105 protein-coding genes, 2 tRNA genes and 1 pseudogene (2 of these 108 running past the window's edge) are annotated in these 114968 nt (G+C 70.1%); 61 read left to right on the top strand and 47 right to left on the bottom strand.

What is annotated here, in order from left to right; translation table 11 throughout:
• A protein-coding gene (locus OG766_RS19235; protein WP_266384285.1) for a GbsR/MarR family transcriptional regulator crosses the window boundary here: on the top strand, positions 1 to 360 show its 3' portion. Its footprint begins 126 nt before the window's first position; only the last 360 of its 486 coding nucleotides appear in the window; the start codon falls outside the window, past its left edge; it ends in the stop codon at positions 358 to 360.
• A 25-nt stretch (positions 361 to 385) separates the two neighbouring features.
• On the opposite strand, the gene OG766_RS19240 is transcribed toward OG766_RS19235, so the two are convergent.
• Positions 386 to 1234 (bottom strand): diacylglycerol kinase, encoded by an 849-nt coding sequence (locus OG766_RS19240; protein ID WP_328725858.1) that lies wholly within the window; start codon positions 1232 to 1234, stop codon positions 386 to 388.
• Between the two features lie 141 nt (positions 1235 to 1375).
• Here OG766_RS19240 and OG766_RS19245 point away from each other — a divergent pair, with 141 nt between their 5' ends.
• On the top strand, positions 1376 to 2659 hold the full coding sequence (locus OG766_RS19245) for an adenylosuccinate synthase (RefSeq protein WP_266381060.1): 1284 nt from the start codon (positions 1376 to 1378) through the stop codon (positions 2657 to 2659).
• A gap of 46 nt (positions 2660 to 2705) precedes the next feature.
• Here the strand turns inward: OG766_RS19245 and OG766_RS19250 are convergent, their stop codons facing one another.
• Positions 2706 to 4232 carry a substrate-binding domain-containing protein gene (locus OG766_RS19250; RefSeq protein ID WP_328725859.1) on the bottom strand — a complete coding sequence of 509 codons (1527 nt, stop codon included), beginning with the start codon at positions 4230 to 4232 and terminating at the stop codon, positions 2706 to 2708.
• A 145-nt stretch (positions 4233 to 4377) separates the two neighbouring features.
• Positions 4378 to 6267, bottom strand: coding sequence for a serine/threonine-protein kinase (locus OG766_RS19255; RefSeq protein WP_266381063.1), 1890 nt, complete (start codon positions 6265 to 6267; stop codon positions 4378 to 4380).
• Positions 6268 to 6490: 223 nt separating this feature from the next.
• On the opposite strand from OG766_RS19255, the gene OG766_RS19260 reads away from it, so the two are divergent.
• Together OG766_RS19260 and OG766_RS19265 are read left to right on the top strand one after the other, a co-directional pair.
• Positions 6491 to 7366, top strand: a complete 876-nt coding sequence (locus OG766_RS19260; RefSeq protein WP_266381064.1) for a glycoside hydrolase family 19 protein — start codon at positions 6491 to 6493, stop codon at positions 7364 to 7366.
• A 108-nt stretch (positions 7367 to 7474) separates the two neighbouring features.
• Positions 7475 to 8083 (top strand): hypothetical protein, encoded by a 609-nt coding sequence (locus OG766_RS19265; protein ID WP_328725860.1) that lies wholly within the window; start codon positions 7475 to 7477, stop codon positions 8081 to 8083.
• Between the two features lie 14 nt (positions 8084 to 8097).
• On the opposite strand, the gene OG766_RS19270 is transcribed toward OG766_RS19265, so the two are convergent.
• The 4 genes from OG766_RS19270 to OG766_RS19285 all read right to left on the bottom strand — a co-directional run bounded on the left by OG766_RS19270 (position 8098) and on the right by OG766_RS19285 (position 10954).
• A complete protein-coding gene (locus tag OG766_RS19270; RefSeq protein WP_328725861.1) occupies positions 8098 to 8928 on the bottom strand; it encodes an alpha/beta fold hydrolase in 831 nt (276 codons plus the stop codon).
• Between the two features lie 126 nt (positions 8929 to 9054).
• The gene (gene sigJ, locus OG766_RS19275; protein WP_266381066.1) at positions 9055 to 9936 is read right to left on the bottom strand and encodes an RNA polymerase sigma factor SigJ; all 882 of its coding nucleotides are present in this window, start codon (positions 9934 to 9936) and stop codon (positions 9055 to 9057) included.
• Positions 9933 to 10121, bottom strand: coding sequence for a DUF397 domain-containing protein (locus OG766_RS19280; protein WP_266381067.1), 189 nt, complete (start codon positions 10119 to 10121; stop codon positions 9933 to 9935). Before OG766_RS19280 ends, sigJ begins: the two co-directional genes overlap by 4 nt.
• Positions 10118 to 10954: a helix-turn-helix domain-containing protein gene (locus tag OG766_RS19285; protein ID WP_266381068.1), complete on the bottom strand. Its 837-nt coding sequence runs from the start codon at positions 10952 to 10954 to the stop codon at positions 10118 to 10120. Before OG766_RS19285 ends, OG766_RS19280 begins: the two co-directional genes overlap by 4 nt.
• Before the next feature lie 155 nt (positions 10955 to 11109).
• Between OG766_RS19285 and OG766_RS19290 the strand changes: the two genes are divergently transcribed.
• Positions 11110 to 11517 carry a hypothetical protein gene (locus OG766_RS19290; protein ID WP_266381069.1) on the top strand — a complete coding sequence of 136 codons (408 nt, stop codon included), beginning with the start codon at positions 11110 to 11112 and terminating at the stop codon, positions 11515 to 11517.
• A gap of 57 nt (positions 11518 to 11574) precedes the next feature.
• Positions 11575 to 12702 (top strand): CapA family protein, encoded by a 1128-nt coding sequence (locus tag OG766_RS19295; RefSeq protein WP_266381070.1) that lies wholly within the window; start codon positions 11575 to 11577, stop codon positions 12700 to 12702.
• Here the strand turns inward: OG766_RS19295 and OG766_RS19300 are convergent, their stop codons facing one another.
• Positions 12703 to 14454, bottom strand: a complete 1752-nt coding sequence (locus OG766_RS19300; RefSeq protein ID WP_266381071.1) for a serine/threonine-protein kinase — start codon at positions 14452 to 14454, stop codon at positions 12703 to 12705.
• Positions 14455 to 14631: 177 nt separating this feature from the next.
• Here OG766_RS19300 and OG766_RS19305 point away from each other — a divergent pair, with 177 nt between their 5' ends.
• Positions 14632 to 15144, top strand: a complete 513-nt coding sequence (locus OG766_RS19305; RefSeq protein WP_266381072.1) for a VOC family protein — start codon at positions 14632 to 14634, stop codon at positions 15142 to 15144.
• On the opposite strand, the gene OG766_RS19310 is transcribed toward OG766_RS19305, so the two are convergent.
• Both OG766_RS19310 and OG766_RS19315 read right to left on the bottom strand, forming a co-directional pair.
• Positions 15083 to 15586, bottom strand: a complete 504-nt coding sequence (locus OG766_RS19310) for a MarR family winged helix-turn-helix transcriptional regulator (RefSeq protein WP_266381073.1) — start codon at positions 15584 to 15586, stop codon at positions 15083 to 15085. The two genes, OG766_RS19305 and OG766_RS19310, sit on opposite strands and share 62 nt — an antisense overlap.
• Positions 15583 to 16170, bottom strand: a complete 588-nt coding sequence (locus OG766_RS19315) for a DJ-1/PfpI family protein (protein ID WP_266381074.1) — start codon at positions 16168 to 16170, stop codon at positions 15583 to 15585. The genes OG766_RS19310 and OG766_RS19315 overlap by 4 nt, the downstream gene beginning before the upstream one ends.
• Positions 16171 to 16368: 198 nt before the next feature.
• On the opposite strand from OG766_RS19315, the gene OG766_RS19320 reads away from it, so the two are divergent.
• From OG766_RS19320 to OG766_RS19335, 4 genes are all read left to right on the top strand, one after another.
• Complete coding sequence (locus OG766_RS19320; protein ID WP_266381075.1) at positions 16369 to 17739, top strand: aspartate aminotransferase family protein; 1371 nt, start codon at positions 16369 to 16371, stop codon at positions 17737 to 17739.
• A gap of 144 nt (positions 17740 to 17883) precedes the next feature.
• Entirely contained in the window at positions 17884 to 18564 is a 681-nt protein-coding gene (locus tag OG766_RS19325) for a GntR family transcriptional regulator (protein WP_266384288.1), read from the top strand.
• Entirely contained in the window at positions 18561 to 21122 is a 2562-nt protein-coding gene (locus tag OG766_RS19330) for a dolichyl-phosphate beta-glucosyltransferase (protein ID WP_266381076.1), read from the top strand. The genes OG766_RS19325 and OG766_RS19330 overlap by 4 nt, the downstream gene beginning before the upstream one ends.
• Positions 21123 to 21203: 81 nt before the next feature.
• Positions 21204 to 21854, top strand: coding sequence for a hypothetical protein (locus OG766_RS19335; protein WP_266384290.1), 651 nt, complete (start codon positions 21204 to 21206; stop codon positions 21852 to 21854).
• A gap of 197 nt (positions 21855 to 22051) precedes the next feature.
• Here the strand turns inward: OG766_RS19335 and OG766_RS19340 are convergent, their stop codons facing one another.
• Entirely contained in the window at positions 22052 to 22879 is an 828-nt protein-coding gene (locus OG766_RS19340) for an SLATT domain-containing protein (protein WP_266381077.1), read from the bottom strand.
• A 296-nt stretch (positions 22880 to 23175) separates the two neighbouring features.
• Here OG766_RS19340 and OG766_RS19345 point away from each other — a divergent pair, with 296 nt between their 5' ends.
• The 8 genes from OG766_RS19345 (at position 23176) to OG766_RS19380 (ending at position 30729) form a co-directional block, all read left to right on the top strand.
• Positions 23176 to 23520, top strand: a complete 345-nt coding sequence (locus tag OG766_RS19345; RefSeq protein ID WP_266384292.1) for a YbaB/EbfC family nucleoid-associated protein — start codon at positions 23176 to 23178, stop codon at positions 23518 to 23520.
• Positions 23521 to 23575: 55 nt separating this feature from the next.
• On the top strand, positions 23576 to 24175 hold the full coding sequence (gene recR / locus OG766_RS19350) for a recombination mediator RecR (protein ID WP_266381078.1): 600 nt from the start codon (positions 23576 to 23578) through the stop codon (positions 24173 to 24175).
• Positions 24168 to 24836, top strand: a complete 669-nt coding sequence (locus tag OG766_RS19355) for a DUF5063 domain-containing protein (RefSeq protein ID WP_266381079.1) — start codon at positions 24168 to 24170, stop codon at positions 24834 to 24836. Before recR ends, OG766_RS19355 begins: the two co-directional genes overlap by 8 nt.
• A gap of 175 nt (positions 24837 to 25011) precedes the next feature.
• Positions 25012 to 25764, top strand: coding sequence for a hypothetical protein (locus OG766_RS19360; RefSeq protein WP_328725862.1), 753 nt, complete (start codon positions 25012 to 25014; stop codon positions 25762 to 25764).
• A 192-nt stretch (positions 25765 to 25956) separates the two neighbouring features.
• Complete coding sequence (locus OG766_RS19365) at positions 25957 to 27228, top strand: aspartate kinase (protein WP_266381081.1); 1272 nt, start codon at positions 25957 to 25959, stop codon at positions 27226 to 27228.
• 43 nt (positions 27229 to 27271) lie between these two features.
• Positions 27272 to 28321 carry an aspartate-semialdehyde dehydrogenase gene (locus OG766_RS19370; protein WP_266381082.1) on the top strand — a complete coding sequence of 350 codons (1050 nt, stop codon included), beginning with the start codon at positions 27272 to 27274 and terminating at the stop codon, positions 28319 to 28321.
• A 288-nt stretch (positions 28322 to 28609) separates the two neighbouring features.
• Entirely contained in the window at positions 28610 to 29365 is a 756-nt protein-coding gene (locus tag OG766_RS19375) for a SigE family RNA polymerase sigma factor (protein ID WP_266381083.1), read from the top strand.
• Positions 29366 to 29682: 317 nt separating this feature from the next.
• Entirely contained in the window at positions 29683 to 30729 is a 1047-nt protein-coding gene (locus tag OG766_RS19380) for a hypothetical protein (protein ID WP_328725863.1), read from the top strand.
• Positions 30730 to 30846: 117 nt separating this feature from the next.
• Here the strand turns inward: OG766_RS19380 and OG766_RS19385 are convergent, their stop codons facing one another.
• Positions 30847 to 31596, bottom strand: a complete 750-nt coding sequence (locus tag OG766_RS19385; protein WP_266381085.1) for an SURF1 family protein — start codon at positions 31594 to 31596, stop codon at positions 30847 to 30849.
• A 66-nt stretch (positions 31597 to 31662) separates the two neighbouring features.
• On the bottom strand, positions 31663 to 33495 hold the full coding sequence (locus OG766_RS19390) for a S9 family peptidase (protein WP_266381086.1): 1833 nt from the start codon (positions 33493 to 33495) through the stop codon (positions 31663 to 31665).
• A 71-nt stretch (positions 33496 to 33566) separates the two neighbouring features.
• On the opposite strand from OG766_RS19390, the gene OG766_RS19395 reads away from it, so the two are divergent.
• Positions 33567 to 34472, top strand: a complete 906-nt coding sequence (locus OG766_RS19395) for a class I SAM-dependent methyltransferase (protein WP_328725864.1) — start codon at positions 33567 to 33569, stop codon at positions 34470 to 34472.
• Here the strand turns inward: OG766_RS19395 and OG766_RS19400 are convergent.
• From OG766_RS19400 to OG766_RS19415, 4 genes are all read right to left on the bottom strand, one after another.
• Entirely contained in the window at positions 34454 to 36286 is a 1833-nt protein-coding gene (locus tag OG766_RS19400) for a pectate lyase (protein WP_328725865.1), read from the bottom strand. The genes OG766_RS19395 and OG766_RS19400 overlap by 19 nt on opposite strands.
• Before the next feature lie 154 nt (positions 36287 to 36440).
• Positions 36441 to 36980 (bottom strand): GNAT family N-acetyltransferase, encoded by a 540-nt coding sequence (locus OG766_RS19405; protein ID WP_266381089.1) that lies wholly within the window; start codon positions 36978 to 36980, stop codon positions 36441 to 36443.
• Between the two features lie 68 nt (positions 36981 to 37048).
• Positions 37049 to 37717: a class F sortase gene (locus tag OG766_RS19410; protein ID WP_266381090.1), complete on the bottom strand. Its 669-nt coding sequence runs from the start codon at positions 37715 to 37717 to the stop codon at positions 37049 to 37051.
• A 64-nt stretch (positions 37718 to 37781) separates the two neighbouring features.
• A complete protein-coding gene (locus OG766_RS19415; protein ID WP_266381091.1) occupies positions 37782 to 38165 on the bottom strand; it encodes a hypothetical protein in 384 nt (127 codons plus the stop codon).
• Between the two features lie 398 nt (positions 38166 to 38563).
• On the opposite strand from OG766_RS19415, the gene OG766_RS19420 reads away from it, so the two are divergent.
• Positions 38564 to 38974, top strand: coding sequence for a VOC family protein (locus OG766_RS19420; protein WP_266381092.1), 411 nt, complete (start codon positions 38564 to 38566; stop codon positions 38972 to 38974).
• Positions 38975 to 39035: 61 nt separating this feature from the next.
• Here OG766_RS19420 and OG766_RS19425 read toward each other — a convergent pair whose 3' ends face one another.
• The 4 genes from OG766_RS19425 to OG766_RS19440 form a co-directional block, all read right to left on the bottom strand.
• Positions 39036 to 39548 carry a hypothetical protein gene (locus OG766_RS19425; RefSeq protein WP_266381093.1) on the bottom strand — a complete coding sequence of 171 codons (513 nt, stop codon included), beginning with the start codon at positions 39546 to 39548 and terminating at the stop codon, positions 39036 to 39038.
• Positions 39549 to 39791: 243 nt separating this feature from the next.
• Positions 39792 to 40253, bottom strand: a complete 462-nt coding sequence (locus tag OG766_RS19430; protein ID WP_328725866.1) for a hypothetical protein — start codon at positions 40251 to 40253, stop codon at positions 39792 to 39794.
• Positions 40254 to 40334: 81 nt separating this feature from the next.
• The gene (locus OG766_RS19435) at positions 40335 to 40787 is read right to left on the bottom strand and encodes an alpha/beta hydrolase (protein WP_443045512.1); all 453 of its coding nucleotides are present in this window, start codon (positions 40785 to 40787) and stop codon (positions 40335 to 40337) included.
• A gap of 302 nt (positions 40788 to 41089) precedes the next feature.
• The gene (locus OG766_RS19440) at positions 41090 to 41458 is read right to left on the bottom strand and encodes a hypothetical protein (RefSeq protein WP_328725867.1); all 369 of its coding nucleotides are present in this window, start codon (positions 41456 to 41458) and stop codon (positions 41090 to 41092) included.
• 116 nt (positions 41459 to 41574) lie between these two features.
• Between OG766_RS19440 and OG766_RS19445 the strand changes: the two are divergent.
• Positions 41575 to 42707, top strand: a pseudogene (locus tag OG766_RS19445) (LacI family DNA-binding transcriptional regulator); the annotation flags it as partial.
• Between the two features lie 448 nt (positions 42708 to 43155).
• Here OG766_RS19445 and OG766_RS19450 read toward each other — a convergent pair.
• Positions 43156 to 44319: an ATP-binding protein gene (locus OG766_RS19450; RefSeq protein ID WP_328725868.1), complete on the bottom strand. Its 1164-nt coding sequence runs from the start codon at positions 44317 to 44319 to the stop codon at positions 43156 to 43158.
• Between the two features lie 311 nt (positions 44320 to 44630).
• Here OG766_RS19450 and OG766_RS19455 point away from each other — a divergent pair, with 311 nt between their 5' ends.
• Entirely contained in the window at positions 44631 to 45359 is a 729-nt protein-coding gene (locus OG766_RS19455; protein WP_328725869.1) for a DUF6193 family natural product biosynthesis protein, read from the top strand.
• Between the two features lie 76 nt (positions 45360 to 45435).
• On the opposite strand, the gene OG766_RS19460 is transcribed toward OG766_RS19455, so the two are convergent.
• The 4 genes from OG766_RS19460 to OG766_RS19475 form a co-directional block, all read right to left on the bottom strand.
• Complete coding sequence (locus OG766_RS19460; RefSeq protein WP_328725870.1) at positions 45436 to 45711, bottom strand: hypothetical protein; 276 nt, start codon at positions 45709 to 45711, stop codon at positions 45436 to 45438.
• A gap of 44 nt (positions 45712 to 45755) precedes the next feature.
• Positions 45756 to 46208 (bottom strand): hypothetical protein, encoded by a 453-nt coding sequence (locus OG766_RS19465; RefSeq protein WP_328725871.1) that lies wholly within the window; start codon positions 46206 to 46208, stop codon positions 45756 to 45758.
• A gap of 114 nt (positions 46209 to 46322) precedes the next feature.
• Positions 46323 to 46640, bottom strand: a complete 318-nt coding sequence (locus tag OG766_RS19470) for a hypothetical protein (RefSeq protein WP_328725872.1) — start codon at positions 46638 to 46640, stop codon at positions 46323 to 46325.
• 99 nt (positions 46641 to 46739) lie between these two features.
• A complete protein-coding gene (locus OG766_RS19475; RefSeq protein WP_328725873.1) occupies positions 46740 to 47216 on the bottom strand; it encodes a DUF4265 domain-containing protein in 477 nt (158 codons plus the stop codon).
• A 210-nt stretch (positions 47217 to 47426) separates the two neighbouring features.
• Between OG766_RS19475 and OG766_RS19480 the strand changes: the two genes are divergently transcribed.
• Positions 47427 to 48560, top strand: a complete 1134-nt coding sequence (locus tag OG766_RS19480) for a barstar family protein (protein WP_328725874.1) — start codon at positions 47427 to 47429, stop codon at positions 48558 to 48560.
• A 197-nt stretch (positions 48561 to 48757) separates the two neighbouring features.
• A complete protein-coding gene (locus OG766_RS19485; protein ID WP_328725875.1) occupies positions 48758 to 49264 on the top strand; it encodes a hypothetical protein in 507 nt (168 codons plus the stop codon).
• Positions 49265 to 49306: 42 nt separating this feature from the next.
• On the opposite strand, the gene OG766_RS19490 is transcribed toward OG766_RS19485, so the two are convergent.
• The gene (locus OG766_RS19490) at positions 49307 to 49612 is read right to left on the bottom strand and encodes an NUDIX domain-containing protein (protein ID WP_328725876.1); all 306 of its coding nucleotides are present in this window, start codon (positions 49610 to 49612) and stop codon (positions 49307 to 49309) included.
• Between the two features lie 300 nt (positions 49613 to 49912).
• Here OG766_RS19490 and OG766_RS19495 point away from each other — a divergent pair, with 300 nt between their 5' ends.
• From OG766_RS19495 to OG766_RS19505, 3 genes are all read left to right on the top strand, one after another.
• Positions 49913 to 50215 carry a transposase gene (locus OG766_RS19495; RefSeq protein ID WP_328725877.1) on the top strand — a complete coding sequence of 101 codons (303 nt, stop codon included), beginning with the start codon at positions 49913 to 49915 and terminating at the stop codon, positions 50213 to 50215.
• Positions 50216 to 50787: 572 nt separating this feature from the next.
• Entirely contained in the window at positions 50788 to 52041 is a 1254-nt protein-coding gene (gene ltrA / locus OG766_RS19500; protein WP_328725878.1) for a group II intron reverse transcriptase/maturase, read from the top strand.
• A gap of 117 nt (positions 52042 to 52158) precedes the next feature.
• Positions 52159 to 53046: an IS3 family transposase gene (locus tag OG766_RS19505; protein ID WP_328725879.1), complete on the top strand. Its 888-nt coding sequence runs from the start codon at positions 52159 to 52161 to the stop codon at positions 53044 to 53046.
• A gap of 133 nt (positions 53047 to 53179) precedes the next feature.
• Here OG766_RS19505 and OG766_RS19510 read toward each other — a convergent pair whose 3' ends face one another.
• The 6 genes from OG766_RS19510 to mptB all read right to left on the bottom strand — a co-directional run bounded on the left by OG766_RS19510 (position 53180) and on the right by mptB (position 59000).
• Positions 53180 to 54316, bottom strand: a complete 1137-nt coding sequence (locus OG766_RS19510; protein WP_328725880.1) for a hypothetical protein — start codon at positions 54314 to 54316, stop codon at positions 53180 to 53182.
• 1 nt (position 54317) lies between these two features.
• The gene (locus OG766_RS19515) at positions 54318 to 54887 is read right to left on the bottom strand and encodes a DUF4365 domain-containing protein (RefSeq protein ID WP_328725881.1); all 570 of its coding nucleotides are present in this window, start codon (positions 54885 to 54887) and stop codon (positions 54318 to 54320) included.
• 220 nt (positions 54888 to 55107) lie between these two features.
• A tRNA-Pro gene (locus tag OG766_RS19520) sits at positions 55108 to 55181 on the bottom strand.
• A gap of 134 nt (positions 55182 to 55315) precedes the next feature.
• Positions 55316 to 56257: a metallophosphoesterase gene (locus OG766_RS19525; RefSeq protein WP_266381098.1), complete on the bottom strand. Its 942-nt coding sequence runs from the start codon at positions 56255 to 56257 to the stop codon at positions 55316 to 55318.
• Positions 56140 to 57489 (bottom strand): glycosyltransferase 87 family protein, encoded by a 1350-nt coding sequence (locus tag OG766_RS19530; RefSeq protein WP_328725882.1) that lies wholly within the window; start codon positions 57487 to 57489, stop codon positions 56140 to 56142. Before OG766_RS19530 ends, OG766_RS19525 begins: the two co-directional genes overlap by 118 nt.
• Positions 57486 to 59000: a polyprenol phosphomannose-dependent alpha 1,6 mannosyltransferase MptB gene (gene mptB, locus OG766_RS19535; protein WP_328725883.1), complete on the bottom strand. Its 1515-nt coding sequence runs from the start codon at positions 58998 to 59000 to the stop codon at positions 57486 to 57488. The genes OG766_RS19530 and mptB overlap by 4 nt, the downstream gene beginning before the upstream one ends.
• Positions 59001 to 59171: 171 nt before the next feature.
• On the opposite strand from mptB, the gene OG766_RS19540 reads away from it, so the two are divergent.
• Positions 59172 to 59636 carry a GatB/YqeY domain-containing protein gene (locus tag OG766_RS19540; protein WP_266381101.1) on the top strand — a complete coding sequence of 155 codons (465 nt, stop codon included), beginning with the start codon at positions 59172 to 59174 and terminating at the stop codon, positions 59634 to 59636.
• 340 nt (positions 59637 to 59976) lie between these two features.
• Here the strand turns inward: OG766_RS19540 and OG766_RS19545 are convergent, their stop codons facing one another.
• Positions 59977 to 62220, bottom strand: coding sequence for a transglycosylase domain-containing protein (locus OG766_RS19545; RefSeq protein ID WP_266381102.1), 2244 nt, complete (start codon positions 62218 to 62220; stop codon positions 59977 to 59979).
• A 513-nt stretch (positions 62221 to 62733) separates the two neighbouring features.
• Here OG766_RS19545 and OG766_RS19550 point away from each other — a divergent pair.
• Positions 62734 to 63078, top strand: a complete 345-nt coding sequence (locus OG766_RS19550) for a WhiB family transcriptional regulator (RefSeq protein WP_266381103.1) — start codon at positions 62734 to 62736, stop codon at positions 63076 to 63078.
• 267 nt (positions 63079 to 63345) lie between these two features.
• On the opposite strand, the gene OG766_RS19555 is transcribed toward OG766_RS19550, so the two are convergent.
• Together OG766_RS19555 and OG766_RS19560 are read right to left on the bottom strand one after the other, a co-directional pair.
• The gene (locus OG766_RS19555) at positions 63346 to 64629 is read right to left on the bottom strand and encodes an ArsA family ATPase (RefSeq protein WP_266381104.1); all 1284 of its coding nucleotides are present in this window, start codon (positions 64627 to 64629) and stop codon (positions 63346 to 63348) included.
• Entirely contained in the window at positions 64626 to 65591 is a 966-nt protein-coding gene (locus OG766_RS19560; RefSeq protein ID WP_266381105.1) for an ArsA family ATPase, read from the bottom strand. The genes OG766_RS19555 and OG766_RS19560 overlap by 4 nt, the downstream gene beginning before the upstream one ends.
• 222 nt (positions 65592 to 65813) lie before the next feature.
• Here OG766_RS19560 and OG766_RS19565 point away from each other — a divergent pair, with 222 nt between their 5' ends.
• From OG766_RS19565 to OG766_RS19585, 5 genes are all read left to right on the top strand, one after another.
• Positions 65814 to 65972: a DUF4177 domain-containing protein gene (locus tag OG766_RS19565; protein ID WP_017947820.1), complete on the top strand. Its 159-nt coding sequence runs from the start codon at positions 65814 to 65816 to the stop codon at positions 65970 to 65972.
• Entirely contained in the window at positions 65969 to 66439 is a 471-nt protein-coding gene (locus OG766_RS19570; protein ID WP_328725884.1) for a RidA family protein, read from the top strand. Before OG766_RS19565 ends, OG766_RS19570 begins: the two co-directional genes overlap by 4 nt.
• Before the next feature lie 263 nt (positions 66440 to 66702).
• The gene (locus OG766_RS19575) at positions 66703 to 67614 is read left to right on the top strand and encodes an NUDIX hydrolase (RefSeq protein ID WP_266381107.1); all 912 of its coding nucleotides are present in this window, start codon (positions 66703 to 66705) and stop codon (positions 67612 to 67614) included.
• The gene (locus OG766_RS19580; protein WP_266381108.1) at positions 67611 to 68441 is read left to right on the top strand and encodes an MBL fold metallo-hydrolase; all 831 of its coding nucleotides are present in this window, start codon (positions 67611 to 67613) and stop codon (positions 68439 to 68441) included. The genes OG766_RS19575 and OG766_RS19580 overlap by 4 nt, the downstream gene beginning before the upstream one ends.
• Before the next feature lie 142 nt (positions 68442 to 68583).
• Positions 68584 to 69468 (top strand): prohibitin family protein, encoded by an 885-nt coding sequence (locus OG766_RS19585; RefSeq protein ID WP_323137297.1) that lies wholly within the window; start codon positions 68584 to 68586, stop codon positions 69466 to 69468.
• 131 nt (positions 69469 to 69599) lie between these two features.
• Here the strand turns inward: OG766_RS19585 and OG766_RS19590 are convergent, their stop codons facing one another.
• A complete protein-coding gene (locus tag OG766_RS19590) occupies positions 69600 to 70274 on the bottom strand; it encodes a Crp/Fnr family transcriptional regulator (RefSeq protein WP_018845857.1) in 675 nt (224 codons plus the stop codon).
• Positions 70275 to 70512: 238 nt separating this feature from the next.
• On the opposite strand from OG766_RS19590, the gene nth reads away from it, so the two are divergent.
• From nth to OG766_RS19605, 3 genes are all read left to right on the top strand, one after another.
• Complete coding sequence (gene nth / locus OG766_RS19595; protein WP_443045513.1) at positions 70513 to 71529, top strand: endonuclease III; 1017 nt, start codon at positions 70513 to 70515, stop codon at positions 71527 to 71529.
• A gap of 108 nt (positions 71530 to 71637) precedes the next feature.
• Positions 71638 to 72345 carry an NUDIX hydrolase gene (locus OG766_RS19600; protein ID WP_266381111.1) on the top strand — a complete coding sequence of 236 codons (708 nt, stop codon included), beginning with the start codon at positions 71638 to 71640 and terminating at the stop codon, positions 72343 to 72345.
• A 115-nt stretch (positions 72346 to 72460) separates the two neighbouring features.
• A complete protein-coding gene (locus tag OG766_RS19605; RefSeq protein ID WP_328725885.1) occupies positions 72461 to 73660 on the top strand; it encodes a MarP family serine protease in 1200 nt (399 codons plus the stop codon).
• Positions 73661 to 73714: 54 nt separating this feature from the next.
• Here the strand turns inward: OG766_RS19605 and OG766_RS19610 are convergent, their stop codons facing one another.
• From OG766_RS19610 to OG766_RS19635, 6 genes are all read right to left on the bottom strand, one after another.
• A complete protein-coding gene (locus tag OG766_RS19610) occupies positions 73715 to 73894 on the bottom strand; it encodes a hypothetical protein (RefSeq protein WP_093653883.1) in 180 nt (59 codons plus the stop codon).
• A 142-nt stretch (positions 73895 to 74036) separates the two neighbouring features.
• Positions 74037 to 74996 (bottom strand): alpha/beta fold hydrolase, encoded by a 960-nt coding sequence (locus OG766_RS19615; protein WP_266381113.1) that lies wholly within the window; start codon positions 74994 to 74996, stop codon positions 74037 to 74039.
• Positions 74993 to 75496 (bottom strand): phage holin family protein, encoded by a 504-nt coding sequence (locus OG766_RS19620; RefSeq protein WP_266381114.1) that lies wholly within the window; start codon positions 75494 to 75496, stop codon positions 74993 to 74995. Before OG766_RS19620 ends, OG766_RS19615 begins: the two co-directional genes overlap by 4 nt.
• 38 nt (positions 75497 to 75534) lie before the next feature.
• Positions 75535 to 76932 (bottom strand): Na+/H+ antiporter NhaA, encoded by a 1398-nt coding sequence (gene nhaA, locus OG766_RS19625; protein ID WP_266381115.1) that lies wholly within the window; start codon positions 76930 to 76932, stop codon positions 75535 to 75537.
• A 305-nt stretch (positions 76933 to 77237) separates the two neighbouring features.
• On the bottom strand, positions 77238 to 79193 hold the full coding sequence (acs, locus tag OG766_RS19630; protein ID WP_328725886.1) for an acetate--CoA ligase: 1956 nt from the start codon (positions 79191 to 79193) through the stop codon (positions 77238 to 77240).
• 291 nt (positions 79194 to 79484) lie between these two features.
• Positions 79485 to 81836, bottom strand: a complete 2352-nt coding sequence (locus OG766_RS19635) for a bifunctional SulP family inorganic anion transporter/carbonic anhydrase (RefSeq protein ID WP_328727504.1) — start codon at positions 81834 to 81836, stop codon at positions 79485 to 79487.
• Positions 81837 to 82160: 324 nt separating this feature from the next.
• Between OG766_RS19635 and OG766_RS19640 the strand changes: the two genes are divergently transcribed.
• Positions 82161 to 83609: a hypothetical protein gene (locus OG766_RS19640; protein WP_266381117.1), complete on the top strand. Its 1449-nt coding sequence runs from the start codon at positions 82161 to 82163 to the stop codon at positions 83607 to 83609.
• On the opposite strand, the gene OG766_RS19645 is transcribed toward OG766_RS19640, so the two are convergent.
• Positions 83587 to 84582 carry an ATP-binding protein gene (locus OG766_RS19645; RefSeq protein ID WP_328725887.1) on the bottom strand — a complete coding sequence of 332 codons (996 nt, stop codon included), beginning with the start codon at positions 84580 to 84582 and terminating at the stop codon, positions 83587 to 83589. The two genes, OG766_RS19640 and OG766_RS19645, sit on opposite strands and share 23 nt — an antisense overlap.
• 108 nt (positions 84583 to 84690) lie before the next feature.
• On the opposite strand from OG766_RS19645, the gene OG766_RS19650 reads away from it, so the two are divergent.
• A complete protein-coding gene (locus tag OG766_RS19650) occupies positions 84691 to 85515 on the top strand; it encodes an oxidoreductase (RefSeq protein ID WP_266381119.1) in 825 nt (274 codons plus the stop codon).
• 333 nt (positions 85516 to 85848) lie between these two features.
• Here OG766_RS19650 and OG766_RS19655 read toward each other — a convergent pair whose 3' ends face one another.
• Positions 85849 to 86691, bottom strand: a complete 843-nt coding sequence (locus OG766_RS19655; RefSeq protein ID WP_266381120.1) for an HAD family hydrolase — start codon at positions 86689 to 86691, stop codon at positions 85849 to 85851.
• Positions 86692 to 87300: 609 nt separating this feature from the next.
• On the opposite strand from OG766_RS19655, the gene ssd reads away from it, so the two are divergent.
• From ssd to OG766_RS19690, 7 genes are all read left to right on the top strand, one after another.
• Positions 87301 to 88398 (top strand): septum site-determining protein Ssd, encoded by a 1098-nt coding sequence (ssd, locus tag OG766_RS19660; protein ID WP_328725888.1) that lies wholly within the window; start codon positions 87301 to 87303, stop codon positions 88396 to 88398.
• Positions 88395 to 89543 (top strand): TadA family conjugal transfer-associated ATPase, encoded by a 1149-nt coding sequence (locus OG766_RS19665; protein ID WP_266381122.1) that lies wholly within the window; start codon positions 88395 to 88397, stop codon positions 89541 to 89543. Before ssd ends, OG766_RS19665 begins: the two co-directional genes overlap by 4 nt.
• Before the next feature lie 5 nt (positions 89544 to 89548).
• Positions 89549 to 90388, top strand: a complete 840-nt coding sequence (locus OG766_RS19670; protein ID WP_328725889.1) for a type II secretion system F family protein — start codon at positions 89549 to 89551, stop codon at positions 90386 to 90388.
• On the top strand, positions 90385 to 91176 hold the full coding sequence (locus OG766_RS19675; RefSeq protein WP_266381124.1) for a type II secretion system F family protein: 792 nt from the start codon (positions 90385 to 90387) through the stop codon (positions 91174 to 91176). Before OG766_RS19670 ends, OG766_RS19675 begins: the two co-directional genes overlap by 4 nt.
• A 137-nt stretch (positions 91177 to 91313) precedes the next feature.
• Positions 91314 to 91505, top strand: coding sequence for a DUF4244 domain-containing protein (locus tag OG766_RS19680; RefSeq protein ID WP_443045514.1), 192 nt, complete (start codon positions 91314 to 91316; stop codon positions 91503 to 91505).
• Positions 91506 to 91533: 28 nt separating this feature from the next.
• Entirely contained in the window at positions 91534 to 91866 is a 333-nt protein-coding gene (locus OG766_RS19685) for a TadE family type IV pilus minor pilin (RefSeq protein ID WP_323137298.1), read from the top strand.
• Positions 91863 to 92333, top strand: coding sequence for an Rv3654c family TadE-like protein (locus OG766_RS19690; protein WP_266381126.1), 471 nt, complete (start codon positions 91863 to 91865; stop codon positions 92331 to 92333). Before OG766_RS19685 ends, OG766_RS19690 begins: the two co-directional genes overlap by 4 nt.
• On the opposite strand, the gene OG766_RS19695 is transcribed toward OG766_RS19690, so the two are convergent.
• Positions 92233 to 94752 (bottom strand): DEAD/DEAH box helicase, encoded by a 2520-nt coding sequence (locus tag OG766_RS19695; protein ID WP_328725890.1) that lies wholly within the window; start codon positions 94750 to 94752, stop codon positions 92233 to 92235. The genes OG766_RS19690 and OG766_RS19695 overlap by 101 nt on opposite strands.
• A gap of 78 nt (positions 94753 to 94830) precedes the next feature.
• Here OG766_RS19695 and OG766_RS19700 point away from each other — a divergent pair, with 78 nt between their 5' ends.
• The 11 genes from OG766_RS19700 to OG766_RS19750 all read left to right on the top strand — a co-directional run bounded on the left by OG766_RS19700 (position 94831) and on the right by OG766_RS19750 (position 111388).
• The gene (locus tag OG766_RS19700; RefSeq protein WP_003967428.1) at positions 94831 to 95184 is read left to right on the top strand and encodes an STAS domain-containing protein; all 354 of its coding nucleotides are present in this window, start codon (positions 94831 to 94833) and stop codon (positions 95182 to 95184) included.
• Positions 95185 to 95320: 136 nt separating this feature from the next.
• A complete protein-coding gene (locus tag OG766_RS19705) occupies positions 95321 to 95779 on the top strand; it encodes an ATP-binding protein (RefSeq protein WP_266381128.1) in 459 nt (152 codons plus the stop codon).
• Positions 95780 to 96051: 272 nt separating this feature from the next.
• On the top strand, positions 96052 to 98451 hold the full coding sequence (locus OG766_RS19710; protein ID WP_328725891.1) for a sodium-translocating pyrophosphatase: 2400 nt from the start codon (positions 96052 to 96054) through the stop codon (positions 98449 to 98451).
• A gap of 220 nt (positions 98452 to 98671) precedes the next feature.
• Positions 98672 to 99346, top strand: coding sequence for a small secreted protein (locus tag OG766_RS19715; protein WP_328725892.1), 675 nt, complete (start codon positions 98672 to 98674; stop codon positions 99344 to 99346).
• A 99-nt stretch (positions 99347 to 99445) separates the two neighbouring features.
• Complete coding sequence (locus tag OG766_RS19720) at positions 99446 to 100966, top strand: class I SAM-dependent methyltransferase (protein ID WP_328725893.1); 1521 nt, start codon at positions 99446 to 99448, stop codon at positions 100964 to 100966.
• 476 nt (positions 100967 to 101442) lie between these two features.
• Entirely contained in the window at positions 101443 to 101640 is a 198-nt protein-coding gene (locus tag OG766_RS19725; RefSeq protein WP_266381132.1) for a hypothetical protein, read from the top strand.
• A gap of 236 nt (positions 101641 to 101876) precedes the next feature.
• Positions 101877 to 104741, top strand: a complete 2865-nt coding sequence (gene topA / locus OG766_RS19730) for a type I DNA topoisomerase (RefSeq protein WP_266381133.1) — start codon at positions 101877 to 101879, stop codon at positions 104739 to 104741.
• A 206-nt stretch (positions 104742 to 104947) separates the two neighbouring features.
• Positions 104948 to 108151: a dTMP kinase gene (gene tmk, locus OG766_RS19735; RefSeq protein ID WP_266381134.1), complete on the top strand. Its 3204-nt coding sequence runs from the start codon at positions 104948 to 104950 to the stop codon at positions 108149 to 108151.
• Between the two features lie 160 nt (positions 108152 to 108311).
• Entirely contained in the window at positions 108312 to 109517 is a 1206-nt protein-coding gene (locus OG766_RS19740; protein WP_266381135.1) for a DNA polymerase III subunit delta', read from the top strand.
• A 74-nt stretch (positions 109518 to 109591) separates the two neighbouring features.
• Positions 109592 to 111160 carry an alpha/beta hydrolase gene (locus tag OG766_RS19745; protein ID WP_266381136.1) on the top strand — a complete coding sequence of 523 codons (1569 nt, stop codon included), beginning with the start codon at positions 109592 to 109594 and terminating at the stop codon, positions 111158 to 111160.
• Positions 111161 to 111314: 154 nt separating this feature from the next.
• Positions 111315 to 111388: transfer RNA gene (locus tag OG766_RS19750), tRNA-Thr, on the top strand.
• A gap of 142 nt (positions 111389 to 111530) precedes the next feature.
• Here OG766_RS19750 and OG766_RS19755 read toward each other — a convergent pair.
• Entirely contained in the window at positions 111531 to 111833 is a 303-nt protein-coding gene (locus tag OG766_RS19755) for a hypothetical protein (protein ID WP_328725894.1), read from the bottom strand.
• Positions 111834 to 112298: 465 nt separating this feature from the next.
• On the opposite strand from OG766_RS19755, the gene OG766_RS19760 reads away from it, so the two are divergent.
• The 3 genes from OG766_RS19760 to OG766_RS19770 all read left to right on the top strand — a co-directional run.
• Entirely contained in the window at positions 112299 to 112508 is a 210-nt protein-coding gene (locus OG766_RS19760; RefSeq protein ID WP_266381138.1) for a hypothetical protein, read from the top strand.
• 123 nt (positions 112509 to 112631) lie between these two features.
• Positions 112632 to 113009, top strand: a complete 378-nt coding sequence (locus tag OG766_RS19765) for a nuclear transport factor 2 family protein (protein ID WP_266381139.1) — start codon at positions 112632 to 112634, stop codon at positions 113007 to 113009.
• Positions 113010 to 113378: 369 nt separating this feature from the next.
• On the top strand, positions 113379 to 114968 hold the 5' portion of the coding sequence (locus OG766_RS19770) for an AfsR/SARP family transcriptional regulator (RefSeq protein WP_266381140.1). It continues 1485 nt past the right edge of the window; 1590 of the gene's 3075 nt are visible here — the first part of the coding sequence; its start codon is at positions 113379 to 113381; its stop codon lies beyond the right edge, outside the window.

The following is a 114968-nucleotide window of genomic DNA, read 5'->3' on the forward strand; positions in this document are numbered from 1 at the left end:
TCCGGCGCGCTGACCTCCGCCGAGCTGGGGGAACAGCTCCAGGTCAGCCCCGCGGCGGTCTCCGGCGCGGTGCGCTACCTCTCCCAGGTGCACATGGTGTCGCGCGAGCGCGAGCCCGGTTCACGACGGGAGCGCTACCGCGTGCACAGCGACCAGTGGTACGAGGCGCTGACCAACCGTGACGCGATCCTGAAGCGGTGGTCGGACTCCCTGCGCGAGGGCGTGGCCGGCCTCGGCGCCGACACCCCGGCCGGGCGTCGGCTGGCGGAGACCATCGCCTTCTTCGACTTCATCCAGGGCGAGCTCGTCGAGATGATGGAGCGCTGGCGGGCGCACCGGAGCGAGCACTTCCCCTCGTGACCGTACGAGCACTTCCCCCACGTGACTAACCGGGCGGCGCCACCACCGGAAGCGTCAACGACCACGCCTTCGGCCGCAGCGTCCACGTGCGCTGTCTGACCGGGCCCGTGATCACGGCGTCCGCGCGGTAGCGGAAGCTCGGGCCCGAGACGGTGACGACCTTGGCGAGGGTGCGCAGGGGCTCCTCGGCGGACGGGCGGCGCACGGTCACCTCGGCGGCGCCCTCGGCCGTCCGTACCCGTACGTCCTCGACCGGCTCGTCCAGATCGCTCAGCAGCACCCCGTCCGCCTCCACCCGCAGCCGGTGCGTGCGCGCGAGCGGCGGCACGGGCGGGGCGGGCCGGACGAGGGTGCGGACCAGGGACCGGCAGGTGTCCCACACCGAGCCCGCCACGCCCGCGGGGCCACCGGCCGCGGCCGCACCGGGGCCCGCGGCCGACGGCGTGGCCGGAATGCGCAGTTCGCCCAGCACCACCCCGTCGCTGTCGTCGACGAGCAGGTCGAGCGGGTGCGCGGCACCGTCGAGCACCGCCCGCGCGGCCGCCACCGCACCGGTCGGCACGCCCAGCGCCCGCGCGAGTTCCGTGGACGGCGCGGCTCCCACCGGTACGAGCGAGAGGGCGTCGTCGGCCAGCTCCCGCGCCCGGTGCAGAAAGCCCACGGCACGCAGCAGCGCACGGTCGTCGCCGACCACGACGAGCCGCCGCGAACCCCTTCTGGCCAGTGCCCGGGAAAATTCCTCGGGCCCGTCGGGCAGGCAGATCTTCGCCGCCGACCCGGCACACAACACATCCTTCACGATCCGAACGGACTCGCCGTCGAAACGGCGGGCGACCGGGTCGATGACCACCAGGAGCTGGTCGTGAGCCGACACCTCGGTCCTTCCTCGGGTAGCATCTTTGTGCAAGAGCCCCTTGCGCTATTGCGCCAGGGGCTTGGTCTATTCCGGGGCACCGGGTTGGCGGCTCAGGCCCCCTGACCATGGACATGCCCCGCCCGGAAGGGGTGTACGCCTGTGCCCGCACTTGTGCTGCTCGGTGCTCAGTGGGGTGACGAAGGCAAGGGAAAGGCCACCGACCTCCTCGGTGGATCCGTGGATTACGTGGTGCGTTACCAGGGCGGTAACAATGCCGGCCACACGGTTGTCGTCGGCGACCAGAAGTATGCGCTCCACCTCCTCCCTTCCGGAATCCTCTCGCCGGGGTGCACCCCGGTCATCGGCAACGGAGTCGTCGTCGACCCGGCGGTCCTGCTCTCCGAGCTGAGCGGGCTGAACGAGCGCGGCGTGGATACGTCCAAGCTCCTGATCAGCGGAAACGCTCATCTGATCACCCCGTACAACGTCACGCTCGACAAGGTGACGGAACGGTTCCTCGGTAAGCGCAAGATCGGCACGACCGGCCGCGGTATCGGCCCGACGTACGCCGACAAGATCAACCGCGTCGGCATCCGGGTCCAGGACCTCTACGACGAGTCGATCCTGGCCCAGAAGGTCGAGGCGGCGCTGGAGAACAAGAACCAGCTCCTGGCCAAGGTCTTCAACCGCCGCGCGATCGAGGCGGACCGGATCGTGGAGGAGATGCTCCAGTACGCGGAGCAGATCAAGCCGTACGTCGCCGACACCACGCTGATCCTGAACAATGCCATCGACGAGGGCAAGGTCGTCCTCTTCGAGGGCGGCCAGGGCACCCTCCTCGACGTCGACCACGGCACGTACCCGTTCGTGACGTCGAGCAACCCGACGGCGGGCGGTGCCTGCACCGGCGCCGGCGTCGGCCCGACCAAGATCAGCCGCGTCATCGGCATCCTCAAGGCGTACACGACCCGCGTCGGCGCCGGCCCGTTCCCGACGGAGCTGTTCGACGACGACGGCGAGGCGCTGCGCCGCATCGGCGGCGAGCGGGGCGTGACCACGGGCCGCGACCGCCGCTGCGGCTGGTTCGACGCGGTCATCGCCCGCTACGCGACCCGGGTCAACGGCCTGACCGACTTCTTCCTCACCAAGCTGGACGTGCTGACCGGCTGGGAGCAGATCCCGGTCTGCGTCGCGTACGAGATCGACGGCAAGCGCGTCGAGGAGCTGCCGTACTCGCAGACCGACTTCCACCACGCGAAGCCGGTGTACGAGTACCTGCCGGGCTGGTCCGAGGACATCACCAAGGCCAAGACCTTCGCCGACCTGCCGAAGAACGCGCAGGACTACGTGAAGGCGCTGGAGGAGATGTCGGGCGCGCCGATCTCGGCGATCGGTGTCGGCCCCGGCCGCACCGAGACGATCGAGATCAACTCGTTCCTGTAGGAGCGCGGGCAGTCACGACGAAGGGGCTGCGGGTCCCGCGGTGAGGTCACTCCTCGCCGCAGACCCGCAGCCCCTTCGGCGTCACGCACGGCAGATGCCCGTGCGTCGTGATGACGTCCTGCCCGCCGCCCAGCCTCATGTAGTTGAGGAAGCTGGACGCGAGCGAGTCGGCCGGCGGCCGGCCGTAGGTGTACGCGTACTCGATCTCCCGGTACGGGTACGCGCTCGCGCCGATCGTCTCGACCGACGGCGCCTCGCCGTCGATGTCGAGCCGGTGGGCGCCCTTCAGGCCCGCGCCGCCGCGCAGTTCGCTGTAGCCGATGGCGCCGGGAAGTCTGGCCACGGTGGCCAGGACCTGTTCGGTGCTGTCGAGTTCGCAGCGGACGACCTTCGCCCCGGGGTCGTCCTTGTGGAGGCAGTCGCGGGAGGAGTTCGCCGGCTCGTTGCGGCCGAGGACGCGGCGCTGGAAGACCTCGCGGGTGCCGGAGTTGGCGTCACGGCTGACGAGGAGGATGCCGAGGGGCGGACCGCCCAGCTCGCTCCAGTCGGTGATCTCTCCGTCGTAGATCCTGCGGACGTCGTCGAGGGCGAGGTTCTTCACCGGCACCTTGTCGTTGACGAGGAGGGCGAAGGCGGAGACGGCGACACGGTTCTCGCGCAGCTGCGCGAAGCCGCCCGGTTTCGGTCCGTCGGAGAGGGCGATCAGGGGCGGTGAGCCCTTGTCCGACTGCTCGCCCCGTTCGGCGAGTTCCCGTATCCCGGCGGCACTGCCGTGCGCGTCCACGGTGATCTTCGAGCCCGCGCAGTCCTTCTCGTACTTCTTCGCCAGCTCCCGTGCGACCGGCGCGAAGGCGGTCGACCCGGTGATGGTCAGCTCGCCCTTGGCGCAGCCGATCGGCGGCCGGGTGTCGTCCCGTACGACGATGATCGCGGCGAGCGCGACGACACAGGCGGTCAGCAGCACCGTGATGTTGCGGGCGGCCGTGCTGAACAGCGGGGTCTTGTCGTCGGGGAGGATGGCGCGGTTCGGCATCACCTCGCCGTCGCGGATGCCCCCGGTGATCCGGACCTCGCAGCCGACCGGCCCGCCCGAGAGCAGCACCAGCAGCTTGAAGTGCTCGCCGTGGTTGAGCGGAACGCGCGGGATGTAGAGGGTGTTGCCCACGAACCGCAGCCCCGCGGCCGGGGTGAAGTGCTCCGCCAGATGGTCCGCGCCGGACGGCTGGGTGACGGCGAGGCCGCGGACGAAGCGGTCGGTGAAGTCGACGGTGAGACCGTGCAGTTCACGGCCCGTGTAGTCGTTGTCCGCGATGCTCTGCGAGCCGTCGTTCTCGATGCGCAGCAGGACGAGGGTGCCGTCGGACATGTCGGGGGTGTCGTTGAACAGCCCGAGCCGGATGGTGGACCGGCCGTTGCGTACGTTGCTGCCGATCGGGGTGTCGAGCTGGATGCGGTAGCCGATGCGTTTCCTGCTCGGGATGCGACGCTCGTACCAGAGCACGCCGGCCGAGGCCAGGATGCCGAGCACGGCGGTACCCAAGGCGACAATGTTCTCGGCGCTCACCCACTCCACGGAGAGTCACCGTACGTGCGTGCGAGGTGAGTCGGGGCGCCCGGGACGTTCCGTCGGCTGATGTTCGCCGCGCGTTCAGGAGGCGCCCGTCCAAGGTGCTGGTTCGGGACGCGCCGGACACGGGACGCGCCGGACACGGGACGGCTCAGCGGCGGAAGTACTCCCCGGGCTCCCCGTCCAGCCCCATCCCGTACATGAGCAGTCGCTCCTTGCCCTTGAAGCGGTCGATGCGCAGGCTCTGCGCGGCGCCGTCCGGTGCGCAGTCGGCGTCGGAGGCGCGGGGGTCGGGCACGCGCGGGCCGATGACGAGCAGATTGCCGACGCCGCCCAGGATCGCCGTGCTCGCGCAGTTGACGGTGCCTTCGAGCGGTTCCCCGGTCGTCTCGTCCATCTTCGGGTACGAGTCCTGGAAGCGGACCAGCGGGGCGCCGACGGGGCCCTGGGTGATGGTGACGGTGTTGTCGAACAGCTCGTTCTGGTCGCCGCCGGCGAGCTCGTCGAAGTGCTGCTTCCAGGTGCCCACGAAGGCCGCGGGGACGATCTGCGGGCCGGTCCTCGCCCTGCGGAAGGTGGCGGTGACGGCGCCGGACGTCCATTCCATGACGTCCTGGGAGCGCATGGTGAGCGTCTGGTGCGCGGCGGGGAGGCACTCCCCGGCCGGGACGCTCGTGGTCACGTCGCTCTCGCCGAAGACGATGGCGTCGTCGTCCGCCGAGACGAGGACCGACCGCCCCATGCACAGCCGTTCGCCGGTGACCTGGACGTACACGCCGGTCTTGCTGCCCTTGCGGCCCTGGCTGATCTCGATACGGCTGGTCGACTTGGGGCTGTCGTCGCTGCCCTTCAGCACGCCTTCCCAGGCGCCGACGAAGACGTCCGGGACGTCCCCGGCCGTCGTCGGGCCAGGGGTCTTGCCGGTCTTGCCGCTGCCGGTGGCGCCGCCGGGCGGCTCCTCGTACGACTCGGGGGACCGGTCCGGCCAGTAGGTGGCGGCCAGCGCGCCACCGCCCGCGAGCACCGCCACCGCGCAGCCGGCCGCGAGGACGGTACGCCAACGGCGCCACCGGGGCGGCCCGTCGACCTGGGTGCCGGGCGCGGGCGCGCCCGGGGCGCCCGCCGTGTCCTGCGCGCGCAGGCCCTGCGTCGGGGTTTCCGCGTCCAGCAGCCTGGCCGCCTGCTCGCCCAGCCGGGCCAGCAACTCCGGCGGCAGCCAGGCGCCGCCGGACACGGGGGCGGCCTGCGCCAGCCGCGCGGCCGAGGGGCGGAGTGCGGGGTCCTTGTCGAGGCACGCCCGTACGAGCGGGCCCAGTTCGTCGGGCAGGCCCTCCAGGTCCGGTTCGTCGTGCGCGATCCGGAACATGATCGCGTGCACACCGCTGTCGGACGCACCGAACGGCTGCCGCCCGGTGGCCGCGTAGGCGAGCACCGCCCCGATGCAGAAGATGTCGGAGGCGGCGGTGACCTTCTCACCGCGCACCTGCTCGGGAGACATGAAGCCGGGCGAGCCGACGACCGCGCCCGTGCTGGTGAGGCCCCCGTCGGTGACGGTGTCCACGGCGCGCGCGATCCCGAAGTCGATGATCCGCGGGCCTTCCACGGCCAGCAGGATGTTGGACGGCTTCAGGTCGCGGTGCACGAGCCCGGCGGCGTGGATGTGCTCCAGGGCCTGTCCGAGCCCGGCGGCGAGGGTGCGCACCGAGTCCGGCGGCAGCGGCCCCTCCTCGTCCACGACGGTCTTCAGCGCCGGCCCGGGTACGTAGGCGACCGCCACCCACGGCGGGTCCCCTGCCGTGTCGGAGCCGATCACGGGCGCGGTGCCGGTGCCGCCGACGCGTTCCAGCGCGGCGACCTCACGGGCGAAGCGCAGCCTGAACTCCTGCTCCGCGGCGAGTTGCGGATGCACGACCTTGACGGCGACCGTGCGTCCGCCCTCGGAACGGGCCAGGTACACCCGGCCCATGCCACCGGTGCCGAGCCGGCCGAGGAGGCGGAACGGGCCGATGCGGTCCGGGTCTTCGGGCGTCAGCGGGTCCACGCCCGGATCTTCGCACACCGCACCTTCGGGACGCCGGGTCTCCGCTTACCGGGACCGCCTGCGGACTGGGTCACTTCGACAATCATGGTCTAGACCCTTGACAGGTCCAGACCATTCCCGGTTCAGTGCTCAACACGCCCCATGGCAACGCACGTTGGACACCGCCTGCACCTGAGGCACCCCTGCTTCCCCCACATCCCCCCACAGGGAAAGGTCGATAACGTTGTCACGACGCATTCTCACCCTGCTCGCCGCCTTCGCGGCGGTACTCGGGCTCGCGGTCTTCGTTCCCTCGACCGCGTCCGCGGCCGAGTGTTCCGCGCCCTGGAACTCCTCCTCCGTCTACACCGGGGGCATGACCGCCTCCCACAACGGCCACAACTGGCTGGCCAAGTGGTGGACCCAGAACGAGACCCCCGGCTCCGCCGACGTCTGGGCCGACCAGGGCAGCTGCGGCGGTGGCGGCAACCCGAACCCCTCGGGGTTCGTCGTCAGCGAGGCGCAGTTCAACCAGATGTTCCCGAACCGGAATTCGTTCTACACGTACAGCGGGCTGACCACGGCGATGAGCGCCTACCCGGCCTTCGCCAACACCGGCAGCGACACGGTCAAGAAGCAGGAGGCCGCGGCCTTCCTCGCGAACGTCTCGCACGAGACGGGCGGCCTGGTCCACATCGTCGAGCAGAACACCGCGAACTACCCGCACTACTGCGACTGGAGCCAGCCCTACGGCTGCCCGGCCGGCCAGGCCGCGTACTACGGCCGCGGCCCCATCCAGCTCAGCTGGAACTTCAACTACAAGGCCGCGGGTGACGCACTCGGCATCGACCTGCTGGGCAACCCCTGGCGCGTCGAGCAGGACGCGGCCGTCGCCTGGAAGACCGGACTCTGGTACTGGAACACGCAGAGCGGCCCCGGCACGATGACCGGCCACAACGCGATGGTCAACCAGGCCGGCTTCGGCCACACGATCCGCTCGATCAACGGCTCCCTGGAATGCGACGGCGGCAACCCGGGGCAGGTCCAGAGCCGAGTCGACAACTACACCCGCTTCACCCAGATCCTGGGCGTCCCGACGGGCGGCAACCTGTACTGCTGAGCCCTGAGCGCGATGCGCAAGACGGGGGCGCCACGGTCACGAACCGTGGCGCCCCCGCTTCCTTGGTTACGCTCGGGCCGCCGCCGGTACCGATCAGCAAGGAGCGCAATGCATTCCGCCACGACCCCGTTCACGTTGCACCCCTGGAAACAGGGCAACAGGCACGAGCGGAGGTCCGGCTGGCAAGGAACGTCGGTGGAGTTCGGCGACATCACGGTGACCTGCCCACTGCCCAGGAACCAGCCGGGGATCGTCATATCCGAGGTGAGCGGCGGATCGATCCCCACAGCATCCTTCGAATCGCGCGGCATTCACACGGACGCGGCGGTACTGCCGACGCTCAACCGCGCGACGCTCCGGCTCGGGGACGCCCTGGTCCACATGACGAGGAACCGCTGGGCGCTGACGCATCGAGGGCGGGCGCTCCATCTGAGGTACGGCGGCGACAAGTACCGGCTGTGGGCGGTCAACCGTCGCGCGTACGTCCTCTCCAGGGCCGCGGACGACGAGGACTCGGGGGTCACCGTCACGGTGAAGGGATCGGGCCGAGGGAAGAAGAGGCAGATGGCGGTGAACGTGGCGGGCCGCGCTGTCGCCGCGGACATCGTGCTCGCCACGCTCTTCGCCGGTATCGACAGGTCCACTCTCACCCGGCGGGGAACCGTGCGGGCGGCCGTGTCGAGGACGGTCGGGATCTACGCCGAATCCCAGTACTGAGCCCAGTGACGAACTCACTCCTGCAAGAACGCCAACAGGTCTGGGTTCAGGACTTCCGGGTGGGTCGACAGCATGCCGTGGGGGAGCCCTTCGTAGCTCTTCAGGGTGCTGTCCTTCAGTCGCTCGGCCGACAACGGGCCCGCGTCCGCGTACGGCACGATCTGGTCGTCGGTGCCGTGGGCGACGAGGACCGGGACGTCGATCGCTGCGAGGTCCTCGTTGAAGTCGGTTTCGGAGAACGCCTTGATGCACTCGTAGTGGGCGTTGGCCGCACCCATCATTCCCTGCCGCCACCAGTTGTCGATCAATCCCTGCGACACCTTCGCGCCGGGCCGGTTGAAGCCGTAGAACGGACCGGTCGGCACTTCGATGAAGAACTGCGAGCGATTGGCGGCGAGGGCCGCGCGCATTTCGTCGAAGGCCTCGATCGGCAGTCCGCCGGGGTTGGCGTCCGACTTGACCATGATCGGCGGCACCGCGCTGACGAGCACGGCCTTCCCCACCCGGCCCGGCTTGGCGCGCGCGACATACCGTGCGACCTCGCCGCCGCCTGTCGAGTGCCCGATGTGGAAGGCCCCTTGCAGATCGAGCGCGTCCGTCAGCGCCGCCACATCGGCGGCATAGGTGTCCATCTCATGACCGGTCGCGGTCTGGCTGGAGCGCCCGTGGCCACGTCGGTCGTGGGCGATCACCCGATAGCCGTGCCCGAGGAAGAACAGCATCTGGTTGTCCCAGTCATCGGCGCTGAGCGGCCAGCCATGGTGGAAGACGATCGCCTGGCCGTCGCGCGGACCCCAGTCCTTGTAGAAGATCTTGGTGCCGTCCTGAGTGGTGACGCTACCCATCGTGTTCGCCCTTCCTACGACCTGGTTCCGCACCGGAAGGCGTCGGTGAGCTGCAGAACGGACTGCCGCCGCGACGCGGAATGCCCCCTTTCGACCGTATGGCCGAAAGGGGCACGCCGCCACATGTCAGTCGCCCAGGGCCGCCAGGTCCAGCCGTGCCAGTCGTTCCGGGTCGGTGAGGATGTCGATCCGGACGACCTTGCCGCCCACGATGGCCAAGGACATGACCGAGAGCGCCTTGCCCTCGGGCGCCGCGACCATGCCCACCGTGCCGTTGACGAGGGCGAGGCGGGCGAGCGGGGCGAAGCGCTGGTACGTGATCGCCTGGCCGGCGACGTTCTCCGCGCCGTGGACCAGCTTCGTCGTGGCCGCCGCCAGGACGCCGCCGTCCACCCGCAGGACCACGTCCGGGTCGAGCAGCGACAGCAGGGCGTCGAAGTCGCCACCGCGCGACGCGGCGATCCACGCGTCCACGACCTCACGCTGCCGCGCCAGATCGGGGTCCGGCACGGGTGCCTCGCCCACCCGCCGCCGCCCGCGGCTCGCGAGCTGCCGCGTCGCCGCGACCGACTTGCCGACGATCGGCGCGATCTCGTCGAACGGCACGGCGAACATGTCGTGCAGCACGAAGGCCAGCCGCTCCGCGGGCGCGAGCGTGTCGAGGACGACGAGCATCGCGAGGCCGACGGAGTCGGTGACGAGCGCCTCCGCCTCCGGGTCGGTGCCGCTGAGGCTGCTGATGACCGGGTCGGGCACGTAGACGTCGAGCGGGTCCTCACGGCGCGACGTACGCGACCGCAGCATGTCCAGGCATACGCGGCCCACGACCGTCGTCAGCCAGCCGCCCAGGTTCTCCACGGCATCCGCGTCCGAGCGGCTGAGCCGCAGCCACGCCTCCTGGACGGCGTCATCGGCCTCGCTCAACGAGCCGAGCATGCGGTATCCCACGGCCCGGAGATGAGACCGATGCTCCTCGAAGCGCTGCGCCAGCAGCTCGTCGTCGGTCACTTCGCCCAGTCGAGGAACGCCGACCAGGCGGTGGGTGCCACGGCGAAGGTGGGGCCGTCGGTGGCCTTGGAGTCGCGGAGGTGGATGGTGTGCGACGACTCAGGCTGGTCGAAGGCGACCTCGACGCAGCTGCCGCCGCTGTCATCGCTGTAGCTGGACTTGAACCACCGCAGGCTGTCGCTCATCTCTGCTCTCCCGCCAACTGCTGGATGAGGCCCAGCGATTCCCGGGGATCCAGGGCCTGTGCTCGGATCCTCGCATACCGCTGGAACAACGTACTCACCTTTGCGGGGTCCCTGATCAGCAGGCTCTCGCCCTGCATCTCCAGATAGGCCAGGCGGTCGTGCTCGGGCGTCTCGACCAGTTCCAGCCCGCCGCGTGCACCCGCGTACTCGCCGCTGAGCCCGGCGTCCAAGGGCAGCACCTGAAGGGTGACGTTGCGCCGCCTCGCGCACTCGGCGAGGTACAGCAGTTGCTCCCGCATGATCTCCTCGGTGCCGATCTTCCGCTTCAGCGCGGACTCCTCGAGAACCAGCTCGATCGTCGCCATGGGCTGCCGGTCGAAGAGCGCCTTGCGCGCCGTTCGCGCCTCGACCAGTTCCTCCACGCGCTGGTCGGACAGTGGTGGATACCCGCCGCCGATCAAGGCTCGTGCGTACGCGTCCGTCTGGAAGAGGCCGTGGACGACGGTGATCGCGTACAGATGCAGCGCAACCGCCTTCTGCTCCAGGCCCGCGTAGTCCTTGAACTGCGGCGGGTACTTCTCCATCCGCATGTACACCCGCGCCTGCTCGAAGATCTCCAGCCCGTCCCCGAGCACCTGCTCCAGCTTGACGAGCATCTCGTCGCTCGCCGGCTGCGCACACGTCTCCATCGCGCTCACCGCCGCCGCCGAGAAGCCCATTTCCCTGCCGAGCTGTTCCTGCGTCCATCCCTTTCGTACGCGGAGCTTTCGCGCCACGTCCGCCACCAGTCGCGCTGTCGGACTCGCCGATTCCTTGTTTTCCGCTCGCGCCATTGCGATCCCGTTCTGACTCAACCGGTCTCAACCGGTCACTACCCGGCCCCGCCGAACTCGACCCGCCTCGACGGGCCTTGGCGCAGGTCAAAAGGGGTGCGACGGGCTCGCCCGGGTCATGGAAAACGCTAACCGCACGTGGTCAGACTGGAGTTGTGAATGCGCAAACTCGCGGGGCGAGCATCGACTGGATTCCCGATTCCGGATTCCAGCTCCGAAAGGCCGGCGTGCATTTCGACGCGGTACGTGTCGACGGCGACGACGGGCGCCGGCTGGCCGATCTGATGGTCCGGATGACGGGCGGTGATCCCGGGCCCGTCGTCACCGAGGCGAACGGCTGCCGGGGCGTGTACTTCCTCCTCCCGGCGGCCAGTACGGTCAACCGCTCCTGGCCGCGCGGGGTGATCCGGTACAACTCGGCCATGGGGTGCGCCGGTTACGTGCCCGTACCCGCGCTCGAAGGTCCGACCTGGCCGCTGGCCTGGCGTTTCCCGCCCGCCGGGGACGGACGCTTCGTGCATCCGCTGCTCCTGCGTACGGCGGCCACCGAGCTGCTGGGCTGACGGCCGTGGACTGTTCGTACATCTGTATAAAGCATCTGTAAGTGCAAAAATTGGGCCATGGCCGGGCAAGCCCTCGTGACGCTGTTCCTGTGCGGCGATGTCATGTCGGGCCGGGGCGTCGACCAGATCCTGCCGCACCCCGGTGATCCCGTCCTGCGCGAGGGCTACATCCGGGACGCCCGCGACTACGTGGCGCTCGCCGAGGCCGTGAACGGAGTGATTCCGCAGCCCGTGGACTACGCCTGGCCCTGGGGCGCCGCACTGGACGTGCTCGACCGGTTCGCGCCGGATGTGCGGGTGATCGACCTGGAGAGCAGTGTCACGACGAGTGACGAGTTCGCGCAGGGCAAGGCGGTGACGTACCGGATGCATCCGGACAACGTTCCGTGTCTGGCGGCCGCGCGGCCCGATGTGTGTGCGCTGGCCAACAACCATGTCCTCGACTTCGGGCGGCGCGGACTGGAGGAGACCCTGGCGGCGCTGAACCGTGCCGGTCTGCGGCCGGCCGGGGCCGGGCGGAACAGGGACGAGGCACAGCGACCGGTCCCGGTGCCGACGAACGCGGGCGGGCGGGTACTCGTCCTGTCCTGCGGGATGGCGTCCGCGGGGATCCCGTCCCGCTGGGCGGCGGGGGAGGGCCGGCCGGGCGTCGACTTCGTGCCCGATCTCTCCGCCCGCAGCGCCGACGCGCTCGTACGGCGGCTGCGGGCGGTCCGCGAGCCCGGCGATCTGACCGTCGTCTCCATCCACTGGGGCTCGAACTGGGGATACGGGGTTTCACAGAGCCAGAGCGCGTTCGCCCACCGGCTCGTCGACGGCGGAGTGGACCTCGTCCACGGTCACTCCTCGCACCATCCGCGGCCGATCCAGGTCTACCGGGGCAAGCTCATCCTGTACGGCTGCGGCGACCTCATCGACGACTACGAAGGCATCTCCGGCTACGAGCGCTACCGCGACGACCTGCGGCTGCTGTACTTCCCGGCCCTGGAGGCGGAGACGGGCGAACTGGCCGCGCTGCGGATCGTCCCGATGCAGGCCCGCCAGATGCGGCTCCACCACGCCTCGGCGGCGGACTCCGGCTGGCTCTGCGAGGTCCTGAGCAGGGCAGGGCGCGCGTTCGGCACGCAGGTGGAGCCCGAGCTCGGCGGGGGCGGGACGCTCACGCTCCGCTGGTCCCGCCACTGATCACTCCACCTTCGTGTACGTCAGCGGGGCTCCGCCGGAGCCGACGAGCTCGCGGACGATCGTGCGGTCGTCGGGCATGTCGAGACGGCTCCACTCGCCGGGGGCGCAGCTTTGACGATCACCGAAGGTGACCTGGGTGGGGCCGAGTTCGAGGGGCGGGCCCGGGTCGCGGAGGGTGGCGGACCAGGCACAGTCGTAGGTGGCGCTCGTGCCGGTGAGGGTCATGACCGTGTCGCCGGTCGAGCCGCGGGTGATGGTCATGACGCGGGTGTTGGTGTTGCCGTCGGCGGTGGTGAAGGCCGCCTGCCAGGTGCCCACGTACTCCTGGGGAACGGTCCCGGGGCCGGTGGTGGGCGATGCTTCGGGCGACTTCGGGGACGACTCCGCGGTCGCGGGGCTCCCCGAGGCCGACGGGCCGGGCACCGGCGGGTTCTTCTTGTGCCCTGAGCCGTTCATGAGCGCGTACACCGAAGTGCCGGCGGCGACCGCGACGACCACGGCGACGGCGACGAGGGCCACCGTGCCGCGGGCGTTGGGGCGCGGCGGCTCGGGGGCGGGCGGCAGCGGGACGTAGACGGGATGGGAGACGTACGGGGGCGGCGTCGGAGGGCCGGGCATCGTGGGAAGGGCGTGCACCGCGGGCACACCCGGAGGAGCGGTACCCGGCGGGGTCAGTGGCGGAGGAGCAGCCCCCGGAGGAGCGGTCCCCTGAGGACCAGGGACGGGAGGAGTCGGTGCCGACGGGTCCGGGAAGCTCTCCGGGTGCTCGACCTCCAGCAGTTTCACGGCATGGCTGCCCAGTTGGGCGATGAGCGATCCGGGAAGCCACGGCACCGTGGAGTCCTGCGACACGCCACCGGCCCGCTCCAGGATCTGCTCCAGCGTGGGCCGGGAGCCGGGCTCCTTGTGCAGGCAGTCGCGTATCAGGTCCCGCAGCCCGTCCGGGACGCCGGAGAGATCCGGCTCCTCTTCGGCGATCCGGAACATCTGGGCGTGCACTCCGCTGTCCGCCGAGCCGAACGGCAGCCGCCCGCTCGCCGCGTACGCGAGGACCGAGCCCAGGCAGAACACGTCGCAGGCCGGGGTGATCCGGTCCCCGCGCACCTGCTCGGGGGCCATGAACCCGGGTGAACCGACCAGCGCTCCCGTGCGGGTGAGCCCGCCGTCCGTGACGGTCTCCAGGGCGCGGGCGATTCCGAAGTCGATGACGCGGGGGCCGTCGATGGTGACCAGCACGTTGGAGGGCTTGAGGTCGCGGTGGACGATGCCGGCGCGGTGGATGTCCGTCAGGGCGCGGGCGAGGCCGACGCCGAGGGTGCGTACGGAATGCTCGGGCAGCGGGCCGTGGGCGGCGGGGCCGCTGTCCCGGCCGCCGTCCCAGCCGTCGTCGTCGCCCTGACGGCTGTGGCTCCCGTCGCCCCGGCCGCCGCCCTGGCCGCCGGACACGACGGCGTGGAGCGAGGGCCCGGCGACGTAACCGGTCGCGACCCACGGCACCGCCGCCTCGGTGTCCGCGTCCAGCACCGGCGCGGTCCAGGACCCGCCCACCCGGCGGGCCGCCGCCACCTCCTGGCGGAAGCGGCTGCGGAACTCCTCCTGCTCCGCCAGCTCACGCCGTACGAGCTTGACCGCGACCGTACGGCCCCGGTCCGAGCGGGCGAGATACACCCGGCCCATGCCGCCGGCTCCCAGGCGGGCGAGCAGCCGGTACGCGCCGATGCGCCGCGGATCCCCCGATGCGAGCTGCTCCATGGCCGAGCGGCCCTCCCCCCGAAGTTCGTCACGCGCGTACGCGCGTGCTCGATCGCCTGAGGATAGTGCGCGGGGAAGCGGTCCCCACAGATGGTCGGCACTAGGCCAGAAATCGGCCTAATTCCGGCCTACCTTCTGTCGAGTTGCGATCCCGTAGGCATACGCGAGGAGACAGGCATGACCGTTCAGCCGGTTCCCGAGGGCTACACCACGGTCACGCCGTGGATCATCGGCCATGACACGGCGGGCCTCATCGACTACCTCCAACGGGCCTTCGACGCGGAGGATTTGGGCCGCTTCGAGATGGAGGACGGCACGATCGGGCACGCGGAGCTGCGCATCGGGAACGCGCGGCTGATGGCCTTCGACGGTCCGAAGGGCTGGCCGGCCACCCCCGCCTTCGTGCGGCTGTACGTGCCGGACGCGGAGGAGACGCACCGGCGGGCGGTCGCGGCGGGGGGTACGTCGGTGACGGAGGTGACCCACCTGTACTTCGGCGACAAGGTGGGCCGGGTCCGTGATCCCTACGGCAACGTCTGGTGGATCCAGACACACATCGAGGACGTGGACGAGGCGGAGCTGGAACGGCGGCTGTCCGACCCGGAGTTCGGCGAGTCGATGGCGTACGTCACCGGCTCGCTGGCGCGGGCCGGTGCGAAGCCGGACCATCCTGCCGGTCCGCCGAACTGATCGCGTCCATCGCCTCGGACAGCCGTGTCAGGACCCGCACCGTCTGCTCGAACCGCTCCGGCCCGAGCTCTGCGGCGAGCCGGGCCGCGAGGTCCGCGTGGGCGGGGTCGATCCTCTGGATCGCGGCCCGGCCCTCGGCGGTGGGCCGCAGCAGTTTGGCGCGGCGGTGCGCCGGGTTCGGGACGTACTCGGCGAGGCCCTTGTCCACCAGCAGGTCGGCGATCCGCTGCACGCTCTGCCGGGTGATGCCCATGGCGCGGGCGACCCCGGCGACGGGCAGGGGCTCGCCGAGCACGGCGCCGAGCACCTGCCACCAGGCGGCGGTCAGCCCGGCGGGGCGGGCCAGTTCCTCGGCGACACCGAGGAACTGGCCGTTGAGCCGGAAGACGCCGAGGGCCGTGGCGCTCAGCAGATCCTGCTGCGCCCGGGGTGCGTCCGTCATGAGTTGAGCTCTTCGTACGCGGCCGGGTCCGAGTCGTGGAACAGCCGGTACCAGGCGTCGAGCCGGGCTCCCTCGAACGCGCCCAGTCTGCCGAGCACTTCACGGGCGAACGCGACGGGCTCGGTCGGGCCGGCCGTGATCAGATCGCCGTCGGTGACGGCGTCGGTGTCGACGTAGTTCCCACCGCCCGCGTAGCCGGTGGCCGCGAGATAGAACGACACGGCGCTGGTGTGCTTCCTGTCGTCCAGCAGTCCCTCCCGCGCCAGCCCGGCCGTGGCCCCGCAGATCGCGGCGACGGGCACGCCCGCGGCCAGGAACTCGCGCGCCTTGCGGGCGAAGGGCGTGAGGTCGTCGCCCGTGTCCCACAGGTCGGCGCCGGGGAGGACGAGCAGCTCGCTGTCCTCGGGCCGCAGCTCGTCGAGGGCGAGCTCGGGCAGGACGCGCAGGCCGCCGATGCTGGTGACCGGCTTGTCGGCGGCGGGGCCGACGGTGCGGACGGGGTGGCCGGTGCGGGCGAGCCAGGCGGTGGCGTGGCCGGTTTCCCAGTCGGCGAAGGTGTCGTAGACGGCGAGATGGACGGTCATGGCGGCCTCCCTGCGGTCGATTGACAGTAAATTGTCATAACGTCAGCATGCTGTCAATGGGTCTGGGTGACTCGCAGGGATCGCTCGCAGGGATCGCTCGCAGTGGTGTCTCCGTCGCGACACCTTGCCCATGAAAGTGGCCGAGGCCATACAAGGTGGCCATGTCGACCGTGACCTGGGCGTCCCTAACCTGGCCGCATGACCCCTCTGACCCCTCATGTCGCTCCCGACCCCCAGGCCGGCGCGGCCGTAAAGGCCGCCGACCGCGCGCACGTCTTCCACTCGTGGTCCGCCCAGGGCCTGATCGACCCGCTCGCCGTGGCCGGCGCGGAGGGTTCGTACTTCTGGGACTACGACGGCAAGCGCTACCTCGACTTCACCAGTGGCCTCGTCTACACCAACATCGGCTACCAGCACCCGAAGGTCGTCGCCGCGATCCAGGAGCAGGCGGGGCGGCTGGCCACGTTCGCGCCCGCGTTCGCCGTCGACGTACGGTCCGAGGCCGCACGCCTCATAGCCGAGCGCACGCCCGGCGACCTGGACAAGATCTTCTTCACCAACGGCGGAGCCGAGGCCGTCGAGAACGCCGTGCGCATGGCCCGGCTGCACACGGGCCGTACGAAGGTGCTCTCCGCCTACCGCTCGTACCACGGCGCCACGTCCACGGCGATCAACCTCACCGGTGACCCGCGGCGCTGGGCCTCCGACACGGCCTCCGCCGGTGTCGTCCACTTCTGGGCGCCGTTCCTCTACCGCTCGCCGTTCTACGCCACGACCGAGGCGGAGGAGTGCGCGCGGGCGCTGACCCACCTCGAGGACACGATCGCGTTCGAGGGTCCCGGGACCATCGCGGCGATCATCCTGGAGACCATCCCCGGCACCGCGGGCATCATGACCCCGCCGCCCGGGTACCTCGCGGGCGTCCGCGAGATCTGCGACCGGCACGGCATCGTCTTCGTCCTCGACGAGGTCATGGCGGGCTTCGGACGGACCGGCACATGGTTCGCCGCCGACCACTACGACGTCGTGCCCGACCTGTTGACCTTCGCGAAGGGCGTGAACTCCGGGTACGTGCCGCTCGGCGGCGTCGCGATCTCGGCGGAGATCGCGGCGACCTTCGACAAGCGGCCCTACCCCGGCGGGCTCACCTACTCCGGTCACCCGCTGGCCTGCGCGGCCGCCGTCGCCACGATCCGGGCGATGGAGGACGAGAAGGTCGTCGAGCACGCGGCGCACATCGGCGAGACCGTCCTCGGCCCGGGCCTGCGCGAACTGGCCGACCGCCACCCGTCGGTCGGCGAGGTCCGCGGCCTCGGCGCCTTCTGGGCGCTCGACCTCGTGCGCGACCGCGAGACCCGCGAGCCGCTCGTCCCGTACAACGCCTCGGGCGAGGCCGCCGCGCCCATGGCCGCCTTCGGCGCCGCCTGCAAGGCCAACGGCCTGTGGCCCTTCATCAACATGAACCGCACCCACGCCGTCCCGGCCTGCAACATCACCGAGGCGGAGGCGAAGGAGGGCCTCGCCGCGCTGGACGCCGCGCTGGCGGTGGCGGACGAGCACACGGCGTAGCCGGCCGCCGCGCGGAGCGCCTGCCCCGGCGCAGGTGCTCCGCCCGGCGTAGGCGCTCCGCCCGGGGCCGGCGTGCCGTGCACAGACAGCCGCACGCCTCCCCTGGCTTAAGGTGTCCGCAACCGGATGGAGGGGACGGACACGATGCCCGCGAGCGGAGCTGTGACCCGCAACACCCTGCGGCAGCAGATCGCCGACGCGCTGCGTGACGAAGTCCTCGCCGGGCGTCTCCAGCCCGGCCAGGAGTTCACGGTCAAGCAGATCGCCGAGCAGTACGGCGTGTCCGCCACCCCCGTACGCGAGGCGCTCGTCGATCTCGCCGGCCAGGGACTGCTCGACTCCAACCAGCACCGCGGCTACCAGGTGCACCGATTCTCCGTCGAGGACTTCCGCGGCATGATCGAGGCCCGCTCGCTCATCGTCGACGGCATCTTCCGCGAGGGCGGTGGCCCGCGCGCCCACCTGGCGAGCGGCGTCGCGCTCGTCTCCGTACGCCGCCGCGCGGAGGAGGCGGCACGGGCCGCCCGCTGCGGGGAGCTGAACGTACTCATCGGCTACGACCTGCGGTTCTGGCGCGAGCTCGGCACCCTGGTCACCAACAGCTACATCGCCGACTTCCTGCACCGCCTCCGCGTCCAGTCCTGGGTCTTCGCCGTCCCCCACCTCCGCGCCGAGCCCGAGCTCGGCGAGTGGCTGTGGAGCGGGCACGAGGAGCTGGTCGACGCGATGACCCTCGGCGACGCCGACGCCATCCACGCCGTGATCGCGTCGCACGACGACCTCGCTCTGAAGTGGGCGGACCGCCTGGAGCGGCAGTCGGCGTGACCTCCGCGAACGTCTCGAGCGCCGCCCTCGCGGCCACCTCCGACCCGGCCGTCGACCTCACCGTCGTCGTCCCGGCGTACAACGAGGAAGCCCGCCTGCCGCTCACCCTGGACGCGATCAGGGAGCATCTGAACGCCGACCCCGGCCGCTGGGGCACGTGGGAGCTGATCGTCGTCGACGACGGCTCGACGGACGGCACCGCGCGCGTCGCCCGGGAGGCGGCCGCCGAGGATTCCCGAATCCAGGTCGTCACCTGCGACCGCAACCGCGGCAAGGGCCATGCGCTGCGGCTCGGCGTCCTCTCCTCCTACGGCCGTCGCGTCCTGCTCACCGACGCCGACCTCGCCACCCCCATCGACGAACTGGACCGGGTCGACAAGCAGCTCACCGCGGAGGGCGGCGGCGCCGCCATCGGATCGCGCGCCCACCCCGACTCCCGTATCGAGGTGCACCAGCGCCCGCTGCGCGAATGGCTCGGACGCATGGGGAACCGGCTGATACGCGCGGTCGCCGTACCCGGTGTCCACGACACCCAGTGCGGCTTCAAGCTCTTCGACGGCGACAAGGCGCGGGCCGCCTTCGCCGACTCACGCATCGACGGCTGGGGGATCGACGTCGAGATCCTCAGCTTCTTCCGGCGGGCGGGCTGGCGGATCACGGAAGTCCCGGTGCGCTGGGCGCACCGCGCCGGTTCCAAGGTGCGGCCGGTGGACTACGCGAAGGTGCTGCTGGAGCTCGGACGCCTCAAGGCGCGCACGGGCCGAGCGCTCACCCGATCCGCGGGACCGGGGCGTGGCCTGCGACGCGCGGACCTCGCCGTCCTCGGCCTCTTCCTCCTCGCCTCCCTCCTCCTCTACAAGAACCTCTGGTCCGACCTGGACCGCGGCTATCTCGCCGACTCGATGCAGGACCAGAACCAGTGGGAGTGGTTCTTCGCGGTCACCGCGGACAACGTGGCCCATCTGCGCAACCCGCTCTTCACGACCCTCCAGGGGCATCCCGACGGCGTGAACCTGATGGCGAACACGGTGATGCTGGGACTGTCCGTCCCGCTCGCCCCCGTCACCCTCGCCCTCGGCCCGACCGTCACCTGGGCCCTCGTCCTCACGCTCGGCCTGACGGCGACGGCGTACGCCTGGTACCGGCTGATCGCCCGGCACCTCGTCGCCGGCCGGGCCGTGCGCAACCGCTGTGCGGCCGCACTCGGGGCCGCGCTCTGCGCCTTCGCGCCGCCGATGATCTCGCACGGCAACGCCCACCCCAACTTCCTCGTCCTGTTCATGATTCCGGTGATCATCGACCGGGCGCTGCGGCTGTGCGAGGGGCGCCGGGTGGTGCGCGACGGGGTGCTGCTCGGCCTGTTCGCTGCGTACCAGATCTTCCTCGGCGAGGAACCGCTGCTGCTCGCGGCCGTCGGCATGCTGCTCTTCGCGCTGTCGTACGCGCCGGCCCGCCGCGACGTCGCCCGAGTGGCGTGGCGGCCGCTGCTGAGCGGGCTCGGTATCGGCGTGGCCGTCGCCGTCCCGCTGGTGGCGTTCCCGCTGTGGTGGCAGTTCTTCGGCCCGCAGAGCTACACCGACGTGCTGCACGGCGACAACACCTTCAACAGCCCGCTGTCCTTCCTGGAGTTCTCGGGGCGGTCGCTGCTGGGGGACGAAGCGCGGGCGGATCTCCTCGCCATGAACCGCACCGAGCAGAACGCCTTCTACGGCTGGCCGTTGGTGGCGTTCACCGTGGCGGTGGTGGTGCGCCTGTGGCGTCTGGCGGTGGTCAGGGCGCTGGCGTTCACCGCCGTCGCGGCCGCCTTCCTGTCCCTGGGCGTGCACTTCCGCGTCCCGTACACGGACATCGTGCTGACCGGACCGTGGCGATGGCTGGCCGACCGGCCGCTGTTCGAGTCCGTCATCGAGTCACGGATGGCGATGATCTGCGCCCCGGCGCTCGGCATGCTGGTGGCGCTCGCGGCGGACCGTCTCCTCGCGACGCCCGTACGTGTGAACAGGCTGACCGGACTCGCCGCCCTGGCCGCCGCGCTCGTCCCCATCGCGCCGACCCCGTATCCCGTGCGGGAGCGCCCGGAGATCCCGGCGTTCGTCGCGGACGGCATGTACCGCGAGCACCTCGGGCCGGGCGAGACCCTGGTCCCGGTCCCGCTGCCGGACCCGGGCAACGCGGAGGCGCTGCACTGGCAGTCGGCGACCGGGCTCGGCTTCCGGGTGCCCGGTGGATACTTCAACGGGCCCTGGGGCCCGGACCGTATCGGCATCTACGGTGCTTCCCCCCGCCACACCTCCAACCTCCTGCGTGACATCCGCTACGGCGCCCCCGTACCCGAGATCGGCGCCAACTGGCGGGCCCAGGCCCGTGCGGACCTGGAGTACTGGCGGGCGGGGGTGGTGGTGCTGCCGCCGCAGGACAACGACGGGCCGCTGCACGAGGCGGTCGCGAAACTGCTGGGCAGCCCGGGGGAGCGCATCGGCGGAGTGTGGGTATGGGATCTGCACACCCTCGATGACGATTCCGACGCCGATTCCGATTCCAGCGCCCGCGACGGCTGACTGTGCGCGATGTGCTAGTAGCACTACGCTGTCCCGACCATCGCACAACCTGGTACGACTCCGATGGAGAGCGAGCCCGTTTTGGCCTGTGACCTCTGGCTGGTCCCCCTCGTCGATGTGCTGTGCCACAGCCCCGACAACCCCTTCGCCGAGGAGATCGCCTCGTACGACAAGGCCCTCACCGAGGCCGGTCTGCCCACCGTCCCCGTCTTCGCCTACATGCCCGGCCTCTCGGGGGATGTCGCCCCCGTCGCCGGCTTCGACTACGACGCCCTGCACTTCCTGCGCCGTGCGTATCTGCTCCAGATCTGCGGGCTGGCGGTGACGCCGGTCGACGAACTGGGCGGTGACTACGAGCAGCTCCTGGAGATGTTCGAGTCCACGGCCCAGGAGTCCCACCTGGTCTGGCACTACGACCACGCGGGCGCCTACGTCCCCGTCGACTTCCCCGAGCCCCTGTCCAACGAGGACCTCCTCGCCGGCGGCGGCCCCCTCGGCTCGTCCCAGGGACTGCTCCGCGAACTCGAGTACGTGGCCCCTGCGATCGGGATCGACCCCGCCAATCCCCCGTCCGCCCCGGCGCCTCCGTCCCGCCCCACCTCCCTGGAGGAGCCGGCGGGCCCCATCCCCTACGACGACAGCCCCTTCGCCCGGGAACGCCACGTCTGGCTGGGCCTGCACGCGGCGGCGACCCGCAGCCTGGGACAGGGCTCGATGATCATCTTCAGCTGAGCCGTCGTCGAGCCGGACGTGCGGCCGACCTGTCTCTGCACCTGGTCCCGCGTGCGCGCCTGCATGCCTTCGTATCTCCGTACCTGCGTGCCTGCCCGCCTGCCCTGACCGCCTGCCCTGACCGCCTGCCCTGCCCCTGCCCGGCGCGCGCTGCGCCCGGCCGCCGGGCTGCCAGGCCGCCGGGTCGACGGACCGCGTTACCGCGCCTCCGGCGGGCGCTGCCTCGGCATGTTCGGACGGGTCGGCGGGGACAGCGGGAAGCGGCCCGAGGGATGGGCGGGGTCGGGGCGGGGCTGGGTGGTCGCCGACTGCATCAGCAGAGGCGCGGGGCCCGCGCGGAATTCGATCATCCAGTCGGCGGTCTCGGTGCGGACCAGGTCCGTGAGGTCCTCCGAGAAACGGCGCAGCACGTTCAGGCAGCGTTCCGCCGCCTCGCCGGCCGTGCCCTCCGTGGGGCCGAGGACCTCCCGCACGCTCTCGGAGGCCCAGTCGAACTGGAGCGCCTGGAGGCGGCGGTGCACGGCCTGGGCCGTGGCCACGCTCCTTATCCAGCCCGTGGTCAGGCCGAAGTACCGGTCGCAGGCCAGACAGGCCGCGCCGAGCAGCAGCGAAAGGTAGCCCCAGCTCGCCGCGCCGGCCAGCACGTCCGTGAGGTCCAGCAGGGGCAGCGCCGCGCCCGCGACCGCGCCCAGCGCCGTCCCGGCGCGCAGCGCGCGGGCGCCACGGCGCTTGCGGACGCGGTCGGCGAGATACCAGTCCGCGGTGCGCAGCGCGTTGGCCTCCACCCAGCGGTACAGCTCGTCGAGGCGCTCCGCCGGCTCGCCCCAGTCACCGAGCGGGAACGGCCGTCCGGCCAGGTCACGGACCCGGTCGTGGTCGCGGTCACGGACCCGATCACCGTCGCGGTCGCGGTCGCGATCGTTGCGCGCGGTGCCTCCGGAGCCCGGGGCACCGCCGTTCGCCGGGACCCCGACCCCGTCCTCCTCCCGGGCCGACCCCCCAGGCTGCATCTCCGGCTGACTCACCGGGGCACTCCTCTGCGCTCAGCGTGACTGCGTACGTAACCTGCTAACCCTGCGTGACGTGCGATGCGCGCGTGGGTACTGGTGCGTACGGTCTTCCTACCGCCGAATGGTGGGCCGCGGGAGCGAAATCCCGGTATTTCCGCCCGCACGGGGGTCTTGATCCGGTAGAGGAAGGACGGCCCTTCCCGCCTGGAAGTCACTCGAAAGAGTTGGTGCCCACTGGGCGGGGCATGCCGCCCTGCGACCACGTAGGCTCGGTTTACCGAACAATCGTCGTCGAAATGCCAGGAGTGACCGTGATTCCCGGTGGTGGGCAGCCCAATATGCAGCAGTTGCTTCAGCAGGCCCAGAAGATGCAGCAGGACCTCGCCCGTGCGCAGGAGGAGCTTGCGGCGACCGAGGTCGAGGGGCAGGCCGGCGGAGGTCTCGTGAGGGCGACCGTCACCGGCTCCGGTGACCTGCGGGGCCTCGTCATCGACCCCAAGGCCGTCGACCCCGAGGACACCGAGACCCTCGCCGATCTCGTCCTCGCCGCCGTCCAGGCCGCCACCGAGAACGCGCAGCAGCTGCAGCAGCAGAAGCTCGGCCCGCTCACCCAGGGACTGGGTGGCGGCAGCGGGATCCCGGGACTGCCCTTCTAAGGGGCGGACGGACCAACTACCGTAACCATCAAAGCGTTCTCAGAGAGGCGTTCCGTTGTACGAAGGCGTGGTTCAGGACCTCATCGACGAACTGGGCAGGCTGCCCGGCGTCGGTCCCAAGAGCGCGCAGCGGATCGCCTTCCACATCCTCCAGGCCGAGCCGACCGACGTCCGCCGCCTCGCCCATGCCCTGCTCGAGGTGAAGGACAAGGTCCGCTTCTGCGCGGTATGCGGAAACGTCGCGCAGCAGGAACAGTGCGCCATCTGCCGGGACGCGCGCCGCGACCCGGCGGTCATCTGCGTGGTCGAGGAGCCCAAGGACGTCGTGGCGATCGAGCGGACTCGTGAGTTCCGCGGGCGTTACCACGTGCTGGGCGGTGCGATCAGCCCGATCGAAGGTGTCGGCCCGGACGATCTGCGCATCCGCGAACTGCTCGCGCGGCTCGCGGACGGCACGGTCACCGAGCTGATCCTGGCGACCGACCCCAATCTCGAGGGCGAGGCCACCGCGACGTACCTGGCGCGCATGATCAAGCCCATGGGGCTGAAGGTGACGCGCCTCGCCAGCGGACTTCCCGTTGGCGGCGACCTGGAATACGCCGACGAGGTCACGCTCGGGCGTGCCTTCGAGGGGAGACGACTTCTCGATGTCTGACGCAACGCTGCACTCCGCCACGCAGGACCCCGACGACTTCGCGGTACAGATCGCCGACTCGATCGAGAGCTTCATCGTGGCCACCACGGAAGTGGCGCGCGGCGACGAGCCGGACAGCGCGGTGCCCTTCCTGCTGCTGGAGGTCTCGCAGCTGTTGCTCGCCGGCGGTCGGCTGGGCGCCCACGAGGACATCGTTCCCGAGGAGCGGTACGAGGTGGACACGGGTCCCGACCTGGACGTCGACGAACTGCGTGAGCGGTTCGCCCGGCTCCTCGACCCGGTCGACGTCTTCTCCGAGGTCTTCGACCCGTACGAGCCGCGCAAGGCACCGGTGCCGTGCCGGATCTCCGACAACCTCGCGGACATCGTCGCCGACCTGGGCCACGGCCTGGCCCACTACCGCGCGGGCCGCACCACCGAGGCGCTGTGGTGGTGGCAGTTCTCGTACTTCTCCAACTGGGGCCCGACCGCCTCGGCGACGCTGCGCGCACTCCAGTCCCTGGTCTCGCACGTCCGCCTCGACCAGCCGCTGGAGGAGCTGGACGGGCTGGACACGGACGAGGACCTGCCCGAGGACGCGCTCGCGGAGGAGGCGGGCCGGGTGATGGCCCAGGAGATCGCGGGCCCGCTGGGGCTGCGGGCGGTCCGCGCACCGCGCTGATCCGGCCCCGTAGCGGGAGGGCTGTAGCAGGAGCGCTGCAGCAGGAGTGCTGTAGCAGAAGCGAGACCTTCGGGACGGAGCCACCGCCTCCGCCGGGCTGTACGTTGACGGTCCATCAAGCCGTTCGATCTTCAACGTCCTTCCCTCCTCCCCTCCTCTTCCTTCGGTGGTCCTTGTGAGACGTATGCAGAGGGCGCGAGTGACCGCTGCCGGTACGGCGGTCGTGGTGGCGGCGCTCCTGGCGGGCTGTGGCCCGGCCGCCGGCGAGGCGAAGGCCCCGGCCGCGGTGCCGGGGTCGCCGTCCTCGGAGCCGCCCCAGCCGCTGCCGCTGACCCCGGCGCACACGCCCCCGGAGTCGATGTCCCCGCCGGCCGGGGCCGGGCCGTCGGCGACCGTCACGCCCGCTCCCGTCACCAAGCCGTCCGCTCCTGCCTCCGCCCTCACCGCCGCTCCCGCGCGGCGGACCGTGCTCAGCATGTTCGCCTCCACCGCCGGTGGCCGGATCGAGCTCGTACGGGGCGGTACCGCCAAGGAGTTCACCGTCTCCGTCCACAACGGCAACGCGCGTGCCTACGCCGAACTGGCCGTCGCGTTCCAGATGGAGATCATGGAAAGCACGGGCGACGGTCCGGCCCCGGCCCGGAACGGGCTCGTCCTGGAGCGCCGCGATCCCGCCACGGGACGCTGGAACTCCGTGGAACTCCGCGTGGCCAACGACGTCCAGCCCCACTGGCTCGTCCCGTCCGGCTCCCCGCTCGCCCGCGACGCCTCCCGCGTCGAACGCTTCCGGCTGCGTGCCGCGGTGAAGGGCCCCATCGGCCGTACGCCACTGATGATCAAGATCGTGGACACGGCGGCACCGGCGGAGGCGGCGTACGACACCGCCGTCCCGGCCCGTACGTCCCTGACGGTCTCCGTCGGTATGTGAGGCCGCCCACACATCCGCGTACCACGCCGTCCCCCGGGCAGACACATCCCGGGCAGCCCGGCGCTTGTCCGCGGGTCACTTCGTGAGCGGGACATCTCACGGAGTGATACGGGGAGGGTGAATCCGGGCTGCTCGTTAAACTGACGCCGACCGCAGTAATGACTGCGGCAGAAGACCGAGCGAGGAGCGCACGTGGGCCTTGTCGTGCAGAAGTACGGAGGCTCCTCCGTTGCGGATGCCGAGGGCATCAAGCGCGTCGCCAAGCGAATCGTCGATGCCAAGAAGAGCGGCCACCAGGTGGTCGTCGTGGTCTCGGCGATGGGCGACACGACGGACGAGTTGATCGATCTCGCCGAGCAGGTTTCCCCCATTCCTGCCGGGCGTGAGTTCGACATGCTGCTGACCGCCGGAGAGCGGATCTCCATGGCTCTGCTGGCGATGGCGATCAAGAACCTGGGCCACGAGGCCCAGTCGTTCACCGGGAGCCAGGCAGGCGTCATCACCGACTCGGTCCACAACAAAGCGCGCATCATCGATGTCACGCCGGGCCGTATCCGCACCGCGCTGGACGAGGGCAACATCGCCATCGTCGCCGGCTTCCAGGGTGTGTCCCAGGACAAGAAGGACATCACCACCCTCGGCCGGGGCGGGTCGGACACGACCGCCGTCGCGCTGGCCGCGGCGCTGGACGCCGAGGTCTGCGAGATCTACACGGACGTCGACGGTGTGTTCACCGCCGACCCGCGGGTGGTGAAGAAGGCCCGCAAGATCGACTGGATCTCGTTCGAGGACATGCTGGAGCTCGCCAGCTCCGGCTCCAAGGTGCTGCTGCACCGCTGCGTGGAGTACGCACGCCGATACAACATCCCGATCCACGTCCGCTCGTCCTTCTCGGGGCTGCGGGGCACCTGGGTCAGCAACGAACCGCAAGGGGACCGCAAGGTGGAGCAGGCCATCATCTCCGGTGTCGCCCACGACACCTCCGAGGCGAAGATCACCGTCGTCGGCGTGCCGGACAAGCCGGGCGAGGCCGCCGCGATCTTCCGCACCATCGCCAACAACGAGATCAACATCGACATGGTGGTGCAGAACGTCTCCGCCGCGTCGACCGGTCTCACCGACATCTCCTTCACCCTCCCGAAGACCGAGGGCCGCAAGGCGATCGACGCGCTGGAGAAGACCAAGAGCGCCATCGGGTTCGAGTCGCTGCGCTACGACGACCAGATCGCCAAGATCTCGCTGGTCGGCGCGGGCATGAAGACCAACCCGGGCGTGACGGCGTCGTTCTTCGAGGCGCTCTCCGACGCCGGTGTGAACATCGAGCTGATCTCCACCTCGGAGATCCGCATCTCGGTCGTCACCCGCGCGGACGACGTCAAGGAGGCCGTCCGCGCCGTCCACACCGCCTTCGGCCTGGACAGCGACTCCGATGAGGCCGTCGTCTACGGAGGCACCGGCCGGTGACCGCTCTGCGCGCGGCCGCCCTGCGAGCGCCGGTGGTCGCGCGATGAACCGCAAGCCGGCTCTGGCGGTCGTCGGAGCGACCGGAGCCGTCGGTGCGGTGATGCTCCAGATCCTGTCCCAGCACGCGGACGTCTGGGGTGAGATACGCCTGATCGCCTCGCCGCGTTCGGCCGGCCGCAAGCTGGCCGTGCGCGGCGAGGAGACCGAGGTCGTCGCGCTCTCCGAGGAGACGCTGACGGGAATCGACGTCGCGCTGTTCCTGGTGCCGGCCGAGGTGTCCGCCCAGTGGGCGCCGATCGCCGCCGCCAAGGGCGCGGTGGTCGTGGACAATTCAGCCGCTTTCCGGCTGGATCCGGATGTTCCTCTCGTCGTGCCCGAGATCAACCCGCACTCCTTGCGGGTCCGGCCGCGCGGCATCGTCGCGAGCCCCGGGTGCACCACCCTGGCCATGATCGTGACCGTGGGGGCGCTGCACGCCGAGTTCTGCGTGGACGAGCTCGTCGTCTCCGCGTACCAGGCCGTCAGTGGGGCCGGGCAGGGCGGCGTCGAGGCGCTGCGCACCCAGCTCGCGCTGGTCGCGGGCACGGAGTTGGGCACCTCTCCCGGCGATGTGCGCCGTGCCGTCGGCGACGGCGTCGGCCCCTTCCCCGCCCCCATGGCGCTCAACGTCGTGCCGTGGTCCGGGGCGCTCGCGGCGGACGGCTGGTCCTCCGAAGAGCTGGCGATCCGGGACGAGACCCGCAAGATTCTTTCCCTGCCCGAGCTGCGGGTGTCCGCGACCTGCGTCCGTGTGCCGGTCGTCACGTCCCACTCGGTCTCCGTGCACGCGCGCTTCGAGCGCGAGGTCTCGGTGGAGCGGGCCCACGAGATCCTCGCCACGTCGCCGGGCGTGGTGCTCTTCGACGACCCGGCGGCGGGTGAATTCCCCACGCCGGCCGATGTAGTGGGCACCGACCCGACCTGGGTCGGGCGGGTCCGGCGGGCCATGGACGACAGCCGGGTGCTCGAACTCTTCGTGTGCGGTGACAACCTGCGCAAGGGTGCCGCGCTGAACACCGCCCAGCTCGCCGAGGCCATCGCCCGGGAATTTTGATCCCCCGATGTAGTAGAACTTTGTAGGATCTGTGCGCACCCTGTGATCAAGTCGCTGGTACGTACCACTTGAAGTGGGGTGATGGCATGTTCGACGATGCATTCCCGTCCTTGTGCAACCGGTTGCTGTGCGGGAAGCGTCTATGCGGTCGTCCCTTCGCGGTGCCGCGATAAGCCACAATAAATGGGGCATTGGTGAAAAGCGGGTGCGCATGAGGGCATACGGTGCATCGTCAGTATCGGTGGTGTGCGCGTACAACCCTGACGGGGGGCAGCGTGTCCAACAGGCGTGGCAGAGGTTCTCGACATCACCGCGGTGGTCCCCGTTCGCGGCAGGGCAGTGGTCCCGGCCCGCGTCGGCGTGCTCCCGTCCCGGGGCACCGGCGCGGCTGCGGCCCGCGGCGCTTCCGTCCACCCCGTCCGGCCGTTCCGCGCTCCCCTTGCCGTCGGCAGGGGTCCGCGCGGCGGGATGCCGGTGATCGCTCCCATGCCCGCTGCTCGCCCCTCCCGCATACCGTCGCAGCGCGAAGGCGCTGACGACGCGATGGCGGCGGGCACCACAGTCGATCTCCTCACCGAGACCTACCGTGCCCACTACCGGTCGCTGCTCGGTCTCGCGGCCCTGCTGCTCGACGACACCGCTTCCTGCGAGGACGTCGTCCAGGAGGCCTTCATCCGCGTCCACTCGGCGCGCAGCCGCGTCCGTGACCCCGAGAAGACCCTCGCCTATCTGCGGCAGACGGTCGTCAATCTGTCGCGGTCCGCGCTGCGCCGGCGGATCATCGGGCTGAAGCTGCTCTCCAAGCCGATGCCCGACATGGCGAGCGCCGAGGAGGGCGCGTACGACCAGCTGGAGCGGGACGCGCTGATCAAGGCCATGAAGGGGCTCCAGCGGCGTCAGCGAGAGGTGCTCGTGCTCCGCTACTTCGCGGACATGACGGAGGCCCAGGTCGCCGAGACGCTCGGCATATCCCTGGGCTCGGTGAAGGCGTACGGCTCACGGGGCATCGCGGCGCTCCGCGTCGCCATGGAGGCCACGGCATGACCAGGCACGAACGCGGGCACGAGCAGGGACGGGACGACCATCCGTCCCGTGATACACACGACGGGTCCCGCGATGCGCGGGACGAGAAGCACACGACTGAGCGGTACGGGCCGGACGGGCCGTTGAACGACCGGACTGGAAACGAGATTGTGAACGACGGGCCGCGGAACGGAATGGACGATCACGGGTTCGGGGGTGAGACACCCCGGGGTGGCGGGCCGTCCGGCCAGGACACCCCGTTCGGCCACCTGCCGGGCCGGGACCGGTTGCTGCGGGACGTGCTGGGCCCGGGCGCTGCCGGAGCGTCAGGAGTCTCGGTGCCGGACGCGTCCGCCTCGGACGGCCTCGGTCAGGACGCACTCGGTGAGGACGATCTCGGTCAGGACGAACTGGCCCTGCGGCGGATGCTCCGCGGCGCGGTCGTGGACCTCGAACCCTCCGAGGGCGCCCTGGACCATCTGCGCCGGGCGGTGCCCGCGCGGCGTGCCCGCAAGCGCCAGGCCCTGGTCGGCCTCGCGGCCTCGGTGATCCTGCTGGGCACCGCCGTCCCCGCGTTCGTCCATGTGGCCAGTTCGGGCGGCCTCGACGACCTCCCCGTGAACGCCGGCCACGGCGAACAGGCCCAGGGCGGCACCGGTGAGGACGAGAGCGACGACGGCGGCGAGGTCTGGAACGGCGACTCGGCCGGGGTGCAGCCCAGCGCTCCGGGCGCTCCGAGCGCGGCGGTGGAGTCACCTTCCCCCGGCACCGACTCGACGGGCGACTCGACGGGCGGCACGACCGCGCCGACGGACAGCGCCGTCGTCTCCACTCCCGCCTGCGAAGCCGGTCAGCTCGGTGTGAACTCGGCCCAGGCCGGGGCGCCCGAAGCCGACGGCAAGGTGTACGGCACGTTCCGCATCGCCAATGTCTCCGGAAGCGAATGCTCGGTCGCCGCGGCCGGCGCCGTGAACTTCCAGCCGAGGGGCGCCGCCGACCCCACGAAGATCAATGTCGTGACGCACATCACCGGAGACGCGGCGGGCGGACTCCCCGACCCGTCCGAGGAGATCAGCGCGGTGGTCCTCAAGCCGGAGGCGGCGTACGAGGTGAAGTTCGCCTTCGTCCCCTCGGAGACCTGTCCCACGACCGGTCCCTCACCCGACCCCTCGCCCTCGGACGGCGGCTCCTCGGGCACGACCGACGGCGCGGCGGGCACGACCAGCACCGAGGCCCAGCTCCTCGGCGAGGAGGGCGAGGGAACCGCGGACGGCAGCATCGCGGTGACCCACACCCCGGAACCGGGCGGCCCGAACGCCGAGGCCACGATCCCGAACGCGTGCGCCGGCACGATCTACCGCACGGGCATCCTCAGCGCCCCCTAGCCGCCGGGTGCCGGTGCCGGTGCCGGGTGCCCGGTGCCGGACGCCGGGTGCGGGCGGGTCCTGGGTAGGGGCTGCCGGGCCGGGTGCTCGGACGCCGGGTGCGGGGCTGAGAGGGGATCAGGCCGGGTCGAGACCCAGCGCCTCGTCCTTGGCGGCTTCCGCCTCGCGCCGCACGAAGCGGAACCACATGAACAGCACGAAGCCGGCGAAGGCGAACCACTCCAGCGTGTAGCCCAGGTTCTGGAACGCCTTGAGGTCGAGCGCGCTGCCCTGCGGCGCCGCCGCCGGCACCGGCCGCATCCCCTCCGGCGCCGTGGACAGGGTGATCCACCCGTCGTACACGTCGTCCGGCACGAGATTCACCAGTGAGGCCGCGCTGATCATGCCGAGCTGACCGCTCGGCAGCCCGCCCGCGGTGTGCACCCCGTCGCTGTTCTGTGTCTCCGAGGCCTGCAGCGCGCCGGTGACCGTCACCTCGCCGACCGGAGCCGCCGGTGCCTTCGCCCCGGTGGGCAGCCAGCCCCGTACGACGGGCAGGGCCTTGCCGCCGTCGGTGCGCAGCAGCGTCAGCACATACGACCCGCGCTCACCGTTCAGCTCGCGGCCCGGCACCAGGAACTGCTTCCCGTACCGCCCGCTGGCCGTGGCGTGCCTGCCTGATGTGTCCTTGTCGACGGGCAGCAGGTCATCGAGCGGCGCCGCGCCCTGCTTCGCCGCGTCCGGGCGCCGCTCGGCTTCCTGGTGCGTGTCGACGCGGGCCTCGAACCGGCCGAGCTGCCAGGTCCCCATGAAGATGCAGAAGGGGATCGCCAGCGCGACGAACGCATTGATGCCCCACCAGCGGGGCGTCAGCAGGAACCGGTACACCCCTCCACGGTACGGAACGCTCCTCCCCTCCTCGCTGCCGGGTCCCGGCCCTCGCCGGGACACGGCCTAGCGCAGATGCCTCTCGGCGAAGTCCAGCTCGAGGCGCACCTGCTTGATCCGTTCCTCCACCACCAGCGAGCCGTGGCCCGCGTCGTACCGGTACACCTCGTGGTCGGCGCCGCGGGCCGCGAGGCGGTCCACGTAGTTCTCGACCTGGCGGATCGGGCAGCGCGGGTCGTTGACGCCGGCCGAGATGTAGACCGGGGCGGTGACCGCGTCCACATACGTCAGCGGGGACGAGGCCTCGTACCGCTCCGGCACCTCCTCCGGTGTGCCTCCGAGGAGGGTCCGGTCCATCGCCTTCAACGCCTCCATCTCGTCGTGGTACGCCGTGACGTAGTCCGCGACGGGCACCGCGGCCAGTCCCAGTGCCCATGCCTCCGGCTGCGTACCGAGCCCGAGGAGGGTGAGATAGCCGCCCCATGAGCCGCCCGCCAGGATCAGCTTCGCCGGGTCGGCCACCCCGGAGGACACGGCCCACTCCCGGACCGCCGCGATGTCCTCCAGCTCGATCAGCCCGACCCGGTGCTTGAGGGCGTCCGTCCACTCCCGCCCGTACCCGGTCGACCCCCGGTAGTTGACCCGCACCACCGCATAGCCGTGGTCCACCCAGGCCGCGGGCCCGGCCGCGAAGGAGTCGCTGTCGTGCCATGTCGGACCGCCGTGGATCTCGAAGACCGTCGGGAACGGGCCCTCTCCGGCCGGCCGCTGCACCAGCGCGTGGATACGGCCGCCGGGCCCGTCCACCCACACGTCCTCCACGTCGACCGACCCGGGCGCCTTCATCCCCGGCGGGTCCAGCACCTCGCGGCCCGCCGTGGAGCGGACCTTCGGCGGCTGCGCCGCGGACGACCACAGGTACTCCACCGTGCCGTCCGGCCGCGCCGTCGCGCCCGAGACCGACCCCGCCGGGGTCTCCACCCGGGTCAGCTCGCGCGTCGCCGGGGTGAAGCGCCACAGCTCACTGCGCGCCTCGAAGGTGTGCGCGATCAGCAGCGCGGAGCCGTCCGGATACCACTCGGCACTCACATCGCCCGGCAGGTCGATCGCCAGATCGCTCTGCTCGCCGGACGCCACGTCCCACAGCATGGGCTCCCAGCGTCCGCGTCGCTGGTGGCCCACCAGCAGCCGGGTGTCGCCCTCGACCGGGGCGAAGCCGAGGACCTCCAGCCCCAGCTCCACCGAACCGCCCTCGGTGTCGTCCATCTCGGACACCGTCGAGCCGTCCAGCCGGACGACGCGCAGTGCCGAGTGCATCGCGTCGCCGTGCTCGGTGTGCTCTATCGCGATCAGCGACCCGTCGTGCGAGAGGTCGCCCACGCCCGCCGACTCCCGGTGCCGGTAGATCTCGACCGGGTCGGAGCCGGGGGGCACGACATGGATCGTCGTGCCGTCCTCGTCGGTCGAGCGGCCCACCACGGCCGTGCCGTCCCGGCCGAGCGCCAGCCCCGCGCTGTAGGAGGCGTCGAGCCCGGGCGCGGCGGGCTCGTCCTGCCCGCCGCCGAACGGCTGCCGCATCCAGACCCCGAACTCGTCCCCGTCCTTGTCCGAGAACCACCAGATCCACTCGCCGTCGGGTGTGAGTATCCCGTCCGTCGTCCCGTTCGGCCGGTCGGTCACCTGGCGCTGTTCGCCCGTCGCGCGGTCCCACGCATACAGCTCGTACGTCCCCGTCGCGTTCGAAACGAAGAGGGAGCGGTGCGGGGCGTCCTCCGCCCAGTCGGGCAGCGAGACGCGGGGCGCCCGGAACCGCTGCTCCCAGGCCGGCATGTCCGCGGGCACGGCCACGGGCACGGTGGTGGGCGCCTCGGACGCCGTGGATTCGGTGATCTCAGTCATGCCCACCATTCTGCGCCGCCCCGCCCACAAATCGTTCGCGTCGTCCGCAGCCTGTGGATAACCTCCGCGACATGTACCCTCCACCCCCTCCGGACTGGCGGGAGGCGAACCGTTCCCGCTGGGACGAACGGGTCCCGATCCACCTCGCGGGCGACTTCTACGACCTCGACTCGTTCCGTGCCGGCAAGGACTCGCTGCGCGACTTCGAGACGGCCGAGGTCGGCGACGTCACCGGCCGCTCCCTCCTCCACCTCCAGTGCCACATAGGCCTGGACACCCTCTCGTGGGCCCGCCGCGGCGCCGCGCACGTCGTCGGCCTCGACTTCTCCGAGCCGGCCGTCGACGCCGCGCGCTCGCTCGCCGCCGACGCCGGCCTCGGCCCCGACCGGGCCGCCTTCGTCGCAGCCGACGTGTACGACGCCACGGAGTCCGTGCCCGACTCCTCGTACGACATCGTCTACACCGGCATCGGCGCGCTGAACTGGCTCCCCGACATCGTCCGCTGGGCCGAGACCGCCGCCGCGCTCGTCGCCCCGGGCGGATTCCTCTATCTCGCCGAGTTCCACCCGCTGACCGACAGCCTCGACGACGCCACGGGCTCACACGTCACGCACGACTACTTCGCCCGTGACGCCTGGGTGGACGAGTCGCCGGGCACGTACGCGGACTTCGACGCGCGGACCGTCCACAACCGCAGTGTCGAGTGGCAGCACCCGATCGGCGAAGTCGTCTCGGCCGTCGCCGCGGCCGGTCTGCGCATCGACTTCCTCCACGAGCACGACGTCACGCTGTTCGAACGCTTCGGCGCGCTGAAGCGGCACGAGGACGGCTGCTTCCGCTTCCCGGCGGACCGTCCCCGTATCCCGCTGATGTACTCACTCAAGGCGACGAAACCCGTTCACGGCACGCCGGTTCACGCTGCGCCGGGTCACGCCGCGGCGCTTCACGACGTGGCGCTTCACGACGCGGCGACGTAGGCGATGAGCTTCGCCATGTTGCCGGTGTAGGTGGAGGTCGTGATCCCCTCGGCGCTCTCGCGCGGCTCGTACGGCGGCTCCGCCGGAGGATCGCTGGGGTTGTAGGGGGAGGTGTCGTAGGTGTCGCCCACGTGCTTGCTCATGAAGGCCGTGCCGTCGTACGGGGTCGCGGGAGCGGGACCCCGGTACGGGTTGGTCGTGGTGCCGATGGGGCCGAGCCAGTGGTCCTTGGCGCCGAGACCGACCACGAGCGCGTCCGCCTGCGCGTCCGTCACGTCGGGCAGGGGCAGCGGCGCCTCCCGGAAGAGGTCGGTCAGTTCGAGATCGCGGATGCCGAAGTACCGGGGGAGTGCGTACGGCCGCCCGGGCGCGAGCGGGGACCTGGCGCGCAGCTCCGCGACCTCGGCGCGGCTCATGGCCATCAGCTCGTCGTACGTCGACCTCAGACCGGCGATGTCGACCGAGCGGCCGCCGGAGTAGTGGCTGAGCGTGTTCCGGTGGTCGTGGTCGTAGTAGTAGGCGCCGTTGCGGATGTTCGACCCGAAGCGGTGGACGAAGCGTGCGCGGTTGCTGCCCAGTTCCACGAAGGTGGGATGGGTGCTGTTCCTCAGCAGCGGGTTCTCCTGCTTCTGTTCGCTGCTGAGCGGGCAGCTCTCCAGCCAGGCGATGGCCTCCGGCACCCGGCGCAGATAGGCGTGGTCGCCGGTCAGCCGGAAGTAGTGGAAGAGCTGGCGGATGTTGGTCTGGGTGGTGTGGGTGGTCAGCGCCCGTGGTTCGTAGGAGCGTGCCCCGGCCGGGGCGCCGGCGGGGCGGCCGTTCACGGCGTGGGCGAGATGCTGGAGCCCCCAGCCCGCCTGCGGTCCGGGCTGCTGCAGCCGGTGCAGACAGGCCATGGCACGCAGCACGGGACGGGTCAGGTCCCGCCGCCCCAGCGCCGAGGCGCACATGAGCAGGAACTTGATGTTCTCGCCCAGTACGTCGTCGTTGAAGGTGACGTGCCGGGTGTAGTCGCCGTCCTCCATGCCGTGCCCGACATCGGCGGGCAGCCAGGACGGCCGGTCGTCGGGCCAGGGCGTCTCACCGACCGAGCCCGAGAAGGCGGGGAAGCGCTGCGGCCAGCCGCCGTCCGCCGGGCCGCCCCGCAGCTGTGCCCTGAGCAGGAAGTCGATCACGCGGTTCAGGGAGGCCTTGAACGCGGGGTGCCCGCGCTCCACGTACAGCCGCAGGATCAGCTGCGCCGCCGTGGAGGTGCCGGCGTCGTCGAAGGTGGCGTTGCCGTAGTAGTGCTGGAACTCCTCCAGCCGCCAGCCGTTGGCGCCGATCGTGGCGTACCACTCGCGCAGCGACGACTCGCCGGCGAAGTCGTGGATGTAGTTCCAGCCGCCGATGGGCAGTTGCGCCCGGACCAGCGCGAGCCCGGTGCGCTCCGCCGCGCGGTAGAACGCCTCGTCGCCGGTCGCGTGGTACGCGTCGAGCAGGCTGTGCCCGACGGTGGGTGTCCCGGGCGGCTGGACCCAGCACATGGTGCGCCTGGCCTCCATCTCGCCCCAGATGGTCGACAGATCGGGCAGATAGCTCCACACGTATCCGCCGCGATACGAGACATGTTCATCCATGAAAACGGCGGCACGTCTCATCGCGCGCCGGACGCCCTGGGTGCCGGCGGCGGGACGCGTACGTGTGGCGGGCGCTTCGGCTGCCTGCGCCGGACCGGACGGCAGCCCCGACAGTGCGCCGAGGAGTACGGGTGCGGCGGCGAGACGGCCGAAATTCCTGCGTGTCATGGGCGTCTTGGGCGTCTTGGGCTGCGTCATCGGGTGCGCCTCCAGGCATGACTGACCGCGGGTGCGGTGGCGGGGGAGTGGCGTCTTCCCTTACGCCTATCATTGGCGCTTCGGCATGCTCAATAGTTCGTACCCATGAAGCTTGTTCAAGTTCATGAACGACCTGGTGGCCGGCCCGAAGGGGTTACACGATGTTCGGGCTGCGCCGCTCGACGAGGACGACGTCGCGCCAGACGCCGTGATGGCGGCCGATGCGTTCACGCGTACCGATGACGCGGAACCCGGCGCGTTGATGGAGGGTCAGGCTGGCGGTGTTCTCGGGGAAGATGCCCGACTGGATGGTCCAGATGCCCGCGGCCTCGGTGGAGACGACGAGCCTGTCGAGCAGGGCGCGGGCGACGCCCTGTCCGCGGGCGGCCGGGTGGACGTACACCGAATGCTCGACGACGCCGACGTAGGCGCACCGGTCGGAGACCTTCGAGACGGCGACCCAGCCGAGCACCTTCCCGGCACGGGCTCCGGCTTCGGTCCCCGCCTCGGCTCCCACCCCCGCTCCCGTTCTGGCGCCGGAGCCCTCGGCTCGCAGCGCGACGAACCGATGGTCCGTCAGTCTGGCGGCGTCGAAGTCGGACCAGGCCGGCGCCCGGGTCTCGAAGGTGGCGTCGCCTTCGTCGATGCCGAGCCGGTAGATGTCGAGGACCTGCTCCGCGTGAGCGGTGGTCATCGGGATGACGATCACGGCTGCCCCTCCACTGTTCCCCGAGGACTCTATGCGGAGGGAGGTGAGGGGTGTCACGACGTACGCTTCAGCGTCGCGTAGACGACGACGTTGCCGAGGTAGCCGGCCTTCTTGCGGTAGCCGCCACCGCACGTGATGATCCGCAACTGAGGGGCGGCGGCGTTTCCGTACACCTTCTGGTTCGGGAACGTGCGCTTCGCGTAGACCTCGACGGCGTCGACGGTGAAGAAGGCCGTCCGCCCGTCCAGGCGTGTGATCTCGATGGCGCTTCCCTTGGTCAGGGCGCCGAGCCGGAAGAAGACGGCACGTCCGGTGGGGGTGTCGACGTGCCCGGCCACGATGGCCGCGCCGCTCTCGCCCGGCGCGGGACCCTTGGAGTACCAGCCGGCGAACCCGGCCTTGTCGGCAGGCGGGACCTCCAGCGCGCCGCTCTTGTTCAGCGCGAGATTCATCATGGGCGCGTCGACCCGGATGGCGGGGATGCGCAGCCTGACCGGAACGGAACGCGGGCGGGACCCGGGCGGGCCCTTGGGCGCCTTGGCGACGGGGGCGGGCCGTTTCGGCCCCGGTTCACCGGCCGCGGGTGAGGCATAGGCCTGGGCGGCGGACGGCTGGGGAGCCGTCTCGCCGCTCAGCCCATGGATCACCAGACCGATGCCGACGAACAGCGTGATGCCGAGAGCCCAGGTCGACCTGGAGGGCGGAGTCTGCGTGCGTCCCATAGCGGTCCGGGCTTCGGTCTCGATGTACGGAGGGGCGGTTGGCGACGGCCGGAGCCGCCGGCGCTCAGGCGGCCGGTTCGCTGCCGTGACGGCGCCGCATCGTCAGCAGACCGCCTGCCGTCGCGGTGAGGATCAGCGCGGCACCGATGGCCACCTCCGTGCTGTTCAGCCCGTCGGCTCCACCGAACCCGCCGCTCACCGCTCCACTGGGGCGACGGGCGACCTCGAACTCGGTGTCGACACGGACCCCGGGAGGGCACTTGACCGTAATGGCGTAGGTCCCTTCCTTGGCGTTGGCCGGAACGGTGAAGTTGCCCTCCAACTCGCCCTCGCGGCCGCTCTCGACCAGATTGATCTGGCCGCCGGCCTCCGACTGGCCCTTGGCGTACGTCGCGTCCGACGCACAGATCGACGTACTGACGGTGATGGTCGAACCCGGGTAACCCACCTCGGGACTGACGCTGACTTCGGACCCTTCGGCCACTGCTGCGGGAGCCGAGATACCAAGGGCAACCATGGCCAAGGCACTACCGGCGAGAAGACGTGCAGTACGCATTTCACCACCCTCCGACGGGCGCGGGTCAGGACTCGTTGCCCCGACGAGGACGCCGCGCTCAGGAGGAAAGGCAATCAGTTCTTGTGATCAAATTACTGCTGCGAAATGACCGGGCGAATGCGCGTCGTACTACCGTCGTGCCATTCCCACAGGTCGCAGGGGTCGCAATAGGCTCATGGACGGAATATCGAAACGGCGTAGCGAACGGGTGGCGACACGCGTGTCCGCCGCGACCGTCGTACGACGGACCCCCGACCTCACGTGCCTGCGCCGGCAACCAGGGAGACACCATGGGCATCCTCGACAGCGCCGGCGTGGCCACCAGACTCCCCGCCCAGGACCTGGACAGAGCCCGACGCTTCTACGCGGAAAAGCTCGACCTCGAACCCATCGACGAACGCCCCGGCGGCCTGCTGTACCGCTGCGGGGACGCGGACTTCGCTCTCTTCGCATCCGCGGGGGCGTCCCCGGGCACCTTCACCCAGATGGCCTTCGAGGTCGACGACCTCCGTGCCGTCGTCGACGAGCTCGAACGGCGGGGCGTGGTCTTCGAGGACGTCGACCTCCCTGCCATGAGAACCGTCGACGGCATCGCCGAGATCCAGGGGAACTACCCGACCAAGCTCGCCACGGGCGAGTACGGCGCCTGGTTCCACGACAGCGAGGGCAACCTCCTGGGCATCGGACAACCGATCCGCTGACCGACGCCGCACCGCGTGCGGTCGGCGGTGTCCGCTCTCGTGAACCGTCACCCGTCGGGCCTCACAGCTTGCCGGTGATGACTCCGCGCCAGGTCCACCCCGCGCCCAGGACGGTGTCCTGCAGAGGGCTCTTCAGGTCGGAGCTGTCGAAGCTGAACGTCTCGGTCGCTTCGAGGCCACCGTCTTCGCCCCCGCCGAGCGTCCAGCGCTTCGAGACCGTCTGCACCTGGCCACGTTGGGCCTCGGCCGCGATGGCCGGCCTCGGGGTGTCGCCGTCCCACGTGACCTCGTACTGCTGGTCGAGACAGCGGACTTCGTTCTTCTCCTGGACCAGGCGCATACGGACCTGGAACACCCGACTCACCTGTGTGCGGACGAAGAACGTCTGCCAGGCCGGGTCCAGGATGCGCCACTCGGCCACCAGGTCAGCGCCTTCCTCACGGCCGTCCCTGACGATGTACGGGACGTCATCGCGATTGAGGCTGAGCAGAGCACCATGAACCTCTGCGGCGGATCGCGGGCTTACACCGTCCGCGGGGCGCTTGGTTCCGGTCAGCTTGTCGAAGAGTCCCATGAGATCAACATATGGAGACTCGGATTGCCGGTGCAAGATCCGCCGCTCCCGTGGGGCGCGCTACGGCGCCCATGATCGCGTTTCGCACCAGATCGACGACATTCGTGACAGCGATGGTGGCGACGCCATGCCTGACTCGACAATTGTTCGAGTCGCTGCCCTAACTGCCTGGGCTGATGATCGGGCACGCCCCTCACTCAAATGAGTGCCAGGGCCACGCACCCATGACCAGCCGTCCGATCCTCAGAAACGTTCGACCTCTTCGCCGTCCGGGACCTTGTAGCAACCGGACACTAGGTCGAGGCTCAGCTTCGGCGGGTCATTCTTGGCCATTTTGATGACCTTGACGCTGACCTTCTTCTTGTCGTTGTCGGCGGTCAGGCTGATGCTTCTGTTCTTGCTGTTATTCGGTCCGTATTCGACGATCTCCCACCCCTGCTTGGGCAGTTCTCTCTTGAGCCGCTCCATCGCCTCGTCGAGGTCGCTCGCCGAGGCGGGGGTGAAGCTCCACGGATGGAAGATGCGGAAGTATGTCTTTGTGTCCTTGCCTGAGCAGTCCATCACTCCTGGGAGGCTTTCTGACGCTTTTCCCTTCACGCCAATCAGGTCGTAGATACCGCTGGAGACCTTTTCCATCGTGTCGGCGGCGTCAAGCGAGGTGCTCGTGCCTGCGGACGGGACGCCATCGCTCTTGTCGTCAGTCATGCCGCATCCGGTCAAGATAGTGAGTACAAGTGGTACGGCGAGCACGGAGGCACGCGTTCTGGTCTTCACGTCTGAGCTCTCCTACTTCGAACGCAATACTTCTTCACTCGTCAATGGGTTGGTCGGCGGCTTCAAGTCCACTTCATCGCCCTTCCCCACTACCAGCAGGGCCTGATTCTTCAGACTTGTCGACCCCTCATCCCAGTAACCGCTGTGGCCTTCGGTGTCCGTGGTCATCTGGTTGGCGCCGAATTTCTCATCGCTGGGAATTCTGAAGTTCAAGCCGTCCCCGCCGTGTCCATAGCGGCCGAGATCCGGGACCACGTCCCCCTTGGCTTCCTCGTTCCACACATGGCCCTTGGGGACATCCATGCCATCGGCACCCGACACCTTGACGCCGGGGCTGCCCGCGAAGACGAGGTCATCGGCGTTGAGGTCCCCTGTCTCGGCCGCCGCGCCGACCAGGAGCCGCATCGCTACGGACTGCCGATCGGTCACATCGGCTTTGATCTGTTCCCACTCGTCCCATGCCATGCGTAGCCCCCGTTTCCCCCTGTGGATCACTCCAGCAAAGAACACTACATCGCACCAGCAACACACAGCCCATGAGTACCTGTACCTATGCGAATGGGCACCTGCCCCGGGACTGTAGAAAGAACGGCCCTGTCTCACATTCGGTGGTAGCGGAGGGTGGCGCAATCCGAGGAGGATGCGGTGGCGGAGGAGGGCGAAGCCTGCTCTGCCTACAGGCTGGCGTAAGCCAACCTGCCTCAGTACCGGTCAACATGCCGACAGAGATCACGCTGTTGGTACCCGCCGAGGGTGTGCCAAGCCATCTACGGAAAGTCGGTCCGAAGCGCGGCCAAGCCCGCTTTGGCGAGTCGGCAGCCCTGGTATTCAGGGTCGGTGTGCGGTTCCTCGAGCCAAGCAAGCTTGCAGCGGCGGAACACCCTGTAGTCGACGCCGAACACGACTTCGCCATGCAGGTTGGCTGCGCGCTGTCGCCAGCCGGTACGGGTAGGCGCAATGGTGTCCTGCCATGAGGTGTTCAGCTGGGGTGGGTTGGGCCAGCCCATGCGCTGGCCAGGCGCCCTCGGCTCATGGCGCAGTTGCATGCGTAACGGCTCAAGGCTGTACGCGCGCCCTAACTTGCGGGATTGCTGAGCGAGTCGCAGTGCCGCTTGCCGGTGCTCATCAGTGGCCATGGCGTGCATGGTGCCGACGTAAGCCTCGCCGCACGCTTGGCCTCGCCCGGCACGGCCAGGTACCGCCAGCCGACCACCTACGCATTACGAGTTGTCCGCTCTTTGGTCCGGCCGGAGCCGCGTCCAGCGTGAAGGCCTGGCACGGCACGCTGCACCTCATCCTCGCCGACGCCGTGGATGAAGAACTTCGCGACTCCAACCCGACCACCAAGCGGCGCGGCCGGGGCAAGCGCGCCGGCCGCTCCCGGATCCGGGGTCCCGAGAATGTGGTGACCGATGCTCTCGGCGTCCTCCTGACAGCCGAGCGGGCCTCGCTGCTGTCCGGTCGCGACGACGAGTTCGTGGCCGTGGTCCTGAAGGGCTACACGGGCATACGGTGGGGCGAAATCGTCGGCCTGGAGCGCAAGTTCGTCCGCCCCGCCTCGGTGCGGGTGGAATGGCAGCTCTACGAAATCGACACGGGGGAGTCCGAGCGTTGCCCGGCCAAGGACGACTCCTATCGGACCATCGACACGCCCAAGTGGCGCAGGTCGCAAGCCACATTGCCCCGACAGAGTCGGCACCCTGTCCGTGCCCCGAGCACGCCTATGTGTTCCGTGGCCACAGTCCCGCCAACGGAGCTGCGCGGCACGTCGGCGCGAAGCTGGTCGACGTCGCCCGCCAGGCCGACGTCTCCGCGGCAACAGTCTCGAACGTGCTGAACCGGCCGAAGGTCGCGGAGCGGACGCGGACCAGGGTGGAGACAGCCATCGCGGAATTCGGCTACGTCCGTGCGGGCCAGTCAGCAGAGACGGCGGCGCACTGACGGCGGACCGGATTTGCGACCCGGTTGTTCCAGCCGGCCACGACGGGCTGGTACCCGAAGAAGGCCCCGCAGGAGTCGCGTCCCCGTGCCGGTGATGGCGGGCCCTGGCCGGGAGTGCCGGCGCGGGGCCGGTAGGCATCTGGCCGTGCGGACGCGTGCTGGCTGCCGATCGCGCGAAGCCTCACTCCGCCTGGGCTCAGGCACTGCCATAAGACGGTCATGGAGGAGCTCGGAATCCCGCCCAAGCTCATGGACGAACGCATGGGACACGAGGACGGTTCGGTGCAGGCGCGCCACTCGCAGATCACCGCGCGGATGATCAGTCGGCTCATGGGTGAACTGACCGAGCAGTGGGAGGAGGAGTCGTTGCAGGCGCGGTTGGCCATGCATCCTCGGTCCTCGGTGCGTGCGCTCGATGCCTTGCTGAGAGCGCGCCAGGGGTGACACTCGGGGAGTGGATTTCCTTGATCCACTCCCCGTTCACTCCCTAGAGGCCCCGAGGAACGAGTCAGGGCCGGTCCCCCGTGAAGGAGAACCGGCCCTGACCTGGTGTTTTAGCTGTCGGGGTGGCGGGATTTGAACCCACGACCTCTTCGTCCCGAATGAGGTTCGGTCAAGATCGCTACCTGGGGATCTTGGTAAACGTGCAGGTCAATGACTTGGTGTGGGTTGGTGGGGCGAGGTTTCGCGGGGGCCCACGAGGAAGATCATCTCCCAGGGTTCTCCCAGCGCCTGGTGCTTGGCACGGCGCTCGGTTCGCGGGTGCGGTGGGAGTTGCGTTGCGCGAGCAAGTTCGCCCGTGCTTGGCGCTGATGTCCCATGTCGCCGAGCCTCGAGCACGTACGGCACTTGCTTGGCCGCCGGCTGCGCTCCGCGTGGACCGCGCTGTCGCTCAGTTCCTACCGGCGTCCGGGATGATCCGGCCGACGACGGCCGCGGCTTGCTCCGGGTGTTCCTCCATCCATCTGCCGAGGTGCTCCCGGAGGGCCTCGTCGCAGCAGGTGCGTACTGCGGTGTTGCCGAGTACATCGCGGGTGGCGCCCTCGAACGAGGGATGGTCCAGCTTCACCGACACGACAGCCGTCAGTCCCTCGCAGACCCGGTCGGCGCTGAGATCGAGGTCCGTCGCCGTTAGTAGTTGCCGCTCCCGTGCGTAGGCGTTTACCGCGCCCGCCACTCCGTCGCGGAAGCCCACTATGTGTGTGCCGCCGCCGGGGGTGGGCTGGCTGTTGGCAAAGCTGCGGATCCGCTCCTCGTGAGAGGTGCACCACCGCAGGGCCACCTCCGCGGTCCCTGCCATCCGTAGGTCCTCCCACTGGAAGGCAATGAGGTCCGGGTGCGCGGGCGTCCTTGCTGAGGCGTCAAGGAAGGCAATGAAGTCTTGTGTCTCGCCCAGGAACCGTACCGACTGGGGCTCGCCCGGAGGACGTGTGTCGGTCAGAGAGATGCCCAGGCCCCGGTTCAGGAAGGCCAGTTCCCTGAAGCGTTCCGCCAGCACCGCGAACGAGCACTCCACGGTCTCGAAGATGTCAGAGTCGGGCCAGAAGGTGATGGTCGTCCCACTACCGGACGCCGGCCCTACGGCGGTGGGCGGGGCGACGGCGACGCCGCGCACGTACTCCTGAACCCAGCAGGCGCCATCGCGCCGCACCTCGGCAGTCAGGCGGCTCGACAGAGCGTTGGTGATACTGGGCCCGATGCCGACCAGGCCCACGGTCGCGGTGTTGCGGTCGGCGGGCTCCATTCCGGCGTACATGCGGGTCAGCAGAGCTTCGAGGTCACTGGCGCCATCCGCGTCCTCGGTGACCTCGACGGGAACACCCGGCCCGTCGTCGGCGACCCTCACGCCGCCATCGGGCGTGAGGGTGACGTCGACGGAACTGGCGCTGCCGGCCAGGACCTCGTTCACGGCCCGGCCTACGACCTCGAACACCGCCTGGTGCAGGCCGCGTTCGCCGGTCGATCCTACGTACATCCCGGGCCGCTTCCGAACGGCTTCCCTTCCCTCCAGCACCGTGATGTGTGTGGCGTCGTACGGGTTGGCGTTCTCACTCACGAAGTCCCCCTTCGACCGTATCCAGCAGTGCTGCCCAGCCTAGGGAGATATCCGGAAAACGCCAGGTCAGAGATGGTGCAGCGAGGGCATAGGCGGGCGGGTGGTCGTCTGCCCGGATGCAGCTGCCCCAGGGGGCGAGGTGGACCCGGAGATTGCAGTCAGACCCCGACCGTGGCCGCGTACGGCCCCTTTCCCGGCAGCCCCAAGGCCCTTGATTCCAGGACGACATACGGAGAGGTGTCACGCCGCCGTCTCTTGCCCTGTGCCTGATCGCCGTTCTCTTGGTGGCGTTGCGACGGCAGACTGTGGGGGTGGACTCTGACCTCTACCCTGACCTGGCTGCTGCGGGCAGCCTGGCCGCAGCGCTGCAACAGCTGGCGGCCGAACTCCGTGTCGATCTCACGGTGGTTCCCATCGATGGAGGCTCCCCTGTCACGGCAGGCATCGCTACGCCGGTCGCAGGGCGCAAACCGCTGTCCGTCTACATCGGGGCAACCAGCCGCTGGTTCAGCGTCTCGGGTTGGGGTCAGGGGATTGAGCTCATCACCGGAGCCACGCCGGACCTGGCGGATGTCGTCAGAGCTGGTGCGGCGTGGGCACAGGACACGGGTCTGGTGGAGCTGCGAGCCAGGCTGCCGTTTCTGCACTCCAGTGCACGCGCCGAGGCTCACGAACGCGGGCCGGCGGCAGTGGTGGAGCTGCAGTGGCGAACGATGCGGGAGCAGGCGGCCGAGGCCCCGGATTTCCCCGGGTTCGGCGCACTCGTGGATGTGGCCCATGCCGAACCGATGCTGCGGCAGCTCTACGTGTTCTCCAGCCACTGGACGCTCGGCTTCAGCTCATGCACCGGATTTCCGTTCCGTGTCGAGGTGGGCATCGCCCCGTCGCACAACGGCAGTCCGTACCGCGTGATGAAGCACCTCCGGGCCGAGGTCCTCGGCGAGACGGCCACGGCCAGAGAGGCCGTCGCCTTGGCGGTGTCCCACCTTCCCAGCGGCCTCGGCCCGGCCGTAGAGGGAACCGCCGACCGAAATGCGTGACGCACGCGATCGCCGCCGCACCCTGCTGGAACGAAGAGCTGTGACTCAGCCGACCTGAACGTCGTGAGCTGACAGGTCAGGCTTCGGGGGCCGTGAGGTGTCGCCGGGCTGCAGCCCATACGTCTTCGAAGTCCTCGAAGGTCAGCGGCTCCTCGATGTGCCCCTCCCAGTCGGTGACGGGTGACTCGGCAGTGAACCCGTACCGGGCATCGTCATCCTCGGCGGACGCGGCCGCGATGGGTCGCTGCGCAGGTCCTTCGAGTTCGACCTGCCGGCTCACCCATCCATCGTCGCCGACCTCGAAGTAGAACCAGTCTTCTTCGTCCCAGTAGCTGCGGAACCATCGCGTCACCGGCTCATCCTGGCCCACCGCTGTCGTCCCCGGTAGCTCGATGGTCAGTCGAACCAGACGACGAGCCGTAGGTTCTCCGGGCCGTGCAGCCCACTCAGTGTTCGCATCACCTCCCAGACCGGTCCCCAGTGGGTGGCGTCCCCCGCGACTGAGCATCGGCTGTGTGCTCCGGAGCTGTCGGTCTCGTCCCAGTTGGCAGCGGTCAGTTCGGCCCCGGTGATCCAGGTGGTGCTGTGGGCGTACTCGGGTCCGCCGTATGCGGTGAAGGCTGCGCGCACCCCGTCAGAGATGTCCTCGGGCAGGCCGCGATCTTCGACCAGCGGCTGAAACCCGAAGGAGTTGCGCACCCCGAAGAGGCAGGCGAGTGCGTCGTAGGCATTGCCGGTGTTGAGGAGGAACAGGTCGATGGCGGCCATCCAGACGGCGTCCTCGTCGCCCTCGCCCCAGATCCGGGCTCCTGGCCTGCACTCGATCATTCCGCTCATGTCGGTGGACATGCTCGGATTCTGACGGGCAGAGACGGCCCTGTCGTCCGGGTTTCACAATGGCCTCTCCCCGCGGGTGATCGGTGGGTGGAGGCGGCAGGACCCTCGAACCACGCTGCGGTCCGCTCAATGCGCTGGAGATCGCATCCACTGCACGAGTCCTGACAGCGCGTTGAAGAGATCCTCCTCTGTCTGGAGGAGACGGTGCTCAGGGCGGATCTGACCGCTCTCGACGTCTGCGTGGTCGAGTTCCGCTTCGCCGGTGTCCCAGACGGTGATCGTGGCGAGTCGGGCATTGGTGCTCAGGGTTACCCATGCGCTCGCCTTGGGGCGGCCGTCGGCCGGAGAGGTGCCGAGCTCACAGCCGATCGCCGCTGCTCGGAGGCCGGCTGCCTGGCCGGTGCACCAGGCGGCAAGTACACGAGGGAAGTCGGTCTTGGTCACTCCGTAGGAAGGGTCAGCACCGGAGCGGTGGCCAGCGCGAAGGACCCGGGGCGGCTCGGGGGATGAATGTCTTCGCCGGCGGAGGACGTCCCGCAAAGATCAGGCATTCCGCCACTCCTCGGTGCCACAGCCAACTTCGTAGTGCCACCACCCTTCCTCTTGCCCTTGATGCAGGAGCGCCTTGATCCCGGCGAAGTCCGCGTTGGCCGGTGCGGTGAAGGCCACCATGGGGAAGTCCTCGCTGAAGACCTCGCCTCCGAGCCCGAACGCCGACAGGCGCTGATGCACCGCCTGGGGGCTGCGGCCCAAGGGGCCGGCAGGGATAGGCACGACGCGAATCGTGCAGTTGCCGGCGGTGCTGACCCGCCCAACGGCCCAGTGGAGGCCGTCGGTATCGGTCTGATACCGAACCACGTCACCCTCAGCGACCCCGTCCTGAAGGAAGGGAATGTTCTGCACGATGGCCGTGTCATCGCCGACCTTCGTTGCCCACAGGCCCTCTGTGTCCTGCGGGAACCACCCCTCGCGAGGAACGAACCGGAACCAGACCTTGATCTTCTCGACCGTGCTCTCCATGACGGGCATCATGCGTCGCCCGGGAACAGCACTTCCCACCGGGGCAGAGCTGGTCGATCAACGTTCGTCTGTCATCGGCCAAGCTCCACGGGACAAAATCAGTTGAAGCCGCCCTCAACCGGCGCCGTATCGTGGGCGAGAAGGGTCGTATGGGCGTTCGGGGGTTGGGTGCGGATCGAAGATCATGTCGCTTGGGAACGGGGCTTCCCGGTGAAGTACCTGCTGGTCCACCAGGACGACGAGGACCAGGAAGAGTTCTGGGGGCGGTGCGCGGGTGTCGAGGGCATGTTCGTGGACAAGGCGCCGCCACCGCGCGAGGTCCTGACACTGCGAGGATGCGCCCCCGAGGGACTGCTGCGCGATGCACTGATGTCGAACGGGGAGTCGACCGCCCTGCTGGGCGACGTATGCATCGAGGTCTGGGACGACGAGCAGCCGTTGCAGTGGTGGTCATTGCTCGACTGCGTCGTCATCACTCATCAGCCGAACCGTGACGATCCTGCCCTGGTGGACATCGTGGTCGGAGCAGGCGTCGAAGAAGAGCACGCCTGGACGCACACCCTGCCGCCGACACCGCAGTTCAAGCTGTTCGCGGGGACCACAAGGTCGCTCGGCTCGGTCGGCCACTGCCTGGCCGTGGACGGACTGTTCGTGACGCGAGGTGCCCCGGCACCCACGCCACTGAGACTCGTCGGCTGCGAGCCCGCCGAACCCCTGCTCGCCGTCCTGCGCCGGCCGCGCAAGTGGGACCGGGACTGGGTGGGGCTGTGGGCCCTGGACCGCACCGGCCGGGTGATCTACCGCCACAACGTGCACGTGCGCATCGAGACCGCCCGGCCGTCGGTACTGGGCGGCAGCCTCCTCGACATCAAGCTCACCGACGGCGGCGACGACCGGCCTCCCCTACTGGCCCGCCCTATTTGGGAGACCTGGTACAGAGGTGTCCCGGACACTCGTAATCAGTGGGCGTCACTTTCCGCCGAGGGCAGGTCCGAGTGGCTCGACCTGACCGCCACCGGCATGAGCGAGCAGGGCCCGGACCGTACGGGTGGCATCCACCACCTCGACGGCACGCACGTCACGGACACGCCTGGCCTGTACTGCGCCATGGCCGAGGCGCTCGCGGGACCGGGCGGCTATTACGGCCGGGAATGGAACGCCTTCAAGGACTGCCTGCACGGCGGCTTCGGCGTGGCCGCGCCCTTCACTCTGGTCTGGCACGACGCCGAGGTCGCCCGCCAGGCTCTGGCGGACGACATCTGGGACACCGAGAAGGGACTCAGCTACTTCGAGGAGATCGTGCAACTCCTCAAATCCTTCGGCGTCACGATCGTTCTCCAGTGACATGGGCAGAAACGCCGCAATGACCCGACGGGCGCTCGGTGGTGAGCCCCTGCGTGCAGACAGCTTTCCGGGCGCGGCTTGAGTTGACGGCAAGTTCGTGGAAGGCGTTGCGGAGGTCGCACGTCAGGTGCTCGTGTCGCCCGGTCCAGCCCTGTACTGCATCCCCGGCTGTCAGTACTACATGGCACTGTGCCGCCATGACGACAACGACAGAGCTAACCCTCTTCGCCGACTACTTCCAGATTCACATTTCCGATGCGGACTCAGACGGTGATCTGAGCGATGCATGGACGGACCAGTCCGTTGCCGATCATCTTGCGGTTGCGCGAGACGCAATGGGCATTGGTACGACTGTCAACGTCAACGTGTCCGTCACTGTCGCCGTCTTGGCGCAGGAACCGAGTGACGACAGTTCGGAATTCGATCACGTCGTTGAGGGCAGCCTCTGCGCGTCGCTCGGTCGCCTGACGGTTCTCGGCTGCACGGATTACGCCCCAGACGCGGCCATCTTCGAGGTCCCACCGGGCTGGAATCGCGTCCGAGTGTCCCGGAGCAACCTGGCGCGGGCAACGGAGGCCGACGTCGACTCTGACGAAAGTCCCGAAACCACCGAGAAGATCCGTATTCAGGTGTGGCCAGCCTCAGAGCTTCCGGCCAAGGTGGTGAAACGGTGGGTGCAACCCGGCGAAGGGCACGACGCATAGGGCGTCAAGCGCTCGGACAGCACTCCTCGACTGGCCACTGCGTCAGCGCAAGGCGCGCAGCACCCGAGTGCGCAGCGTGGCATCGGCGATGGTGTCTGCATCGCGCCATGCCGCCGCCGTGACCTCCTCGGACTGTAGCTCGACGACGTCCGCGGACGTATGGAAGAGGAAGCGGAAGTCGGGTTGCTGGTGCTCGGGTTCCTCCTTGGCTGGGTTGGCGGGGATGGGATGAGCGTCGATGTGGATCGGCCGGTGACCGGCCGGGGTGACTACGGATGCGGGAATGCCGGTCTCTTCGGTCAACTTCCTTTGCGCTGCGGCGAGGAGGTTTGTGTCTTCGGCCTCCAAGTGGCCGCCGGGCAGCAGCCACTGCTGCAGTGCTAGGTGGCGGATATAGAGGATGCGGCCGGCGGGGGTCGGCTAGGACCGCGCCAGCTGTGACGTGGCCCTGGAACTCCTTGCGTGAGGTGAGGTCGCCCTCGCCGTCCAGGAGTTCCGCGAGCGGCGCGAGGAGGGGCTTGTCGTCGGGGTGGACGTCGAGGTAGTCGTCGAGTGTGGCCCGGATGTGGGCTGCGGTGATGTGAAGCTTCCCCTTGATCGTGGACACCTGGAGACTGGGGCCTGAGGTTCCAGAGGAAGTAGCACCAGGTGGGAAACAAGTACACGAAGCGGTACACCGAGGAGTTCAAGCGGGACGCGATCGCGCTCGTCGACTCCTCGGGCCAGACGGTCACGGCTATCGCCCGGGAACTCGGCATCAGCTCGGAGTCCCTGCGCGGCTGGTACCGCCGGGCCAAGGCCGACCGGGGCGAGGGCGCCCCGGGCGAGCTGACCAGCGCCGAGCGCGAGGAACTGCGCCGGCTTCGCAGGGAGAACCGCGAGCAGCAGCAGACGATCGAGATCCTGAAAAAAGGTGTGCCACGAACGCGGGAGGCTGCTTGCGGTAGTTGAGTAGCTGAACGCGGTGCTGCACGAGAGATGAAGGACTTTCGGCCCTTCGGAGTCGCCCTGCGGGGGGAGGCTTCAAACCGCCACATGCTGCGGAAGCGGTGACGCGACCGTGGTGAGCGACTGTGGAAAAGGCGTCCGTGAGGCGTCAGGTGGGGATCAGGGAGACGGAGCGCAGTCCCCTTACAGGGGATCGCTGTTGACGCGTCGTTATTGATGAAATGGCATCAGAACCGGGTGTTACTTTTTGGCCCGGGATGAGTCTGGCGGAAACCCGTTTACTGGCCAGGTGGTGCCCGGCGTGGAGGCGACGTGAATCTGGTCTGCTGCTTTCGTGCGGAACGTGGGAAGACACACCTCGATGCCTCAACTCGGCGTGTTTTACGCGGTGTTGTGAAAGGGAGCCTTCCAAGCGGACAACCCGCGAGGAACTGAGTACCGATGCGAGGTGTGTTGGCGGACCGGTTCGTAGTAGCGGTGAACCTCCTGCTGGGCGCGGTGGGAGCGGAGCGAAGGGGCCGGATTGTCCGTGGTTCGTTTGTTCGGTCAACCAGGAGTTCCCTGGGAGGAGCTGCGTGGGCGAGCTGAAGTCACAGATCAAGTCGTTCGAGATATCAAAGACGGAGGTCTGGGAGGCGTACCTGAAGGTCAAGGCCAATCAGGGTGCTCCGGGGGTGGATGGCTGCACGATCGAGGAGTTCGAGAAAGATCTGAAGGGCAACCTCTATAGGATCTGGAATCGGATGTCTTCGGGAAGCTACTTTCCTCCTCCGGTGAAAGGCGTGGAAATCCCGAAGTCGCACGGCGACGGGGTTCGTTTGCTAGGTGTGCCCACGGTTGCGGACAGAATCGCCCAGACGGTGGTGGCCGCTCATCTGGAGAAGCGGGTGGAGCCGGTGTTCCACCCGGACTCCTACGGCTACCGGCCGGGCAGGTCGGCTCTGAACGCGGTTGAGGCATGCCGGAGGCGGTGCTGGAAGAAGAAGTGGGCCGTCGATCTCGATGTCTCCAAATTCTTCGACAGCGTCCGCTGGGACCTCGTCATCAAGGCGGTGGAAACCCACACCGATGCCGCGTGGGTCGTGTTGTATGTGAAGCGGTGGCTTGCCGCTCCACTGCAACTTCCCGACGGCACCTTGCGGCAGAGGGATCGCGGGACCCCACAGGGATCTGCGGTTTCTCCCGTGCTGGCAAACCTGTTTCTGCACTATGCGTTCGATCTGTGGCTCTCCCGGAAATTCCCGGACGTTCAGTTCGAACGCTATGCGGATGACGCAGTCGTGCACTGCGACTCCGAACGCCGGGCCCGTGCGGTCCTGAAGGCGATCGGGGACAGGATGGAAGAGGTCGGCCTGCAACTGCACCCGGCCAAGACCCGGATCGTGTACTGCGGAAGAGACGGGCGCCACGACGGGGTCGCGGCAACTTCGTTCACCTTTCTCGGTTTCACGTTCCAGCGTCGTCCAGCGCGAGGCCGGAATGGAAAGATCTTCACTTCATTCCTTCCGGCGCCCAGCAAGGAAGCCCTCAAGAAGATGAGCATGGAGGTCCGCTCCTGGCGGCTCCACATGCACATCGGCTACACCCTTGGCGAGTTCGCGCGATGGCTCAACCCCATCATCCGCGGCTGGATGCAGTACTACGGTGCGTTCTATCGCACCGAGTTGTATCCCCTCCTCAAGCGCATCAACTACTACCTGATGCGCTGGGTCCGCAAGAAATACCGGCGGCTGAGGACCTTCAAGAATTTCCTTCGGCGATGGAAGCAGGTCACCACCGCGTACCCGCTCTTCTTCGCCCACTGGAAATGGGTCCACTCGATCTGGTGATCAGGACAATAGGAGCCCGGTGACGGGAGACTGTCACGCCGGGATCTGTGGGAGCCCGGGGGTGAAATTCCCCCGGGCCACCCGACCGACGGCCTTCTTCGTGAAGGAGAGCGACCGGTGACCGCGTTGTACCGGTTGATCCACGCGGAGAAGGCGAACTATCCGGTCATGCTGCTGTGCCGGGTGCTGCACGTGACCCGCTCCTCCTACTACGCCTGGCGCGAGGGCGAGGCCGCCCGCCAGGCCCGCCAGGCGGCCGACGACGCGCTCGCGCACGAGATCACCGTGCTGCACATCGCCTCCCGCAAGACCTACGGCGTCCCGCGGATCCACGCCGAACTACGACGTCTGGGGCACCGGGTGAACCGCAAGCGCATCGCCCGCGTCATGCGCGAGCGCGATATCCGCGGCGTCACCCGCCGCAAGCACCGCTCGCTGACCCGGCCGGACGCGAAGGCGAAGCCGGCCCCGGACCTGATCGGCCGCGACTTCCACGCCGAGCACCCCGGCACCAAGCTGGTCGGCGACATCACCTACCTCCCGACGGCCGAGGGCTGGCTCTACCTCGCCTGCTGGCTGGACCTGGCCACCCGCGAGGTCGTCGGCTACGCGATGGCCGACCACCACCGCGCCGAGCTCGTCGTGGACGCCCTCGACATGGCCCACGGCCGAGGCGGTCTGGAGCCCGGATGCGTGGTCCACAGTGATCGCGGAAGCGAGTACACCTCGGCTCAATTCCGCGATCGAATACGGGAGTTGGGGCTAAGGCAGAGCTGTGGACGCACCGGCTCGTGTTTCGACAACGCCGCAGCGGAGAGTTTCTGGGCCCTGCTCAAGGAAGAGATCGGAACCCGGACCTGGCCCGACCGGGCTATCGCCCGCGCGGAGGTCTTCACCTTCATCGAGACCTTCTACAACCGCCGCCGCCTGCGCAAGCACAAGATCTTCGGCTACCTCACACCGGCCGAGACCAGGCAGCGGCATCAGCACGCCCTCGCGGCATAACGAACGAGTGTCCGAGATCACGGGGAAACTTCATTCTCGATCGCCTGCTGCGGTCGAAGGGATAGAGCGGCTGGCGAATTGCGTGAGGCGGGGCTGTCGTTCAAGCAGTCCCGCCTCGCCCATTTTTGGGCTGCTAGTCGTCTCCTCCCAGCGACGGGTCAGGGCCGAACGCTGTGACAATCATGCGGGCGGGCCCACCGGGTGGACTGGTCAGAGTGCCGCTCACACGGACGGGGATTCCGGCATCGTGACAGTGCACGGCTGTGTGGTACTCCCTGTCGGGGAGGTCCATCCAAACCGTGCGGCTGCGGCGCTGAATGAGTGTTTGTACCCCGACGCGACCGGTGTCGTCATCAGGTTGGCGACTGAGGTCTGTGACCACGCCGTAGATCAGGTGCTCCCGTGTGTAGATCTTCGTTTTGAGCTGTTCGGACACCAGGTCGACGATCTCGATCGCCTCGCGGTTGAACTCAACATGCCCTGGTGTGCCTGGTGGTGGCGCAGCGACGCGAGACCAGTTGAAGGCGACGTCGAGCGCGCTGACGGACTCTGTATTTACGACTTTGGCGAGAGCCTGGCACAGCTCGTAGGAGACCCCCTCGCCGATGGAATCGTTGATCTCACTTGGAGTTGGCTCGTGGCCGGCGCCTGCCATGTCCTCCAATACGCCTAGTGCGCGAGACATCGTGGCGGTCACCCGGCGGTCGAAGAGAGTCTCCTCGACCTGGACGTCGATGTGATCCTGATGCGGCGAGTAGACGTCCTCGGGGGAGCGCGCCTGGCTGATGATGGGAACGATGTAAGAGCCGCGACGAGTCTGGCCTAGGCGAACCTCTCGTGCCTGATCACGCGCCCGAGTCGGGAAGTTCCGGAAGTGCCCTTGGCGCCGGATGGTCGCCGCAGCAGAGGCCACGCGGAGGCGCTTGGCGGAGACGAAGAGCTCGTAGCCGGACTCAAGCGGGATCGATCCGTCGCTCAGCGATGGGTGGGAGGCGCGGAGGTCAGTGACGTCGTTGTAGACCGTGGCGATGGCGTCGTGGACTGTCTGAACGTTTTCGAACTCGACCCTTGCCAGGTCCTGGATGAGGATTCGCGCCCTCTTAGCAAAGTCTGGTGCTCCGGGCTTCATTGGAACCAGGACGACTTCGTCCGCCGGCCCGGGAAGCCGCCACAGCTCGGCTACGTCGCTGCCCGATACAGGGGCCCATCCGGTGACCTTGAGGTAGCTGCGAATCTCTTCGGGGCCGAAGTCAGGGGTGATGTCCGCCATGTCAGCTCAACCCCAGACCAGTGCTGTTGGTCATGCGACGCGCAGCCTCGAACATGGTCCCCATAGCCTTCACGGTGAGCTCCTGGTGCTCCGGAAGGTGGATCGCAGTAGTTGAGCCACCAGGGGCGTGTCCCATCCCGTAGAGGGAGGACCAGTAGCCGTGGCAGGCAAGGACTATCGAATCCTGCTGGTGGATGACCCAGCGGCCGATGTCGGGGGGAACTATGAGCAGCGCGAGGTGACCAGGTGCTGAACGCTCAGGGTCACGCAACTTGTCGTAGGTCTCGACGTCCAGGTCGAAGCTGTAGCCGCTCCTGATAGTGCGTGGGTTCTGTGTGCACTTGAGCTGGATATCGACCATGAGGCCACGCGAGCGGAGTGTGACGTCGACCCCGTCCTTGTCCACGTTCCAGTCGGAGACCGTGTACCCGCCTTGCGTTGCTAAGGCATGTACGTAAGCGCGACTGACTTGCTCCTTCTGCCAGCTCGTTGCCTCAGCAGCCATACCCACCCCCGGTTGCGTGATCGCGAGGATAAGTGGGATCTGCAGGTGAGGGAATACCGCGTCCACGACCCAACTGCGGGCGTTCTTGTTGAGGGCACGCTGGGTACCGATTGGCGAACGCACAGGTTCGGCAGCGGGACGGCTGCTGGGCGCTGGCTGCGAGCTGCAGGACCGTCTGGGAGACCCGACCAAGATCTTCTCCCAGATTTCTCCCAAACGATCTCCGGGAACGAGTCAGGGGCCTGATCCACTAAGTGGATCAGGCCCCTGACCTGGTACTTCACTGTCGGGGTGGCGGGATTTGAACCCACGACCTCTTCGTCCCGAACGAAGCGCGCTGCCAAGCTGCGCTACACCCCGATGTCACTCGCTCTCGCGGCGACGTCGTTTACTTTAGCCCACCGGCGCCCGGAGACGAAATCCGGTTTTTCGGCGTCCTCACCAGGGCCGGAGCATGAGCCGGCCTGGTGAGGGCCGGGGGATCCGGTGGTGGGTCAGTCGCGGGGGGTCAGGGTCAGCAGGGTTGCCTCCGGGGGGCAGGCGAAGCGGACCGGGGTGTAGCGGTTGGTGCCGCAGCCTGCGGAGACGTGGAGGTAGGAGACGAGGCCGTCGGCCTCGTGGGTGGACAGGCCCCTCGCGCGGTCGGTGTCGATGTCGCAGTTGGTGACCAGAGCGCCGTAGAAGGGGATGCGCAGCTGGCCGCCGTGGGTGTGGCCCGCCAGGATCAGGGGGTAGCCCTCGGTGGTGAAGGCGTCCAGGGAGCGCAGGTAGGGGGCGTGGACGACGGCGATGGAGAAGTCGGCGTCCTGGTCCGGGCCGCCGGCGACCATCTCGTAGCGGTCGCGCTTGATGTGGGGGTCGTCCAGGCCGGTGAAGGCGAGCTCCGGGCCGCCGTCGAGCTTGAGGTGGCCGCGCGCGTTGTTGAGGCCGACCCAGCCGGCGGCGTCGAAGGCGTCCTGGATGTCCTCCCAGGGGTTGTGCACGACGCCGACCGCCGGGGCGTTGCCGTTGAGGCCGTGCCGGCCCTGGGTCTTCTCGATCAGGTAGCGGGCCGGGTTGCGCAGCTTCGGACCGTAGTAGTCGTTCGAGCCGAAGACGTAGACGCCGGGGAACTCCATCAGCGGCCCGAGGGCGTCGAGGACCTCGGGCACGCCCTTCGGGTCCGACAGGTTGTCGCCGGTGTTGACGACGAAGTCGGGGCGCAGGCCCGCCAGGGACTGCAGCCAGGCGCGCTTCTTGCGCTGCCCGCACACCATGTGGATGTCGGAGACCTGCAGTACGCGCAGGGGGCGCATCCCTCTCGGCAGGACGGGTACGGTCACCCGCCGGAGCCGGAACGAGCGGGCTTCGAACCCGGCTGCGTAGGCGATGCCGACTGCTCCGACTGCCGTGATACCGGCACTGATTTTGAGGGGGAGGCCGTAGCGTGCGCGCATGCGCCCATCGTCGCAGACGGGCCGGAATCCTCGTACGGCCCGTCCTCGCTCGATGCGCGCCCGAGTGGCAGCAGGAGCAGCAGGAGGAGCGCTATCCACACATACGCGTTGCCGCCCAGGAAGCCGGGCGCGCCGCCGTCGTTCCAGCGCCACAGCCAGACCATGCTGCTGCACAGGATGGCGTAGCTCGCCAGGGCCCAGGTCAGGAGCCGCCTGCGCCTGTGGTCGCCGGGGGCAGCGCGCAGTCCGCTGTCGGCGAGGACGGCGAGGGCCGGGATCAGCCAGACCAGGTGGTGCACCCAGGTGACGGGGCTCACCAGGCAGGCGGCGGCGCCGGTCAGGGCGAAGCCGGCGAGTTCGTTCCCGGCGGCGACGGCCTGTCGCGCCCGCCGGGCCCACAGCCACATCAGGAGCAGTACGCCGATGGCCCAGACCGCGCGGCTGGGCTCGGCGACGGGTTCGGTGAGCCGGGCCAGCATGCCCTGCCAGGACTGGTTGGAGATGTAGGCGAGTGAGCCGACGCGGTCGGTGTTCCACATCGCGTCGGTCCAGTACGTGCGCGACGCGGTCGGGGCCGCCCACGCGGCGAGCAGGGTGGCGCCGCTCGCGACCGCGGTCGCGACCCCCGCGGCGCGCCAGCGCCGGGTGACCAGCAGATAGCAGATGAAGATCGCCGGAGTGAGCTTGATCGCGGCGGCGAGACCGATGCCGAGGCCGGCCAGCCGGCCGAGGGCGGGAAAGCGCTCACGTCCGGCCGTCAGCAGCCAGCAGTCGGCGAGGACCAGCGCCAGCAGGAGCAGATTGACCTGGCCGAAGCTGACGGTGTCGCGGACCGGCTCCAGCAGGGCGAGCATGCAGGCCGCCACGGCGTACGCGAACCATCTGTGCCGGCTTTCGCGGCGGATGGTCGCGTCGAGACAGACGTAGAGGATGACGGCGGCGGCCGCCACGTTCATCAGCTGGCTTATCGCCAGGGCGCTGTGCCAGCCCACCAGGGTCATCGGCAGCATGCACAGCGCCGCGAACGGCGGGTAGGTGAAGCCGTAGTGGGTGCCGGGCTTGAGGTAGTCGTAGATCGGGCGGCCGTCGATCCAGTGGTCGACCGCTCCGTAGTAGACATGGAGATCGAACCAGTTCCGGTGGAACGGCACGGTCGTCAGGAAGAAGACGACCACCGCCGACATCGCGAGCGCGACGATGACCCGCCCGCGCGTGGTCGACGGGATCCTCATGCTGTGCTCCCCAGCGGGCGCGTGTCCCGTGGGTCCCGTCTGGCCCCTGTCGAGCTGTCCCCCGTCGAGCTGTCGCGCGGCGGACGAGGAGCCTTGTCCGCCGCCCGAGACGCCCGAACTGTCAGCTTGTATGCGCACCACAGCGCCACTACCCCCAGTGTGCTTCCGCCAACTGCGATCAACAGCTGATTATCGTCGGGCGCGAACCCGCTCGGCATCACCGCCAGAGCCAGAGCTCCGCTCAGTACCGCCGAGGCCCGTCTCAGACGCACCGAGCCGCTGGGTGCCGCTGCGGCGATCAGGAACAGACCCCACAAGACGTACCACGGACGGATCGCCGGACCCAGTATGGCGACGGCGGCCAGGCTGAGCCCGAGCGCGTACACCGGTCGGCGCAGATGGTGGCGCTTCCAGAACGCGAGGACGGCGAGCGCGGTGGCCGCGAGTCCGAGCAAGTGCCAGGCCGGTACCGCGAATTCGTCGAGCCCGCTGCCCAGGCCCCGCAGCACGGCGCCGGTCATCCGGCCGAGCGACGAGGTCAGCGACCAGTTCCGCGGTGACACGGGCGTGTCGAGGGCGGCGATCCAGCCGTAGCCGGTGCCTGCCAGGGCGGTCGCCGCGGCGGTGGTGGCGGCGGCCGTACCGAGGGTGGCGAGGGCGGCCCGCAGCCGGGGGAACCCGCCGTCCAGCCGCCGGGCCCAGAGCAGCGCCACGGCGAGGAGGCCCAGTGCGGCCGGCGCCTTCACCAGCGCGGCAAGGGTGACGAGTACGGCGCCGAGGACCGGCCACCTCCCGAGGGCCGCGACCAGACCCGCGCCGAGCAGGCCCAGCATGACCGCGTCGTTGTGCGCGCCGCCCACCAGGTGCAGCAGCACGAGCGGGTTGACCGCGCCGAGCCAGAGCGCGGTACGCGGGTCGGCGCCGCAGTGCCGGGCGAGCACCGGCAGGCACAGCACCATCAGTGCCACACCGAGGAGGGCGACCGCCCGCATGGCGAGGATTCCGGCGGACAGCTCGCTACGGGCGAACTCGGCTATCGCGGCGGCGCAACCGAGGAAGACCGGACCGTACGGCGTCGGCGTGTGCTGCCAGATCGGTGCGACCTCGGCGGTCAGCGGGCCGCCGAGCCGGGACGGGCCGTGCGTGTACACGTCGATCTGGGCCTCGACCATCGCTCCCTGCGCGAGGTAGCTGTACACGTCCCGGCTGAACAACGGCGGCGTTATGAGCAGCGGTGCCGCCCACAGCGCGAGCGTGAGCAGCAGGGTGCGAGGGGACGGTGCTTCGGGCCCGCGTATCGTCCGGCCGAGCAGCGCCCACGCGGCGATCAGCAGGACCAGCCCGAAGTAGACGGCGGCCAGGCCGATCGCGGCCGCCCCCGACTGCGGCGCCAGCGCCTCCCGTACGGGTACGGCCCCGACGGCGACACCGCCCGCCGCGAGCGCCGCCGAGCCGGTCAGCCCGAGCAACTGGCAGCGGCGCGTGTTGACGGGGACGCGGATGACCGGCATGCGGGCAGGCTGTCAACGACCGGTGGCCAGAAACCGACACCAGCACCACTCGGGAACGGCCACGACGTGTCCGGCGCCTTACGAGGGGAGGGCGGGGCAGGTGGGGCGGGGGCAGGAGAGGCCGGGGAAATGCACGGGCGGATCCGGCCGTACGCCTGCGACAATCGACGCATGACCACGCTCAAGTCCAAGCTGCAGGAAGACCTCACCGAGGCGATCAGGGCGCGCGACGAGCTGCGCTCCTCGACGCTCCGGCTGACCCTCTCCGCGATCACCAAGGAGGAGGTCGCGGGCAAGGAGGCGCGTGAGCTCTCCGACGACGAGGTCCAGAAGGTGATCGCCAAGGAGGCGAAGAAGCGCCGTGAGGCGGCCGAGGCGTTCGCCCAGGGCGGTCGCGCCGAGCAGGCGGACCGGGAGAAGGCGGAGGGCGAGCTGCTCGACGCCTACCTGCCGAAGCAGCTGACGGACGACGAGCTCAACGGCATCGTGGCCCAGGCCGTCGAGGAGGCGAAGGCCACCGGCGCCGAGGGCCCCCGGGCGATGGGCGCGGTCATGAAGATCGTGAACCCGAAGGTGGCGGGCCGGGCCGAGGGCGGCCGAGTCGCCGCGGCGGTCAAGAAGCTCCTGGCCGGCTGACGCCGCAGCCGCAGCCGCAGCCGCAGCCGTCGCACGAGCGCGACCGCCGCTCGTTCGACCGCGACAGTCGGACGGCGACAGTCGCTCGCTCGACGCCATCAGTCGCTCGCACCACCGAGTCAGTCGCTCGCGCGCTCGGTGTGACGACACCACGAAGGGTCCTGGTGCCTACCGCACCAGGACCCTTCGTCATGCTTTGCCCGCGGGCGCTCGGCGCACAGGCGCTCAGCCCGCGGCCGCTGCTCCCGCGGCCGCCGCGTCCGTGATCGCTCCTTCCGCGATCACCACGCCTGCGGTCACCGCAGCCGCAAGCGCCCCGCCCGCAAGCGCTCCGCCCGCGTCACCCGCGCCCGCCGTTCCCATTGCCGCCGTCCTGGCCGCGGGTGGCGTTGCCGCCGATCAGTTCCGGGGGGAGGGAGATGCCGGGCCACGGCTCGGTGCCGCCGGGCCTGCCGGGCTTGTTGTCGTTGCCACGGCCGTCGTCCGGGCGGTCCTCGTCCTCGCCCTCGTCCTTTTCCTTCGACGTCTCGGGGATGTGGACGCCGTTGAAGTCCGGGGCCTCCTCGCCCTCCAGCGCTCCCGCCATCGCGTCCTTCCAGATCGGACCGGGAACCTGGCCACCGAAGACCTTGTCGTGGTACCGCCCGCCGATGGTGATGTTCACCATCTTCACCTTCTGGCTGGCGCTGCCGACCCAGACGGCGCCGGACATGTTCGGGGTGTAGCCGACGAACCAGGCGTTGCGCCGCTCGTCCGTCGTACCCGTCTTGCCCGCGTTGTCACGGTCGGTCAGACCGGCCTCCTGGCCCGTACCGGAGTCGACCACGCCGCGCAGCAGCGTGTTGATGGTGTCCGCGGTCCGCTCGGACATCACCTTGCCGCACTCGGACTGCGGCACCTTCAGGCTCTCGCCGCCGGCCGTCTTGATGGACTCGATCGCGGTCGGAGTGCAGTGCGTGCCGCGGTTCGCGAACGTCGCGTACGCGTTGGCCATCGTCAGCGGCGCGATACCCGTCGAACCGAGGGTCAGCGGCGAAGGCGACACCGGCAGCTTCTCCCCGTTGCCCTGCACCACGCCCAGACGGTCGGTCATCTCCACGACCGGGCAGAGACCGATGTCTCCTATCATCTGGACGAAGTAGGTGTTGACGGACATCTCCATCGCCTCTCGGAGGGCGTAGGGTCCGACTTCCTTCTCGTTCTCGTTCTCGAGGGTGAAGCCCTGGTTCCGCCACGGCTTGTCGCCGCACGTCGGGATCGAGTCCGGGTACGGCATCTTGTACGGCGCCGGGTACATCTGCGTCGGCGGCCTGCCCTGCTCCAGCGCGGCCGCGGCCACGAACGGCTTGAAGGTCGAGCCGACCGGGAAGCCGTAGTTCGAGCCGCCCATCTTCGCGTTGACCGAGTAGTTGATCTGCGTCTCGTTCTCGCCGAAGCCGTACGGCTTGGACTGGCCCATCGCGAGGACCTTGCCGGTGCCGGGCTCGACCATCGTGATGGCGGCGGCGACCTTGTCGTCCTGGTTGACGTGGTCCTTCAGGGAGTCCTGTGCCGACCGCTGCGCCTGCGGGTTCAGGGTCGTGCGGATCGTCAGACCGCCCTGGTTCCAGATCTTCGCCCGCTCCTCCCTGGTCTTGCCGAAGACCGGGTCGGAGAGGAAGACCTCACGGACGTAGTCGCAGAAGAAGCCCGCGCCGTTGACGGCCGTGATGCAGCCGTTCTGCGGCTTGCTGACCTTCAGCTTGATCGGGATTTCCTTGGCCTCGTCCGCCTCGGCCTGGGAGACGTCACCGATGTCGGCCATCCGCTGCAGCACGGTGTTGCGCCGCTTGATGGCCTCCTCCCCGTCGTTGACGGGGTCGTAGCGGCTCGGCGACTGGACGATGCCGGCCAGCAGGGCCGCCTCCTCCAGCTTCAGGTTCTTCGCCGACTTGGAGAAGTAGCGCTTGGACGCCGCCTCGATGCCGTAGGCCTGCTGGCCGAAGAAGGTGATGTTGAGGTAGTTCTCGAGGATCTTCTTCTTCCCCAGCTCCTCCTCGACCTGGATCGCGTACTTGAGCTCGCGGACCTTGCGGCCGAGGGTCTGCTGGGTGGCCTGGGCGACCTTGTCCGGGTCGTCACCGGCCTCCTCGACGAAGACGTTCTTGACGTACTGCTGGGTGAGGGTCGACGCGCCCTGGGCGACGCCGCCCTCCTGCGCGTTGCGGTTCACCGCGCGCAGCACACCCTTGAGGTCGATCGCCCCGTGCTCGTAGAAGCGCGCGTCCTCGATCGCGACGATCGCCTTCTGCATGTACGGCGAGACGTCCTTGAGGGCGACGACCGTACGGTCACGGGAGTAGACCGTGGCGATCTGTCCGCCCGTGGAGTCCAGGATCGTGGTGCGCTGGCTCAGCGGCGGAGTCTTGAGATTGGCGGGGATCTCGTCGAACCCCTCGACCGTGCCCTTGGCCGCAAGTCCCAGCGCGCCGGCGGCGGGCAGGGCGATGCCCGCCAGCACCGCTCCGGCGAGCACACTGACACCGAGGAACTTGGCGGCCTGCTGGGTCCCGGTCAGACCACCGCCCGAGCGCTTCTTCGACATAGGGGGCAGCCTAATCCGTAGCCGGCGACGTTCAGCCGGAGCGGGGCTCCTCAGGGCGTTCGAGTACCAGACCGTGACATCCGAGCCCCGTGCCGTCATCTGAGCCCCGTGCCGACCGCCGAGCCCCGGCCGGACCGCACCGGCGTGACGACGTGAGGTGTCGACGTTCTCATTCGCCGGACACGCGTATATGCCTTGGCCTAAGCTGCTCCCAACTGTCACAGCAGTGCGGTTGCGTACCAACACCCCACAACATCTCCGGGACATCCCGAGGCGACGTCCTCTCCCGTTGCCCGAACCCAACTGCTTGGGAATGCCGGATTTGTCACGTATGCCCTCAGCTCACTCCTCCGGGTGATCTGCCGCTTACGCATAGTCCGTTCGGGCCATTCAAGATTGGGCCCGAAGGGGGTGTTGCGCTGTGCCCACCTTCCGTAACGTCCTCAACTGGCAGCGGTGAATATGCCGCTGCCGCCGTGGGGGAGCCTCGATTCGGGAGAGGACGGCGCCGGCATGGGCTGGGTAACCGACTGGAGTGCGCAGGCAGCCTGCCGCACTACCGATCCGGATGAACTGTTCGTACAAGGAGCGGCGCAGAACAGGGCCAAGGCGGTGTGCACCGGATGCCCGGTGCGGACCGAGTGCCTGGCCGACGCGCTCGACAACCGTGTCGAGTTCGGCGTGTGGGGTGGCATGACCGAACGGGAGCGGCGCGCATTGCTGCGCAGGCGTCCCACCGTCACCTCCTGGCGCCGACTGCTCGAAACCGCGCGTACCGAGTACGAGCGGAGCGCGGGCATCCTGCCCGTGGGCCTCGAGGACGACGAGACGTACGAGACGTACGCGGCCGTGGGGTAGCTCCCGCGGTACGTCCCTCCTCGTCTCGTCACGTCAGGTATCACGTTCCGTCGCGCGGCTGGGGTCTGCTCACCAGTGGCTCCGGCCGCTCTGTGACCGCGGGCTCCGCGTCCGCGACGCGTGCCGTGCCATGCGCCGAGGCGTCCGCGACGCATGCAGAGACGTGCGCGGTGACGTGCCCGGTGACACACGGGGACGAATGCGGGTCGGGTCAGGCCGGGTCAGCTACGCGGAGGCGTGGGTGTAGGCGCCTGCCGTCGCGACTCGTTACGCAGCTCCGGCCGAACCGCCACCGGTCGCGAGCCGGTCGCCGATGGTCCGAAGACCCACCAGATCGTGCACATCGCCCGGCAGGGCGGCCACTTCGGCCACCGCCACCTCCGGGTGAAGCGCGGTGAATCGGTCGCGCGTGCGCTGCTCTCGAGCGAGGACCTGCATCCGTTCGGCATGCAGACGCAGCAGACCCGCGGTCAGTTGTGAGGTAGGGGGAGCCGAGGGTTGCCCGGGGGCCGACTCCACGGCGGGAGAGGTGGAAGAGGAGCCCGTGGAGTCACGAACAGCAGCCTTCCCGGCCTCCTGATCCACAATGCCGCTCTCGTCAAGATTTTCCGCGGCCGCGAGCGCCCGCTCGGCCGACAGCCGGGCGGCGCCACTGCCATGGACCCGGTTGAGCACCAGCCCGGCCAGCGGCATCTCCTCCGCCGCAAGCCGCTCCACGAAGTACGCCGCCTCGCGCAGCGCGTCCCGCTCGGGGGCGGCGACCACGAGAAAGGCCGTGCCGGGTGCCTGAAGCAGCCGGTACGTGGCATCCGCGCGGGTGCGGAACCCGCCGAACATCGTGTCCATCGCCGCCACGAAGGTCTGGACGTCACGCAGCAACTGACCGCCCAGCAGCTTCCCGAGCGTGCCGGTCATCATCGACATACCGACATTCAGGAACTTCATCCCGGCCCGGCCGCCCATCTTCGCCGGGGCCATCAGCAGCCGGATGAACTTGCCGTCGAGGAACGACCCGAGCCGCTTCGGAGCGTCCAGGAAGTCCAGCGCCGACCGCGACGGGGGAGTGTCGACCACGATCAGGTCCCACTCGTCACGCGCCCGGAGCTGGCCCAGCTTCTCCATCGCCATGTACTCCTGCGTGCCCGCGAAACCGGCCGACAGGGACTGGTAGAAGGGGTTCTCCAGGATCGCGCGGGCCCGTGAGGGGTCCGCGTGCGCCTCGACGATCTCGTCGAAGGTGCGCTTCATGTCGAGCATCATGGCGTGCAGTTCCCCGTCGCCCTCGATGCCGGGCACCCGGCGCGGGGTGTTGTCGAGCAGGTCGATCCCCATCGACTGGGCCAGTCTGCGCGCCGGGTCGATGGTGAGGACGACCGCCTTGCGGCCGCGCTCGGCCGCCCGTACGCCCAGGGCCGCCGCCGTCGTCGTCTTGCCGACGCCGCCGGATCCGCAGCACACGACGATGCGGATGCCCGGGTCGTCGAGCAGCGGATCGATCTCCAGCAGCGGCGTGTCCTGCAGTGCGATGCCGTGCGTCATGGTCGACGTCATCCGTTCACCCCGAGCTTTCGCAGTTCGGTCGCCAGCTGGTACAGCCCGGCCAGATCGATCCCCTCGCTCAGCAGGGGGAGTTCGTACGTCGGCAACCGCAGCTCCTCCAGCGCGGCGCGCTGTTCGCGCTCCAGCTCGACCCGCTGCGCATGCTCGGCGGCCTGCTCCAGCAGGGGCCCGACCAGCTTGGCCGAGCCGCTGACGCCCGCCGCGGTCAGCGACTTGGCGATGTCCCGGCGGCGGCTCGTGGTCGCCGCGGTCCGTACCGCCTCCTCGTCGAGGATGTGCGGCCGCACCATGTTGACGATCACCTGGCCGGTCGGGAGGTCCGCGGCGCGGAGCTCGGCGACGCCGTCCGCGGTCTCCTGGACCGGCATCTCCTCCAGCAGCGTCACCAGGTGCACCGCGGTCTCGGCGGATTTGAGCACGCGCATCACGGCCTGGGCCTGATTGTGTATCGGGCCGATCTTGGCCAGACCCGCCACCTCGTCGTTCACGTTCAGGAAGCGGGTGATGCGGCCGGTCGGCGGGGCGTCCATGACGACGTAGTCGTAGGCGTACTGCCCGCTCTTGTCCCGACGGCGCACGGCCTCACAGGCCTTGCCGGTCAACAGGACGTCCCGGACGCCCGGGGCGATGGTCGTCGCGAAGTCGATCGCGCCGAGCTTCTTGAGCGCCCGGCCCGCCGAGCCCAGCTTGTAGAACATCTGGAGGTAGTCGAGGAGGGCCCGCTCGGCGTCGATGGCCAGCGCGAAGACCTCGCCGCCGCCCGGAGCGACGGCGATCTTGCGTTCCTCGTAGGGCAGCGCCTCCGTCTCGAAGAGCTGCGCGATGCCCTGCCTGCCCTCGACCTCGACGAGAAGAGTGCGCTTTCCCTCGGTCGCGAGGGCGAGCGCGAGGGCCGCGGCGACCGTCGTCTTACCGGTACCGCCCTTGCCGCTGACGACCTGAAGCCTGCTCACGTCTTCGAGCCTAACCAGTCGGCCCGTGGGCTAAGCGACCCCGGGTCGGCTTGGGCGGGTCCGTGCGTCCCGCGGGTGTTCCGGGTGAGCACGTCCCATGGCGTCCGTTGGCCTCCGTGGGCGCCTCGCGGGCTTGGCACGGTCGGTCGCACGGGCCCTGCCACGGGCAGTGGCACGAGCTGTGTCACGGGGCTGTCCGCCGGTGCGGCTACAGTCGGCTCCATGACCAAGTGGGAATACGCGACCGTGCCCCTTCTCGTGCACGCGACCAAGCAGATCCTGGACACCTGGGGCGAGGACGGCTGGGAGCTCGTCCAGGTCGTCCCCGGGCCGAACAACCCCGAGCAGCTCGTGGCCTACCTGAAGCGGGAGAAGTCATGAGCGGTGTCGTGGAGGCCAAGCTCGCGGAGCTCGGGCTGACGCTCCCCGGCGTCGTACCGCCGCTGGCGGCCTATCAGCCGGCCGTGCAGTCCGGCCCGTACGTCTACACCTCGGGCCAGCTCCCGATGGTCGAGGGCAAGCTTCCGGTGACCGGCAAGGTGGGCGCCGAGGTCACCCCGGAGGAGGCCAAGGAACTGGCCGCCACCTGTGCGCTGAACGCGCTGGCCGCCGTGAAGTCGGTCGCCGGTGACCTGGACCGTGTCGCCCGCGTCGTGAAGGTGGTCGGCTTCGTCGCCTCCGCCGCCGACTTCACCGGACAGCCGGGCGTCGTCAACGGCGCGAGCGAGCTGCTCGGCGCGGCGCTCGGCGACAAGGGTGTGCACGCGCGCAGCGCGGTGGGTGTCGCGGTGCTGCCGCTGGACGCCCCCGTCGAGGTCGAGATCCAGGTGGAGCTCGTCCAGGGCTGAGTCGCCGAGCCGTCCGGTCTGCAGTCCAATCCAGCCGTCCGGTCCTGCCGACCGGTTCGCGTCCAGGACCGCGTCGTCCTGTCGGGCTGCGAGCGCTGCCACGGCCCCGTCCTTGCCGGAATCCCGGCGGGGCGGGGCCGTTGCCGTGCACTGGGGGAAGGCCGCCGGGACGCTGCTGCGGGAGCCGGGTGAGGCGATCGAGGGGAAACGGGCGGTGGCGGCCGCCTCTCGAACATCCTCGCGTGAACGCATAGCATCCGCCCATGTCCAATGGTCAGTGGTACCCACCGGAATGGCCCGACCGGATCCGGGCGCTCGCCGAGGGCGAGATCACCGCCGTCACCCCCCGGCGGGCGGCGACCGTGATGCTGCTCAAGGACACTTCCGAGGGCGTACACGTCCATATGCTGCGCCGCCGCGCCTCCATGGCCTTTGCCGGAGGCGCGTACGTCTATCCCGGCGGTGGAGTGGACGAGCGGGACTCGAGGCCGATCCGGTGGGCCGGCCCTCCCCTCGCGGAGTGGGCGGAGCGGCTCGGGGTGGCGGACGAGCCGTCCGCGCAGGCCATCGTGTGCGCGGCCGTCCGCGAGACGTACGAGGAGGCGGGCGTCCTGCTCGCCGGCGAGACCGCGGACTCGGTCGTCGACGACACCACGGGCGACGACTGGGAGGCGGACCGGGCGGCGCTCGTCGACCGGAAGCTGTCGTTCGCCGAGTTCCTGGACCGCAGAGGGCTGGTGTTGCGTTCGGACCTGCTGGGCGCGTGGGCCCGCTGGATCACTCCGGAGTTCGAACCCCGCCGCTTCGACACCTGGTTCTTCGTCGCCGCGCTGCCCCAGGGCCAGCGGACGAGGAACGCCTCCACCGAAGCCGACCGTACGGTGTGGATCAGGCCCGCGGACGCCGCCGCCGGGTACGACAAGGGTGAGCTGCTGATGATGCCGCCGACCATCGCCACGCTGCGGGTGCTGGGGCGGTACGCGGCCGCCACGGACGCCCTCGCGGCGGCCGCCGGCCAGGACCTGGCACCGATCCTGGCTCAGGCACGCTTGGAGGAAGGGGAACTCGTCCTCAGCTGGCCGGGCCACGACGAGTTCACCAAGCACATCCCGACGGGACCGGCAGGACCGACCGGACCGACGGGATCGACCGGCTCGACGGGAGGCACGCGATGACGAACGCATCGGTGCTCCCGGGCCAGCCGCGCGACGCGGTGGTGTCCGGGCCCGCGACCGCGCGCGCGATCAACGTCCTCGCGCCCAATCCGTCCGCGATGACCCTGGACGGCACCAACACCTGGATCGTCTCCGAGCCGGACTCCGATCTCGCCGTCGTCATCGATCCGGGCCCGCTCGACGACATACACCTCCAGAACGTCGTCGCGACCGCCGAGAAGGCAGGGAAGCGGATCGCCCTGACCCTGCTCACCCATGGGCACCCGGACCACGCCGAGGGGGCGGGCCGCTTCGCCGAGCTGACCGGCACGAAGGTGCGCGCCCTCGACCCGGCCCTGCGTCTCGGCGACGAGGGGCTCGCGGCGGGCCAGGTGATCCGTACCGGCGGCCTCGAGCTGCGGGTCGTCCCCACGCCCGGCCACACCGGCGACTCGCTCTGTTTCCATCTGCCCGCCGACCGGGCCGTGCTCACGGGCGACACGATCCTCGGGCGTGGCACGACCGTCGTCGCGCATCCGGACGGCCGCCTCGGCGACTATCTCGACTCACTGCGCCGGCTGCGCTCGCTGACCGTCGACGACGGGGTGCACATGGTGCTTCCCGGGCACGGCCCGGTGCTGGAGGACGCGCAGGGCGCGGTCGAGTTCTATCTGGCCCACCGCGCGAACCGCCTCGCCCAGGTCGAGACGGCCGTCGAGAACGGCCACCGCACGGCGGCCGATGTGGTGGCGCACGTGTACGCGGACGTGGACCGGTCGCTGTGGCCCGCGGCCGAGCTCTCGGTGCGGGCGCAACTGGAGTATCTGCGCGAGCACGGCCTGATCTAGGACGCTCCGCCGGCTGCCGACCCCCGGCGGGAACCCGGCGGTGAGGTCCCGCCCGTGGGGACCCGGACCCGCCCTGTGCGCTTCACCCGTAGTGCTTTACGCTCCGCTTACTTCAGCGTTTTTTCGCACTCGGGGGGAAGCCGTGTTCGTCGTGTCCATCCTGCTTGTCATCGCCGCGGTGGTGATGTTCTTCGTCGCCCGTGGCGGTGAGAACCGGGGCCTCAAGATCGGCGCCGGCGCGGCGCTGACAGCCGGCCTGTTCGCAGGCATCGCCAGCATGGTCTACGTCGTCAGCGCGTACGAGGTCGGCGTACCGGTCGCCTTCGGCAAGGTCGGCACGCCCATGACCTCGGGCATGCACGTCAAGTCGCCCTTCACCAACGTGACGACGTTCTCGACCCGTCCGGTCGACCTCAACCTCTCCGACAAGGACGTCGTCGAGGTGCGCTCCGTCCAGGGCGGCGTCATGTACGCCGAGCTCACGGTCAAGTGGGCGGTGACCCCGTCGAAGGCGGTGGAGCTCTACAAGCTCGCAGGCAGTGAGGACGCCATTCAGCAGCGGCTGGTCTACCCGGACAGCCGGGAGATCGTCCGTAACGTCTTCGCCCGCTACACCAGCGAGCAGGGCTACGCCTCGGACCGCGAGAAGATCAACACCGAGATCGGCCGGCTCATCAAGGAGCGGCTGGCTCCGCGCGGGATCGATGTGACCACGGTCAACCTGCGCAATGTGAAGCCGTCCGACCGGCTGCAGGACCAGATCGACCGCAAGATCCAGCAGCAGCAGGCGACGGAGCGGGCGACGGAGGCCGCCCGTACGGCGACGGCCGAGGCCGAGCGGCGCCGTATCGAGGCGGAGGGCATCGCCCGCGCGAACAAGATCCTCAGCAACTCGCTGACGGACAAGGTCCTGCTGAACCAGTGCATCGACGCCTACAAGGAAGCGGCGGCGAAGAACCCGGTGTACGCCGTGCCGTGCGGCGGCGGCAGCGGAAACCCGCTGATCGTGGACGGCAGCAAGCGCTGATCGTCCGTCCGTGCGTACGCGAAGGGGCCGTCCGGCGAACTGCCGGGCGGCCCCTTCGTGTGCGGCGTGTGCGTGTGTTGCGCTCCTGGACGGCCGTACGGCCGTCCGTGTCACGCGGGACGCGGACGGGGCTAGCGCGAACGCTTCGCGAGGCGCTCCACGTCCAGCAGGATGACGGCACGGGCCTCCAGCCGGAGCCAGCCACGCTGCGCGAAGTCGGCGAGCGCCTTGTTGACGGTCTCGCGGGAGGCGCCGACGAGCTGGGCCAGCTCCTCCTGGGTGAGGTCGTGGACCACGTGGATGCCCTCCTCCGACTGCACACCGAAGCGGCGCGACAGGTCGAGGAGCGCGCGGGCGACACGGCCCGGGACATCCGAGAAGACCAGGTCGGACATCTGGTCGTTGGTCTTGCGCAGCCGGCGGGCGACGGCGCGCAGCAGGGCGGTGGCCACCTCCGGGCGCACGTTCAGCCAGGGCTGCAGGTCGCCGTGGCCCAGGCCGAGGAGCTTGACCTCGGTGAGGGCGGTGGCGGTGGCCGTACGCGGGCCCGGGTCGAAGAGGGACAGCTCGCCGATCAGCTCGCCGGGGCCGAGCACCGCCAGCATGTTCTCCCGGCCGTCGGGGGAGGTCCGGTGGAGCTTGACCTTGCCTTCCGTGACCACGTAGAGGCGGTCGCCGGGGTCGCCCTCGTGGAAGAGCGCATCGCCGCGGGCGAGCGTCGCTTCACTCATCGAGGCGCGGAGCTCCGCGGCCTGCTCGTCATCGAGCGCCGCGAAGAGCGGGGCGCGCCGCAGAACGTCGTCCACGAGTTCTCTCCTTGTCGACCTGCTCAGGGGACGGTGGTCCCCATGATGCCGCACGGGAAAACAGTGCGATCGATCACAAGGGTCCACCACAAGTTTGACGCACCGGCCCGTCCTGCTGTGCGGCAGGGGCCGATTCGAGTGGTGATCGGCCATGGCCGGGGCGGATGTCGGCGGTGGCCCTTAGGCTGGCCGGGTGTCCAATTCGCCGGTGAGAGCACAGGCCGAGGGGGCCGGAAGAGTGGCAGGGGAGCAGAATTCCGCTGTGGGCGAACAGGTTTCGGCCACAGCGGCAAAAGTAGCAAAAGCGACAAATAGGAAGACGTCCAAGGCGGTCAAGGCCTCGCCGAAGACCTCGAAGGAGCCGACCGCGGAGACATCGACCTCGAAGACGTCGACCCCGAAGACGTCGACCGCGAAGACGTCGTCGGGGAAGGCCGCGGCCGCGAAGGTGCCGGCCGGAAAGGGTGCGGCTGCGAAGGCGTCCGCCAAGCCGGAGTCGCGTCTGGCGATGGTCCGGCGCGCCCGCCGGATCAACCGCGAGCTGGCCGAGGTGTATCCGTACGCCCATCCGGAGCTCGATTTCCGGAACCCCTTCGAGCTGCTCGTCGCGACGGTCCTCTCCGCCCAGACCACGGATCTGCGGGTCAATCAGACGACCCCGGCGCTCTTCGCGAAGTACCCGACGCCCGAGGACATGGCCGCGGCCGTCCCGGAGGAACTGGAAGAGGTCATCAGGCCCACCGGCTTCTTCCGGGCCAAGGCGAGGTCCCTGATCGGTCTCTCCACGGCCCTGCGGGACACCTTCGGCGGCGAGGTCCCTGGTCGGCTGGAGGACCTCGTGACGCTGCCGGGCGTGGGGCGCAAGACGGCGTTCGTGGTGCTGGGCAACGCGTTCGGGGTGCCGGGTATCACCGTCGACACGCACTTCATGCGGCTCGCCCGGCGCTGGAAGTGGACGGACCAGGACGACCCGGTCAAGATCGAGGCGGAGGTCGGCGCGATCTTCCCGAAGAGCGAGTGGACGATGCTCTCCCACCGGGTGATCTTCCACGGCCGCCGTATCTGCCACTCCCGCAAGCCCGCGTGCGGCGCCTGCCCGATCACCCACCTCTGCCCGGCGTACGGGGAGGGTGAGACCGACCCGGAGAAGGCGCGGAAGCTCCTCAAGTACGAGAAGGGCGGCTACCCCGGCCAGCGCCTGAACCCCCCGCCGGACTACCCGGGCAAGCCGGCACCCCCACTGGGGTCTGTGTGACCTGTACGCACACCTCGCCCCGCCTCGCGGGTCGTCGCGCCCTCATGGCCCGGCCCGGTCGCGGAACGATCCCGGTCACCGCACACGTTGCACACCACGGGGGTGCCCATGACACGCACACATGAGACGTACGACGGCGATGTGGCCGGCGGTGACGTGGCCGTGAGCCGTGACGGCCTGCCCGAATGGCTCGCGCCCGTCGACCGGGCCGCCAGGACCGTGGCCCCGGAGCAGCTCAGCCGGTTTCTGCCGCCCGAGAGCGGAGGCCGGCAGTCCGCTGTGCTCATCCTCTTCGGAGAGGGCGCCAGGGGCCCCGAGCTGCTGCTCATGGAGCGTGCGAGCAGCCTCCGCTCGCACGCGGGACAGCCGTCGTTCCCCGGCGGCGCTCTCGACCCGGAGGACGGCGACCCCGCCACCATCGGCCCGCTGCGCGCCGCCCTCCGCGAGGCTCAGGAGGAGACCGGCCTGGACCCGGCCGGCGTCCAGGTCTTCGGCGTGCTCCCCCGGCTCTACATCCCGGTCAGCGGCTTCGTCGTGACCCCGGTCCTCGGCTGGTGGCGCGATCGCACCCCCGTCGTCGCCGTCGATCCGGCCGAGACCGCCCGCGTCTTCACGGTCCCCGTGGCGGATCTCACGGACCCGGCCAACCGTGCGACGACCGTCCATCCCAGCGGCCACCTGGGTCCGGCATTTCTGGTCGAATCGGCTCTGGTCTGGGGCTTCACCGCCGGAGTGATCGACCGCATTCTTCATTTCGCGGGCTGGGAACGACCATGGGACCGGGCGAAGCAGGTCACGCTCGACTGGCGCGCATGAGACCGTTGCCCACGTGCTGTGTTTCCCCGGTGTCCGGCTCGGCTTCACCGGGAGCTGACCCGCGTACCACCGGCCGGACGGAGCGCCGGACGACGAATCTGCGAGGCTGACGACGGTGAACGTGCTGGACATCCTGCTGCTGGTCGCCGCCGTGTGGTTCGCGGTCGTCGGCTATCGCCAGGGCTTCGTCGTCGGCATCCTTTCGGTGATCGGGTTCCTCGGCGGTGGACTGGTCGCCGTCTATCTGCTCCCGTTCCTCTGGGACCGGGTGACGGACGAGGCGCAGGTGTCCACGACGGCCGCGATCGTCGCCGTCGTGATCGTGATCGTCTTCGCGTCCGTCGGCCAGGCCCTCACCACCCACCTCGGCAACAAGCTCCGCCGCCACATCACCTGGTCACCGGCGCGCGCCCTCGACGCGACCGGTGGCGCTCTCGTCAACGTGCTCGCGATGCTGCTGGTGGCCTGGCTCATCGGTTCCGCCCTCGCGGGAACGTCCCTGCCGACGCTCGGCAAGGAGGTCCGCAACTCCAAGGTCCTCCTCGGCGTATCCGAGGTGTTGCCGACCCAGGCCTCCACATGGTTCAGCGACTTCTCCTCGGTCCTCGCGCAGAACGGCTTCCCGCAGGTCTTCAGCCCCTTCGCCAACGAGCCCATCACCGAGGTCCGGGCCCCCGACCCGGCGCTGGTCGACAGCCCGGTCGCGGCCCGTGCCCAGCGCTCGATCGTCAAGGTCGTCGGCACGGCCCCGAGCTGCAACAAGGTCCTCGAAGGCACCGGCTTCGTCTTCGCCGAGCGCCGCGTCATGACCAACGCGCACGTCGTCGGCGGAGTCGACGAGCCGACCGTCCAGATAGGCGGAGAGGGCCGGCGGTACGACGCCAAGGTCGTCCTCTACGACTGGCGGCGCGACATCGCCGTACTCGATGTGCCGGACCTGAAGGCGCCGCCGCTCCGGTTCACCGACACCGACGCCCGTACCGGTGACAGCGCGATCGTCGCCGGCTTCCCGGAGAACGGCTCGTACGACGTACGCTCCGCGCGCGTCCGCGGCCGCATAGACGCCAACGGGCCGGACATCTACCGCAGCGGTGAAGTGCGCCGCGATGTCTACTCGTTGTTCGCGACGGTCCGCCAGGGCAACTCCGGCGGTCCGCTGCTCACCGCCGACGGTGAGGTGTACGGCGTGATCTTCGCCCGCTCGCTCGACGACGCCAACACCGGCTACGTGCTGACGGCCGACGAGATCCGCGACGACATCACACGCGGCCGCACGGCCAACCAGCAGGTCGACAGCCAGGGCTGCGCGCTCTGATCCGGTCGTCGCCCGGACGGGTGACGGGTGTGATGGCGTCGGTGATGACGGGCGTCAGCCGCGAGGATGGCGCAGTCGCGCCGAGACCCAGCGGGCCCGGCGGCGCAGGATGCGGGGAATCCCCAGCCGGGGATCATGGCCCCGCCCCTGAGGGCCGCCCCTTTCGTCCGCGACCGGCGCGGAGGCCGAGCGGGAGTTGCGTGCTGTGTCACTGTAGTCGTGCGTCCAGCCCATACCCCGACGTGTGCCCGTGCCCCAAGGTCGGTAACCGCATCGGGGCCCGCCAATTGGCCTATGCGCCGGGCAAACCCCGTTCGCCGCACACCCGTTCCCCCGCGCCTCGGGTCACGGGCGGCCGCCCGGCACCCGGCCGAACTCACCGGTCGGGCTCGGGATCCTTCAGCCAGTTGATGAGCTCGTTGGAGAAGGCGGCCGGATCCTCCTCATGGGGGAAGTGGCCGAGCCCGTCGAACAGCCGCCAGCGGTACGGCGCTTCGACGTACTGGCCCGAGCCCGCCGCGCTGCGCGTGCGCATCGCGGGGTCCAGCGAACCGTGCAGATGCAGCGTCGGCACCCGGACCGGACGCTTCATCCGGCGGTTGAACTGGACACCGTCGGGACGGGCGATCGAGCGCACCATCCACCGGTACGGCTCGATCGAGCAGTGCGCCGTCGACGGAATGGACATGGCCCGCCGATAGACCTCCAGCGCCTCCTCCTCGGGCGGGCGCGGACCGGACCACTCCCGGATCAGCCGGCCCACCAAGGCCGCGTCGTCCGCGAGCAGCTGACGCTCCGGCAGCCACGGCCGCTGGAAGCCCCATACGTACGACCCGGCGCGGCTCTGCGCGAAGTCGCCGAGCATCGAGGTGCGCCAGCGGCGCGGATGCGGCATCGAGGAGACCGCGAGCCGGCGCACCAGCTTGGGCCGCATCACGGCCGCCGTCCAGGCGAGGTATCCGCCGAGATCGTGACCGACGAGAGCCGCGTCGGGCTCGCCGAGGGACCGCACGACACCCGTGATGTCGAGCGCGAGGTTCGCGGGGTCGTAACCCCGGGGCGTGCGGTCGCTGCCGCCGACCCCTCGCAGGTCCATCGCGACGGCGCGGAACCCGGCGTCGGCGAGAGCGGTCAGCTGATGCCGCCACGTCCACCAGAACTGCGGAAAGCCATGGAGCAGCAACACCAGCGGCCCGTCGCCCAGCTCCGCGATATGGAAGCGCGCACCATTGGCCGCCACGTCGCGATGGGTCCAGGGCCCATCGATGCGTACGGGGCCACCACCGTTTCCGGTGCTGTTTCCGTTGCCGACAGAGGGCGTATCAGGGGCCGTCATGCAGACGAGCGTGCCACAGAAGTGGACGGGTCCTTGGCCTGACGGGGATGCGGCTTCACGTTCTGCAGCACGGCAGCCGTCTGCTTGGCCGAGGCGATGGACCGCTCCGGCGGCTTGACCTTCTTGAACTTGGTCATGGCCAGCAGGCCGGCCAGGCCCGCCAGCAGCAGGAACGCCGCACCCACGATCAGGAACGACCAGGCGAGACCCAGGCCGAGATTGTGGATCCCGTACGCGGCGGCGAAGCTCAGCACCGGCAGGGAGAAGAGTGCGAGGACCCCGGCGACCATGCCGGACACACCACCGGTCACGCCCCGCTTGACGTCCTGCCTGAGCTCGGCCTTGGCCAGCGCGATCTCGTCGTGCACCAGGGCGGACATCTCGGCGGTCGCCGACGCGACCAGCTGGCCCACGCTCTTGTCGGCACCGGCCAGCCGTACCGGTCCGACCGCGTCACGCACGGCTTCGACGGCGGTGGCTGTGCTGCCGGGCTCGCTCATCGCTGACTCCCTCATCTCTGCTTCGGTCTGTCGTCAGATCATGCCGGACTGTCGCCGTCGCCGCGCGACGCATCCGCGAGTTCCGCCCTGCGCCGGTGCTCCGCGGCCTTCTCCTCGTAGATCGCGGCCATGCGCAGGTGGTACTCCGGATTGTCCTGTTCGTACACGTCGGGGATGCCGTCCTGGTCCTCGTCGCGCTCCTCCTCCTCGTACAGCGCCTGGTACTTGCGTACCCGCAGTTTCAGGAGCACACAGGCGAACACGGCGGCGGTGAAGGAGCCCAGCAGCACCGCGGCCTTGACCTCGTCCGTCAGCGCGGCGTCCCCGGCGAAGGCCAGCTCGCCGATGAGGAGGGAGACGGTGAAGCCGATCCCGGCGAGCGAGGCCACGGCGAAGACGTCCGGCCAGGCCAGATCGTCGTTGAGCTCGGCTCTGGTGAAGCGGGCGGCGAGCCAGGTGCCGCCGAAGATGCCGAGCGTCTTGCCGACCACCAGACCGAGCATGACGCCGAGGGTCTCGGGCCGGCTGAAGACGGCGTGCAGCGCGCTGCCCGAGACGCTCACCCCGGCCGAGAACAGGGCGAAGAGCGGGACGGCGAGACCGGCGGAGACGGGCCGGACCAGATGCTCGATGTGCTCACCGGGGGAGTGGGCCTCGCCCTCGTGCCTGGTGCAGCGCAGCATCAGGCCCATCGCGACACCGGCGATGGTGGCGTGGACGCCGCTGTTGTACATCAGGCCCCAGATGATCAGGGCGAGCGGGACGTACACGTACCAGCCGCGGACGCCCTTGCGCAGCAGCAGCCAGAACACGCCGAGGCCGACGACCGCCCCGCCGAGCGCGGCGAAGTTCAGATCGCTGGTGAAGAAGACGGCGATGATCAGGATCGCGAAGAGGTCGTCGACGACGGCGAGGGTCAGCAGGAACGCGCGGAGCGCTGACGGCAGCGATGTGCCGATGACCGCGAGGACGGCGAGCGCGAAGGCGATGTCGGTGGCCGTGGGCACCGCCCAGCCGGCCATGGAGCCGCCGCCGATCGCATTGACCAGCGCGTACACGAGCGCGGGCGCGGCCATGCCGCAGATGGCCGCGATGACGGGGAGGGCCGCGGCCTTCGGGTCGCGCAGTTCGCCGGCCACCAGCTCGCGTTTGAGCTCGATACCGGCGACGAAGAAGAAGATCGCGAGCAGCCCGTCGGCCGCCCAGTGCTGGAGGGACAGATCGAGGCCGAGTGCGGCCGGGCCTATGTGGAAGTCGCTCACGGCCTCGTAGCTGCGGCCGAGGGGCGTGTTCGCCCAGAGGATGGCGGCGACCGAGGCGACGAGCAGCAGGATGCCGCCGACGGTCTCGGTGCGCAGCGCATCCGCCACGAAGGTCCGCTCGGGCAGGGAGAGGCGTCCGAGGAACTTACGGGCGGTGGGGTTGGGCGCGGCCACGGGCGGGGACCTCCGGTCGGATAGGCACGTCAGAGCACACGCCGACCAGACTTCCCGGCACACCTAGGTTTTTCTTGTCGCGACTTTGATGCAGTCATTACTTTACCTAAGAACTTGCCTTGGTGCGCAAGGGTGCATCCGGTGATCTTCACCTTATGCGCAAAAAGGGGCACCCGGCGCGTTTGCTCCGGGTGCCCCATGCGGTGTGACGCGGAATCGGCCGACCGTGCGGTCTCGGCCGACCGTGCGGTCTCGACCGACCGCGCGGACTCAGTGGTCCGTGCGGACTCAGTCCTCCGTGCGGCTCAGTCCTCCGAGGCTGCCGACGGCAGCTTCGTCTGGATCAGGTCCATGACCGAGGAGTCGGTCAGGGTCGTGACATCGCCGAGCTGACGATTCTCCGCGACGTCACGCAGCAGCCGGCGCATGATCTTGCCCGAGCGGGTCTTTGGCAGCTCCGCCACGGGCAGGATCCGCTTGGGCTTGGCGATCGGTCCGAGCGTCGCGCCCACGTGGTTGCGCAGCTCGGCGACCAGGCCCTCGTCCTCGCTCGCCGTACCGCGCAGGATCACGAACGCCACGATGGCCTGGCCGGTCGTCTCGTCCGCCGCGCCGACGACCGCCGCCTCGGCGACCTTCGGGTGGGAGACGAGTGCGGACTCCACCTCGGTCGTCGAGATGTTGTGGCCGGAGACGAGCATGACGTCGTCGACGCGGCCCAGGAGCCAGATGTCGCCGTCGTCGTCCCTCTTCGCGCCGTCGCCGGCGAAGTACTTGCCCTCGAAGCGCGACCAGTAGGTGTCGATGAAGCGCTGGTTGTCGCCCCAGATGGTGCGGAGCATCGACGGCCACGGCTCCGTCAGGACCAGATAGCCACCGCCGCCGTTGGGCACCTCGTGAGCCTCGTCGTCCACGACGGTCGCGGAGATTCCGGGCAGGGGGACCTGGGCGGAGCCCGGCTTGGTCTCGGTGACGCCCGGCAGCGGGGAGATCATCATCGCGCCGGTCTCGGTCTGCCACCAGGTGTCCACGATCGGGGTCCTGCCGGCGCCGATGTGCTCCCGGTACCAGATCCAGGCCTCGGGGTTGATCGGCTCGCCGACCGAGCCGAGGATGCGCAGGCTCGACAGGTCGAACTTGGCGGGGATGTCGTCCCCCCACTTCATGAACGTACGGATCGCGGTCGGCGCCGTGTAGAGGATCGAGACGCCGTACTTCTGGATGATCTCCCAGAAGCGGCCCTGGTGCGGAGTGTCCGGCGTGCCCTCGTACATCACCTGCGTCGCGCCGTTGGCCAGCGGTCCGTACACGATGTACGAGTGGCCGGTCACCCAGCCGATGTCGGCGGTGCACCAGTAGACATCGGTCTCGGGCTTCAGGTCGAAGACGGCGTGATGGGTGTAGGCCGCCTGGGTGAGGTAGCCACCGGAGGTGTGCAGGATGCCCTTGGGCTTACCCGTCGTACCGGACGTGTACAGGATGAAGAGCGGGTGCTCCGCCTCGAACGCCTCGGGGGTGTGCTCGGCCGACTGGCGGGAGACGATGTCGTCCCACCACACGTCCCGGCCCTCGGTGATGGCGGTGTCCTGCCCGGTGCGGCGGACGACCAGCACGTGCTCGACCTGCGGGCACTTGGCGACGGCCTCGTCGATGGCGGGCTTGAGCGCGCTGGGCTTGCCCCGGCGGTAGCCGCCGTCCGCCGTGATGACGAGCTTGGCGTCGGCGTCCTGGATACGGGACGCCACGGCGTCGGCCGAGAAGCCGCCGAAGACCACCGAGTGCGCCGCGCCGATCCGGGCGCAGGCCAGCATCGCGACGGCCGCCTCGGGGATCATCGGCATATAGACCGCGACCCGGTCGCCCTTGCGGACACCCAGCTCGGTCAGGGCGTTGGCCGCCCTGGAGACCTCGTCCTTGAGCTCGGCGTAGGTGAGGGCCCGGCTGTCGCCCGGCTCGCCCTCGAAGTGGATGGCGACCCGGTCGCCGAGGCCCGCCTCGACATGGCGGTCCACGCAGTTGTACGCGACGTTGAGCGTGCCGTCGGCGAACCACTTGGCGAACGGCGGGTTCGACCAGTCGAGGATCTCGGTGGGCTCCGTGGCCCAGGTGAGCCGGCGCGCCTGCTCGGCCCAGAAGCCAAGCCTGTCCGCCTCGGCCTGCTCGTACGCCTCCGCCGTCACGTTGGCGTGCGCGGCCAGCTCGGCCGGCGGCGCGAACCGCCGCTCTTCCTTCAAGAGGTTGGCCAGGCTTTCGTTGCTCACGACATCTCCCTTTCCCAGGGCGTCCTATGTGCCTATGTGTCCCAGGCCATAGCTCATCAGCCAGAGGGCCGGGTGACAAGAGCCTTCAGATAATTGGTTTAGACCTGTCGGCCCATCGAGGGCCTGGACGAATGGCCCCTTCTCCCCGGGCGGTGGGGAGAAGGGGTCACTCGTACTCACGTGTGCCGCGTCCGGACGGTTCAGGCCGCGGCAGTCGGCGGTCGCCGGTTGATCGCCGGCGGTTGGCGGCCGGATCAGGCTGAGGTCGGCGGTTGGCGGCCTGCGGTTGGATCAGGCCGCGGTCGGCCGGGCGGGGGTGCCCTCCGTCGGCGGGACGGGGGCCACCCGGTCGAAGACGTCGTCGATGCGGTCGGGCCCTTCCCCGCCCGTCAGCAGATACGCCTGGGCCTCGCCGACGTGGAAGAACATTCCGTGCAGCTGCAGCGTGCCGTCGGCGAGCCTCCGTGCGACCGACTCGTGGGCGCGCAGATGCTCCAGCTGCTGGACCACATTGGTCAGACCCAGTTGCTCCACGGCGTCGACGGGCAGCCTGCCGGAGATCCTGGCCCAGGCGTGGCGCCGCGACCTCATTCGCTCCAGGCTGGGCCGGCCGTGCCGCAGCCAGCGCCTCAGCGGGGTCGTCGCACCGGTGCCGTCCGGCGGAGCGTTCAGCAGGGCCTCCATCGCGGCGCAGTCGGAGTGGCCGCAGACCGTGATCGAGTCCACCCGCAGGACGTCCACGGCGTACTCGATGGCAGCCGCGACCGAATCGTCCACGGTCTCCTCGTCGGTCAGGGGCACCAGATTGCCCATGTTCCGCACGGTGAACAGATCACCGGGGCCGCTCGCGGTGATCATGCTCGTGACCAGCCTGGAGTCCGTGCAGGTCAGGAACAGCTGGGAAGGGCGCTGGCCCTCACGCGCGAGCCGCGCGAGCTCACCGCGCAGCAGCGGGGCCGTGTTGCGCTGGAAGGAGCTGAGCCCGCTCGCCAGTTGATGCCTGCGCCTGCCCGGCCGCTGCTCGCCCTCCGCCGCCGGGTGTTCACCGCAGTGGTGATTGCGCCAGGGGGTCCAGGGGCGGCAGCAGGCGTGGGACTCGGAGGCGGGCTCGGCGATCCGCCCGCCGGACCGGCCGGTGAACTCGACCGTGCCGCCTTGTGTTTCGTGCGCCGCCTGCCAGTCGTGCAGCGCCTCGAACGCGGCGTGGTCCATGAACGAGCCGTCCAACTCCACGACGGCGTCGACGCCATGGGGCAGCTGCGCCAGCGCCCGGCTCAGCCGCGGCACGGCGAGGAACGTCAGCTGGCCGCGCACCCGGACCCGGTGGATCCCGTCGCGCTTTTCCATGGTGATCCGGGTCCTGGTCAGCCGGTGCAGCGCGACCGCCACCGCCACCGCGACACCGATGGCCACACCCGCGAGGACGTCCGTGAACACGACCGCCGTCGTCGTCACGGCGTACACCAGTATTTCCCGGTTCCGCCGCACGCTGCGCAGATGCGTGAGGTTGACCATCTGGACGCCGACGACCATCACCAGCGCGGCCAGTGCGGCCAGCGGGATCAGACCGAGGACGGGCGGGAGCAGCAGCGCGGCGACCGCGACCCACAGTCCGTGCAGCATCGTCGAGTGCCGGCTGACCCCTCCCGCCTTGACGTTGGCCGTGCTGCGGACCGCGACTCCGGCGACGGGCAGTCCGCCGAGCGCGCCCGAGACGACATTGGCGGCGCCCTGTCCGGCCAGCTCGCGGTCCAGGTCCGAGCGGTGGACGGTGGGGCGTGCGTCCTTGCGGGCCGCCACGAGCTTGTCGACCGCGATCGCCGACAGCAGTGACTGCACGCTGGTGACCAGCGTGATGGTCAGGACCGCGGCCGCGATACCGGGGATCGTGCCCTCGGGCAGCGCGGGCAGGGCATGGCTGCTCCATGACGGAAGGTCCACACGGGGCAGACTGAGCCCCGCGAGCACCGCGACGACGGTCGCGGCCACCACGGAGGCCAGCGCGGCGGGAACCTTCCTGAGCGCCCGGCCGGTGTTCCCGGGAATGCGTGGCCAGGCGAGCAGCAGGGCGATGGTCACGGCACTGACCGACAGCGCGGCCGGGTGGACGTGGGCGAGCTGCGCGGGCAGCGCGCGGACGTTGCCGACCGCGGAGCTGTGCGGAGTGCCGCCGAGGACGATGTGCAGCTGGGCGAGGGCGATCGTGACGCCGATACCGGCGAGCATGCCGTGCACGATCGCCGGGCTGACGGCGAGTGCGGAACGGGCGACCCGTACCGCGGCCAGAGCGAGTTGTGCGAGGCCGGCGACGACGGTGATGGCGCAGGTGGCGCGCCAGCCGTAGCGCTGGATCAGATCGGCCGTGATCACCGTGAGCCCCGCAGCGGGGCCGCTGACCTGGAGCGGGGACCCGCCGAGCAGGCCCGCGACGCCGCCGACGGCGGCGGCCACGAGGCCCGCCTGGAGTGGCGCGCCGGTGGCCAGGGCGATGCCGAGGGAGAGCGGGAGCGCGATGAGGAAGACGCTGATCGAGGCGGACAGATCGGCGGGGTGGACGCGGAAGCCTCTGTCCGGCCGGCGTGGGGGCCGAGGCCGGTGGTCGTCGGCGGCAGGCGTCGTCGTACAGGGCTGGCAGGCGGGCATGGTTCCCGTCTCCTCCGGGGCGGCGCGGTCGCGGAACGTGGGGGCGCGGCCGTGGGTCACGGCGTACAGCGGCGGGATGGTCGAGAGCCGGAGCCCGAACGGGCCCGTCCGAACTCTCGGTAAATGGATCGTAATGCAGAGTAAAGACTGAGACATGATTTTCAGGGCAAATAGGACACTCTTTCACCCGATTCAGCGATTAATCATCCCGGCTCGGCCTGTTGCGCTCCTTTCTTCCCCACGGCATGTGAATTTGTCCGGGATCGAAGTCGTATCGGCGTATGAGTCGCACGCCGCTGCCCTACGAGGGAAGAGGGTGCTCGGATGCTGCCCGCCAAAGGAAAGGCCGTCCTCGGCGCCGTGGTCGCCGCGCTGGTCACGGGTCTCGCCGGATGTTCCGGCGGGCCCAGTGCGGGATCGCTCGGCGGGAAGGAGGGGACCGGTGCCTTCGGTGGCCCCGGCCTCATCGGCGACGGTTCGACCTCGTACACCGGATCTCAGCCCGGCCTGCCCGAGCCGCAGCGCCTGAAGCCCGGTCAGAAGCCGCCGCAGTTCGTGGTCTTCTCCTGGGACGGCGCGAGCGAGGACGGGTCGAAGCTCTTCTCCCACTTCCGCAAGGTGGGCGAGAAGTACGGCATGACGATGACCTACTTCCTCAGCGGCGTGTATCTGCTGCCCGAGGAGAAGGCGGAGATGTACGACCCGCCGAAGCACTCCGCGGGCCGCTCCGACATCGGCTTCAACACCGTCGAGGGAATCAAGGCCACCGTGCGCGAACTGCGCGGAGCCTGGCTGGACGGCAACGAGATCGGAACGCACTTCAACGGCCACTTCTGCGGCCCGCAGGGCGGTGGGACGACCTGGTCGGCCGACGAGTGGAGGAGCGAGCTCGACCAGGCCAAGTCCTTCGTGAAGAACTGGCGGACGAACGCGGGTCTGCCGCGCGAGAAGTCACTCCCGTTCGACTACGACCGGGAGCTCATCGGCGCCCGCACCCCCTGCCTCGAGGGGCGCGAGAACTTCATGCGGGTCGCGAGCAAGCTCGGCTTCCGCTACGACACCAGCGGCATCAGCGAGCAGATCTGGCCGGACAAGAAGCGTGGCCTGTGGGACCTGTCGCTGCAGATGGTCCCCGTCCCCGGCCGTGCTTTCGAGACGCTGTCCATGGACTACAACTTCATGGTCAACCAGTCGGGCACGGCGAAGGGCGCGCCCAGCATGCACACGTTGTGGGGCAACCAGATGCGTGACGGTCTGATCAAGGGCTTCACCCGTGCCTACAAGGGCAATCGTGCGCCGTTCATCATCGGGAACCACTTCGAGTCGTGGAACGGCGGCGCCTACATGCGCGCCGTCGAGCAGACGATCGGGTTTGTGTGCGTGCAGCGGGACGTCCGGTGCGTGTCGTTCCGTCAGCTCGTCGACTGGCTGGACGCACAGGACCCCGAAGTCCTGAAGAAGCTCCGCACCCTGCCGGTCGGCCGGGCACCGGCGAAGGGCTGGAAGGCCTTCATGGGTGCAGAGCCCGCCGGGTCGGACAAGCCTGGCGGGTCCGGCAGACCCGCCGGGTCCGACAAGCCGCTCGGGGCGGCCGGGCCCGCGCTGCCCGCCGGGCCTGCCCACGAGACCCGGGCCGGCATCTCGGGTGCGGATGAACTCACGGAGGCGGGCGGGCCCAGTCTGGTGTGGCCGGCGGACAGCGGGAACGGGGCCGTCCCGGACCGGTTGGCACAGGACGGACCTGCTGTGATCAGACCGGTTGCGGGGCGCTGACCTCCGCCGCCCGCTCCCCGAGTACGAAGGCGGGGTCGACCTGAGCGGCCAGGTCGGCACCCGTCTTCGCGTTGCCCCAGCTCTCCGCGTTCTTCAGATGGAAGTGCACCATCTGGGACGTGTACCGCTGCCAGTCGCGTCGCGCGTACGACGCGTCCGCCGCCTGCCGCAGTGTGCCCAGTGCCGTTCGGTTGGCGTCCTCCAGCAACTCGAAGCGGGGCGGGCGGCCCTTCTCCATGGCCCGCACCCAGTCCGAGTGCCCGATGGTGACGAGCAGGTCCTCGCCCACCTGGTCGCGCAGGAAGTCCAGATCGTCCGGGCCCTGCACCTTGTTGCCGACGACCTTCAGGGCGACGCCGAAGTCCCGTGCGTACTCCTTGTACTGCCGGTAGACGGAGACGCCCTTGCGGGTCGGCTCGGCGACGAGGAACGTCATGTCGAAGCGCGTGAACATGCCGGAGGCGAACGAGTCCGACCCCGCCGTCATGTCGACCACGACGTACTCGTCCGCGCCGTCGACGAGATGGTTGAGGCACAGCTCGACCGCCCCGACCTTGGAGTGGTAACACGCCACTCCGAGATCCGACTCGGTGAACGGTCCGGTCGCCATCAGCCGGATCTGCCCGTCGTCGAGCCGTACGGTCCGCGCACACGTGTCGTAGACCGGGTTGTCCTCGCGTACGCGCAGGAGCCGCGACCCCTCGCCCGGAGGCGTGGTCTTGATCATGGTCTCGGCGGACGTGATCCGCGGATTCGTGCCGCGCAGATAGTCCTTGATGAGCGGAAGATGTGCGCCCATCGCCGGCAGTGCCGCGGCCTCGTCCTCGTCGAGTCCGAGCGCCGCGCCCAGATGCTGGTTGATGTCGGCGTCCACCGCGACGACATGGGCCTGCTGGGCGGCGAGGTGGCGGATGAAGAGCGAGGACAGCGTGGTCTTGCCGCTGCCGCCCTTCCCTACGAAAGCGATCTTCATGTTCAGCTACGGTAGCGGGCTGATCGCCCGCAGTGGCCACAGTGCGTGAAGAAGACCACTCCATCGTGGGGCGAAGGCGAGGGGCGGAGACGCGTAGCCTCCTTACTTATGAGTACGAACGCCTCTGACCCCCTGGCCGCGCTGGGTGATCTTCCCGGGGTCGCGGATGCCGTGGACGCCGTGCGCAAGGCCGTCGACCGGGTCTACGGGCACCGCGTCATGCGGCGCCGCAGCAACGAGGTGACCTCGGAGGCGGCGCTGCGCGGAGCCCGCGCCTCCGCGGCGCTCTCGGGTGCCGACTGGGCCCTGGAGGAGGTGCGCCGACGCAGTGACTTCGGTGGCGAGGAGGAGGCTCGTACCGTCGGAGCGGCGCTCCGGCTGACCGCCGAGGCGGGCCAGTTGCTGTCCATCTGGCGCCAGTCCCCGCTGCGTGTGCTGGCCCGGCTCCATCTGGTGGCCGAGGGCGGCGCGGTGCCCGACGAGACGGTCGGCCGGCCACGGCTCGCGGGGGAGAAGGTCGACGAGCCGCTGATCGAGGCGCCGCTCCCGGACGCGGACGAGGTCGCCGGACGGCTGGAGGGGCTCTCCGGGCTGGTCATCGCGGGCAGTTCGGCCCCCGCTCTGGTGATGGCCGCGGTGGTGCACGGCGAACTGCTCGCCCTGCGCCCGTTCTCGTCGTCCAACGGCCTGGTCGCCCGTACGGCGGAACGCATCGTCCTGGTCGGCAGCGGACTGGACCCGAAGTCGATCTGCCCTGCCGAGGTCGGTCATGCCGAACTCGGCCGTACGGCGTACATGGAGGCCTTCGACGGCTATCTCTCCGGGACCCCGGAGGGGATGGGCGCCTGGATCGCGCACTGCGGCCGTGCCGTCGAACTCGGTGTGCGGGAGTCGACGGCGGTGTGTGAGGCCCTGCAGCGAGGAGCGGCCTGACGGGCCGTTCGAAGCGGGCCGGAGATTTCGACGAGGCCGGAAAAGGGTTGCGGCGGTACCGGTTGGTACCGCCGCTGGCATGTCGGCCCAGTTACCAAGCGTCCTCGATATGTTGCCCATCAGGTCGGGAACTTTGCCCGTCACCTGGTGCGGCTGGCCCGTAATCGACGGGTCGACGTCGCGTGGGTGCTCGGCGTTCATGCTCGGTCCGTGGGGCCTTTGTTGCGTAGAAGGTAATCCTCTCGGATGTCCCGGGTCTCGCGGGCCGTTAAGTCCTTTGTACTCCTGCCTTCCGGCAAGCGGAACCCCTGTCCGCACTTTTTACTTTTGATCTCAAATACGGGCAAAAGCAGCGCTGCGGCGCCGGCTGGCGTACCAGACGAGCCCGGCCGTGGCCGCCGCCGCGCCCACAGCTGCCGCGGCGAGCAGTGCGGGACGCGCCGGCATCGTGAACGCCGGGATGCGCTGCTTGAGTCGAACCGGGCGGTCGAAGACGAGAACCGGCCAGCCGCGTGAGGCCGCTTCGCGGCGCAGCGTGCGGTCCGGATTGACCGCGTACGGATGACCCACGGATTCCAGCATCGGGACATCGGTGACGGAGTCGCTGTACGCGAAGCAGCGCGCCAGGTCGTATCCCTCCGACTCGGCGAGGTCCTTGACGGCCTCGGCCTTCGTCGGGCCGTAGGCGTAGTACTCCACCTCTCCGGTGAAGCAGCCGTCGTCGCCGACGACCATCCGGGTGGCGACCACGCGGTCGGCACCGAGCAGCTCGCCGATCGGCTCGACGACTTCGGCGCCGGAGGTGGAGACGATGACGACATCGCGGCCCGCGGCGTGGTGCTCCTCGATGAGGGAGGCGGCTTCGTCGTAGATGATCGGGTCGATCAGGTCGTGCAGCGTCTCGGCGACGATCTCCTTGACCTGGTCGACGTTCCAGCCCTTGCAGAGCGCGGACAGGTACTTGCGCATCCGCTCCATCTGGTCGTGGTCGGCGCCGCCCGCGAGGAAGATGAACTGGGTGTACGCAGTCCGCAGTACGGCGCGGCGGTTGATCAGTCCGCCACGGTAGAAGGACTTGCTGAAGGTCAGCGTCGACGACTTCGCAATGACCGTCTTGTCCAGGTCAAAGAAGGCTGCTGTGCGCGGCAAGGAGTGGTTTTCCACGACGCAGAGCATAGGCGCCCTCCATTCGGCGTAAGCTAGGGCGCGTGGGTTTGCCTGAGAAGGCTCTCGGGTACACCATGGAAGTCACGGATCGTTCGCGACCGTGCTAACCCGGTCCGGCTCCTCCCCCCCCGAGTCGGCCGTGGGGACGACCCCCGCTCTCCCCCCCGGCGGGGGTCGTCGCATGTCCGGACGCGTTTTCGCTCCCCGCATCTGATCGTTCTCCCCTCTCGGCGCCTCTCTGCGTCCTCGACGGCCCGGCTTCACGCCGCCCCGCTCGCGTCACTCTGTGTAGTTGTAGCGCTGCGCTCCGAATGTCATGCCGAAAGTCGCCGGTATGAGCTACCGGGATATTCACAAGCGGTGAGTTGTCCACAGTTCCGGAGCAAGATCCACACGATTTTCCGGCGGCGTGCACGGTGATTCCGTCCGCGAAAGTTCACGGACCGAAGGATTTCACCTGTCCCGGATCGATCTCGCCGTGTGGTGAGAGCGGTGCGGGACACCTGCGGGGGCGGTGTGCCGACCCCGCGGCAGCCACCGCGCAGCGCGGTGAGAGGGGGAGACATTGTGGCGGGATCCATCACGGCCGGCCCGCACGGGGCGTCCGGGGCGTCGCTCATGAGCGGTGCGAACGGCGGGGAACCGGCGGCGGGTGAGCGTCGGGCCGGGCCGCTGATCATCACGGAGGACGTGGCGCTGCTCGACGATCTGCTGAGGCTCTGCGCCGCGGCGGGCGCCGATCCGCAGGTCCATCATGCGGTGCCCGAGGAGAGGGGGAGCTGGGAGGGCGCGCCGCTGGTCCTCGTAGGGGACGACGCGGCGGCGAGGTGTCGAGGAGCCACCCGCAGACGCGGTGTGCTGCTCGTCGGACACGACCAGGACGATCCACAGGTGTGGCGGCGGGCGGTGGAGATCGGCGCCGACTGTGTGCTGCGGCTGCCCGACGCCGAGGGCTGGCTCGTGGACAGGATCGCCGATGTGGCCGAAGGCGTCGGCCGTCCGGCGCTGACGGTCGGCGTGATCGGCGGCCGGGGCGGCGCGGGAGCGTCCACGCTGGCGTGCGCGCTCGCCGTGACGGCGGCCCGCGAGGGGCGGCGCACGATGCTCGTCGACGGCGATCCGCTGGGCGGCGGTCTCGACGTGCTCCTCGGAGGAGAGCAGTCGAAGGGCAGAAGGTGGCCCGACTTCGCGGCGTCCAGGGGCCGGGTGGCCGGCGGCGCGCTGGAGGAGTCGCTGCCCTCGGCGCACGGGCTGCGGGTGCTCAGCTGGGACCGGGGCGATTCGGTGGTGATCCCTCCGGAGGCCATGCGATCGGTGCTGGCGGCCGCACGCAGACGCGGAGGCGTGGTCGTCGTGGATCTGGCGCGGCGCGTCGACGAGGGTGTCGCGGAGGCACTGGCACAGCTGGATCTCGGGCTGCTGGTCGTCCCGGGGGAGCTGCGGGCGGTGGCCGCCGCCCGGCGCGTCGCGACGACGGCCGGCATGGTCCTCGGCGATCTGCGGGTCGTGGTGCGCGGGCCGTATGCCTCCGGGCTCGACGAGCAGTGGGTGGCCGAGGCGCTCGAACTGCCGCTGGCGGGCGAACTCCCGGTGGAGGCTGGGCTCCTCGCTGATCTGGACGGTGGCGTTCCGCCGGGTGCGGTTCCGCGCGGGCCTCTGGCCAGGTTCTGCTCGGCGTTCTGGGAGCGCGCGCTCGCGGACGGAGGTGCGCCATGACCTCGCTGCTGCTCGAAGCGGTGCGGCAACGGCTTGCCGAGAGCGGGGCAGAGCCGACCCCGGCCAGGGTGGCGGCCGCGCTGCGGGCGCAGGGGCGGCTGCTCGGCGACACGGAGGTGCTCGGTGCCGCCGAGGAGCTGCGGTGCGAACTGGTGGGCACAGGGCCCCTGGAGCCACTGCTCTCCGATCCGGCGGTGACGGATGTGCTGGTGTCGGCGCCCGACCGGGTGTGGGTCGACCGGGGCGGCGGGCTCCGGCTCACCGATGTCACGTTCTCCGATGCGGCGGCGGTGCGCAGGCTGGCACAGAGGCTCGCGGCGGTGGCGGGGCGACGGCTGGACGACGCCCGCCCCTGGGTGGATGCCAGGCTCCCCGACGGCACGCGGATGCACGCGGTGCTGCCTCCGGTGGCGGTCGGCTCCACGTGTCTGTCGCTGCGGGTGGTGCGGCCCCGGGCCTTCTCGCTGGGCGAGCTGGTCGAGGCGGGGACGGTCCCGCCTGGTGGCGAGCGGCTGTTCCGCGCGCTGATCGAGGCCAGAATCTCCTATCTGATCAGCGGAGGCACGGGCACCGGAAAGACGACGCTGTTGTCCACCCTGCTGGGACTCGTCGGCGCGCAGGAGCGCATCGTGCTGGCCGAGGACTCGGCGGAGTTGCGGCCCGACCATCCGCATGTGGTGCGACTGGAGTCCCGCCCCGCCAATCAGGAAGGTGCGGGTCTGGTCACCCTGCGGGACCTGGTGCGCCAGGCGCTGCGCATGCGGCCGGACCGGCTGGTCGTCGGGGAGGTGCGTGGTGCCGAAGTGACCGATCTCCTCGCCGCGTTGAACACGGGCCATGACGGCGGGTGCGGCACGGTCCACGCCAATACGGCCGCGGACGTCCCGGCCCGACTGGAAGCCCTCGGTACGGCGGCGGGCCTCGACCGGGCCGCGCTGCACAGCCAGTTGGCCGCGGCTCTGTCACTGGTGATCCACCTGGTGCGGGAGCGGGACGGCCGGCGCAGGGTCGCCGAGGTCCATGTGCTGGAGCGGAACGAGGCGGGACTGGTGGTGACCGTTCCGGCGCTGCGATGGGGCGCGGCGCGCTTCACACGGGAGCGGGGCTGGGAGCGGCTGCGGTCGTTGATCGGAGGTGCGTGGTGACCACCATGGCGACGTATGCCGCGGTGTGCGCGGGAGCCGCGGCCTGTCTGACGGTCGCCGGGGACCAGGGGGTGCGACGGGCGAGGCTGATGCTGGCGGGCGGTGGGGCCGTGGAGACACGACCCCGGTGGGGCCGAGAGCGATGGCGGCCGGTCGTGGGCCGGCTGCGGCGGGAATGGCTGTGCCTGCCGGTGGGACTGCTGCTGGCCGTGCTCGGCGAGTCGGTGCTTCCCCTTGTCGCTGCCGTGGTGGCGATTCCCCTGGTGGGGCGGCGGCTGACGGCCATGGAGCGAAGGAGAGCCAAGGAGCACAAGGCCGATGCGGTGATCGCGCTGTGCGGCGGCATCGCGGGCGAGTTGCGGGCCGGTCGCCAGCCAGGGCAGGCACTGCTGAGCGCGGGCCGGGCCACGGGCGCGCTGGGCGGCTCGGAGGCCGCGGTGCTGGCGGCCGCCCGGTTCGGCGGTGATGTGCCCGCGGAGCTGCGGCGCGCCGGCCGTGAGCCGGGTGCGGACGGGCTCGCCGGCCTCGCGGCCTGCTGGCTGGTCTCCGTGGACAGCGGGGCCGGCCTGGCCGCCGGACTCGACCGGCTGGAGGCGGCCCTGAGAGCCGAGCGGGACCAACGGGAGGCCTTGCGCGCCCAGTTGGCCGGCGCGTCGTCGACGGTCGTGGTGCTGGCCCTGCTGCCGGTCGTCGGCCTCGGCCTGGGATGGGCGCTCGGCGCCGACCCGTTGCGGGTGCTGCTGCACACTCCCGCCGGCCTGGGGTGCCTGGTGTTGGGCGGGCTGCTTGAGGCCGCGGGGCTGTTCTGGGCGGTGCGGATCGTGCGGGCGGGGGCGCGGTCATGAGCGGTGAGTCGGTCCACCGGCTGGCGGTTGCCGCGTCCCTCCTGTCGGCCGTGGTCTGGCTGGGCTGCGTTGCGGTGGCGCGGCGGCGTGAGCGGCGGGTGCGCAGGAGGATCTCCGCACTGCTCGGCGCGGATCCCGGGAAGCGTCGTATGCGGCCGTCTCGGCGTCCCGCACGGGTGCCGTCGTGGGTGCGGCGATCGGCACTCCCGGTGGGTGCGCTGATCACCGGCTACGCACTGGCCGGCGGAATCGCCGGATGCCTGCTGGGACTTGCCGGGGCCTACGGCCTCCGCAGATGGCAGCAAGGCCGTGCACGGGACCGGGAGGCGGGCGGTTCCGCCGACGGTGCCTCACGGCAACTGCCGCTCGCCGCCGAACTGCTGGCGGCCTGTGTCTCGGCCGGAGCGGGGCCACGGGAGGCGGCGGAAGCGGTGGGCCAGTCGATGGGCGGGCCGGTCGGCGAGCGACTGGCGCAGGCCGCGGCCGAGCTGCGACTGGGGAGCGAACCGGCGCGCGCGTGGGGGCGGTTCGGGGAGATACCAGGCGCCGAAGGGCTTGCCCGCTGCCTGGAGCGGGCCGCCTCATCGGGAGCGCCCGCGGCCGAGCCGGTGTCCCGGCTCGCTGCCGGCCTCCGGGCGGAAAGGGCCAGGGCCGCCGCGTCCCGGGCCCAGCGCGCACAGGTCCTGATCACCGCGCCGGTGGGCCTCTGCTTCCTGCCCGCCTTCCTGGCGATCGGGGTGGCCCCGGTGGTGATCGGCCTCGCCACCGGGCTGCTGAGCGGCAACTGAGACGGCCGGCGAAGACACCAATTGCACGATGGATTCAGGGGGTTGACATGAGTTTGACCAGTATGAGGTTCGCTGATGTGAGGTTCGCCGGCGTCAGGTGCGGTGAGCTGAGGGTCGTGGCCCGGATGAGGGCACGGATGGCCGGTGCGCGGGCCTGGCTGCTCGGCAGGCGCATCCGCGGCGATGCCGGGATGACCACCTCGGAGTACGCGATGGGAACGATCGCGGCATGCGCCTTCGCCGCGGTGCTCTACAAGGTGGTGACGAGCGGAACGGTCTCGAAGGCGCTCGAATCGGTGATCGGGAAGGCGCTCGATGCGCAGTTCTGAGACGACGAGCGATGCGGAGAGGGGGTCCGTGACGGCAGAGGCGGCGGTCGCCGTGCCGGCGCTGGTGGTGTTCACGATGGCGCTGGTGTGGGCCCTGATGGCGGCATCCGCGCAGATCCAGTGCGTGGACGCCGCCAGGGCAGGGGCGCGCGCCGCCGCCCGCTCGGAGCCGGAGGCAGCCGCGCTCGCCGCGGCCCGGTCGGCCGCCCCGCGGGACGCCGAGGTCTCGCTGCTCCGCGAAGGCGAGCTCTGGCGGGTGCGGGTGGAGGCCGCGAGTCCCGGCCCGGGAGCACTGGCGCTCACTCTGACGGCGGAAGCCGTCGCCCTCGCGGAGGACACGGTGGGGAGCGGTGCGCCATGAGGAATCACGACCGGGGGTCGGCGACGGTGTGGGCGGCCATGGCGGCGTGCGCCATGTGTGCGGTCTTCGCCGTGGTGCTCGCCATGGGCCAGGCGGTCGTCGCCCGCCACCGTGCGGGTGCCGCGGCGGACCTCGCGGCGCTCGCGGCGGCGGACCGGGCCCTTGAGGGCGCGGCGCAGGCGTGCGTCGCGGCGGCGGGGGTGGCCCGGGCACAAGGGGCGGATCTGGTGCGGTGCGCGGTGGACGGCGAGATCGCCGATGTGACGGCCCGGGCCGCCCTCGGCCCGTACGCACCGGAGGTCAGATCCCGCGCGGGCCCGCCGGGGTCCCTGGGCCCTTCGGGACCCCCGGATGGCCCACTGCCTCTCAAGCCCTCTCTGCCGGGTCCGCCGATCGGTCCGACGGCGGGTCCGACGGCGGGGCCGGGGGCGCAGCCGGGACCGGGGCCTCCCGGAGGAGGACGGTGAGCAGGCGGACGGCGGCGCGTTTGTGCAGCGGGTCATTGCCGTTGCCGCACTTGGGGGACTGGATGCAGGACGGGCAGCCCGCATCGCACTCGCAGGAGGCGATGGCCTCGCGGGTCGCGGTCAGCCACTCACGGGCGGTGTGGAAGGCCCGCTCGGCGAAGCCCGCGCCGCCCGGTTGGCCGTCGTACACGAAGACCGTGGGCAGCAGGGTGTCCGGGTGCAGCGGGACGGAGACCCCGCCGATGTCCCAGCGGTCGCAGGTGGCGAACAGCGGGAGCATCCCGATGGAGGCGTGCTCGGCGGCGTGCAAGGCGCCGCCCAGCTGCTCCGGGTTCACCCGGGCGGCCTCCAGCTGGTCCTCGGTGACCGTCCACCACACGGCCCGGGTGCGCAGGGTGCGCGGTGGCAGATCGAGCTTGGTCTCACCGAGCACCTCGCCGGTGATCAGCTTCCGGCGGAGGAAGGAGACGACCTGGTTGGTGACCTCGACCGAGCCGTAGCAGAGGCGCCCGGCGCCCCAGGGGATCTCGGTGTCGGTGTCCAGGACGGAGATGGAGGTGGTGTCGCGGGCGGTGGTGGAGTACGGCGGGTTCGCCTCCTCGACGAGGGCGACGGAGTCCTCCAGGTCCAGCTGCTTCACCAGGTACGTACGGCCCTGGTGGAGATGCACGGCCCCGTCGTGGACGGCGGCGTGGGCGGCGGGCTCGTCGACCGTGCCGAGCAGCCGGCCGGTCGCGGCCTCGACGATCTGCACCGGCCGGCCGCCCTCGCCCCTGATGTCGGTGAGATCGGCGGCCCGCTCACGGCGGGTCCAGTACCAGCCGGCGGTGCGTCTGCGCAGCAGGCCCGCGCTCTCCAGCTGTGGCAGCAGCTCGGCCACGGCCGGGCCGAACAGCTCCAGGTCCTGCTCCGTCAGGGGAAGCTCGGCGGCGGCCGCGCAGAGGTGCGGGGCCAGGACGTAGGGGTTGTCCGGGTCGAGAACGGTGGACTCGACGGGCTGCTGGAAGAGCGCCTCGGGGTGGTGGACGAGGAACGTGTCCAGCGGGTCGTCGCGGGCGACCAGCACCGCGAGCGCACCCTGCCCGGACCGACCGGCCCTGCCGGCCTGCTGCCAGAGGGAGGCACGGGTGCCGGGGTAGCCGGCGATGACCACCGCGTCCAGGCCGGACACGTCGACGCCCAGCTCAAGGGCGGTGGTGGCGGCGAGGCCGAGCAGTTCCCCGGAGTGCAGGGCGCGCTCCAGGGCGCGCCGCTCCTCCGGCAGATAGCCGCCCCGGTAGGCGGCGACACGCCGGGCAAGGCTGCGGTCGACCTCGGCCAGGCGTTCCTGGGCGATGACGGAGATCAGTTCGGCGCCGCGCCGGGAGCGGACGAACGCGACCGTACGGACGCCCTGAACGGTCAGGTCGGTGAGGAGGTCCGCGGTCTCCGCGGTGGCGGTACGGCGCACCGGAGCGCCCTTCTCGCCGTGCAGCTCGGTGAGCGGGGGCTCCCAGAGGGCGAAGACGAGTTCGCCGCGGGGCGAGGCGTCGTCGGAGACCTCGGTGACGGGCAGGCCGGTGAGCCGTCCGGCGGCGACGGCCGGTTCGGCGGAGGTGGCCGAGGCGAGGAGGAACACGGGATCCGCGCCGTAGCGGGCGCACACGCGGCGTAGCCGGCGCAGCACCTGGGCGACATGGGAGCCGAAGACACCGCGATAGGTGTGGCACTCGTCGATGACGATGTAGCGCAGCGAGCGCAGGAAGGAGGCCCAGCGGGGATGTGACGGGAGTATGCCGCGGTGCAGCATGTCCGGATTGGTGAGGACGTAGTTCGCGTACTGGCGGACCCACTCGCGTTCCTCGACCGGGGTGTCTCCGTCGTACACGGCCGGTCGCACACGGTTCCCGAGCGGCGCCGCGAGTTCCTTCACGGCACGGCGCTGGTCGGCGGCCAGGGCCTTGGTCGGGGCGAGGTAGAGGGCCGTGGTGCCGCGTCCGTTGGCGGCCTCGGAGCCGTCGAGCAGCGTGCTGAGGACCGGCGCCAGATAGGCGAGCGACTTGCCGGACGCGGTGCCGGTGGCGATCACGACCGATTCACCGTCCAGGGCGTGCTCGGCGGCCGTGGCCTGGTGGGCCCAGGGGTGCTCGATACCGGCCTGCTGAATGGCGTTGATCACTTCCGCGCGGATGCGGTGCGGCCAGACGGCATGGCGGCCCGGCCTGGGGGGCAAGTGCTCCGTATGAGTGATGCGCGCAGCCCGGCCCGCCCCGGCGGTGAGCCGGTCGAGGACCGTACCCGGCGCAGGGCGGGTTCCCCCGCTCTCGGCGGGTCGTCTGGATCGGTGATTCATGGCCATCGGCACCGAGTGTGTCACCGGCGTGACGGACAATGGTCCCAAGGCGTCGTGCATGGCTGCCGGTAAGTGATTGAATGCCATCGCGGCTGGCGATCCGTCCCCTGGCTCCGCCGGGGAGACCGAGGGGCGACCGCTCGATAGCAAGGTGCTGGAGGATCCGTGGACCTGTCCCTGTCGACTCGCAATGTGTCCGGCCCTGGCGGCGACCGCACGGTCGTCGAGGTCGGTGGCGAGATTGATGTGTATACCGCGCCCAAGCTGCGCGAGCAGTTGGTCGAGTTGGTGAACGACGGCAGCTACCACCTGGTTGTCGACATGGAGGGCGTGGACTTCCTCGACTCGACCGGCCTCGGCGTGCTCGTGGGCGGTCTCAAGCGTGTGCGTGCGCACGAAGGCTCCCTGCGCCTGGTGTGCAACCAGGAGCGCATTCTCAAGATCTTCCGGATCACTGGTCTGACCAAGGTGTTCCCCATTCACACCACGGTGGACGAGGCCGTCGCGGCGACCGACTGAGTCGTCACGGCGGTTCCCCGGGGGCTCCGGCTGGTCCGGAGGCTCCGGGGAGTTCCGGAGGAAGGCAAGGGTCCCGGGCGCAAGCCCGGTGCCCCTGAGAAGCACGCTCGCACGCACGTACGTCCGAGGGGGACGCATGGCCACCGTTGAACTCCGCTTCAGCGCTCAGCCCGAGCATGTCAGGACGGCCCGTCTGGTGGCCGCCGCCGTGGCACGCCGGGCAGGAGTGGACGAGGCGGTGCTGGACGAGGTCAGGCTCGCCGTCGGAGAGGCGTGCAGCCGTGCTGTCGGGCTGCATCGCAGCCATGGCATCACCGCTCCTGTTCGGGTCGTGCTGACCGAGGAGGAGAAGACCTTCTCGATCGAGGTCGGTGACGACGTGCCCGTGTCGGGAGGTTCCGAGGGCGCCGCCGGGGAGCACGGTTCCGGCTCGGCACCCTCCGCGGAGCACGATGACGCGGACGCCGACGGCCGGGACGCCATGGGCCTCGCGGTGATCAGCGGGCTCGTCGATGACGTCGAGGTGACGTCGGACGAGCACGGAGGTGTCATTCGGATGAGCTGGCCGACGAATCCGGCCACGATCGCTTCATGACCGGGTGACCGCCCGCGGTGCGTCACGCTGACGGCGCCGCGCTCGCCCGCTTCTCGGAGAGGCCCTGCTGAGCAGGGCCTTTTTCATTTCCCTAGATCATTGATCAAGCGTCAATGCTTTTGCCCCATTACCGCTTTCGGGGGCAATCCTGAGCCGCGATCATTTGCTGAGGAGCGGGCGAAGGTCAATTCCGTTTGTCGCGCACTGTTTTGATCAGGTTCCGCTACCTACAATCCGTCCACATCTTGAGCTCTGAGCGTCAAGGAGGACGAATGGCGGGGCTCTTCAACCCAACCCTGACCGACCACCCCACTACTCTTGCGGCCGCGGTACTCACCGATGACAACCGGATGATCGTCATTGTCATCGCGGCCGTCGCACTGGCGGCGCTGGTCGTCGCGCAGTTGCTGGTACGCCAGGTCCTGGCTGCCGGCGAAGGCACTGATTCCATGAAGAAGATCGCGGGAGCCGTCCAGGAAGGCGCAAATGCCTATCTGGCTAGGCAGTTGCGCACTCTCGGCGTCTTCGCAGTGATCGTTTTCTTCCTGTTGATGTTGTTGCCGGCGGACAACTGGTCGCAACGCGCCGGGCGTTCCGTCTTCTTCCTGGTGGGTGCGCTGTTCTCGGCGGCCACCGGATACATCGGCATGCGTCTTGCGGTACGAGCAAATGTGCGTGTGGCCGCGGCCGCGCGTGAGGCGACTCCTGCGGAAGGAGAGCCGGAAAAGGATCTGACGGCCGTCGCGCACAAGGCCATGAAGATCGCTTTCCGGACGGGCGGCGTGGTCGGCATGTTCACGGTGGGCCTCGGCCTGCTCGGTGCCTCCTGCGTGGTCCTCGTCTACGCCGCGGACGCCCCGAAGGTCCTGGAGGGCTTCGGTCTCGGCGCCGCACTCATCGCCATGTTCATGCGTGTCGGCGGCGGCATCTTCACCAAGGCCGCGGACGTCGGCGCCGACCTCGTGGGCAAGGTCGAGCAGGGCATCCCCGAGGACGACCCGCGCAACGCCGCCACCATCGCGGACAACGTCGGTGACAACGTCGGCGACTGCGCCGGCATGGCCGCCGACCTCTTCGAGTCGTACGCCGTCACGCTCGTCGCCGCCCTCATCCTCGGCAAGGCCGCCTTCGGCGATCTGGGTCTGGCCTTCCCGTTGATCGTCCCGGCGATCGGCGTGGTCACCGCGATGATCGGTATCTTCGCGGTCGCCCCGCGGCGCGCCGACCGCAGCGGGATGACCGCCATCAACCGAGGGTTCTTCATCTCCGCGGTGATCTCGCTCGTCCTGGTGGCCGCGGCGGTGTACATGTACCTGCCGTCGTCGTACGCCGAGCTGAGCGGTGTCACGGAGCCCGCGATCAAGGCTCACCCCGGAGACCCGCGCATCCTCGCGCTCGTCGCCGTCGCCATCGGTATCGTGCTGGCCGCCCTGATCCAGCAACTGACCGGGTACTTCACCGAGACGAACCGGCGTCCCGTGCGCGACATCGGCAAGTCCTCGCTCACCGGCCCTGCCACCGTCGTGCTCGCCGGCATTGCCATCGGCCTGGAATCCGCCGTCTACACCGCGCTGTTGATCGGGCTCGGGGTCTACGGAGCGTTCCTGCTCGGCGGTACGTCGATCATGCTCGCGCTGTTCGCCGTGGCGCTCGCCGGCACCGGACTGCTCACCACGGTCGGTGTCATCGTCGCCATGGACACCTTCGGTCCGGTCTCCGACAACGCCCAGGGCATCGCCGAGATGTCCGGCGACGTCCAGGGCGCGGGCGCGCAGGTCCTCACCGACCTGGACGCCGTCGGCAACACCACGAAGGCGATCACGAAGGGCATCGCCATCGCGACCGCGGTTCTGGCAGCGGCCGCGCTCTTCGGCTCGTACCGCGACGCGATCGCCACCTCCGTCGCGGAGGTGGGCGCGAAGGCCGAGGAGATGAACCTGAGTCTGGACATCTCCCAGCCCAACAACCTGGTGGGCCTGGTCCTCGGTGCCGCGGTCGTCTTCCTCTTCTCGGGGCTGGCGATCAACGCGGTGTCGCGGTCGGCCGGCGCGGTGGTCTACGAGGTGCGGCGGCAGTTCCGCGAGCACCCCGGGATCATGGACTACAGCGAGAAGCCGGAGTACGGACGCGTCGTCGACATCTGCACCAAGGACGCGCTGCGCGAGCTGGCCACCCCCGGTCTGCTCGCCGTGCTGGCCCCGATCGCCGTCGGCTTCACCTTCGGCGTCGGTGCCCTGGGGTCGTACCTCGCGGGTGCGATCGCCACCGGCACCCTCATGGCCGTGTTCCTCGCCAACTCCGGTGGTGCGTGGGACAACGCCAAGAAGCTCGTCGAGGACGGCCACCACGGCGGCAAGGGCAGCGAGGCGCACGCCGCGACGGTCATCGGTGACACCGTCGGCGATCCGTTCAAGGACACCGCGGGCCCGGCGATCAACCCGCTCCTGAAGGTGATGAACCTGGTGGCGCTGCTGATCGCGCCCGCGGTCGTGCAGTTCAGTTACGGGGACGACGCCAACGCGGGCATCAGGGCCGCGGTCGCGACCGTGGCGATCCTCGTCATCGTCGGCGCCGTGTACGTCTCCAAGAGGCGCTCCGTAGCCGTGGGTGACGAAGGCAACGCCGCTGATCGGACGTCGAAGTCACCGGACCCGGCGGTCGTTTCGCAGTAAACGTCCGGCCTGTACGAAACGCCTGCTCACAGCACGGGCGGATGGCGCGGTTCACCGCGGCGTCCGCCCGTTGGCGTGTCCGGGGCCGGCGAGGTCGGTGAGCCTTGTCTCTCTTGGTGTAAATGGCCATAAAGGCCATCCATCCCGACATTTACCACAGGATTGTCGCCCAGATGGCGTGTATGTTCCGGGGCCGAGAGCCTTGGAAGGGACCGATCCGGTGAACAAGAAGCTTGCGGCCGCCGTCTCCGGCGGCGCGGTACTGGTGCTCGCGCTGTCGGGCTGCAGTGAAGACGGTGACAGCGGCAAGGTGGACGCCTGGGCGAAGAGCGTCTGCGACGCCGCACAGCCGCAGATCCAGAAGCGCGCCAACGCCCAGCAGACGATCATTTCGACGTCCGTGGACGGCAAGCCCGCTGACATCCAGACCGCCGACTCCAAGGCGTTCAAGGACATCGCCGACGCCAACAAGGCGCTCGCTGCCGCAGTGCAGGCCGCCGGCTCCCCGCCCGGGGAGGGCCAGGAGACGGTGCAGCAGGACGCGGTCAAGGAGCTCAACGAGACCGCGACCGCGTACCTCGCCCTGAAGAAGCAGGTCGACGCGCTCGACCCGAAGGACCAGCAGAAGTTCGCGGACGGGCTGCAGGACGTCGCGAACGGACTCAAGAAGATCCAGAAGATGGACCAGGACGCCCTGGACAAGCTCCAGGCCGGCGACCTGGGCAAGGCGATGGGGAAGCAGAAGGGCTGCCAGCGGGTCAAGCCCTCGGTGACCGCACCCGGCGACGCGGGGTCCGGCGCATCGAAGCCGGCGAGCGAGCCGTCGAACGCCGCGGGGCCGTCGAAGTCCGCCGGCGCCTCGAAGTCGGAGTCGTCCGAGGAGAAGGCCGAGTAGTCCTGGCCCGCGTTCGTCCCGGGGTTCCCCGTCATCCCGGGACGGCGGTGCGCGTGGCAGCGGGCGCGGAGGCGGTGGCCCCCGGGTGAGAATGGGCGGGTGAGTACGACCAGCCTGGCCGCAGGCCTCCCCGTCCCTGATCAGTCAGCCCGGCTCCGCGACGCCCTGCTCGCCGCCGAATTCACCGTCGACGGGCTGCTCGATCTGCTCGGTGCGCCTGCCTACGCGGCTCTCGCCCGCAGCGAGACCGTCCCGGCCCTGCGCGCCACCCGGGGGGACTCCCCGCTGGAGACGCTCGTACGCCTCTTCCTGCTGCGGGGGACGGTGCCGCCCGAGCGCGCCCGGGCCGCGCTGCCGCTGGACGAGGCGCTCGCCGACGGCTGGGTGGCCGCGGCGGGCGACGGCATCCGGGCCACGGTGGACATCCGTCCGTACGGCGGCCCCGAGGGCCAGGACTGGTTCATCGTCTCCGACCTGGGCTGTGCGGTCGGTGGAGCCGGCGGCGCGAGCGGCCATGACGAGGGCGTCGTGCTCGGCGTCGGAGGCGCGTCCACCACACTCGCCGGGATCACCGTCCGGACGCCCGTGGCGTCCGCCCTCGATCTCGGTACCGGCTCCGGTATCCAGGCCCTGCACGCCACCCAGCACGCCACCCGGGTCACGGCCACCGACCTCAACCCCCGCGCGCTGGTGTTCACCCGCCTCACGCTCGCCCTGTCCGGTGCTCCCGAAGCGGATCTGCGTGAGGGCTCGCTGTTCGCGCCGGTCGAGTCCGAGACGTACGACCTGATCGTGTCGAACCCCCCGTTCGTCATCTCACCCGGCGCGCGACTCACGTACCGGGACGGCGGGATGGGCGGGGACGATCTGTGCCGCTCGCTCGTTCAGCAGTCCGGGGAGCAGCTGAACGAAGGGGGGTTCGCGCAGTTCCTCGCCAACTGGCAGCACGTGGAAGGCGAGGACTGGCAGGAGCGGGTGCGCTCCTGGGTGCCGCGCGGCTGCGATGCCTGGATCGTGCAGCGCGAGGTGCAGGACGTGACGCAGTACGCCGAGCTCTGGCTCAGGGACAGCGGTGACCACCGCACCGCTCCCGAGGAGTACGCGGCGCGGTACGACGCGTGGCTGGACGAGTTCGAGGAGCGCCGGACCAGGGCGGTCGGCTTCGGCTGGATCACGCTGCGGAAAGCCGCGGCGGGGCAGCAGCCGTCGATCGTCGTCGAGGAGTGGCCGCACCCTGTCGAGCAGCCTCTCGGCGAGACCGTGCGGGCCCACTTCGCGCGGCAGGACTATCTGCGCACCCACGACGACGCGGCGCTGCTCGCCGACCACTTCGTGCTCGCCGACGCGGTGGTGCAGGAGCAGGTCGGGCCTCCCGGCGCGGAGGACCCCGAGCATGTCGTGCTGCGCCAGAACCGGGGCATGCTGCGTGCCACGAAGGTGGACACGGTCGGCGCCGGCTTCGCGGGCGTCTGCGACGGCACGCTGAACGCCGGGCGGATCCTCGACGCCATCGCCCAGCTCGTCGGCGAGGACCCGGTCATGCTGCGGGACCGTACGCCGGGCGCGATCAGGGTCCTGGTCCAGGAGGGCTTCCTGGAACCGGTTCCGCAGAGCGACTGAGCGGACGTCCCGGCGCGGGCCCCTGCCCTGGCCGTGCCCTGCCCCGGCGCCCCTGCCCCCGGCCGGGGCACGGCACGCGCCTGGAACCGGGCGATGGGCACGTACCGGGAACCGGTCATCGTTTCCGTACGGAACCGGCCATGGTTCGCACGGGGGTGCGGCCCGCCCGGCCGGTGCCGGTGCCGGAGCCGATGCAGCGGCAGTCCGCGCCGGACCGGACGCCTGTGAAGTTCCGCGGGCCGCCACGTCGGCACCGTCACCGCCGTCGTGCGGAGCCGTCCCCGGAGAATCCCCGTCCCCGCAAATCCGCTCCGGCGGACCTTCCCCGGAAGCCGTTCCTCCGGAAGTCGCCCGGACCGGCGCCGGGCGGGTGAACCCGAGTCGCGTTCACGCGAAGTTCGCGTGGGCGACGCCAGGAGGTGTCAGCCTCGGCCCCGGGGGCATCCCGGGTTCAGGCCGAGGAGTGGGAGACGCGCATGGAGAGCGGTCCGGCGATCTTCGCGGGAACGGCGTTCGCGCTGTTCGGAGTCGCACTGCTGGTGTGGACCGGAGCGCGGGTGCTGCATCGCGCACCGGTCGCGCACGGCGTGAATCCCGCCACGGCCGCGACCCTCACCACGATCTTCGGGGTGGTGTTCCTCGTCCTCGGTGTCTGGTGTTTCAGCCGCCTCTGAGTCCCCTCCCGGCCAGGGGCCCTCTGCTGCATCCTGACGACCGCCATGGGAGTCCGGGCGGCAGGAATGCCCGGAGTCGGGTTACCGTTCGAGTGGCCGTTGCGGGCTTTTGCCGTTTGACACGGGGGCGGGTTGTACCGTCACACTCCGCAGCGACAGCACGTGCAGTACGGCCGTACGCCGTACGTTGTACGCCGTACGAGCCCACCGAGCGTCGACCGGAGAGAAGAGCGAAGTTGTCCCCGACCAGCGAGACCGCACAGGGCGGCCGCCGACTCGTCATCGTCGAGTCGCCTGCCAAGGCGAAGACGATCAAGGGCTATCTCGGCCCAGGCTACGTCGTCGAGGCGAGCGTCGGACACATCCGCGACCTCCCGAACGGTGCCGCCGAGGTCCCCGAGAAGTACACCGGCGAGGTCCGGCGCCTCGGTGTGGACGTCGAGCGCGACTTCCAGCCGATCTACGTCGTCAACGCCGACAAGAAGGCGCAGGTCAGGAAGCTCAAGGAGCAGCTCGCCGAGTCCGACGAGCTCTACCTCGCCACTGATGAGGACCGCGAGGGCGAGGCCATCGCGTGGCACCTCCTCGAGGTCCTCAAGCCCAAGGTCCCGGTCAAGCGGATGGTCTTCCACGAGATCACCAAGTCCGCCATCCAGGAAGCCGTCGCCAATCCGCGCGAGCTGAACAAGCGGATGGTCGACGCCCAGGAGACCCGTCGCATCCTCGACCGCCTCTACGGCTACGAGGTCTCGCCGGTCCTCTGGAAGAAGGTCATGCCCCGGCTGTCCGCGGGCCGTGTCCAGTCCGTGGCCACCCGCCTCGTCGTCGAGCGCGAGCGCGAGCGCATCGCCTTCCGCTCCGCCGAGTACTGGGACCTGACCGGCACGTTCTCCACCGGCCGCACCGGTGACGCGTCCGACCCGGCCGCCTTCACCGCCCGGCTGACCACGGTCGACGGACAGCGCGTGGCCCAGGGCCGCGACTTCGGCTCGGACGGCCGGCTCAAGTCCGCCCAGGTGCTCCACCTCGACGAGGCCAACGCGCGTGCGCTCAAGGCCGCGCTGGAGAACGCGGCGTTCGCGGTCCGGTCGGTCGAGTCGAAGCCGTACCGCCGCTCGCCGTACGCCCCGTTCCGTACGACGACCCTCCAGCAGGAGGCCTCGCGCAAGCTCGGCTTCGGGGCCAAGGCCACGATGCAGGTCGCGCAGAAGCTGTACGAGAACGGCTTCATCACCTATATGCGTACGGACTCGACCACGCTCTCCGACACCGCCGTCGCGGCGGCCCGGGCGCAGGTCACCCAGCTGTACGGCGGCGACTACCTGCCGGAGAAGCCGCGCACGTACGCCGGAAAGGTCAAGAACGCGCAGGAGGCGCACGAGGCGATCCGCCCCTCGGGTGATCGCTTCCGTACGCCGGCCGAGACCGGACTGACCGGCGACCAGTTCCGTCTCTACGAGCTGATCTGGAAGCGGACCGTCGCCTCCCAGATGAAGGACGCGGTCGGGAACTCCGTCACCGTCAAGATCGGCGGCACCGGCTCCGACGGCAGGGACGCCGAGTTCTCCGCCTCCGGCAAGACGATCACCTTCCATGGCTTCATGAAGGCGTACGTCGAGGGCGCCGACGACCCGAACGCCGAGCTCGACGACCGCGAGCGCCGGCTGCCGCAGGTTTCCGAGGGCGACCGGCTCACGGCCGAGGAGATCACCGCGGACGGGCACGCCACCAAGCCCCCGGCCCGCTACACCGAGGCCAGCCTGGTCAAGGAGCTGGAAGAGCGCGAGATCGGCCGCCCGTCGACGTACGCGTCGATCATCGGCACGATCCTGGACCGCGGTTACGTCTTCAAGAAGGGCACGGCACTCGTCCCGTCGTTCCTGTCCTTCGCCGTGGTCAACCTGCTGGAGAAGCACTTCGGCCGGCTCGTCGACTACGACTTCACCGCCAGAATGGAGGACGACCTCGACCGCATCGCACGCGGCGAGGCCCAGGCGGTGCCGTGGCTGAAGCGCTTCTACTTCGGTGAGGGCACGGGCGGAGGCGGTGCGGCCGAGGCCGGGAACGGCGACGGCGACCACCTCGGCGGCCTCAAGGAGCTCGTCACCGACCTCGGCGCGATCGACGCCCGCGAGATCTCGTCCTTCCCGGTCGGCAACGGCGTCATGCTCCGCGTCGGCCGCTACGGCCCGTACGTGGAGCGCGGCGAGAAGGACTCGGAGAGCCACCAGCGCGCCGACGTCCCCGCCGACCTCGCACCGGACGAGCTGACCGTCGAGCTCGCGGAGGAGCTGCTGGCCAAGCCGAGCGGCGACTTCGAGCTGGGCAAGGACCCGCAGACGGGCCACGAGATCGTCGCCAAGGACGGCCGCTACGGACCGTACGTCACCGAGATCCTCCCCGAGGGCACCCCGAAGACCGGCAAGAACGCGGTGAAACCGCGGACCGCCTCCCTCTTCAAGTCGATGTCCGTGGACACGGTGACGCTGGAGGACGCGCTCAGGCTGATGTCGCTGCCGCGCGTCGTCGGCAAGGACGCCGAGGGCGTCGAGATCACCGCGCAGAACGGCCGCTACGGCCCGTACCTGAAGAAGGGCACCGACTCGCGCTCGCTGGAGGCCGAGGAGCAGCTCTTCGCGATCACGCTGGACGAGGCACTGGCGATCTACGCCCAGCCGAAGCAGCGTGGCCGGGCCGCGGCCAAGCCGCCGCTGAAGGAGCTCGGCACGGACCCCGTGAGCGAGCGTCCGGTCGTGGTGAAGGACGGCCGCTTCGGTCCGTACGTCACCGACGGCGAGACGAACGCGACCCTGCGGACCGGCGACAGCGTGGAGGACATCACGCCTGAGCGCGGTTACGAGCTGCTCGCCGAGAAGCGTGCCAAGGGTCCGGCGAAGAAGACCGCCAAGAAGGCCCCCGCGAAGAAGACGGCGGCCAAGAAGACGGCGGCGAAGAAGACGACGACCGCCAAGAAGACCGCCGCGAAGAAGACGACCGCCACGAAGTCGGCGGCGAAGAAGACGTCGGCGACGACGTCCGCGGCCACGAAGAAGACCGCGTCGGCGCGGGCTTCGGCGAAGACGTCGTCCTCGGACGAGTAGCAGGACCTGTTCCGGGCGAGTAGCGGGATCCGGTCCCGGACGGACCGCAGGACCCGTTCCGGAACGAGGAGCAGGGCTTTTCCTGTGTGAGGGGCATCCGTGGACCATCCATGGGTGCCCCTTCGCATGCTCCCGTCGCTGCTCCCGCCGCCCGTTTGTTCGGACTGGGCCTCCGAGGAGCAATGTCCTCCGGATAGGCTGGGCGGATGACGCGAGCCGAGCAGCCAACGGCCCAGAGCCCCACCTCTGACCCCGACGCACGTGCCGCAGACGCACTGATCGTGGACTCACGCGAGCGCGCCGTACGGTCGCTGCTGCGCGTACCCGCGCTGCGCAGACTGTGGAGTGCACAACTCGTCGGCGGCATCGGTGATGCCCTCGCGCTGCTGGTGCTGGTGCTGCTGGCACTTCAGACGGCAGTGGCCGAGGGGGCGTTCGGCGGGGGGTATCGCGGTGCCGCCTTCGCCGTTGCCGCCGTCTTCGGCGCCCGGTTCCTCGCGACGCTGCTCTTCGGGGCCGTGCTCCTGGGCCCGCTCACCTCGCTCACGGCGCCCAGCGGCCCCCTCGACCGCCGGTGGACGATGATCGGGGCGGACGGCGTCCGTATCGCCCTGCTCGTGATCGCCCCGCTGTGGATCGACTGGACGCCGGGCGACGCCGTCGCGTATCTGCTGGCCACCGCCTTCGTCATCGGCGTCGCCGAACGGTTCTGGACCGTCGCCCGGGAGAGCGCGGCGCCCGCGCTGCTGCCCCCGCCCCCGCTCGAGGGCGCGGCCGTACGCCCGCTGCCCGACCACCAGGACGCGCTGCGCCGACTCTCCCTGCGTACCGCGTTCGTGGCCGTCCCGGCCGGCGCCGCGGCCCTGCTCGTCGCCACGCTGATCGGCAATCTGCTCGGCACCGGCATCGAGTGGTTCTCACTGCACCAGGCCGCGCTCGGGTCGTACGTCGCGGCAGGGCTCTTCGCCGCGTCGCTGTCCGTCCTGTCCGCCGTCGAACTTCCGGACGCACAGACCCCGCGCCCCCGCTCCCCGTTGGAGGGCCTGCGCCGTCCGGCCACGGGCAGCGGCCTCGACAAGGGGCGTACCGGCGCGGTCCCGCTGCTGGTCCTGGCCTGCGCCGCGATCGCCGGAGCCATCGCCTCCGCAGTGGCGGTCGCCGTACTGCACACGCGTGACCTGGGCGGCGGCCCGGTCGCCTTCGCCCTGCTCGTCCTCGCTCTGACCGGCGGTACGGGGCTGGGCATCCGCGCCGCGAAGGGTGTGCTGCCCGCGCTGTCGCGCCGGCGGCTGCTCGCGATCGCCATCGCCGTCACCGGCATCGCGCTGCTGACGCTCGGGCTCGTACCGGACACGGCGACGGTCCTCTTCCTCGCGGTCCTCGCGGGCGGAGCGGCCGGTGTCGCCGCGCACACCGGGCACGCGCTGATCGACCTGGAGACCGAGGAGTACCGCCGACCGCGGATCACCGAGCATCTGCAGGCCGTCGTCCGGGTCGCCATCGGGCTCGGCGCGGTCGGCGCTCCGCTGCTCGCCGCCGCCATCGGCCCGCACCGCCTCGCCAGCGGCGACTTCGTCTTCGCACACGGCGGCGCCGCGTTCACGCTGATGCTGGTCGGCGCGCTGCTGCTGCCCGTGGCCGTGATCGTCCTCGCCAAGACCGACGACCGTTCCGGCGTGCCGCTGCGGCGCGACCTGGCCGACGCGGTGCGCCGCGGCGCCGACCCGGCGCAGGCACCCTCGGCGACCGGCTTCTTCATCGCCGTCGAGGGCGGCGACGGCGCCGGGAAGTCCACGCAGGTGGACGCGCTCGCGGAGTGGATCCGCGCCAAGGGCCACGAGGTCGTCGTCACCCGTGAGCCGGGTGCCACCCCCGTCGGCAAGCGGCTCCGTTCCATCCTGCTCGACGTCTCGTCGGGCGGGCTCTCGAACCGTGCGGAGGCGCTGCTGTACGCCGCCGACCGGGCCGAGCACGTCGACACCGTCGTCCGCCCGGCGCTGGAGCGCGGCGCGATCGTCATCTCCGACCGCTACATCGACTCGTCGGTGGCCTACCAGGGCGCGGGCCGCGATCTGTCCCCGACCGAGATCGCCCGAATCTCGCGCTGGGCGACGGACGGACTGGTTCCGCATCTGACGGTGCTGCTGGACGTCTCCCCGGAGACCGCGCGCGAGCGCTTCACGGAGGCGCCCGACCGGCTGGAGTCGGAGCCGGCGGAGTTCCACCAGCGGGTACGGGCCGGATTCCTGACCCTGGCTGCCGCCGACCCGGGCCGCTATCTGGTGGTCGACGCAGGCCAGGAACCGGAGTCCGTGACCACGGTCGTACGGCACCGGCTCGATCAGGTGCTTCCGCTCTCCGAGGCCGAGGTGAAGGCCCAGGAGGAGGCGCGGAAGGCCGCCGCGGAGGAGGCCCGCCGCAAGGCCGAGGAGGAGGCCGCGCGCAAGGCCGAGGAGGAGCGCCTGGAGCGCGAGCGCCAGGAACAGCTCGCCAAGCTGCGTGCCGAGGAGGAGGAGCGCAAGCGCCGCGAGCTGGAGGAAGCGCGCCGCCAGGAGGCCGAGCGGCAGGCTGAGGAGGCCAGGCAGCGGGCCGAGGAGGCGCGGCTGCTGGCCGAGGAGGAACGCCGCCGGCGCGAGGCGGAGGAGAAGGCCCTCCGGGAGGAAGCGGAACGCCGTCGTCGGCAGGCCGAGGAAGAGGCTCGGCTCCGGGCCGAGGCTGAGGAGCGCCGCGTCGAGAAGCAGCGCAAGGCCGAGGAGGCCCTGCTGCGGGCCGAGGAGGCGCGCCGCGCCGCCGAGTCGGCGGCCGCCGCCGCGGCGGCCGTGTCGGCCGCGGAGACGACCGTGTCCACCCCGGTGGCCGGAGCGAACGATGTGACGCAGACGGTGGAGACGCCGCGACCGCGCGTCGGCATGACCAAGCAGGACGAGACGAAGCAGGACGAGGAGACGACGGTTCTACCGCAGGTCCCGGAGGGGACCACGGACGCCGCGCGGGACCGGGCTTCGGAGCCGGCACAGGGCGAGCGACCGGGGGCCGCCGCCGCGGACGAGACCGCGGTGCTTCCGCCGGTGCGGGACGAGCGGCGAGGAGCTGCCGCCGCCGATGAGACCGCGGTGCTTCCGCCGGTGCGGGACGAGCGGCGAGGAGCTGCCGCCGCCGATGAGACGGCGGTCCTCCCGCCCGTGCGGGACGAGCGTCCCGCCGACCGGGTGCCCGAGGGCATCTTCCGGGACGAGCGGCCCGCGAACTCGGACGAGCGCACGCGCGAGCTGCCACAGGTCGACGAGCAGGGCCGTCCGCGCCGCCGGTCCGACTGGGCGGAGGAGACCCCGCTCGACGATCTCCCGACCCTGGCGGACGAACTGCTCGGCCCGCACGAGGACGACGACGAGCGGTACCGGAGGCGTTAGCCGGGCGCTGGCCCTACGGCGCGGCCCTACGGCGCGGTGCGTCGTCGGGGCGGGCGGGTTGTCCACAGGCGGCGGGGGCTGTCGGACCCCTGCTCCACAATGGGAACCCGGTGCAACACCTTCGTAGCCTCGTACGACGTCGGAAGGCGGTGGCGGCAGCATGGCCGTGTGGGACGACCTGGTCGGGCAGGACCGCGTCCAGGAGCAGCTCGCCGCCGCTGCCCGGGACGCCGACGCGCTCGTCACCGCTGTCGCGGCGGGTGAGCAGTCGCCGCCCGTGTCCAAGATGACGCACGCCTGGCTGTTCACCGGCCCGCCCGGCTCCGGGCGCTCCACCGCGGCACGGGCGTTCGCGGCGGCCCTGCAGTGCACCAGCCCGGACCGCGCGATGGGTGGTGCGCCGGGCTGCGGATTCTGCGACGGCTGCCACACCAGCCTGGTCGGTACGCACGCCGACGTCGAGGTCGTGCGCACGGACCTGCTCTCCATCGGTGTGAAGGAGACCCGCGACCTGGTGCGGCGCGCCCAGCTGTCGCCCGCGGTCGGCCGCTGGCAGGTCATCGTCCTGGAGGACGCCGACCGCCTCACGGAGGGCGCGGGCAACGTCCTGCTGAAGGCCGTCGAGGAGCCCGCCCCGCGCACGGTCTGGCTGCTGTGCGCGCCCTCCCTGGAGGACGTGCTGCCCACGATCCGCTCCCGCTGCCGGCACCTCTCACTCCGCACCCCGCCCGTCGCCTCCGTCGCGGACGTGCTGATGAGACGGGACGGGATCGAGCCCGAGGTGGCCGCGTCCGCCGCCCGCGCGACCCAGGGGCACATCGGCCGGGCACGCCGGCTCGCCACGGACGAGGCGGCCCGTGCCCGCCGTGCCACCGTCCTCAAGCTCCCGCTGCGCGTCGAGGACGTCGGCGGCGGCCTCAGGGCCGCCCAGGAGCTGGTCGACGCGGCCGCGGAGGACGCCAAGCAGGTCGCGGAGGAGGTCGACACCAAAGAGACCGAGGATCTCAAGGCCGCCCTGGGCGCGGTGGCGGGTGGCCGGATGCCGCGCGGCACGGCAGGGGCGATGAAGGAGCTGGAGGACAGACAGAAGCGCCGCAGGACGCGCACCCAGCGGGACAGTCTCGACCTCGCGCTCACCGACCTGACCGGGTTCTACCGCGATGTGCTGGCGCTGCAGCTCGGCTCCCGGGTCGCCCTCGCGAACGAGGACGTACGGGACGCGCTGGACCGGGTGGCCCGCGGTTCCAGCCCGGAGGGGACCCTGCGCCGGATAGAGGCGGTCCTGGCCTGCCGTGAGGCCCTGGACGCGAACGTGGCGCCGCTGCTGGCGGTGGAGGCGATGACCATGGCGCTCCGTACGGGCTGACCCACCCCTGTGCTCGAATCACCCATACGGGTGCGAAGGGGCACGATACGGCTCCCGGCGGATAGGCTCCCAGGATGGACAACAGGCAGTTCCTCAGGACCTCCGCCATCGCGTTCGCCACAGCCCTGGGGCTGCTTGTCTCCGGCTGCAGCGGCAGCAGTTCGACGTCGGAGGCGTCCGAACCCTCGGGTTCGTCGTCGGTCCCGGGAGCGGCCGCGCCCTCGCCGGTGTCGACGGCCGAGATGAAGCCGTACTACACGCAGAAGCTGAGCTGGCGGAGCTGCGGCGCGCCCGGCTTCCAGTGCGCCACCCTCAAGGCGCCGCTGGACTATGCGAAGCCGGACGGGCCCTCGATCAAGCTGGCCGTGGCGCGGGTGAAGGCCACCGGGCCGGGCAAGCGGATCGGCTCGCTCCAGGTGAATCCCGGAGGGCCGGGCGGCTCTGCCGTCGGCTACCTCCAGGGGTACGCGGGCGTCGGCTATCCCTCCCCCGTCCGGGCCCGGTACGACATGGTGGCCATCGACCCGCGCGGAGTGGCCCGCAGCGAACCCGTCGAGTGTCTCAACGGGAAGGCCATGGACGCGTACACACAGAGCGACCAGACCCCCGACGACGAGGCCGAGATCAGCAAACTGAGCACGGCCTTCAAGGGCTTCGCGACAGGCTGCAAGAAGCGGTCCGCCACGGTCCTCCCGCATGTCTCGACGGTCGAGGCGGCCCGGGACATGGACATCCTGCGGGCCGTGCTGGGCGACGAGAAGCTGTCGTACGTCGGGGCGTCGTACGGCACCTTCCTCGGTGCGACCTACGCCGAGCTGTTCCCGGACCGGGTCGGCCGGCTCGTGCTCGACGGAGCCATGGACCCCGCCCTCCCCGCGCGCCAGATGAACCGCGACCAGACCGCGGGATTCGAGACGGCGTTCAAGTCCTTCGCCACCGACTGTGTGAAGCGCACGGACTGCCCGCTGGGCACCGCGTCGCCGGCGGACGCCGCGAACCGGATGAAGGACTTCTTCGCCAAGGTGGACGCCGACCCCGTCCCGACCGGCGAGAGCCGTGACCTCACCGAGTCGCTGGCCACGACGGGTGTCATCGCCGCGATGTACGACGAGGCCGCCTGGCCCCAGCTCCGCGAGGGCCTCACCCAGGCCATGAACGGTGACGGCGCCGGACTGCTCGCGCTGTCCGACACCTACTACGAGCGCGAGAGCGACGGCTCGTACTCGAATCTGATGTCCGCCTACTCCGCCGTCAGCTGCCTCGACCTGCCGCCCGCCTTCGCCACCCCCGGCGAGGTCTCCGCATCCACCGCCGACTTCGAGAAGGCCTCCCCGGTCTTCGGCAAGGGCTTCGCCTGGGCCTCCCTGAGCTGCGCCTACTGGCCGACCCCGGCCACCGGATCCCCCCACCGCATCGAGGCGAAGGGAGCGGCCCCGATCCTGGTCGTCGGCACCACGCGTGACCCGGCCACCCCCTACAAGTGGGCCCAGGCCCTCGCCGGCCAGCTCGACTCGGGGACCTTGCTCACCTACGACGGCGACGGTCACACGGCCTACGGACGCGGCAGCGACTGCATCGACACGGCGATCAACACCTACCTCCTGGAGGGCACGCCGCCCTCGTCGGGCAAGCGCTGCAAGTAGCCGCGACGGCAGCCCCTCCGCCCCTCACCGCCGACCCGGCCCACCCCGTCGGGGTGATCACCGGGGCGGTCAGGGGCACCCCGAACAACCCTGTAGACTTAGCGCCGCTGCTGATGCGAGCCTGCTCCTGCCGGAACGGCTCTATCGGCAGCATGCCGCCTTAGCTCAGTTGGCCAGAGCAACGCACTCGTAATGCGTAGGTCTCGGGTTCGAATCCCGAAGGCGGCTCAGAAAGTGCAGGTCAGTGCACACGAAGGCCCTCCGTAAGAGACTACGGAGGGCCTTTTACGTTGCCGAGGGGAACATCCTGGGAACGCGCGGCGCCCCGTATTCAACCCTTCGGGAATCGCAAGGTTGTTTGTCCGGAATGTTATGTGAACGGGAAAGCCTCTGGGCCCATGAAGGCGAGAGCTGCTCCTACGGAGCCGAGGGCTGTGAGCATGACGGCCGTGAACCGTCCTGGCTTCCACTTCATGAAGAATGCCGTGACGAGGAGGATGGCGGAACCGGCGCAGGCGGCGAGATGGACGAGCCATGCCTTCTCTGCGTTGTCCTGGATGAGAAGCTGGTACGGAGCAACCGCCAGGATGAGGGCGATGACTCCCCATTCTTCGCCACCGAGGACTCTCTTTTGCCCAGTGTCTTCCGCTTCCGTGGTGTCTACGATACTCATCTCCCTTTTCCTGTAGGGGCGTTCAGTCACTGGTGATCAATGGTGAGGGACGCTGGCAGCAGGGTGCGGGTTGCCCCGACGGTGGCACTGGCGCACAGGTCAACAAGGCACTGGCCCCGCCCACAGATTGGAGCCGGAAGCACCGAGCGCGCCGAGTGGAAGCCTGCACCCGTTCTGACCTGCCGCGTTCCCTGGGATCAGGCCATGTTGATCAAGATCGTGATGGTCATGCGCTGATTCGTCATGCGTAGGTCTCGGGTTCGAAGCCCGAAGGCGGCTCTTTCGAGGCCCAGCCCGGACACTGTCTGAGCTGGGCTTTCTCGTTTGAGAGGACGTGGCGGAGGCGCGGGGCGCGCGGCCGGGCAGGCGTACTTCCGGCGCCATGCGGTCGAGCTGCACGTGCGCTTGATCGGTCTTTGCCGTGGCCCGGCTGCGATCACTGCGAATCGGGAGCACCTTGGAGGCATGGCGCCGCCCATCGTTGTGCATCGGCCGTCGCCCTCCGGCGGTCGGCGGGTCACCGTGCGTGGAGAGATCCTCGGCCTCGCGCACGATGACCGGGAGGTCATCGAGTTTCTGCGGCGTGCCGGCCTGCCGGACGCCTGGGATCTTCTCGACGATCCGAACTGGGTCGAGTGGCGGGGTGGGCACGCGCATCAGTGGGACGCTGCCTGACCCGCAGGCGAGGGGCATCGGGTCAGCGTCGCGGGTGAGGCGCGTCGAAGGGCGTACCCCCGTAGGTGCCCGGTGCCGTTCGACTCCCCACCGTGTGGGGGAGCGGGCTGTCAGGATGTCCGGATGGAGCCTTCGGAGATCGTGCGCAGCCTGTGGGACCGCATGCAGGAGAGGGACTGGGCCGGGGTCGGTGAGTTGCTCGCCGAGGACGTGGTGGTCGAGTGGCCGGTCAGCGGGGAGCGGATCGTGGGCCGTGACAACTACGTGAGCATCAACGCGGAGTACCCGGAGGGCTGGTCGATCCGGGTGCTACGAGTCGTCGCGGACGGCGGGACGGTGGTGTCCGAGGTGGAGGTGCCGCACGAGGCGATGGGCGTGCACCGGGTGGCGTCGTTCTGGACGGTCCGGGAAGGGAAGATCGTCGAGGGGCGGGAGTACTGGAGCGAGCTGGGTTCGGACCCGTCGCCGCAGTGGCGCGCCGCTTACGTCCAGAAGGTCTGACCCGTAGCCCCCCGAGTCGGGGGTCCTGCGTCCCAACACCCGGGGAAGTCCGCCCGGTCACCCTGTCGTTCTTCGTGGGGCTGTGGAGGCTGTGGGGGTCGCCGCAATGGCGCGCCGCCGACACGGTTCAGACACGATCCGCGAAGCCCCCGGACGACGGCCGGGCGGCCGGAAGCAGCAGACGAAAGCCCCGGTCACTCGCGCGTGACCAGGGCTTTCTCTGTCTCCGAATCCGGCGTGGCGGTGACACTCCCCCGAGTGTGGCCATCCACGCCGAGCACCGTCTCACCGGATCCGACGAGGAGATACAAACAGCCTTCACCAACACATCGCTAACATGTGGCCAACGGTCAGCGCAGGAGGAAGGCAATGCGGTTCGGCCTGCTCGGTCCGCTGACCGTGCACGACGCCGCGGGCGAGATCCGCACGGTGGGCAGCGCGAAGCTTCGTGCGCTGCTCGGCACGCTGCTGCTGCGCGCCAATCGCGTCGTACCCGTGGACGCCCTGAAAGATGCGCTCTGGGGCGAAGAACTTCCCGCCTCCGCCCACGCCTCCCTGCACAACCATGTCACCCGGCTGCGGCGACTGCTGGCCGAGGAGGGCCGGCTGCGGTCCGTGGCGCCCGGCTATGTGCTGCGGGTGGAGCCGGGCGAACTGGACATCGAGTCCTTCGAGCGGCACATCGGCACGGCACGCGCCGCGTACATCCGTGCCGTCGGCCGTGCCGCCGGCCGCGCCCCGCGCCCCGACCCCGCGTCGGCATCGGCGCCGGCGTCCGTACGCAACGAACCAGGCGCGGTACGGAACCAACCAGGCGCGCTAGGGGACGAATCGGACGACGGGCGCGACGACTGGGAGACCGTCGTCGACAGCTCCCGCGCGGCGCTCGACCTGTGGCGCGGCGACCCGCTCGACGGGCTGTACGACCCCGAGGACGGCATTCCGGCTGCGGTGCGCCGCCTGCGCGAGTCGTGGCTGCTGCTCCTGGAGTGGCGGTACGACGCGTTCCTGCAGCTCGGCCGGCCCGACGGCCTGGAGCCGGAACTCGCCGCGCTGACCGCGCAGTTCCCGTTGCGTGAGGTGTTCCACCGGCAGCTGATGCTCGTACTGCACCGCACCGGGCGGCAGGCCGAGGCGCTGGCCACCTACCAGTCGCTGCGCCGCAGGCTCGTCGAAGAGCTCGGCATCGAACCGGGGCCCTCGGTCCGACAGGCGCACCAGGAAGTTCTCCAGGACCCGCGGTCGCCCGGAGACCTTCCGCCCGAGACCCCCGCCTCCCACTCCGCCGCTCACACCGCACCCGCACCCGCGCCCCACACCGCCCCCGCCCAGCTCCCGCCCGCCCCCGCGCACTTCACCGGACGCGAAGCGGTCGTCGCCGACCTGCGCTCCGTCCTCCTCGCCGGCCCCGCCCACCCCGCCGTCGCCGTCGTCAGCGGCATGGCCGGTGTCGGCAAGAGCGCCCTCGCCCTCCACGTCGCGCACAGCCTCCGCGACCGGTTCCCCGACGGACAGCTCCATCTGCATCTGCACGGCGCCACCCCGGGCATGACCCCGGTCGCGCCCTGCCAATCGCTCAACGCCCTCCTGCGGGATCTCGGGATCTCGCCGCGCGCCATCCCGGAACACCCGGACGCGGCCGCCGCGCTGCTGCGTTCCACGCTCGCGCCCACCCGCACCCTGCTGGTCCTCGACGACGCCGCGTCGGCCGCGCAGGTACGGCCGTTGCTGCCCGCCGGTACGGGCTGCGCCGTCATCGTCACCAGCCGCTCCCCGCTGACCGCGCTCGACGGCGCCGCGCGCTTCGCCCTGGGCCCGCTGAGCGTCCAGGACAGTGCCGCGCTGCTGCGCGCCGTGTCCGGCCGCGACGGCCAAGGGCCCGACAGCACCGACGACATGGACGGGCTCGCCGAGCTGTGCGGCCGGCTGCCCCTCGCGCTCCGTATCGCCGCCGCCCGG

Source organism: Streptomyces sp. NBC_00259 (assembly GCF_036181745.1).
GTDB lineage: Bacteria > Actinomycetota > Actinomycetes > Streptomycetales > Streptomycetaceae > Streptomyces > Streptomyces pratisoli.

Bases quoted from the DNA above. Each gene is read 5' to 3' on its own strand.
- OG766_RS19435 (WP_443045512.1), bottom strand. From the start codon at position 40,787: ATGGCATGGGACGAGTGGGAACAGATCAAAGCCGATGTGACCGATCGG.
- OG766_RS19655 (WP_266381120.1), bottom strand. From the start codon at position 86,691: ATGCTCTGCGTCGTGGAAAACCACTCCTTGCCGCGCACAGCAGCCTTC.
- OG766_RS19705 (WP_266381128.1), top strand. From the start codon at position 95,321: ATGGCCACCGTTGAACTCCGCTTCAGCGCTCAGCCCGAGCATGTCAGG.
- OG766_RS19675 (WP_266381124.1), top strand. From the start codon at position 90,385: ATGAGCGGTGAGTCGGTCCACCGGCTGGCGGTTGCCGCGTCCCTCCTG.
- OG766_RS19355 (WP_266381079.1), top strand. From the start codon at position 24,168: ATGTCTGACGCAACGCTGCACTCCGCCACGCAGGACCCCGACGACTTC.
- OG766_RS19615 (WP_266381113.1), bottom strand. From the start codon at position 74,996: ATGACGGCCCCTGATACGCCCTCTGTCGGCAACGGAAACAGCACCGGA.
- OG766_RS19320 (WP_266381075.1), top strand. From the start codon at position 16,369: ATGACCCCTCTGACCCCTCATGTCGCTCCCGACCCCCAGGCCGGCGCG.
- OG766_RS19635 (WP_328727504.1), bottom strand. From the start codon at position 81,836: ATGCCCGCCTGCCAGCCCTGTACGACGACGCCTGCCGCCGACGACCAC.
- OG766_RS19295 (WP_266381070.1), top strand. From the start codon at position 11,575: ATGGCCGGGCAAGCCCTCGTGACGCTGTTCCTGTGCGGCGATGTCATG.
- OG766_RS19370 (WP_266381082.1), top strand. From the start codon at position 27,272: ATGAACCGCAAGCCGGCTCTGGCGGTCGTCGGAGCGACCGGAGCCGTC.
- OG766_RS19280 (WP_266381067.1), bottom strand. From the start codon at position 10,121: ATGAGCGACAGCCTGCGGTGGTTCAAGTCCAGCTACAGCGATGACAGC.
- OG766_RS19440 (WP_328725867.1), bottom strand. From the start codon at position 41,458: ATGGCCACTGATGAGCACCGGCAAGCGGCACTGCGACTCGCTCAGCAA.
- OG766_RS19725 (WP_266381132.1), top strand. From the start codon at position 101,443: ATGGAGAGCGGTCCGGCGATCTTCGCGGGAACGGCGTTCGCGCTGTTC.
- OG766_RS19300 (WP_266381071.1), bottom strand. From the start codon at position 14,454: ATGGAGCAGCTCGCATCGGGGGATCCGCGGCGCATCGGCGCGTACCGG.
- OG766_RS19645 (WP_328725887.1), bottom strand. From the start codon at position 84,582: ATGAAGATCGCTTTCGTAGGGAAGGGCGGCAGCGGCAAGACCACGCTG.
- OG766_RS19570 (WP_328725884.1), top strand. From the start codon at position 65,969: ATGAGCGGTGTCGTGGAGGCCAAGCTCGCGGAGCTCGGGCTGACGCTC.
- OG766_RS19510 (WP_328725880.1), bottom strand. From the start codon at position 54,316: ATGGCGGACATCACCCCTGACTTCGGCCCCGAAGAGATTCGCAGCTAC.
- OG766_RS19430 (WP_328725866.1), bottom strand. From the start codon at position 40,253: ATGACTGACGACAAGAGCGATGGCGTCCCGTCCGCAGGCACGAGCACC.
- OG766_RS19760 (WP_266381138.1), top strand. From the start codon at position 112,299: ATGGCGCCGCCCATCGTTGTGCATCGGCCGTCGCCCTCCGGCGGTCGG.
- OG766_RS19745 (WP_266381136.1), top strand. From the start codon at position 109,592: ATGGACAACAGGCAGTTCCTCAGGACCTCCGCCATCGCGTTCGCCACA.
- OG766_RS19425 (WP_266381093.1), bottom strand. From the start codon at position 39,548: ATGGGACTCTTCGACAAGCTGACCGGAACCAAGCGCCCCGCGGACGGT.
- ssd (WP_328725888.1), top strand. From the start codon at position 87,301: ATGAGCGGTGCGAACGGCGGGGAACCGGCGGCGGGTGAGCGTCGGGCC.
- OG766_RS19580 (WP_266381108.1), top strand. From the start codon at position 67,611: ATGACGAACGCATCGGTGCTCCCGGGCCAGCCGCGCGACGCGGTGGTG.
- OG766_RS19665 (WP_266381122.1), top strand. From the start codon at position 88,395: ATGACCTCGCTGCTGCTCGAAGCGGTGCGGCAACGGCTTGCCGAGAGC.
- OG766_RS19740 (WP_266381135.1), top strand. From the start codon at position 108,312: ATGGCCGTGTGGGACGACCTGGTCGGGCAGGACCGCGTCCAGGAGCAG.
- OG766_RS19550 (WP_266381103.1), top strand. From the start codon at position 62,734: ATGGGCTGGGTAACCGACTGGAGTGCGCAGGCAGCCTGCCGCACTACC.
- OG766_RS19755 (WP_328725894.1), bottom strand. From the start codon at position 111,833: ATGAGTATCGTAGACACCACGGAAGCGGAAGACACTGGGCAAAAGAGA.
- OG766_RS19555 (WP_266381104.1), bottom strand. From the start codon at position 64,629: ATGACGTCGACCATGACGCACGGCATCGCACTGCAGGACACGCCGCTG.
- OG766_RS19395 (WP_328725864.1), top strand. From the start codon at position 33,567: ATGTACCCTCCACCCCCTCCGGACTGGCGGGAGGCGAACCGTTCCCGC.
- OG766_RS19525 (WP_266381098.1), bottom strand. From the start codon at position 56,257: ATGCGCGCACGCTACGGCCTCCCCCTCAAAATCAGTGCCGGTATCACG.
- OG766_RS19325 (WP_266384288.1), top strand. From the start codon at position 17,884: ATGCCCGCGAGCGGAGCTGTGACCCGCAACACCCTGCGGCAGCAGATC.
- OG766_RS19600 (WP_266381111.1), top strand. From the start codon at position 71,638: ATGACACGCACACATGAGACGTACGACGGCGATGTGGCCGGCGGTGAC.
- OG766_RS19465 (WP_328725871.1), bottom strand. From the start codon at position 46,208: ATGTCCACCGACATGAGCGGAATGATCGAGTGCAGGCCAGGAGCCCGG.
- OG766_RS19695 (WP_328725890.1), bottom strand. From the start codon at position 94,752: ATGGCATTCAATCACTTACCGGCAGCCATGCACGACGCCTTGGGACCA.
- OG766_RS19690 (WP_266381126.1), top strand. From the start codon at position 91,863: ATGAGGAATCACGACCGGGGGTCGGCGACGGTGTGGGCGGCCATGGCG.
- OG766_RS19620 (WP_266381114.1), bottom strand. From the start codon at position 75,496: ATGAGCGAGCCCGGCAGCACAGCCACCGCCGTCGAAGCCGTGCGTGAC.
- OG766_RS19405 (WP_266381089.1), bottom strand. From the start codon at position 36,980: ATGACCACCGCTCACGCGGAGCAGGTCCTCGACATCTACCGGCTCGGC.
- OG766_RS19265 (WP_328725860.1), top strand. From the start codon at position 7,475: ATGCATTCCGCCACGACCCCGTTCACGTTGCACCCCTGGAAACAGGGC.
- OG766_RS19410 (WP_266381090.1), bottom strand. From the start codon at position 37,717: ATGGGACGCACGCAGACTCCGCCCTCCAGGTCGACCTGGGCTCTCGGC.
- OG766_RS19540 (WP_266381101.1), top strand. From the start codon at position 59,172: ATGACCACGCTCAAGTCCAAGCTGCAGGAAGACCTCACCGAGGCGATC.
- OG766_RS19270 (WP_328725861.1), bottom strand. From the start codon at position 8,928: ATGGGTAGCGTCACCACTCAGGACGGCACCAAGATCTTCTACAAGGAC.
- OG766_RS19485 (WP_328725875.1), top strand. From the start codon at position 48,758: ATGACGACAACGACAGAGCTAACCCTCTTCGCCGACTACTTCCAGATT.
- OG766_RS19545 (WP_266381102.1), bottom strand. From the start codon at position 62,220: ATGTCGAAGAAGCGCTCGGGCGGTGGTCTGACCGGGACCCAGCAGGCC.
- mptB (WP_328725883.1), bottom strand. From the start codon at position 59,000: ATGCCGGTCATCCGCGTCCCCGTCAACACGCGCCGCTGCCAGTTGCTC.
- OG766_RS19400 (WP_328725865.1), bottom strand. From the start codon at position 36,286: ATGACGCAGCCCAAGACGCCCAAGACGCCCATGACACGCAGGAATTTC.
- OG766_RS19680 (WP_443045514.1), top strand. From the start codon at position 91,314: ATGGCCGGTGCGCGGGCCTGGCTGCTCGGCAGGCGCATCCGCGGCGAT.
- OG766_RS19315 (WP_266381074.1), bottom strand. From the start codon at position 16,170: ATGACCGTCCATCTCGCCGTCTACGACACCTTCGCCGACTGGGAAACC.
- OG766_RS19710 (WP_328725891.1), top strand. From the start codon at position 96,052: ATGGCGGGGCTCTTCAACCCAACCCTGACCGACCACCCCACTACTCTT.
- OG766_RS19530 (WP_328725882.1), bottom strand. From the start codon at position 57,489: ATGAGGATCCCGTCGACCACGCGCGGGCGGGTCATCGTCGCGCTCGCG.
- OG766_RS19765 (WP_266381139.1), top strand. From the start codon at position 112,632: ATGGAGCCTTCGGAGATCGTGCGCAGCCTGTGGGACCGCATGCAGGAG.
- OG766_RS19610 (WP_093653883.1), bottom strand. From the start codon at position 73,894: ATGGGCTGGACGCACGACTACAGTGACACAGCACGCAACTCCCGCTCG.
- OG766_RS19390 (WP_266381086.1), bottom strand. From the start codon at position 33,495: ATGACTGAGATCACCGAATCCACGGCGTCCGAGGCGCCCACCACCGTG.
- OG766_RS19305 (WP_266381072.1), top strand. From the start codon at position 14,632: ATGACCGTTCAGCCGGTTCCCGAGGGCTACACCACGGTCACGCCGTGG.
- OG766_RS19475 (WP_328725873.1), bottom strand. From the start codon at position 47,216: ATGGAGAGCACGGTCGAGAAGATCAAGGTCTGGTTCCGGTTCGTTCCT.
- OG766_RS19420 (WP_266381092.1), top strand. From the start codon at position 38,564: ATGGGCATCCTCGACAGCGCCGGCGTGGCCACCAGACTCCCCGCCCAG.
- OG766_RS19565 (WP_017947820.1), top strand. From the start codon at position 65,814: ATGACCAAGTGGGAATACGCGACCGTGCCCCTTCTCGTGCACGCGACC.
- OG766_RS19285 (WP_266381068.1), bottom strand. From the start codon at position 10,954: ATGGCGCGAGCGGAAAACAAGGAATCGGCGAGTCCGACAGCGCGACTG.
- OG766_RS19575 (WP_266381107.1), top strand. From the start codon at position 66,703: ATGTCCAATGGTCAGTGGTACCCACCGGAATGGCCCGACCGGATCCGG.
- tmk (WP_266381134.1), top strand. From the start codon at position 104,948: ATGACGCGAGCCGAGCAGCCAACGGCCCAGAGCCCCACCTCTGACCCC.
- OG766_RS19670 (WP_328725889.1), top strand. From the start codon at position 89,549: ATGGCGACGTATGCCGCGGTGTGCGCGGGAGCCGCGGCCTGTCTGACG.
- OG766_RS19650 (WP_266381119.1), top strand. From the start codon at position 84,691: ATGAGTACGAACGCCTCTGACCCCCTGGCCGCGCTGGGTGATCTTCCC.
- OG766_RS19640 (WP_266381117.1), top strand. From the start codon at position 82,161: ATGCTGCCCGCCAAAGGAAAGGCCGTCCTCGGCGCCGTGGTCGCCGCG.
- OG766_RS19310 (WP_266381073.1), bottom strand. From the start codon at position 15,586: ATGACGGACGCACCCCGGGCGCAGCAGGATCTGCTGAGCGCCACGGCC.